Origin of the sequence: Vibrio sp. 1167 (assembly GCF_033340375.1) — a bacterium.
Lineage (GTDB): Bacteria > Pseudomonadota > Gammaproteobacteria > Enterobacterales > Vibrionaceae > Vibrio > Vibrio alginolyticus.
Genome location: NZ_JAWOWK010000001.1, coordinates 114,828 through 230,170 on the forward strand (window position 1 = coordinate 114,828; position 115,343 = coordinate 230,170).

The window sequence follows — 115,343 nt, forward strand, 5'->3', positions numbered from 1 at the left end:
ACTGGATTATGCTGATATCTTATTCGGCGCTTACGAAAGTAAAAGTCATAATGAGCGTGTACAAGCACTTGGTTACATGTACAACCAAAAGCTGGAACTTAACTCAGGTTGGCTGGAAAACGATATACGTAACCAAGCAGAACTGAATGGAATTGACTACGAAGATTTCTTTCTCCACTTTTCTGAAGACACTATCCTAGCTGAAGTCGACTCAAGCCATGGTGAGAATACTCTACTCAATCGAAAACCGATGATCGTTGGCTATACCGCCAGCGCTGACCACGCCGGTTTTTGGCTATATCAACCACCGCCATGGGATGCTGATGTATTTGGCCAGGCGAATAATGGTGGTGCCCTCTATGTTTATCACTCAGAGAAGTTCGACCGCTTAACCTTTACGTTTTCTCAGTTTGCTCAGGGTGGCAGCTTTACGATTGAATACCCTCCTGATATCGACTCGTTTGGTCAGGTAACTGAATGGAAAAGCTTCGCGATTAAAAAAGACAAAACTGAGAACATGACTAAAAACCAAACAGTAAGCTGGTCTGTTCCTTTGGATTGGGTTCGCGCTACAACGTATGATGGTAGCGGAAAAACTTATGGTGGCGGTCAGTACTTTGGCTCCACCTTTTTACGCGACGGCGGCCGCCTTTACGTTGCGAAAATTACTTGGCATGACGACAACATAGAAAACCGCCCACGTCTCGAAAACATTCAACTCAAAAATAGCTTCCCTGCCGTCAATATCTCAGGAGCACCAACGGAGACACCGGAAGGTCAAACCATTCAACGCTGGCGTAAAATTCGTGGCTTCGACAAATCTGCAGATCGAAACCAAGACAATTATCTTTCTTGGAATGAATACAAAAACCGTTCGAATAAGAATGCAACGGCCCGATTTCGTTGGGAGTCACGGGTTATTCCATTTGGTCGTATGTGGAATCAAACCTCTTCTTGGGCATTGACCAATCTCGGTAATCCCGTTTTTACCAATACAATGCGCCACTATTACCAAGCTGAATGGGCGAAACAAGGTTTAAATGGTGCGTACAACGACGATACGAATAAGTTACTCGGTGCAAATCAGTTCTACATATATTCCGGAGGCACAGTGGATGAACTTGGTTTGGTGGCGGGTAGCCAAGCTGCTGACGATGCTTACAAAGCGCAATTCTCGGCGTTCTTGAATAAACTGGCAACGCTGGATGAAGATGCGTTAATTGGCCTCAACATAGGTACGGCAAACTTATTCGGTCGTAATGGGCAAAACCACTTGGTTAACGCTGGCTCCTTGTACTTGCGCGAGCACTACCTTTTCCCTGCTACCGGCTTTAGTGGCTATGCTGGCTTGGCTAAATTTTGGGATAACTCTGCACTCGCCAAAGCTGGCCAGAAAGTGATTTATCAAGCGACCACGCGTTATGGTCGCGTTCAATACTTTGGTAACACAGAAAACAATTGGAAACAGGACCAATACTCTGCACTAGCGGTGTTCTACTTAAACTATCACCCTGAGCGCATTTACTTTAATCAGTGGAACAATGGCTACTTATATGGAAGTAATAACACAACAAGTGACAACTTCTGGAAGGCAGGCGTACCAAAGAATATTGCTTATCAACCTAGCTCCTTGCTTGCCGTTGATTTGGGAGAGCCTGCCAATCAAATACCAGAGGGATATCAGGCGACTCCGCTAATGATGTCCACCAGCACGCCCTATTCCGCCGATTACACGGTGATTGGAGATGCTTCTATGAGCAAAGTGGCTCACCCTGACTTGCCTAATGGCGCTATCGATTTGTTACCAACCCATACGTACTTTGCGTATCACTCAGACGATACGGTAGTGATGCATGGCCCTACAGAGATGGTGTTAGCCCGCGAATTCACCAAAGGCCGAGTGCTGTATCGGACTGATTTCTTTGGCAAAAATATCGATTACTTCTCCTCACCGAAGATAACTATCGCACTTCCAGAGCCTATGCGACCTGTAGATCAAGACGGTAACATCGGCGACTATGTTTCTCATATTGAGATTGGCGGCTACGAAGGAGTGTTCTTGCTGTATTAACTCCCTTTCAACACGCCTCACCAAACGCTTCATAAATCACCGTTTTTATGCTTAACGTCACTGAAAAAAACTTGTTCACTGAATCTTTATAAACCGATGTATATACTGAAGTAAATGACAACGACAAGGAAATTCAGTCACATGAAGACGACACCTTCAATGCTCTCTGTTCTGCTGCTATCAGCATTATCTACTCATGCAAATGCGGACGAATGCGGAAAAATAACCATCGCAGACATGAATTGGAATTCGGCCAGCTTAATGGCGCACATCGACCAATTTGTCTTAAATGAAGGCTACCAGTGCGATGCGGAATTGATCCCTGGTGATAGCGTTCCTACAGGCACCTCTATGATTGAAAAGGGACAGCCTGACGTTGCGCCAGAGTTATGGACAAACGGTATTAAAGAAGCACTTGATAAAGGGATTGCGGATAAACGCTTGCGCATCGCTAGTGAATCGCTTGTCAATGGTGGTGAAGAAGGGTTTTGGGTTCCCGCCTATCTGGTAAAACAGTATCCAGAACTCGCGACGATAGAAGGCGTCATCAAGCACGCCAAACTATTTGAACACCCAGAGGATGATGACAAGTTCGCGTTTTATAGCTGCCCTGCTGGTTGGACATGCCAAATCACCTCCGGTCACTTGTTTAATGCATTAGGGTTAAGTGAGCACGGCTTTGAGATGGTTGACCCAGGATCTGGCGCAGCATTAGCTGGCACCATCGCCAAAGCCTATGATCGCAAAATGCCTTGGTTTGGTTACTACTGGTCACCGACCCCCATATTGGGCAAGTATGATATGGTCAAAGTGGATTTTGGTAGCGGAACAGATTTAGAAGAGTATCGCAACTGTACCACTCAGCCTGATTGCGCTTCACCAAAAGTAACAATGTACCCACCTTCTCCAGTTCGCACAGTAACAACTGAGGCGTTTGCGAGCAAAGAACCCCAAGCATTCGCGTACTTGCAGAAACGCGGATTTACCAACGAGCAAATGAGTGAAATGCTGGCCTGGATGGAAGATAACTACGCGGACGGTGAAGAAGCGATGTTTTACTTCTTTAATACCTACCCTGACTTGTGGAAAGGCTGGGTATCTGAAGACGTCGCGGTGAGAATCGAAAAAGCGCTTTGATGATTAATACTTCGAGTGCCACAAATCATTTAACCTCCCATACCGTTTGAATAAACGGCATGGGAGACTCGTCAACGACTCGTTAATACATGGTGTGACCATTCAATGTTTCTTTAGGGATCTCTTGCAGAGCGTCCCAATGTTCAACAATCTTCCCATTATGATCAAAACGAAAGAAATCCATTGTCACGTATTCAATATCATTAGGCCATGTTTGGTGAGTGTGTAGTGCCACCAAATTCCCTTCAGCAATAGCTCGCACAAACGTAATATCTTTATCGGGATACTCGTTTTGCATCCGCTCAAAATACTCGATAAAAGCCTCGGGGCCATTTCCAACTAATGGATTGTGCTGGATGTACTCATCACCTACGTAGTCTTCAACTGCCTTTCTTGGATTACCTCTATAGGCGGTTTCGTAAAACGCAATGGCATTTCTTTTATTCTCTTGCAGAACCATTTTTCTTACCTGTGTTGATCCATCTTGCGGATAACGGTAATCATAGTCTTTGAACTTCAGAAGTGACCAAACTTCGCGCACAAAAAAGGCCGCTAAAGAGCAGCCTTCATCACTTCTACTTGGAATCATCGCCTTTCATCGCTTAAACCACACCACCAGCACCGAGCATAGAACGCTCACTGTTCTCCACCAGCAACGCGGTTGCGGTTTGTTTCAGCGTTTCCCATTCTTGGTCTTCGACAAAGATACCATTTTGCCAAGAAGCTTGTTGCGTACGGCTTAACTCATCGCCTTCAATGTGGGTGGTATATCCTTGTGCACTTTTCTCGATATCGAAATCGTTCACGGAGAGCTCGATAACCATACTATGCAAATCCGTATCATGCCCATCAAACTGATCCGAGAAAAAGACTTCTGGTGCGATTCGTCCGCGGTTTAACACATAAAGCGTTCGCTTGGGACTAGAGCCATTGACCCATTGTGCACGGCACGCAATGCCTTTCGCAGAGAGCTTCAACAACTCACTGAAACCTAGCCAACGGTTATGGCACTGCGTCAACGTGATAGTAATCGACTTACGGTTAATCATTTTCTCAAGTGCGAAATCCAACACAGCGGGTAAATGACACGCTACACTCCCGTTGTGCAGTTCTACCTCTATGTTTGACGGCGTACTGTTGGTCACCGATACGGCGCAGTCTGAATCTAACCCAAGAAACAGACTGGCGTTATTAAAATGACGAACTCCATGTAAGCCAACCATTTGCAAGTCCGCCACCATGTTCGCAATGACATCCGCCTCACCACAGTGACGGCGCATGCCAAGAAATGCCTTATTAACCGCGGCCACCAATTCGTTGTGAGAGACGATCATAATGCAAATCCTCCATTGATTTTTTGATTATCACTTTGCGCAATTTCGTCACGCGGCGGCATGCTAGGGAAAATCCATGTGTCTGCCAGTTTAGGGGCGTGAATTTCATCTAACAACGGCGCACCTTGGAAGAAAGTTACTCGAACCCAACGATCCGAGCGCGGATCAAACTTAGTCGCACCAAAGATCGCCAATTTACAGCGCAGTAAGTGCATTGGTAACGCATCTTTACGCAGCACATTCATTTGAATATCCCCCATCGCACGGTTGCCTAACGTCCATACGCGACGTGTGATCGAACGATAAGCCGGTTTTTGCAATAGAAACTCTGCTACGGACATTTCTACATCACAGTCAAGCAAGGCCTGGTACAAGCGATTCACTTGTCTGCCAATATCAAGCGGCAGTTCTTTTTCTTCTCCAGCCTCTTCCCCGCGAACACCAAGCCTTGGCTCTTCTTTATCTTGTGAGCGATACCAGAACCAGTAGTTGTTCTCGGCTAGTGAGTAATCCGCATCAATCGCCCAGCGGTACTTGCTTTGCAACACTTCCAGTAAATCTTGGATCTTTTTCCCGCCCGGAATAGATAACGTTTCATCCGTATTCATTTGGCTAGCAAATTCATCCACTAAAGATGGGTAGAGTTCGATCAAGCAAGAGGTGAGGATTTCTTGGGCTTCCACACTCATTGTTTTCTTATGCTCGACCAAACTCGCCCAGTTCGGATGTAATGCCATTAACGTTGTTAGCTCCGATAGCAGTTGTTTGATGTCTGCTATCGCTTGATGATTGAGCCTGTCTTGATGTTCATTAATGGTGATGACTTGCTCTAAATGACGCTGTGCTTTTTGCAGCAATCCTTGCAAAGGATCATGGAACGACGCTTCACACGGCATCGCAAAGACTCGCGCTACCGCACGTTCGCGAGAGGTCATCCATTGGTCAACAATACACGGGTGATTAATCAAGTATGGAGCCATGCCTAAGCCAGTAGCATTACCGACACCAAGGTAGCGCTGCAAGCCACGATGCAAAGCCACCGCGTTGTCGCCACCTTGTTGAAGTGCCAGATAGTGCACCCAATCTAGGCTGAATTCACGCAACATATATACGGCACACATTTGCGCACTAAAAGACTGGCTGAAATCTGAGTTATTCTCTAACAGTTTGAAGTCGGCGATACCAAACTTTCCGTTACCATAAACAGCTGTGGTACGCAGGATATAACCCACTTCCGCTAATTCTTTCGGCTCAGGCTGCTCGCCTTGAGAAAGCGCGCTAACAATGTGCTCAAACACGCGCACACTTTTGTTTGCGCGAGCAAGAACAAGTACGTTGTTTGGATTACGTCCCGCTTCTTGCAGCGGTACATTTTCTCGCAATCTTTCCAACAAAGTAACATCAACATAGCCTTGAACCAGTGCAAATGTGACGTCCCACTTTTCAGCAATTACGCGATCATTACGCTCGTCGTCGGCAATTTCATCACAGAATACCACCAAATGATAAACGTGCTCTGGCGTGGTCAATTTGTAAATCACATGACCATAACCACGAGGACAAAGCTGCCACTCATGCTTGGTTACTTGCCAGTTTTGGCTTGCCATATTACGAATCAGACTGCGAACAAAGCTGATTCGGTTTTGGTGCATTGCGCCAAGCCTTTCGGCTGCCATGACAATCGCTGCATCGCGCATAGTTGCTTCCGTATAAGTAGAACGATGTGCATCCATTTTGCTCACCACCTATTTGTTATTGTAAGAATACTAGGGTTTGTGCGGATGCAGGAGGAAAACACCCGCACAAGCTCCACGTTGTTTGAATTGGATAATTGTTATAGCCCTTGCTCTTTCGCCATTTTGATTGCAATTTGTGGCGCATTCCAAAGTGACGGTAACAGAATCAACGAAACCGGAACCGCGGTAATAACAATGAAAGATTGCAGAGCAGAGATGCCGCCAGAGCCAAGGGAAATTAGGATCAATGCCGTCACACCCATCATTACTCCCCAGAAGGTACGGATGATCGCATTCGGCTCCGTTTCACCACTGATCACGACACTGATTGTGTAGGTCATTGAGTCGCCCGTCGTGACGATGAAGATCGTGGTTAAAATCAGAAATAGAATTGAAGTCAGCATTGGCATTGGTAGTTGCTGAGTCACTGCAAGCAAAGCACCTGGCAAGTTAAAGCCCTCAAACGCCGCACTCACGCTACCCGGTTCAGCAATTTCAAACGCAAGGCCTGAGCCGCCCACAATCGTGAACCAAAAACAGGTGGTTAACGGAGCCACAATACTGATGGTGGAAATAACTTGGCGAATAGTTCGACCACGGGAAATACGCGCAATAAAGATTGCCATCATCGGACCATAACCCAGGAACCAGCCCCAGAAAAATACTGTCCACCAACTTAGCCAACCTTCGTCACCGCGATAAGTCGCCATTGGGATAAAGTTATCCAACATGCTTCCTACACCTTGAATGTATCCGTTAAAGATAAAATTCGTCGGACCAAAAAACAGGATGTAAACCATCAATGCCATTGCCAGAATCACGTTGTAACGACTAAGCAGTTGCATGCCTCGGCTTAATCCACTGAGTGCTGACAAGGTGTAAAGCGCAATCGCAAACAAGATGATGATAAGCTGAGTGGTAAAGCCATCAGGGATATCAAACAACGCATTTAACGCGTAGCTAACCTGCAAGCCTAGAAACCCAATTGGCCCGATGGTGCCTGCGGCTACCGCGATAATGCAGCACGCGTCAATCAATGCACCGAGTTGGCCTTTAAGTGCTCGTTCGCCCAAGACTGGGTAAAGCAAAATACGGGGTTTTAGCGGTAAACCTTTGTCGTAATGTAGGTGCATCACCACGATCGAAGTTAAGCTACCTACAATCGCCCAAGCTAGAAAGCCCCAGTGCATAAAGGATTGCGACAACGCATTCACCGCACCTTGCTGCGGGTTATCTTGCGCGCCGTACAAAGGAGGTGGGCTAACATAATGCGCGATAGGCTCAGCCGCGGCCCAGAAAACGCCACCACCAGCCAATAAGGTACAGAAAATAATCGCCATCCAGCGGAAAGAATCCATTTCTGGTTTTGCAATCCCGCCCAACATCACCTTGCCTGTTCGCCCTGCAGCCAAGCCAAGACCAATAAGAAAAGTGAGAAGCAGCAGTAACTGCCAGTATGGACCAAACACCTGAACTGCCCAGCCAAAGCCAGCGTTAACGATCGTAGATAACAGCTCGCCGTCATAAAGTGCAATAGCAACGAACAACGCGATGAAACCACCGCTATACCAAAAGGCCGGGTTATTCAGTCCTAATTTGTTCGTCGTGTTTTCTGTTGTTGATGTGTTGTGTTTTGCTTTCGACTTGCCCGATGACACGCTCATCGTGGAAGCTTTCATGCTATTGGTTAAATCAGACATACTCTGGCTCCAGAGGTTCTTTGCAGCAGCCAAAGACTGGCTACAAATGTGAGTTTTACGCCTGCCGTATTGTTATTATGTGGGCAGGCGGTTCCTACTTTGGGGAATGCTATGAAATAGGCTCTAATCCTTCTTTAAGGAAGTTGAACCAGTTTTCACCCAATATTTTTCCAGCCTCAGATTCACTGAATCCGTGACCCATTAATCCGTTGTAGATGTTCTCCATCCCTGCGCTGCCGCAGAACCATGGCAGCGCATCTGGCCATCCCGAGTTACTTGCAGAACCTTCGCCGTAATCCATCGCTTTTGACCAACGCCCGTTGCGCATCCACTCCAACACTTGTTGCGGCTGATTTAGGCACAAATCGCTACCGATACCTAAATGGTCAACGCCAAACATGTCTGCGGTTTTCGCAACCATCTGGCAGAAATCATCCAGCGTGCACTGGCTGCCATTTGGCAAATGGAATGGATATAAACTGAATCCAATCAAACCACCGCGCTCCGTCAGTGCTTTGATCACGGTGTTGGACTTGTTGCGCAGTGCGTCATGCGCAAATGTCGGGTTAGCATGGCTGATACAAATTGGACGCGAAGAGAGCTCGATAGCTTCCAACGTCGAACGCTCCGCGCTGTGGGACATATCAATGATCATCCCGACTCGGTTCATCTCTTCAATCGCTTGTTTACCAAAGCGAGTTACGCCGGAATCGTTTTGTTCGTAACAACCTGTCGCCAGTAAGCTTTGGTTGTTGTAGGTCAGTTGCATGATCAGCAGACCTTGGCGGCGCATCACTTCAATCAGGCCAATTTCATCATCGATAGGTGAGCAATTTTGCGCGCCGAAGAAGATGCCGACTTTACCTTCTGCTTTGGCTTTTTCTACATCTGCCATTGAATAAATAGGCATGATGAGGTCCGCATTTTGCTCGAAGCGCAAGTTCCATTCAGCAAAACGCGTTAAGGTTTCGCGCGCAGTTTCGTGGTAGACGATGGTGGCATGAACGGCGGTAATGCCACTCGCCTTAAGCGTTTGGAAATACTCTCGATCCCAATTGCAGTACTGCAATCCGTCAATCACAATCCGTTGTTGGTACATAACCACTCCTTAAACAATTTCTTAGCCTTTTCGTGCGGGCAACTGACACCATCAGTTACCCTGTCGATCTTAGTAAGGACGCTGATAAGCGGTTTTCACTACGGTGTAGAACTCTTTGGCGTACTGACCTTGCTCACGAGGACCAAAGCTAGATTCTTTACGGCCACCAAATGGAACGTGATAATCTGTACCCGCAGTTGGCAAGTTAACCATGACGCAGCCCGTTTGGACTTGCTGTTTGAAGATCGCGCTATTACGCAAGCTTTGCGTGATAATGCCGCCTGTCAGGCCAAAGCGCGTATCGTTCGCGACTGCAATTGCCTCATCCAGATCAGAAACGCGAATCACGCTCGCCATTGGCGCAAAGACTTCTTCTTGGTTCACTTCCCAGCCATTCTGTGTATTTAAAAACAGAGTTGGTGACATGTAGTAACCGTCATGCTCTAGGCTCAGACGCTCACCACCGAAAGCCAGCTCCGCGCCTGCTTGGCGTGCGTTTTCGATCCACTCAAAGTTCGCATTCAGCTGGTTACCATCAACCACAGGGCCCATGAACACGCCCTCTTCCAGTGCGTGACCCACTTTAAGTTCGCTCATGCGTTGGATTAGCGCTTCAACATACGCGTCGTGAATTCCGTCCATAACCACAAGACGAGAAGACGCGGTGCACTTTTGACCTGCACCCGAGAATGAGCCTGCGATTGTCGCTTCAACGGCAATTTGAATGTCTGCATCATCTGCCACTACGAGCGCATTTTTGCTACCCATCTCTAGCTGACAACGCACAAAATTTGGTGCCGTTGCCGCTGCAACTTTACGGCCTGTGTCCACAGAACCAGTGAAGCTCACGCCGTTCACATCCTTCGAATTGATAAGGGTATTACCGACTTGCGAACCGCTACCCAAAACGAGGTTAAACGTGCCGGCAGGTAAACCTTGGCGATGGATAATCTCTGTCAGCGCAACGGCACTTGCTGGGGTTAGGTTGGCAGGTTTCCAGACGACGCTGTTGCCAAACGCAAGTGCTGGCGCGATTTTCCAAGCCGCTGTTGCTGTTGGAAAGTTCCAAGGAGAGATAATGGCGATAACGCCGACGGCTTCACGAGTAACTTCAACGGAGACACCTGGACGGACGGAAGCAGCGTTATCGCCAATTTGACGCAGAACCTCAGCAGCAAAGTATTGGAAGAATTGGCCAGCACGGTATATCTCACCTCGACCTTCAGCAAATGGCTTACCTTCTTCACGCGAAAGTAAGGTGCCCAATTCGTCACATCGTGCAATGAGCTCATCACCAATCGCTTGTAGCACTGCTTGCTTGCGCTCGATTGGTGTTTTTTCCCACTCTGGCTGCGCTGATTTAGCCGCTTGAATCGCTTGCTCTACTTGCGACACACTCGCTTGTGCGAAATCGCCAATGTTTTCGCTGATATCAGAAGGGTTAATATTGGCGATGGTGTCCATGCCCGATTGCCACTCACCCGCTATATAGAGGGATTTTTCTGCTTGAACATTGTTAATAAAAGTCATGGTTCTTTCCTTGTTCTTCCGATTTGTGATGGCAAGCCACCCACTCACTGATCTCTAATTGTTCTTATTGGATTTATTCTGGTTGGCTTGCCGACGCGTAGACGACAAACTCCACCAACATCTCTTCTCGCGCTAACCCTGCAACCACCATGGCGGCGCGATTTGGGTACGGTGCTTCAAAATATTCCGCGTACACTTGGTTAACGGTCTTTAAGTATTCTCTGTCAGTCACATAAATCAGGACCTGCAACACCGAGTCCAAAGACTCCCCTGCACACTCCAGGGTGTGAATGAGATTGTTAAAGGTTTGACGTGTTTGTGCTTCGATACCGCCTTCCACAACCGCGCCTGTGTCATCAATAGGAATTTGAGCCGTATACAGGGTTCCGTTGTTGACTATCGCCCATTCAAGCGGCGCTTTAGAAGCAAATAGACTGGTTTTAACTGGGTGTTTTTTAGTAGGAGTATTCACGTGCCTTTCAACCTTTGTAACAGCTTTGTTTCAATATGGTTAAATGATGCACATTGACAGGCGATAAATCTAACGGTAAATTTTTGACATTTGATAAATTAAACTTATCACCCTGTTTAAAATAACGTAAATAAAGGGATTAGGAGGCATTAGGGATGAGTATTAAGCTTCAACAATTAATGCATTTTGTGATGGTAGTCGAGGAAGGAGGCTTTCGAGCCGCTTCACATCGTGCAAATCGTTCTCAGGCGGCACTGTCAACATCGATAAAAGAGCTTGAAAAAATTCTAGGGCAAACGCTGTTTGAACCCGGAAACAAAACCAAATTGACCCCGTTTGGTGAAATTTGTCTTCCCAAAGTGGTTCAGTTTCTCAATATCTACAGTGCACTAGACAACGATCTCAAAGCAGCCGCTGCCGGACAGCAAGGGAGAGTGCGAATTGCGAGCGTTCCTTCTGTTGCAGCGAAGCTCATTCCTAGCGTGTTGGGCGCCTTTTGCGAACAGTATCCAAATGTAGAAGTAAGCTTGATAGACGATAATGCCGCTGGCGTCGAGGCTCGCCTACTCTCCGGTGAGGTCGACTTAGCGCTCGGTAACCCCTCTCACCTCGATGAGGGCGGCATTGATTTTACGCCGCTGTTAGCCGATCCAATAGGCGTGGTGTGTTTAAAGGACAACCCTATTGCGAGTCATCAAGAAGGAATCGAGTGGCAAACTTTGTTGGAACAACCCTTTATCCGTAACGGCACTTGTACACTTCTCGATCCAACCCCAGCAAGAGCTCTGAGTCAGCAAGCGCTCTATTCGGTCGAAAACATTACTTCGCTGTTTTCTGTCTTAGAACTTGGGATTGGTGTCACGACCCTACCGAAGCTTGCTTTCCCAACCAATGAAACACGCTTGGTTTGGATTCCGCTTATCGATCCACCACTTGAAAGGCAAATTGGTATATTTACGTTAACCGATCGCACGATCTCGCCTCAAGCTAAAGCATTTCACGATCTTTGTGTGCATTATTTAAACTATCAAAAAGAAGATAAATAATGGTTCGATTAACATGCGGATAATTAAAAGCCTCCATATTCAGAGTGGAGGCTAATTTGTATTTGTGTATTCGCTTCGTTCTATTTTTTGCGACGATTTCGGTTCTTATACACCACGCAAAAGTTACCACGCTTGGTACGACACTTTGAGCAACGTTCACAATCTACTGGTGCGCGATTGCCTTCTTTCCAACGTTTGATCAACTGTGGCTCAGCCAATAAAGGGCGTGACACAGCAAAAAATTGGATACCTGTGTTTTCTGCAATTTTCTCAATCGCATCAATGTCGCTCAGCCCGCCGACAGTAATCACCGGTATGCTAACGTCCTGACTGATCACGTGACCATATTCGTGAAAGTAACCTTCTTCTTGTAGTGTGTAACCATCGAACGTTTGACCAACAAGTTCGTTTGCTTTGCCGTGAACATTGCCAGATACGATGATCGCATCAACGCCTATTTCTTCAAGTTTCTTGCAGACGACGCGAGTTTCATTGAACGTTAAACCGCCGTCAAAGAACTCTGTTGCCGTCAGTTTAACGAGGATGGGAAATTCGCTTCCAACCAGCTTTCTGGTTTCAGAATAAATTTCTAAAAGAAAGCGCATGCGATTTTCTAAGTCACCACCATATTCGTCTTCGCGACGATTATAGTACGGGCTTAAAAACTGGTTAATTAAATAAGTGTGCGCCGCATGAATCTCTACGCCGTCAAAACCAGCGTCTTGAGCACGTTTACTCGCCAATGCGAATGCCTTTACGATGTAGTCTATTTCGTCCTTTGTCATCGCTTTGCCTTGCGTATTTGTACCACGCTCAGGCACGTCACTCGGAGCGAAGATGACACGCTCACCGACGTTATGGGTGGTTTTGGTGCCACCGTAAGCAATTTGCATCACGATTTTAGAATCTTGTTGATGTACTAGCTCTGTTAGCTTTTTGTATTCTTCAATAAAAGAGTCGTTGTAGATCCCCATCATACCTGCGTTGGGTTTCTCTTCTTCAACGATATTGGCATAACCCGTGACAATAAGCCCAACTTCCCCTTTCGCAAGCGTTTCGTAAATATCGTAAAGCTTTGCCGTCATGTGACCATCTTCGGTCGCCAGGTTCTCCCACGTTGCGCTTCGCACAAAACGGTTCTTTAGGGTCATGTTGCCAATGCGGGCTTCGGAAAACAAAATGCTCAAAACCAGTCCTCTTAAAGTTGTCTTTATGTTTTATCTTTTCGCAAGTAAACAAGAACGAAAAAGGAACAGCGATACACGATGTATGGCTGTTCCTTCTCTGAATCCTTGAGACCTGCAAACTACAGGCGCACCTTAATGCCTCGGAGACGACAAAACTTTAATCTGGGTTAAGGTTTAGTGAGTTTTTAGATTATGTAAAAGGATGATTCTTAATCGTGTTCATTTCACTGGAGTTAAGATGCTTCCTCACCCACTTTCAGTCGTAAAACTTTTGTATTTCGCTAGCTGGTGATTCAACTTAAACATTCACATTGTTAGTTTGTATGCTGCTATGGGAACTAGCACTACCCCAAATGTTTACATTACAAACTATCGATATTGAATTCTCATATGGTAAGTAGAGTTATTGCGCTGTTTATACTTTTAGCTTAATCGTCGCTATCTCTTGGCATTATTACGCGTCAGCGGAAACGCGCGATCTACTATGTTTTACACACTGGTTGTTTTTGCTTTTAGATATGAATACGTGATAGTGAAGCTAGAGGAGGAACAGGGAAAATAAAGGACAATAGAAAGTTAAATGACCTTACTTCTAGGTAAGGTCATTCATGCATTCAGCAGCAAAAGATATTGGCGCGTAGCAAACGCTTAGGTCTGGTTGTTACAGAGCTAGAGGAATCAACTCGACACCAAGCACACCACTGATCCCCATCACCACTAGCAGTGAGACTTTAAACACCGACTTTGACCAAGCGATGTAGTTGTTCTCATCAATGCTGCGAAAGGTCACTTTCGTCCACATAAAGCAAACAACCGCTGCAACCGCTAAGTATTCATACCCGGCTTCACCTAGTAAAAATAACCCCAATGATGCTGCCCCAAAAGCCACGACATACGCTTTCATGTGTCGATGCGCTTTATGAATACCTTCTTTAACTGGCAATACGGGAATCCCGGCTTCTCGGTAGTCTTGCATGCGGAACATGGCAATGGCATAAGAGTGCGGCATTTGCCAGAGACAGAACATGGTAAAGAGTAAAATCGCTTCCAAGCTAATGAAGTTTGTTACCGCTAAGTAACCCACCAATGGCGGAACTGCGCCTGAGATACTTCCCACTAAGGTTCCATACACCGAGTTACGTTTGTACCACATCGTGTAAAAGAACACGTAATACACGTAGCCAAGCAACACGACGACAGCGGATAGTGGATTCACTCGGATAAATAAGAGTGCGGTTCCTACCAGCAATAAAGCAAGTGCATAAACAAACGCAATATCGATATTGATGTTGCCTTTCACTGTTTCACGATTTCGTGTACGTGCCATCTTTTGGTCGATATCACGATCGAAAATATTATTCACCACACAACCTGAAGCGATGACTAACCCAACACCAACTAACGTCGTAACGAACAACATTAGACTGGCTGGTTCTGTTTTTGCGGCGAGGAAGAACCCCGCCGCAACAGAAATCAGGTTGCCGAAAATAATGCCCGGTTTAGTGATAGACAAATAACTTTTCAGCATACCTTGGCCTACAACTTCATGTTGACGTTCATGTTGTAGATGATCCATACCGAGCCAGCGATAAGGATAAGTACAACAATGGCGGTAAACATCAGTGATACAAGGTTCCAACGTCCGTCGGATGTTTTTGTTTCCATGTGCAAGAAGTATTTAAAGTGAACAAATATCTGCACTAATGCACATCCAAATAGAATCGCATAGGTCGTTGTATCTGGTAATGATTTCGTCCAAACAAAGTAGAACGGAATTACCGTCAGAATCAGTGAGGCAATAAAACCTTTCACGTAATCTGACGAACTGGTTTCTACATGTTGATCCATTACATTACCCCCAGTAAGTAAACGATGGTAAAGACACAAATCCAAACGATATCTAGAAAGTGCCAGAATAGGCTTAAGCAGTTAAAGCGCATTGCCATATTGTCGTTCAGACCTTTCGTCGACAGTTGATGGTATGCTACCGCTAACCAAATCAGACCAAAGGTTACGTGCAGGCCGTGCGTACCAACCAACGTAAAGAATGCCGACAGGAATGCACTGGTTTGTGGGCCATAGCCTTCTTCAATCAGGTGATGGAACTCATAGACCTCCATACAGATAAAGCCAAGACCAAGCGCGAACGTGACTAACATCCAACGTTTGAGACCAGCAACGTTGTTGCGCTTCATCGCGATAATGCCAAAACCAAATGTGATACTGCTAAACAGCAGCAGCATGGTTTCGACAAAAACGAATGGGAGTTCGAAAATGTCTTTACCTGTTGGGCCCGCAATTGAATTGCTCGACAGCACAGCGTAAGTCGCGAACAAGGTCGCAAACAGTACACAGTCACTCATCAGGTAAACCCAGAAGCCAAATAGCTTGTTGCCATTCGTGTCATGGTGGTGATCATGGTCGTGATGTGCTGCGATATTAGTTTGCATACGTCACCTCCAGATCATCTTTACTTTCGCTGTCTTTCACTGAGTTTTTCTTCGCTTCTTCAAGCTGAGCTCGACGTTCAGCCTCAATTGCTTTGATCTCTTCAACTTCCACGTAGTAATCCACATCATCGTTATAGCTATGCTGAATACACGTCACGATAATACCGACCAAACTTGCCGCCGCTAGCCACCAGATGTACCAAATCATGCCGAAGCCAAATAGGAGCGACCAAGCCGACACGTAGATGCCTGTTGCCGTGTTTTTTGGCATATGAATACGTTCGTATTCCACTTCTTTAGTTGGATCGAACTCGCCACTTTGTTTCTGGTACCAGAAGGCATCCAGCACATCACCTTTTGGTAGGTGCGCAAAGTTGTAGAACGGCGGTGGAGACGATGTTGCCCACTCAAGAGTACGACCACCCCACGGGTCACCAGTTAGATCACGGTTTTGCTCGCGGTCACGGATACTCACGTAAATTTGGATGAACTGAGACAATACGCCCAGCGCAATCACAACCGTACCTGCTGCGGCAATCGACAACAGTGGGAAGTATTCTGGGTTGATGTCTTGGCTTAAACGACGAGTCATCCCCATGAAGCCCAGCGCGTAAAGCGGTAAGAACGCCATTAAGAAACCAATAATCCAAAGATAGAACGCGCGTTTGCCCCAAGTTTCATTCATGGTGAAACCGGTCGCTTTCGGGAACCAGTAAGTGATCGCAGCGAAACATCCAAACACCACACCACCGATGATAACATTGTGGAAGTGAGCGATAAGGAATACTGAGTTATGCAGAACGAAATCTGCGCCCGGAACAGCCATTAGTACGCCCGTCATACCACCAACAGTAAAGGTGATAAGGAAGCCCACCGTCCACATCATTGGCGTCGTAAAGCGGATGCGGCCTTTGTACATCGTGAATAGCCAGTTGAAGATCTTCACCCCTGTTGGGATAGAAATGATCATCGTGGCAATACCGAAGAAGGCATTTACGTTCGCGCCAGACCCCATCGTAAAGAAGTGGTGTAGCCAAACGACAAAGGCAAGAATCGTGATAACTACGGTAGCCCAAACTAGCGATGTGTAACCGAACAACTTTTTACGTGAGAAGGTTGCGGTGACTTCTGAGAACACACCAAAAATTGGCAAGATCAAGATGTACACTTCTGGGTGACCCCAAGCCCAAATCAGGTTGACGTACATCATTACGTTGCCGCCAAGATCATTGGTAAAGAAGTGCATGCCTAGGTATCTATCCAGCGTAAGCAGAGCGATAGTCACCGTTAGGATTGGGAATGAAATGATGATCAAAATGTTTGCACACAGAGACGCCCAAGTGAAAACTGGCATCTTCATCATTGGCATAGACGGTGTACGCATACGCAAAATGGTCGCGAAGAAGTTCACGCCTGTTAACGTCGTACCAACACCTGATATCTGCAGCGCCCAAATCCAATAGTCGACCCCGACTCCTGGGCTAGCCTCAATACCTGAAAGCGGCGGATACGCCAACCAGCCGGTACGACCAAATTCACCTAAGCCGAGAGACATGTTTGTTAGGATGACACCTACAACAAACAGCCAGAAGCTCAAGTTATTCAGATACGGGAAAGCTACGTCACGCGCACCAATCTGCAATGGCACGATGATGTTCATCAGACCAATGACCAATGGCATCGCTACGAAGAAGATCATGATCACGCCATGGGCAGTAAAAATTTGATCGTAGTGATGCGGTGGTAAGTAACCTGCTTCACCCGCAGAAGAAAGGAGTTGCTGACTACGCATCATGACTGCGTCAGCAAAACCACGAACAAGCATCACCATCGCTACTGCGATGTACATGAAGCCAAGTTTTTTATGGTCTACTGAAGTAAACCATTCATTCCACAAATATTGCCACTTTCCGGCTTTGGTCACCGCGTAAACTACGGCTAAACCAACCAGCGCCACAACCGCTAGGGTGATGACAATAATAGGTTCGTGGAATGGAACTGAATCAAGAGTTAATCTTCCAAACATTACGATTATCCTTGGTTTTCAGGCAAACAGTTCATTGAACCAGGATGCTGAGTCACAACGTCGGTGAACAAGAACGGAGGAACGCTAGAGAACAAAGTGACTGGCTCTGCGATACTTGGCGCTGCCAGTGAGCTGTATTGCTCCCAATCTTCAATACGATCAGGGCTCGCCTTCACTTTCTGCACCCAATTTAGGAACGCAGCACGATCAGACATTGCTGAAGCTGTGAACTTCATTTGCGAAAAGCCTTCGCCGCTGTAGTTCGATGCAAAACCCTTGTAGTCACCTTCGTGGTTCGCTATGAGGTTGAGCTTGGTTACCATGCCTGGCATCGCGTAGATCTGTGTACCTAAGCGAGGGATGAAAAACGCGTTCATGATGTTGTCCGAAGTCAGTTTGAACTGCACTGGCACGTCTTTCGGGAACGCCACATAGTTCACCGTCGCAATGTTTTCTTCTGGATAGATGAACAACCATTTCCAATCGAGTGACACCACTTCGATGGTCATTGGTTTAACATCACTTTCCAAAGGTTTGGATGGCTCTAGTTCATGAGTCGAACGCCATGTGATCGTCGCAAGAATCGCAATGATGATGATTGGAATTGTCCATACCACCACTTCGATTTTGGTCGAGTGTGACCACTCGGGTGCGTACTCTTCTTCAGTGTTAGAGGCGCGGTATCGGTAAGCGAAGTAAATCGTCATTAAAATCACAGGGATTACAACGATCAACATCAGCAAAAGAGCAGTAATAATTAACTCTTTTTCTTGCACACCAATGGCACCTTTGGGGTCAAGTAAAGCTGAATTACATCCTGAGAGCATAAGTATGACGGACGCCAAACTTCCCCTCGACAAGATGCGTTTATATCTTGAGGCTTCCATTAACTTTCTCGATGGTTGTCTGGTTTCAAAACAGATGCCAATCAAAGTAAATAAGAGCTCACAAATAGCGCAGAGGTAATGTATGAGAACAAGAAAAAACCTCGATAAGTAGTTATTCTACTTACAATTTTTCAACTTCGTCATCAAGCATTTAACCAGCTAGAATGAACCGTTATTTGCTACGATACGATTGGTATCAAGCCAAGAACCAGTTGTTATAGTCATTAGAATGTTTATGTGTTGAGCATGAGTAACGTCGGGCTCAGAGCGAAACAAAACGGAATTGAGTGGAGATCAAAACCACACTCTTAGTGTGAGTTTATTGTTACACTTTGAAACACTATGTTACATTTGGCGCATTATGAGGAGTAAAAAGTTAAAGCTCATTAGCCACAACTGGAAACTAACCTTCCATTAATGGAAGTTACACACTTTAAATAGAATATTAACCTCAACACGAATTTCTCGTGCTTCAACAATTAATTATTTAAAAACAAAAAGTTGAAACTAAAAATTGATGAGACTGACTATCAACTTCATTTACGCAGATAGCCTTAATGAGAAGCGGAAACTAAAAAACCAAAAGTGTGATCAGAATCAAATTAATGATTTCACTTAATATTTGAGTGGTATTTGCATCTCTTTATTGGATTGTGAGAAATCATTCTCAAGGTAAATCCAAACATAAGTTGTAAATACATTTGGGCTGCGCAGAATGAGCACTCCACAACATAGAAAATGTTGAAATGGAAAGAAACTTATTATTCAGGTCTATCAGAGCCTTATTTCAGTGGTCACTTACATACGAATACCGCCATCCACTTCTAAAACCCTGCCAGTAAAGTAATCACTCTCAATAATGTATTTTACTGCATGCGCGATTTCGCTTGTTTCGCCCATCCTGCCAACTGGGATCATCTTTTCTAATCGCTCTATGGCTTCGGGTTTCATTTGCTCTGCCATCGCGGTGTGTACTACACCTGGTGCAACCGCCGCCGCACGAATACCGTATCTTGCGAGCTCACGGGCCCATGTTGTCGCCATGGTCGCGACCGCCGCTTTAGATGCAGAATAATTGGTTTGTCCGATATTCCCTGCTCTCGCAACACTAGAAATATTGATGATAACGCCTTGGGAGCCACTCTCAATCATCTTGACGGCAGCTTCACGCCCACACAAAAATGTTCCTGTCACGTTAACGTTCATGACCAAGTTGAATTGATCCAAAGACATCTTACTGATCACGCCATCTTTTGCTTTTACAAGTAACCCATCTCTTAACACGCCAGCGTTATTGACTAACCCATTGAGTTGACCAAAATCTTGGATAATCGCTTCAAACGTGGTTTCAACGTCGATTTCGTTGGTGACATCCACTTGATATGTCAACGCTTTCGCACTCAGCATTCGACACTGCTCTTGTGTTTCCATTAAGCCACTGGCGTTTACATCCAACAACGCTAAATCAGCGCCAGCTTGAGCAAGGGTAATGGCCATCATTTGCCCAAGCCCCTGCCCTGCTCCTGTAATGGCAATAACACTACTTTTTATGTCCATATTGGTGCACTCCATAGCTCGTAATGTTCTCTATCTCAACCAGTCTAAGTTGGCCGAAATGATGCGCGTTTTAGGTCACCATCTCGGGTTGGTTTGTCACAAAACTCAGTCTAGCCTTTCTTACTCTTGTATAACTCAAATAAGCTTGAGAAATCGAGCTCGCCGTGGCCGCTCGCGTTGTGGAAAGAATATAAGTTGCGCGCTAACGACCCCATCGGAACCGAAGAATGTGTTTGTAACGCCGCATCTAACCCCAAGCCGAGATCTTTTAGCATGAGTTTGCTCATAAAGCCCGGTTGGTAATCGTGACTGGCTGGCGCACTGTCCATCACGCCTGGGCAAGGATTGTAAAGCTCCAATGCCCAATTTCGGCCAGAGCTTTGCAGCATGATGTTTGATAGCACTTTTGGATCGAGTCCATGATCGATACCTAGGTTTAATGCCTCGCACGTACCAGACATTAAAATGCCGAGCATAAGGTTGTTACAGATTTTCGCCATTTGACCATCGCCTGCTTTGCCAGCATGGAAAACATTTTTTCCCATATACTGCAAAATCGCATTGGCTTTAGAAAACGCTTGATCCGAACCACCAACAATAAAGGTTAATGTCGCCGCTTTAGCGCCAGCAACGCCCCCCGAAACGGGTGCGTCGACAAACAACACGCGTTTATTTGCCGCTTCATTGGCGACTAATCGCGCGGAGTCCGGATCAATGGTTGAACAATCAATTATCAAGGTACTTGGCGAGACAAGATTGAGGACACCTACGCCACCGTGTAAGTCACCAAGATACACGGAACGAACGTGAGACCCTGCTGGTAGCATCGTGATGACTGTGCTAGCACCATCTACTACCTCTTCGATAGAGCTCGCCACCACCGCACCAAAAGGTACTAGTTGCTTTGCGGCTTCGCTATCGACATCGAATACTTGCACGTTAAATCCAGACGCGAGTAAGTTTTGCGCCATAGGATGTCCCATTCTTCCTAAACCGATAAATGCGATGGTACTCATGATCATTCTCCTTATTGACCTAGTGTTTGTTCACCCAAATTAGCAAGCGGATGCTCGTTATCTGACCAAAGCGAGGTAAACAAAGTATCGATAACATCTTCATCGACTTCACTGACACTGTTAAATATCCAGCTCGGCTCGCCATCCCGGTCAATGAGCCGAGAACGGACGCCCTCTTTAAACTCACCTAATAAGGCACTGCGAACCGACAAACTCAACTCTAAACGGAAGCAATCTGCAAGCGGTAAGCTGTGGTACTCTTTCACTTGTCTAAAGCAAATATGCGCGGTGATCGGACTGCCCGATGCGAACGTTTGTTTCGCGTTTTCTATCCACTGACTGTTCCCGTCGATAGCCATGATTCGCTGTGCTATCGTATTAAGATCAAAGCCTTTGCACGCTTCCTCTATCTGATCTAAGTATGGACAAATTTGCGTGGTTGGTTTGCTATCAATAACCTGTTCTTCCATTAATTGTAGTAGCGCAGTTACCAACTCTTTCGCATCTTCTTTCCCCCACTGGAGCCGCTTTAGCTCATCCAGTAAGGTGGGATACTGCTCTTCCAACAGTAACCAATCGGCCAAACCAATAGTGACAGCGTCACTTGAGTTCACCATGGAACCTGTCAATCCGAGGAATAAACCCACTTGCGGATCTATCTGGCTTAAAAACCACGTACCTCCCACATCAGGATACAGTCCAATATTGATTTCTGGCATAGCAAGGCGTGATGTTGTTGTCACAACTTTATGGCTGGTTCCCATAAAAAGCCCCATCCCACCACCCATTACAATACCTTCTCCCCAACCGATAATAGGCTTGTTGTAAGTGTGAATGAGATAGTCACACTCATACTCCAACGAGAAATAGTCCGTACAGAACTCTACGATTTTTTCTTTACTCTCGTTATGCATGACGTGATACATAGCTCGAACATCGCCACCAGCACAGAATGCTTTTTCTCCAGCGCCAGTGAGTACCACACAAGTCACATGCGGATCGTCTTGCCACTTGATAAGCTGATCGTTAAGTTGGACTAACATGTCATACGTCAATGCATTCAATGAAGCGGTGTTGTCTAACGTTGCGATACCAATGCGGTGCACGCCATCGAAGCACTCTATTTCACTAATGGCTACCATCCCTGCCATGTGGCCTCCTATCGGTTTTTCCATTGCGGTGGGCGTTTTTCTAAAAAGGCGCGAACACCCTCAACTTGATCTTCCGTATCAAAAAGAGTCAGAAACAACTCTCGCTCTTTCATTAAGCCGTGCTTAAGTGGCGCAGAGCGCATATTTTGAATGAGCGCCTTACATGCGGCGACAGAAGATGGCGACTGGTTCGCAACAGAGTCAGCAAGCTCCAGCGCTTTACTTAAAGCTTCGCCTTTGGAGACCAACTCCTCAGCCAAGCCTAGTTCTTTTGCTTTGTCAGCGCTGACTTGCTCTCCACATAAAATGATACGCTTTGCCCAGCCTTCCCCTACTAACGCTGTGAGGTTTTGGGTACCGCCAGCGCAGGGCAAAAGTCCGACTTTGGCTTCAGGTAAAGCAAGTACCGCTTGCTCTTCAACGACTCGAATATCACAAGCTAATGCCACTTCTAAACCTCCACCCATGGCGTAACCATTAATAGCGGCAATGGAAACACCACGGAATTCCGAGAGCGTTTCAAACGCTTCACCAAAGCATCGCGCCATGTCTAACGCAACCGCTTTGTCACCGTCAGAAAACAGCTTGAGATCCGCACCAGCAGAGAAAAACTTTTCTCCACTGCCGGTTAAAACCAGTGCGTAGACCTGCTTATCATTGTTAAGTGTGAGTATCAGCGACTTCAGTACCTTGAGGCTCTCTGATGTCCACGTATTGGCTGGCGGGTTGTTCATCGTCACCACCGCAACGTGATTAGTGATCGTATGTTGAATGGCTTCTTGGGTTAATGGCATATCTGAATCCTTTCTCAATGAGCAAATCCAATACTTCGCTACAGCAAGGCCGATTCCTCAGAGAGCAAACGGCGCGCGATGATCAAGCGCATGATTTCGTTCGTTCCCTCCAGAATTTGATGCACACGCACATCTCTGAAATGACGCTCCATTGGATACTCTTTGATGTAACCATAGCCGCCATAAAGCTGCAGCGCTTGGTCGCAAACCTGAAAGCCCACATCGGTTGCGAACCGTTTTGCCATCGCGCAATAAGCCGTGGCATCCGGGTCATTTCGGTCGAGTTTACTGGCGGCATAGCGCACCAACTGCCGCGCAGCCACTAGCTCTGTCGCCATGTCTGCCAATTTGAATTGTAAGGCTTGAAACTGCGCAAGCGGCTTGCCGAACTGCTTACGTTCTTGAATGTACCGTGCCGCCTGATTAAGGGCCTGTTGAGCCGTACCGACGGAGCAGGTCGCAATATTTATACGCCCTCCATCAAGCCCTTTCATCGCAAAGACAAAACCTTGCCCTTCTTCGCCCAATAAATGGCTAGCTGGAATAACGACATTTTCAAAAGTAACCGCTCGTGTTGGTTGGCTGTTCCAACCCATTTTGGGTTCTTTGCGCCCATAGCTGATACCACCTGTTTGAGCAGGAACAACAAATGCAGACACGCCTTTGGCACCCGCTTCTCCGGTTCGCGCCATCACGACCAAAACATCTGTCTCTCCTGCGCCAGAGATAAAGGTTTTGCCACCATTCAACACGTAAGTATCACCTTTTTTGCTCGCGGTTGTGGTCAACGAAGCGGCATCCGATCCCGCATTAGGCTCGGTTAAGCAATAGGAGCCTAACCACTCCCCCGTAACTAATTTCGGACAGAACTGCGTTTTGGCTTCATCGGTAGCAAAACTGGCTATCATCCAACTGACCATGTTGTGAATCGTCATAAACGCCGTAGTGGACGTACATCCCATGGCCAGTTGTTCAAAGATAATTGAAGCATCCAAGCGACTCAGCCCTAGGCCACCTTGCGCTTCTGGAGTGTAGAGACTGAGAAACCCCAGTTCCCCCGCCTCTCTCAATACGTCTTTGGGGAAAATCTGCTTTTCATCCCACTCCGCCGCCATCGGTGCTAAACGCTCATCGGCAAATTGTTGAGCGGTATCGGCAAATGCACGTTGATCTTCATTAAGTTCAAAGTCCATAAAAGCTCCTTTTATTCACTCAGCGCAGTTGGATGGTCAGATTGGGCCCCGTTGGAATATCGTCATCAAACCAACGTGCCGTCACCGTTTTAGTCTCGGTATGAAAACGTACCGCTTGTTTACCATACGCATGTAAATCACCATAGAAACTGCCTCTCCAACCAGTAAAGGAGAAAAATGGTAAAGGGACTGGAATAGGCACATTGATCCCAACCTGACCGACTTGAATGTCATGCTGATATTTTCTCGCAGCAGCGCCATTAGCCGTAAAAATGGAAGTGCCGTTCCCGTATGGGTTGCGATTCACCAACTCAATGGCCTCTTGCAACGTTTCGACTTCCATACAAACTAAAACAGGGCCAAATATCTCTTGCGTGTAAATCGACATGTTCGCTGTTACACCGCTAAACAAGGTTGGGCCAATCCAGTTTCCATCGGGAAAGCCTTCCACTTCACACTGACTGCCATCGAGTTCACACACTGCGCCTTGTTGTTTGCCATCTTCAATTAGGTCCAATACGCGTTGTTTAGCTTGCTCACTGATCAGTGGGCCATAAGCAGCTTGCTCATCGTCCCAAGGCCCTGGGTGTACTCTCGCCATTGCCTGTTTGAGGTCTGTAATCCATTGTTTTGAATCGCCGACAAACACCGCAACAGAAATTGCCATACAACGCTGCCCCGCAGCCCCTACGGAGGCTCCGATTAGGTTATTCACCACTTGATCTTTGTTTGCATCAGGCATGATCACCATGTGATTCTTTGCACCAGCAAAAGCTTGAACCCGTTTAAAATGTTTAGTCCCTGTAGTGTAGATATAACGGGCAACGGGAACCGAGCCAACAAATGACACCGCTCGAATATCAGGATGAGCCAGAAGAAAGTCGACTTGCTCTTTGCGGCCATGAACGACCTGCAACACTCCTTTCGGCGCGCCAGCTTGCTCAAATAGTTCAGCTAAACGAATAGAGGTCAATGGCACTTGTTCGGAGGGTTTGAGCACAAACGTATTGCCCGCAGCGATAGCGATTGGGAACATCCACAACGGAATCATGGCTGGAAAGTTAAACGGCGTAATGCCGCAACACACACCTAGGGGCTGAATCATTGAGTAACTATCAATATCCGTGGCAACGTTTTCGACGGTTTCTCCCATCATATTGCTGGCAATGTTTGCAGCCTGCTCAACAACCTCTATGCCTCGCCACACATCGCCTTTAGCATCCGCTAAAATCTTACCCGTTTCATGAGAAAGCAGTGTGGCAAGCTCATCATGATGCTCTTTGAGCAAGTGCTGATAACGAAGCATGACTCTGGCACGCTCGGATACTGCCACTTCCTTCCAGGATTGGAATGTCTCTTTCGCATTATCAATGGCGGCTTCCATTTCGTGCTCTGTGGAACATGGAACGTACGCAATGACATCATTAGTGGCAGGATTGGTTACCTCAACCCAATCCGATGCTTGAGATTCACGAAACTCGCCACCAATAAACAAGGGAACCAAACGAGTCATCATTTACTCCTTTCTGATTTCAATTAAAGCGGTATTTCAATGCCTATCGCCGTGGCTTCTCCACCACCGATACAAAGTGACGCAACACCCCGCATCACTTTTTTGGCTTCGAGATCACCATTGGTGCCTAGCGCTTGTAGCTGACGCAAACTGTGAATCAATGTCACCAGAATTCGTGCGCCACTAGCCCCTATCGGATGCCCAAGTGCACAGGCTCCACCTTTAATATTTACTTTGCTCGTATCAAGCCCAAGTTCCGCCACCGCTATTTGTGTCACGACGGCAAAGGCTTCATTGATTTCCCACAGGTCCACTTCATAAATGGACCAATCTAGCTGGAACAGCAGTTGCTCAATTGCGTAGACGGGGGCCAAAGTAAATTCTGCAGGTTTTCTGGCATGTGTAGAGTGCGCCTTGATGATCGCAAGTGGTTTAAGCCCCTGATGACGCGCAGTGTCTTCATCCATAAGCACAAGAGCCGCCGCGCCATCTGAAATGGCACTCGAATTAGCAGCGGTCACCGTACCTTTTTCATCGAATGCAGGTTTGAGTTGAGGAATTTTACCAAGGTCAATCGAGCGTGGGTGCTCATCGTAGTCCAGCACCGCTTGTTCTGACTTGGTATTGAGTGAAACCGGCGAAAGTTCATCGGCAAACAAGCCTCGCTCTTGAGCTTCCAACGCACGTTTTGCCGACATCACGGCCCATTCATCCATTTGCTCTCTGATGAACTTAAGCCTGTCAGCGACTTGCTGAGCATAAACACCCATTAAGTGCCCTTCGTAAGCATCTTGTAGCCCATCGAGAAACATGTGGTCATACGCAGACTGGTGCCCCATACGCATTCCCTTTCTCGCCTCCCTCAGCAAATACGGCGCATTGGTCATACTTTCCATACCACCAGCAATGGCAGAGCGAATCGTTCCAGCTTTAATGAGATCGTGCGCTAACATGACGCTCTTCATGCCAGAGCCACACACTTTGTTAATGGTGGTGCACCCTACACCCAAAGGAAGATCTGCCCCCATAGATGCTTGCCTCGCAGGAGCTTGTCCACACCCTGCTGGAAGCACACATCCCATGAACACTTCATCCACCGAAGTCACATTCACTTCGTGCATTGCCGCCTTGATCGCCAGTGCGCCTAATTGAGGAGCAGAGTAAGTTTGCAACTTGCCTTGAAAGCGCCCAATTGGCGTTCTTTTCGCGCTGACAATCCAGATGTCTTTTCCCATGATTCGCATTCCCTTAAGGTATATGTGAACACTTGGCAGACTGATGACACCCTACATAGAATTACTCACCAAGCGCCACACCAGCCTTTATCGCCTTTTTCACTAACAAACTTTCATTCCGCGATTTCTTGACGTTTACGTAAGCATAGCACTAGCCTTTACAATGAGATGAAAAAACACACCAAGCAGACGTTTATATTTCAAAGTTGATGTTCGGCCTTCCCATTTAAGGTTCGATTTCCAGAAACTGGATTTTTATTCGAGGTAAGTATGTTATGGAAAAATACAAGATCAGTGACCTCGCCAAGGAGTTTGATATTACTACTCGCAGTATCCGGTTTTATGAAGACGTGGGTCTGATTGAACCAGAGCGAAAAGGCAATATGCGCGTTTATCAACGCAGGGATAGAATTCGCCTCAAACTGATTTTAAGAGGGAAACGACTCGGTTTTTCGTTGGCAGAAATTCGTGAACTTTTCGAGCTCTACGACATGCAACAAACCGAAGGACAGTTATTGAAAATGCTCAATATCATTGAAGAGAAACAAGCCGTCCTACAGCAACAACTCAACGACATCAGCGTCGTTATGGCAGAGTTGAATGCCGCTAAGGAGCGTTGTATTCAAACACTCAAAAGCAAGCAGACATAAACGCTATACTCAATTAGCAACACCGCTACAGGCTTTTCCACCTTACCTCTGATACCGGGAGACGTTATGAAAAGCACCTATACCCCACTCAATTTCGGACTTGGTGATACCATCGATATGCTCCGAGAGCACGTTAATGCCTTTGCTACCGAACATATTGCGCCCATCGCCGCGGAGATAGACCGCGATAACCAGTTCCCGAATCATTTATGGCCTTTGTTCGGAGAAATGGGGTTGCTTGGTGTGACCGTCGATGAAGAGCTTGGTGGTGCAGGCATGGGATACCTCGCTCACGTTGTTGCCATGGAAGAAATCAGCCGTGCCTCTGCATCTGTCGCTTTAAGCTACGGCGCTCATTCTAACCTGTGCGTCAACCAAATCTTTCGTAACGGCACGCCTTCTCAACGCGAAAAATACCTTCCAAAACTCATTGATGGTACGCACGTTGGCGCCCTAGCGATGAGTGAGCCCAATGCCGGTTCAGACGTGATAAGCATGCAACTGAAAGCGGAGAACAAGGGCGACCATTTTGTACTGAATGGCAACAAAATGTGGATAACAAATGGGCCCGATGCTGACGTAGTGGTGCTTTACGCTAAAACAGATGTCAGCGCAGGTTCACGTGGCATTACCGCATTCATTATTGAACGTAACTTCGCAGGTTTCACTCATGCTCAAAAGCTGGACAAGCTAGGCATGAGAGGCTCGAATACTTGCGAACTTGTATTTAACCATTGCGTAGTGCCAAAAGAGAATATTCTTGGCGAGTTGAATCAAGGCGTCGAGGTGTTAATGAGTGGGCTGGATTACGAGCGCGTCGTCCTCGCTGCCGGACCACTCGGGATAATGCAAGCTTGCATGGACATTGTGGTCCCGTACGTACATGAACGAGAGCAGTTTGGAAAATCCATTGGCGAGTTTCAGTTAGTTCAGGGCAAGATCGCCGATATGTACTCTCGAATGAGTGCAGCAAAAGCGTATGTATATACCGTCGCAGCGGCTTGTGATCGAGGTAACGCAACACGCAAAGACGCCGCTGGCGCGATTTTGTACAGTGCAGAACTCGCCACACAAATGGCACTCGATGCAATCCAGTTGCTCGGTGGGAATGGCTACATCAATGAATACTCTGCTGGTCGTTTGCTACGTGATGCAAAGCTTTATGAAATCGGCGCGGGTACCTCTGAGATTCGCCGCATGTTAATAGGCCGAGAGCTGTTCGAAGAATCTCGCTAACGGAACATACGACAAGGAAGTCATTATGGCCATTATCAAAAGTAAAACTAAGCCAACTGACGAGTTATTTCTTTCCAATAAAGCTGCGATGGAAACGTTGGTCACTCAACTTAATCAACACATCGAGACCATCAAACAGGGCGGCGGTGAAAAAGCCATTGAGCACCAGAGGCAAAAAGGAAAACTCCCCGCACGAGAACGCATCGCGCGCTTGCTTGATGACAACACTGACTTTCTTGAAATCAGCCAGTTTGCCGCCTGGCAAGTGTATGACGAAGCGATCCCCTGCGCTGGTGTTATCGCCGGCATTGGTATCATAGAGGGGATTCAATGCATGGTCATCGCCAACGATGCTTCGGTAAAAGGCGGAACCTACTACCCACTCACGGTAAAAAAACACCTTAGAGCACAAGAGATTGCCCAACGTTGCCAACTCCCCTGCGTGTATTTGGTGGACTCCGGTGGCGCAAATCTCCCTCATCAGTCCGACGTCTTCCCCGACAAAGAACACTTTGGTCGCATTTTCTTTAACCAAGCGAGAATGTCAGCGAAAGGCATCCCCCAAGTTGCTGTTGTGATGGGGCTTTGCACTGCTGGGGGCGCGTACGTTCCTGCCATGGCGGATGTGTCCATTATGGTTAAAGAGCAAGGCACCATTTTTTTGGCGGGGCCACCTTTGGTGAAAGCGGCCACTGGCGAAGTCGTGACGGGTGAAGAGCTCGGCGGTGCAGACGTGCATTGTCGAAAATCTGGTGTCGCAGATTATTACGCTGAAAATGATGAACATGCCCTAATGCTTGCGAGAGAAGCCATTGCCAATGCCAATAGAACAAGACCTGTTAAGCCAGAAAACACCGTGCTTCCTCCCCGCTACGACGCAGAAGAAATCTACGGAATCGTGAATGCCAACTTACGACTGTCATTCGACGTTCGAGAAATTATTGCCCGCATCGTCGATGATTCTGATTTCGACGAATTCAAAGCCTTGTACGGCAGAACGCTAGTGTGTGGTTTCGCTCGTATTCAAGGACACTTGATTGGCATTGTGGCAAACAACGGTATCTTGTTTTCTGAATCGGCACAAAAAGGCGCGCACTTTATTGAGCTGTGCGCCAAACGGAAAACACCGCTTCTTTTTCTCCAAAATATTACCGGCTTTATGGTCGGAAAAAAGGTTGAAGAAGAAGGCATCGCAAAACATGGCGCCAAGCTAGTGATGGCCGTCGCTTGTGCTGACGTGCCGAAGTTTACCGTGATCATCGGTGGATCGTACGGCGCTGGTAATTACGGCATGTGCGGCCGAGCGTATGATCCAACCATGATGTGGATGTGGCCGAACGCGCGTATTTCTGTGATGGGCGGAGAACAAGCAGCAGGCGTTTTAACACAAGTTCGAAAAGACGCGAAGGAACGTCAGGGGGAAGCGTGGTCAGAGCAAGAAGAGCACATTTTTAGAGAATCGATCATAGACTTGTATGAAACACAAGGACATCCCTATTTTGCGAGTGCTCGGCTATGGGATGACGGAATTATTGACCCTAAAAAAACGCGTCAGGTGTTGAGTCAAGCGTTAATGGCAGCATTAAACGCCCCCATTCCTGATAGCGAGTTTGGCGTCTTCAGAATGTAAACATCCAAAGATGAATTAAGGAAGTTAGTATGCAGGAAATGCAACCAAGCATTATTCCCAACGCCCAAAGGCAAGATGATGTTCTTTGGCATGTCGATGATAATGGCGTAGCGACCATTACCCTAAACAGAACAGCCAAACACAATGCTTTTGACGCTTGTACGATCGACTTGCTGATCCACCGCCTAGATTATCTCGCTTTACGAACGGATGTGCGGTGCTTGGTATTAAGAAGTAACGGTAAGCATTTTTCATCCGGGGCCGATTTGAATTGGATGCAGTCGATGGCCGACAGCACGAGGCAAGATAACTTCGTTGATGCCCAAAACTTGGCAAGACTCATGGAAACATTAGATTCGTTCCCTCAACCCACCATCGCAGTTGTTCAAGGTTCCGCTTATGGTGGTGCTTTAGGGTTGATTTGTTGTAGTGATATCGCCATCGCAAGCCAAAGTGCCAACTTTTGCTTAAGTGAAGTTAGGCTTGGTTTAGTTCCAGCAACCATTGCGCCTTACGTCATGCGCGCGATGGGGAATAGACAAGCTAGACGCTATATCTTAAGTGGTGAAGTCATTTCAGCCGAAGATGCCGAACGGTTTGGTATTGTGCACGAAGTGAAAGAAGCCAAACAGCTTGAAAGTGCGGTCGGTAGCGTAATCAAGACTTTACTACTGAATAGCCCAGATGCGATGCGTAAAGCAAAAACGCTCTGCCATCAATGTCATCAAAACCCCATTGATCAACAACTGATTCACTATACTAGCAAGCTCATTGCGGACATTAGAGTATCACCCCAAGGTCAAGATGGGCTGCAAGCGTTTCTTGAAAAACGTAGCCCAAGTTGGGTCACCAAGTCACAGGACAAGTAATGCTACCTTCCAAAGTAAAGATTGTCGAAGTAGGTCCTAGAGATGGGTTGCAAAATGAATCTCCTGTTGCGACCCAAACTAAAATCCGGCTGATCAACTTACTCTCTGATACTGGGTTAACGCATATTGAGGCGGGTTCTTTTGTTTCGCCCAAATGGGTGCCACAAATGGCGGACTCAACAGAGGTCATGAAAGCAATAACAAGGCGAAATCATGTTACTTATTCTGCCCTGACACCAAACCTAAAAGGCTTCGAACAAGCCTTGGAGGCTGGTGCCAATCAGGTCGCGATTTTCACTTCATCATCAGAAGGATTCTGCCAACACAATATCAATTGCTCGATTGCAGAAAGTTTAACTCGCTTCGAACCTGTAATGCGATTAGCCACCAAATACGGCATCCCTGTTCGTGGCTATCTATCCTGCGTTGCCGACTGCCCTTACGATGGCCCGACAGCCCCTAAACAAGTGGCGAGCGTGGTCAAATCACTCATCGATTTAGGGTGTTATGAGGTGTCTCTAGGCGACACAATCGGTACAGGCACGCCAAACCGTATCGCTGCTATGCTAGAAGCCGTCATGTTGGTTGCACCTCTTCCCCGGCTTGCTGTCCATTTCCACGACACATGGGGACAAGCTCTCACCAACATTTATCAGGCACTGAGCATTGGCATCAATACCATCGACAGTAGTGTAGCTGGGCTGGGTGGATGCCCATACGCTCATGGAGCATCAGGGAATGTCGCAACGGAGGATGTACTGTATTTATGCCAAGGGTTAGGAATAGAGACGGGGATCGACTTAGAGCTACTAGCTAAAGCTGGCTGGATGATCAGCGAAGAGCTGGGGCGGGAGCCTACATCAAAAGTGTCATTAGCATTGCGTAACCGCGTATTATCACTTTCGTAGAAGGCCATCCGGCACCTCAAATTCTCCCAACCCAAGTTAATTTGCTCTACTTTCGAGTAGGGAAGCGAAACCGCCCGCCAGTACGATAAATAATTAGAGAAAATAAGATAAGCACACAACCTACTAGTTTATTTGCCGTTAGCACTTCGCCATACCACAGCACGCTCAGAATAACCGTCCAAACTGGTTCTAATATCATAATTAGAGCAGCGTTACCTGCCTGAACAAATTTTTGCCCCATGGTTTGCATTACGTAACGCAAGCTCGTCGCTAATAAGGTACTCAACGCAAACCACCACCAAATAGAGGAGTCAACCTCTGCCGGGAAAGATTCCATAAAAATTGAAACCAACAAACCTAAGCAACCTGCTGAAAAAAGTTGCACGCAAGTAAGCAGCAGCACAGGTAGTTTTTGAGAGTATTTGCTATTCACATTAAAATGAAGCGCCAAAACCAGTGCTGCACCAAGAAACCACAATTGACTGGCCGATTGTTTCCAGCCACCAACTAAAGAAAGACAAGCGAGACCTAATACAGCGATAGGCAAAGAAAGCCAGAAAATTCGTTGTGGTCGTTGACGAAACATAACCCATGCAACAATCGGCACAAACAGCATGGAAAGGCTCATGATAAATGCGCCTTCCCCGAGAGTATCACTGATAGAAATGGCGTAAATCCATGTCATAACGGCACTGCCTAACAGGAGTCCGACACCACTAGCAGATAACACATCTTTTAAGTTTGCTTTCAGCAAAGGTCGGTAACATAGAGGCAGCAAGCAGAGCGAAGCGATTGTAAATCGCGCCCCAATAAAGCCAAAAGGTGGTAAACCCTGTATTGTTTCCTTAGAGAATATCCAGCCAAGTGCCGCGATCATCGTCGTCGCAACCAGAATAACCGTCGCTTTGCGTTCTGAGTTAAACATAAGTACCCACAAAATATGGAACACACAATAGCGCAGCAAGAGAGTTTTACTGCGCTACTGTGTAAATTTGAAAGGGGTTTGTGTCGAGCGAAAAAGTGAAAGCCCGATCCTCTCCTGTATTGTTGTCACGCAGATTGAAGTTCTGCTTCTAGATACATTAAATGCAGGCAAAGTCTTAAGGCAAGCCTTTTCGCATACTAAATTACTTTAGCATTCTATACAGCAAGCAAACTGGCTAAAACCTGTACGGGGTGTCGAACTACCCCTCCTTCAAAACGCTTAACTTGACTGCGGCAGGAGTAGTATTGCGACTTCAACGCTCCTCAATACAGGTTGAATAAGGTGAATTGCTTTTTACCCATCGCCCCTACAATGAAAACCTATTGATTAACTACAACGAGCGGTTAAATTGCTCCACGGCCTCTACAACACGGCTAGCGCCATCTTGTATTTCATTCATCACATTGCCTGCTTTTTCAGAGAGCTCTAGCGTATCTAGTGCTTCTTTTTGGCATTTAGCGATCAGCTTAACTGCGTTATCTGTTCGCTGTAGGTTTTCACTGACCATTGTGACAATTTCATCGGTGGTTGCATTGGTTCTTGTAGCAAGCTGTCTGACTTCATCAGCAACAACGGCAAAACCTCTACCATGCTCACCCGCACGAGCCGCTTCTATCGCCGCATTTAACGCCAATAAGTTAGTTTGGTCAGCGATACCACTGATGCTATTTACCAACTCGCTAATACGCGATGAGTGCGCTTTAAGCTCGTCAATCGCGGTGTTCGCTTGCTGCATTTGCTCGGAAAGTATCTGCATCTTTTCTAACGTTGAGCCTATAACCTCTTGCCCTTGCAGGGTTTGTGTACCAGTTTCTTGGGAGATTTCGTTCGCCAATTGCGCAGCCTGGGCCATTTTCTGTTCCTGCATCACCCGCTGGGTAATATCTGTCGCGAACTTAACGACCTTGTAGAGCTCTCCTCTGTCGTTATGGATAGGGTTATATGAAGCCTCTAGCCACACCTCTTCACCATAACGGTTAACTCGTTTGAATCGCTCTGATGAAAATTGCCCTTTTGCTAAACGTTGCCAAAACTCACGGTAAGCTTGAGAGCTCGACTCTTCCTGATCACAAAACATGCGATGATGCTTCCCTTGAATCTGATCAAGCGTATAACCCATTGTGTTTAGGAAATTATCGTTGGCTTTTAAAACATGGCCATCTAATGTGAACTCAATCACCGCCATAGAACGACTTAATGCATTTAGCATGTCCTCTTGCTCACGGGATGATTTGATCGTTCGCGTAAGTTCAGAAGCAAAAACAAAAAAGCTTTCTACTTCTCTGCGCTCATTTAAAACAGGCTGGATAATCGTTCTTAACCAGGCTTCCTCACCATTACCTTTCTGTACTTGCAATGCCCCATTCCAGAACACTTTATCTTGGACGGCTTTCTTCATTCGATGAAAGTGGTCTGTATTGCGCGAATTTGACGGTACCAATTCAGTAATTGATTTCGTTAAGATCTCATCATCATGTAAGAAAAGTTCTTGCTGTAGTTTGGTATTTGCAGAAGTAATGAGGCCTTTACTATCCAATGTTAAGCGGATCATCTCTTCATCTAAACTGGTTTGGATTTGCTGCAGGATTTGCAACTCCTGCTTTAATCGTTGATTTTCTTGTTGAAGCGACTTATTAAAAAACATGACTTTCTCTCATTTGACCGACCTTCGGACTAGTCAAAGGTTTATTATTTGTATACCGAATAAACTGCAAGCGGCAAAATCGTTTGGTTGCATATTCAAACGCGATTTCTATTTCTTATAAAAGGATTCTCGCTGGGAATACGGCGATTTTTTCTCCAGTGTAACCTAAGCGCAGTATACTGAAATTTCTTCAGCGCCCAAGCTGTTTATATATTTATCAATATTAAAGCTCTTTATCGCCAGCTTTAGATTTGTATTTGTGGATTTACTTATATGGAAAATTGGTGTGTTCAGATCAATAAGCCTTTTCATCAAAAAAGGGCTTTGACTTAGTTCCAATAATTTTCGCCGTTTTACCGCTTTTCCACCCGACTTTTGAGCGATTACCCACTCCTTATTCGCTTGGATTTCTATTAACAACGCACGGAGCAACAAACGCATCGATTTGCCCAGTATCAATACGTTGTGGTATTCGCTCATTCAGTTTGCCGTGAAGGTGATGAATCACCACCTCATCAGTCGATTCGTCACGATCAGAAATGAGGCAATGAGGTAATAACGCATGACACCAGAGATTACATTATGTGTCCAACATTGTGCCCACTCCTAAGTTTCATAACTTCCTTCCCTCGGACGCTTCTATCTCTCACCACAGCAACTATGCTTTAAACGACATGTATTCAATTGTCTAGCTTCAACATATGAAGGTTAAGTGAACATAAACAAGCGAAGGAAACAGGGTCATGGAAGTCGATAAAAATGATAAGTTAACAAAGAAATTACAGGTAGTGATTCATTGGTCTGTAAGAGTATTGTCGATAGTTATGTTGTTTGTAATCGTCATGGGTGTGATAGATGTTGCATGGACGATATATCAAAAACTTATCACGCCACCTAAACTCATTCTGACGATTTCAGATATGCTAGCCACTTTTGGTGCTTTTATGGCCGTTTTAATTGCTATTGAAATTTTCATCAATATAACTATTTACCTGAGAGAAAATGTTATTCATGTAAAAATCGTCATGGCCACCGCGCTGATGGCAATCTCCCGAAAGGTCATTATTATAGACTTTGAAACCTTGTCTCCAATGTACCTGATTGGAATTGCGGCTGTAGTTCTTAGTATGAGTCTTGGTTACTGGCTGATCCATAAACTGCCCAATAAGAGCCATACTGAATAAACTTCTCAGCCTCCCGACTTTTCAGATACTCTCACGGCATGAAAAAGTCTTGTCTTGGCACGTTGAAGCTAATAAATTCCTCCATGCTAGGCTCTATATACTGCGAGACTACAAGATTATAGAGTAGTGCCTAAGCGGAGAAATTATCGATATTGTTTTCTAGCAGCTAATCTTTGAGTATTGGCACAGCTCAATGGGGGCAAGTGTTGCTCCAGTTCCCCCATCTGATATATACCCTCAACATCTATGCATTTTACTTTCAACTCCTTCAGCTCAGTTTGCGAAACAGCCTTAAAGGTCAAAGTAACTTTCAATCCCATTCAGAGTGTTGGTCGTGGCCACAGCGGCTAATATCAACCCCATGATCCGACTTACAGCACTAGCTCCTGTATTCCCAATAATCCTGTGTATGCCGCTGGCCATTAATAGCAAGATATAAACAACCAATAGTACCAGCAGCATCATAGCCACGGTCTGGACTTGCTCCCAAATATTAAACCGCACGTTCTCTGTGAGTAAAACGGCGGCTAATATTGCGCCAGGGCTAGCAATTGATGGAATGGCTAGAGGAAAAACTGCTGTATCATGATGACTATTGAGCGTTCTGATTTCTTCTGCTGGTTTACTCTCACCAAATATCATAGTCAAAGCAAACAAGAACAATACGATACCGCCCGAGATTTGAAACGCAGACAAGGGAATACGCATTGCTGTAAGTATGATTTCACCAGCAACAACAAAAAACAGTAGGATAGCAGCGGAGAATAGAGTCGCAAACAGAGCGACCTTACGCTTTGCCACTTCTTCATAGCTTTTTGTGGCTGCGATAAAAACGGGCACAGTACCTATGGGATCGATGACAGCAAAGAAAAAGATAAAAGTTGCCACAAAGTCAATCATGCTACTTTCTCCAGTACTAATTTAGCTTTAAGGATAGAAGATCAGCTTGAAGTAGCAGAGAAAATGTTTGACGCTAACATAGCGAGAGCTCATTCAGAAAAACAAAAATGGTGCGTTATTTACAATACAGAACTTACTTCTATCCTATCGATAACTATTAATATCTCAAAGGTAATGACTACCATACCTAACGGTAGTCGCCATCGCTTTAGACTTCTCAGAGAACATCAAAAAAACAAGTGAACGAGAAGAATATCGACGTCATAAGATAGTGAGGCTTTAGTGTTTATACCAGTGCTCTTTTGACTCCATTTGAGCTTTTACTTCTGCACTATATTCAGCAGTAGGTCGTGCCAATAACCTTGGAATGCCGATAGGTTCTCCGGACTCTAAACAATAGCCATACTCCCCTGCGCGCAAGCGAGCCAACGATTGTTGAATCTTAGGTAACAGCTTTTGCTCTCTATCTATGATTCTTAATGCGATTGCAGATTGCTCCTCACTGGACGCCCTATCGCTTTCGTCACTGAATTCCATTGGCGCAATCATCTCTTCTTTCGCGCGTTCAATATGCGCTAACGTCAATTCATAAAGCTCAAATAATCGGTTTTCAAAAAACGCGAGCTGAGCTTCATTCATATAATCCGCCTCGGGCGCTGCAAGAATTTCTTCTTCTGTCATGACATGCTTTTTCTCTTCGTTCATAGAACCTCCACACCGAGATAAGAGTTCGATCTCTAAATTCCGGACATCTGAACCTGTGCAACTAAACGACAAATAAAGCCGCCAATAAGGTGCAGTACTCGACACAGTAACAAACTGCTTGATGCCAGAGTTAAGATCACCGACTATATTAATTGTTACATTATAACATTACACTATAAAGAGCATGAGCATGAACACCCAGAAACTCCCTGTTACGGTTTTATCCGGCTTTCTAGGCGCAGGAAAAACAACCGTTTTAAGTCATATTCTTAACAATAGACAAGGCAGAAAAGTCGCGGTCATCGTCAACGACATGAGCGAAGTCAACATCGATGCGGCAACTGTTCAGAATGAAGTTTCTCTCAACCACAGTGAAGAAAAGTTGGTTGAAATGAGTAACGGCTGCATCTGTTGTACCCTGCGTGAAGATCTGCTTGAAGAAGTCACTAAACTCGCGCAAGAAGGCAGATTCGATTACTTAGTTATCGAGTCCACTGGCATCGCCGAGCCACTCCCCGTTGCAGAGACTTTTACTTTTGCCGATGAAAACGGGCTCTCACTTTCAGACGTTGCACGTTTAGACACCATGGTTACAGTAGTTGATACGATTAACTTTCTGCGTGATTACGATGAAGCTAAGTTCTTAACAGAGACAGCCGAATCCTTAGGTGAAGACGATGAACGCAGCGTCGCCGACTTACTCGTTGATCAAGTAGAGTTCGCTGACGTTATCTTGATAAGTAAAACCGACCTCGCTAAGAAATCAGAAATCGAAAGGCTTCTTGCTATTCTTAAAACTCTCAATACATCCGCCACTATTCTTCCTATCTCGAATGGTGAAGTAGAACTTGATGCGGTACTCGACACACAAAGCTTCAGTTTTGAAAAGGCACAACAAGCCCCAGGTTGGTTGAAGGAAATGCGAGGCGAGCACATACCTGAAACCGAAGAATACGGCATTTCCAGCTTTGCTTATCATGCGAGACGCCCTTTCCATCCAGAGAAGTTTTACGACTTCCTCCACAATGCGAAAGATTACGGCAAACTGATTCGTTCCAAAGGTTACTTTTGGCTAGCAACAAGACCAGAGTTTGTCGGCCAATGGAGCCAAGCGGGAGGCATCGCACGTTATGGTGTTGCGGGTATGTTTTGGAAAGCGATTCCGAAGGAGGAATGGCCGACGGATCAAGATTACCTCGATGCTATAAACGACATTTGGCAAGAACCTTATGGCGATATGCGACAAGAATTGGTGTTTATTGGTCAGAGATTAGAGCAAGAGAAATTGATTGCTCGTCTTAACGAATGCTTGTTAACAGAAGATGAGATGGAGCAAGGACTCGACTATTGGTTATCTCTGGAAGACCCTTTCCCTGAATGGGAACAGTAAACCACTGAGAGACAAAAAAGCCTCCCACCATTCGGGAGGCTTTTTCGTTACACAGAGCCAATTTTGGTATACCGAGCCAATTCAGTAAGTCCGTTCTCGAAACAACCCAAGATTCAAACATGTAGCGAGGGAATCCTCACCAGTGCATTCAAAGCGTCTTCTTCTGGCTCAACTTAGCTATTTTCTTTGGCCAAGGATCTTCAAATGTTGCCCCTTGTTGCCATTGCTCCAGTTCCGCATCCGTTAAAAAGCAGTTTTCCAGCGCATCAATAAACACATCAACTTCGTTTTCTTGCCCAATCACCGTTAAGCGACAACGACGATCACCAAAGCGGCTTTCAACACTGTCTATCTTATCTTGCAGGATTTGACGATGTTCCTCAGTGAAGTTCTGCGATTCGTCATTGATTACCGAAGCGCGCCAAAAGCCAGTAATTTCAAGTCCCACATTGCCGTTCGCTTGGCTCCAAAGCAGTGAAACATCGTCTCGAGTTGGAAACCAAAAGAACCCCTTACTGCGGAACACACCTTTAGTTAAATACTGGTGGCAGGTATTCCACAAACGCGCAGGATGAAAAGGTCGATCATCTTTGAGCACTTTGGCGACAAGGCTTTGTTCGTCTTTATCAGAGAGATTCAACGGCTGATTCACCGTCTCACGAAGTTCTGCGATTAACTGCTCAACGAGGAAGAAATTGTAGTCTTGCTCACCTTTCAACATGCGGATATCTAAGTTTCCCCATGACGTTTTGATTATCTCGGTGTAAACATTAAGCGGATGAATCGCCTGCGCGATGTTGCGAACCGTATTGTCATCCACTTTGTCCGTCTTGGTGAGCATGACACGGTTTGAGAACATGATTTGCTCTACCAACAAGTTTTCAACGCCGCGAACACCTTGCTGCACGTTCTCCTGCCATTTCGGAATTAAGGCAGAACCTTGTCGATAGTCATCTCGCAACCAAGTTGCATCCACCAACGTAATCACGTCTTTGAGTGCGAATTGTGCACTGTTTTTGAAATACTCAACCAAAGGCAAAGGATGACTACTGCCCGACGTTTCAATCACAATCCATTCTGGCGATTTTTCTAAGCAGAGCTTTTTAAGGGCTTTATCGACCTGCCTTACACCACTCGGGCTGCTGATGCTGTCTCCACTGATCGTGACAAAGTTGCCCTGCTCTTCACTCACCGCATCGGTATTTAAGATAAGCACGCCATCAACGTCTAACTCACTCATGTCATTCACAATAACGGAAAGATCAATACCAGAAGAATCGGCTTGTTGAAGAATGTTGCGTAAAAACGTGGTTTTCCCTGACCCGAGAAACCCATGCAAAATAGTGACTGGAATTGATGGCATACCTTTGACCTACAAACTCTGAATAAACACATGTTATAACATAACAATTTGATGAGTTATAGAAGGAATCCAATTGCTGTCTTAGACCCAAAGCTTAAGAATCGGTAAAGACCACAGAGACTGATTTTTCAGAACTTACCTTCGTTTCTCATCATGTTTCACCACCAGCAAAGGTCTGACTATTGATAAAAATAATAAGTGGTTACAAAACGACCATTGCTTTGTTTATAAAATTGGAGAAAGATGACAATACAGCGATTTATAGGAGGTGGTGTTATGACTTTAGTTCTTACCGTTCTTATTTTCCTAAGTTGTATTGCGATGCTCGCGATTGGTGTGATGTTTTCACGTAGGCCGATCAAAGGCGGAGGTTGTTGCAAAGCGTCCGATGTTGCGGATGTGGACGCACGTAAAAGAAAAAATCGCAGTCATTATTCTTCTAGGAACACATATTGAGACTCACCTATTGCTCCAACCTCATAACACAAAATAGCATAACTGAGCCCTAACAAATTGTCGGGACTCAGTTTTTCGTTTCTACTAGATAATCAAACTCTGATACTCGCGCCAAAAATGAAGGTTTCTGGATGTTAGGAAGCGACTTCGCGATAGGTAAGTCGGCTTTCATTGCATCAACCGGACGATTACGAACTAAAACTTCAAAATGTAAATGTGGTCCGGTTGAACGACCAGTATTCCCAGAGAGGGCTATTTTTTGCCCACGCTTTATAACTTGACCTTTTTTAACCAAGATTTTATTCAAGTGTAGGTAACGAGTTTTGTACACACTGTTATGTTCAATCACTAAATAATTACCGGCATAAGGGTGCTTGCGGACCGCAATTACTTTTCCATCCCCAGTAGAATAAACTGGCGCACCGATTGGTGTCGCGAAATCCGTTCCGTTATGCGGGGTGACTCTTCCCGTCACTGGGTGTTTACGCTTAGGGTTAAACCCAGAGGTGATTCGGCGGTATGCCCTATCGACAGGATAACGGTTAAACGCTCGCTCCAAACTGTTACCAGCTCTATCATAGAACCGTCCATCCTCGGCTAGAAATGCAGCGACTTCGCCCTTCGCTAAGTTAAAAGAAATAGCCTTAATCTCACTATTGCCAGTTTTGTATTCACCTAAATATTGCTGTTTCACTAATATATCGAAACGGTCACCGGCTCTAAGAGATCGCGCAAAATCAATCTTATCTTTCATCACCTGCGTAATATTTGCGACGTGGCCTGATGCCAATCCTACTCGATGTGCCGAGACTGAAAAACTCCCTTTGATTTCTCCCGAAAATAAGGTTTCACGCCATTCCCCTGAAATTTCCTGAAATTCGTAAGAGAAGGAGCCATCGTTTTCTCTAGTGTAGATAGCCTTCTCTACAAGGCTCATATGATAAATTAGTCGACTCAATTGCCCCATGTCATCCATCACTAATTCAAGCTCTTCTCCGGGCTTAATCATATCTAGCTGGAGGTGATCAAGATCAACTGAGAGAATTTGCTGCAAAATACCGTAAGGGAGACCCAATTGAGCGAAGATACCACTGAGCGTATCTCCCACTTTAACTATGTAGTGTATTTGTTTAGGTTTAGGCAACGGAGTCAAACTGCTATCTGAGGGAACCACTATCTTTGATGATGGAGGTGGTGACGAATCACTGCTTTGATTCAGTTGAGTGCTGTGACTATCTTGATTTGGCTCATCCTCTGTAGGTAGAAGCAAAGCGACCGAAAAACAAAACACAGCAACGATTAAAGCAATAAATTTAAACTGACTCATGAGAAACTAAGTATCAATAACAACGATTGTTATGTTATAACATATCTAGGATTGTTTTTACTCAGTTTAGTAAACGTTTATTCAGTTCACTGGATTGGCTAAGAGAAGACCAGTCATTCAACCCATTCTCTTTGAGAAGGCTCAATAATGAACACATTCAATTCAGCACTTATCGTTGCAGGAACACACGGAAACGAACTTTCTGGTATTTATTTACATAAACTAATCAAAGAAAAACGTTACTCTGTCAATAGATCAACCTTTTCAGCCTGCTCGATCATCGCAAACTCCGAAGCAGCAAAACACAACGTCCGATACATCGATACAGACTTAAATCGCGAGTTCTCAGCAATGAATAGCAATCATTGTCCTGATTTGCATGAAAGCAAGATTGCACATCAATTTATCGAGAAATATGCAAACCAAGAAAAACTGTTGATTGTTGACCTGCACAATACAACAAGCAATATGGGAGCGACGTTGATTTTGCTTTCTAACGATGTGTTTTATCGGAAACTGGGCGCGTACGTCAAACAACGAATGCCATCAGCACATGTCCTTTTCGAAGAGCGAAAAGAATGGCAAGAGCAACCTTACCTTTGTACTGCTGGGCAATATGGAATAATGATTGAGGTCGGGGCGCAAGCACATGGTGCGCTAGAGTACAGTACGTTGGAGTTGATGAAACAGATGCTTACCGCAGTATTGGACTATGTTGAAAAGCACAACCTCAACCAAATAGGCTTACTGAGCGATTATGAGGCGTTTTTTTACACCGAAGAAATCAGGGTTCCACTTGATCAAGAGGGTATGCGGCAAGCACTAGTACACCCTACTATTTGTGGCAGAGATTTTGAGGTGGTCAAACCAGGAGCACCTTTATTAGCGACTTTCGCTGGTTATGATATCCATTGGAATGGCAAAGGGGAAATTTACCCGCACTTTATCAATGAGAGCGCCTACAGTACCGCAAATATAGCAATGGCCCTCGCTAAAAAAAGACGTGTTTCTTCCGTGTAACTTAAAGCAAGTAATTAGGCCACGTGTAACGTGGATACCTCACCCCATGAATAAAACTGTGCCTGAACCGCATAGGCAGAAAATACGGGTACTAACCCCACCCTAATACGGCAGCATAAGTGCCCTAAGCGCAGCTTTAAAAGAAACCCCACTAGAATTTTAAGGAGGTAAGACATTATGGTTAAAAGGAGAGTTTTCTCTTTTCTATCATGATGCCTTCTCCAAACATCGAAATAATCTATCTTCAAATTGGTCATCTAGACCGGAAGAGATCAGTTCTAGGCGGCTTTCTGAACACTCGTCTAGTTCAAACTCTGTGAGTCCATCTGATGTTAGATTGTAACCAAAAATACCGCTTCCCGTGATAAAAACCGCTTTCATTCGTTCGACCTTGAGGTCGAGCAGCAATAATCTCAGCTTTTGATGATCGAACACGTTTTCAGCGGATATACGCCAACCGATACTGTAGAAACCTTCCCCCTGATTGGTTGCTTTTAGAATGCCGCTCTCAGGCATAGGCAACTCAGGAACAAGTGACTTTTTCTCTCTTTCACGATAAAGAACAGAGGGCGTTTTTTGCACGTCAATACGAGTCGCTCCCTCACATTCATGAAAAGGGATAGCGCCATGTTCAGCGAAAATCACTTTTGTTTCCCGCAGACCGAGCTTTGCTATATAAGCCGTCAGCTTTTGCTCATCTTCATCTTGATAGAGATCGCGCTTATTACCTACCACTGTATCTGCGATAGTGATTTGCTGGTTAAACGTTTCATGCTCAGTGTACTTAGGATCCGATAGTTTACGTGCATCGACTAAAGTAATGTTTTTTTGCAAAGCGAGAATTTGACGATAATACTCGGTCGATAGCACTTGCAGTACTTCTTTAGGATGACCAAGGCCTGTAGGTTCAATCAACAATCGATCTGGCCTTGCTTCAGACAATAATTGATTTAAGGCGATTTGCATCGGAAGACCTGCTGCACAGCACATACATCCCCCGGGGACCTCTCGAATAAACACTTGGTCTTGTTGTTTTTTTTGGCCTTGTAACAAGCTGCCATCAATACCAACTTCGCCAAATTCATTGACCAATACAGCCCAACGTTCATGACTCGGTTTATGGGTCAATAAGTGCATTATTGCCGATGTTTTCCCCACCCCGAGAAAGCCAGTGATGATGTTAGTCGGCACTCGCGAAATCAGTGGCTTATTAAAGTTCATTGGCAATTCTCCGGTAGCCTTGGACTAGTTCATGGTTGGCAGAAACGACGGATTCGGAAAAAGCTGAATATTCTGGCGGCACTTTAGAGATACTCTCTAAATCAAAACCGACACCAATATTGGTCATCGGTGGTACATGGAAATAAGCGGGTAAATCGAGGCCATCGACGACACAGTTATGACGAATAACACACCTCTCACCGATGACGCTATTGAACACGACGGAGTTGAAGCCAATGAAAACATCATCACAAACCTGGCAAGGACCATGAATAATCGAACGATGAGCAATGGATGAGCGCTCACCAATGGTCACCGCAGCCCCTGCCTTAGAGTGAATTACGACACCATCTTGGATATTGGTGTCACGTTTGATGACGATAGCTTCCATGTCTCCATGGTTATTAACTTCGTCAGCTCGAATAACAGCATAGGGTCCAATAAAAACGTTATCCTCAATAATGACTTTGCCACAGATAATAGCGGTTGGATCGATAAAGGCTGTTGAGGACACCTGTGGCATATGGCCCGTTGGGTTTCTTCTTAACATAATGCTTCCAGTTTGTTTATGGCTCTTTTTTTACGGTCAGCGACTTAACGATTGAAGGATAAACGCATCGCTCCAGCTGGTTTATCGATGACTTTGTTATTGTCATAAACTAGCGCGCCATTGACCCAAGTCTTTTGAATTTGAGCTGAAAATTCATGTCCAGCAAAAGGCGACCAACCACAATGATATAAACTGTTTTCGTTGCTAACTCGTGTTGGGGTATGAGCATCAACCAACACCAAATCGGCGTAGTAACCTTCACGGATAAAACCTCGGCCTTGAATGCCATAGCGAATGGCCGGGTTGTGCGCAGTTTTTTCGACTACTTGAGTCAAACTCATATGACCTAAACGGACATGCTCGAAGAGAGTAAGTAACGCATGCTGAACTAACGGCAGTCCGGCTGGAGCCTGCTCGTAAGGCACTTGTTTTTCTTGCCAAGTGTGAGGAGCGTGGTCTGTTGCAATGATATCTATTTGCCCCGTATTTAACGCTTTTAACAACGCATCGCGGTCACTAGGAAACTTGATTGAAGGATTACATTTGATCAAGTTACCAAGAGCGCCATAATCTTTGTTGCTGAACCAAAGATGGTGAACACAAGCCTCCGCGGTGATTGATTTGTCTCGAATGTCTCCCTCGTCAAAAAGTGCTAGCTCCTTCGCCGTTGTGATGTGCAGCACATGCAGTTGGCTGTGATACTTTTTGGCAAGTTCTACCGCATAAGAAGATGAAGCGTAACAGGCCTCTTCGTCACGCAAAATGGGATGGTCTTCGATAGTGAAACCTGGCTTCTTAAGCCTTTGCTTTTGCTGGTTTTGTTTAATAACAGTCCCACTTTCACAATGAGTAACAATGAGTACTGGAGAGTCACGAAAAATTGACTCTAACGCTTGCGGATCTTCGACTAACAAATTTCCTGTTGATGCCCCCATAAATACTTTCACACCACAATGTTGTTTGGGGTTAAGTTGTTTAATCTGTTCAAGATTGTCTTCGGTTGCACCGAGGTAGAAAGAATAATTCGCAAACGAGCTTTCTTTAGCGAGAGCGAACTTGCGCTCTAACGAGTCAATAGTCGTTGTAGCCGGACTAACATTGGGCATTTCCATGTAGCTTGTAATACCGCCGGCTACCGCTGCCCGCGACTCGCTTGCAATTGTGCCTTTATGTGTCAACCCAGGTTCTCGGAAATGCACTTGATCGTCAATCATGCCTGGCAGTAAATAAGCCCCTTTAGCATCAATTACAATATCTCCGTGTTGTACGGATATATTAGTAGCAATCTTGTCAATTCGTTGATCAACAATACGTAAATCTGTTTCGGTAATGGCTCCTTCGTTAACCACCCGAGCGTTTTTAATCAATGTTGCTGACATAATTCATTCTTTTAGATAATTTGAAAAGGTGGCCAATACTCGGTCACCTTGTGAAGCTATAAGGGGAGATCGTGTGTCTGCCTCATAGGGGGCGGTTTGCGCATTCATCGCAAACACAGGAAATCTCAAATTGTGGGCTAAGAACGGTGAAGCCTTCTTGTATGGCTTTCGCACATACGCTAGAAATAACATTGGCTTCAACCGCTATTTCACTAACCTTTCCACACTGAGAGCAAATCAAAAACTGTGGAACGCCATGCTTCTGATCGCACGCGATTTGAGAACAAACGACGTATTTACTAGATGTATTGAGCTTATGGACAAAGTGCTCTGCTTCAAGGAAATCGAGTATTCGATAAACCGACATCGCTTGAATGTTTTGAGAAAAGTTGTGATTGCAGTAGTCAACTAGTTCGTAGGCAGAAAGCGGCTTCTCCGCATATAGCAGTGAAGTCAGTATCAATTTCCGTTTAGTAGTGAGTTGTTTACCTCGCAGCAGGCAGATTTTCTCTACCTGCTTCATGACGTCATCTACCGTTTTGAGCTTTCTCATATCTCTAGATGAAATCCAATGTGAGTAGTAAGCGACGTTCATTATCTGCAACATGTGGAGAGCGATGTATAAGTCCAGTGGCTTCATTGCCTTCCCAACCACTTCCTTTGAGCAGGGCAACATCGCCAGGCTGCATTCGTCGTATGGCACTTTCAGAGTCGTATAAGCCCGATAGGTGATCAGGTTGACCAAGACTACCGGCACCGAGTTTAGTGCGATCAATGGTATCGTTGGTTAACCATTCGGTCGCTCGGCCGGTATAAGTTATGACAAGTCTGCAAGGCACACGATCAAAGTGAAATTTCGGGCACATCGGGCTGTCTAGGCGAGTTAGTCTCAAACCTGCTTCTTTAACCTCAAACAAACAGCAGAACATATCGACGATTAAAGCAACATCTTCACTCAGCGCATCAGCACACGCATAGCCCTCTAACTTGCTTCGTACCCATTGTGCAGCATCATCTGGCGTGACACTTTGTACCAGTGCCAATCTAGGCTCCTGAGCCAGCATCAGATTAATGTCCTTCGTCAACTCTTTCGAGAGCGTTCGCTGCCATATGGCAATATTGTGCTCTGGTTTGTAGATGTCGCTAAGTATGTTCGCTGATGTCGATATCGCCAACGATGATGTTGTTTGGACACGAAGCGGGTTCTCAACTACATCAATGCTCATATATCTTCCTCCCAAGCGTTAAAAAGGTCAGGTAAAGGTTTTAATAACGTTGATTTTCTAGGGCTATGAGACCTAGTAATCGTTACGATTTCGCTCTAGTTCACGGACATATTGACACAGTCCCACCCCATGTAGAGTCAAGTCAGACAGCGCTTGTGAAGAAATCAACGTTTACTCTCTCTCAATAGGAGACTACTGGTTGTGAGATCAATTCTTTAAACAACAAATTGTAGAGCCCCAAACAAGGAAATGTTATAACATAACAATTAATCTTTTCAATATTTACCTTTTTTGATTAAAGATAATTAGGGGAACATCATGAGCATGCGAGCACGGAAATTATATTCCGCGATTAGAAAAGTAACGCGTGGGTGAATCGCCATAGACCCGACGAAACATCGCAATAAAGTTACTGGGCGTCGAATAACCTAAAGCATGTGCAATATCTCCCACCGATTCCCCTCGAGCTATCATTTCTAATGAATGTATTAGCAGTACTTGTTGCCGCCATTCACTAAAACTCATGTTTAACTCACTTCGAATCAATCGTCTTAACGTCCGAGATGAGACTGCCCCAATATTGGCCCAATGCTCCACAGAATGTTTGCTGTTTGGGTCTATTAAAATTGCTTGAGTAACTTTTTGCAGTCTCGGATCTCTGGGCAGTGGGATGTGGAGTGACTCATGAGGGCTATTGACGATTTCATCGGATATTACGGCAAGAATACGTAAAGACTGTATGGATAGATCGTCTGTTTTGCTCCATATCGATGCTCTAACCGATAGGGCTTTCAACACATCGCTCAGTTGGATCACACAAGGTCCCATTGGAAACCGCTCACAACTCTCTGGAGTAAACAGTAATGAACGACCTTTCAGAGAACCACAAAAATAAACACTGTGCATCGAACCCGGGGGGATCCAACCAGCTCGGTGAGGTGGTAGTATCCACGTTCCTTCATCGGTTTTGACCTGAATTAGCCCTTCATCTATACACAGTAACTGGCCTCGATGATGACTGTGCCAATTATGTGGCCGTTGATCCAAATGGTTGAAGTCGCTCCTTTCATGCTGCCACTCCTTAACGATCAGTGCGGCGCCATTTTTCCATTCGCTGTAATCAGAGTTTGTCACTTTATTTACTCAATTCCATTTTGGCCATTATTCATTATTTTCTGTCCTCTTAACGTTACCATAGCAAGTTAGCGTTCGAGTAACATTTTAGCAACGACCATTTTATCGAAGGCAGAACCATCATGAACGAACCTATCTTTATTATCTATTACATTACGGCAGGCTTGGGCATTGGCTTTCTCGCAGGACTCGTTGGTGTGGGTGGTGGTGGAATGGCCGTCCCTATTTTTGCGTTTCTATTTTCACTACAGGGAATAGCTGATACGGAAGTAGTGCATCTTGCGTTGGGGACATCAATGGCTTCGATGATTATTACAACATTGGGCAGCATGCGCGCTCACTACAAAAAAGAGAATGTAGACTCGACAATGGTAGTAAAAATGTTGAGCGGAGTTCTAGTCGGAACATTTTGCGCCACATTCGTAGCATCGTATCTACGAGGCGTCTATCTGGCAGGCTTTTTCAGCGTATTCATGTTGTATGTTGCTTATAAGATGTTCCTCAACACTGAAAATGAGTACAACCCTAACCCACATGGGGCTATCGGTAATATCACTGTAGGCTCGGTGATTGGCTCTGTATCAGCACTTGTCTCTATAAGCGGTGCGGGGTTGATCATCCCCTATCTTGTCCAGCAAAATTTTGAGGTAAAACGTGCTATTGGTACCTCTGCTGCGATAGGTTTCCCTATCGCGCTGTCAGGAAGCCTCGGTTACATGTTAAACGGATGGGAAAATACAGATTGGAACAACTTAGTCTTAGGATACATATACCTTCCTGCAATGATCAGCTTCTCCATTAGTAGCTACTTAACTACTAGCCTCGGCGTGCGTTGTGCAGCGTATTTCCCAAATAAAGTTCTTAAGAAAATCGTTGGTATTTTGTGTGTTCTTCTAAGCTTTAAAATGCTGGGACAAGTACTTAATTAAGGCAAATAATACGGTCACTAGTATGTCTTGCAGTATGGTGGAGGGATAAGCCTGCACAAAACTTACTCCTCGCTTTGCTGGTCCAAGCACACAATGTGTAAGAAAGCTCCTCATTGTTGCACTCTTATGACTTTGTTAACCTGGCCAGAATTACATCCAAAATGTGCTGATGATTGTCCTTTCTGGAAACCTCGTCACGCTCCTGGCAAAGTGCTTCCTCCCCTTCTGATGCGAGAATTTTAATGCCACGCTCAGTACATTCTGCGAACGCACTAAACTGACTCGCACTGGGGATCTCTTGAAATGTTACATTGGGAAGAGCAACAAGTGATTCGGCTGGTGTCAGTGCGGGATATAGCCGATCAGAGAGCGCCACCACGGTGATAGCATTGTTCATCAAGGCCAGAGTTTCAGGGACAAAAGTTTTCGTTAGCTCAGGGTTGATAACGACGACCGATTTCAGTTTGTTTTCAGACTGAAATCGGGGAAATTTTTGATCCGGGATGCTGGTAATATCAACGTTATTTTCACGTAACCAATGACAGTCTACATTGGTGGCGTTGTGACACGATGTTCGATATTTCTCCGGGCTTATTTGCGCTCCGGAGAGCATCAGCATAGATGTGCCGCCCAGAAAAAAGCCGACCCCCTGCACTGCATCAGTATCTGCGCCTCCGGACAGTATCCCGACCGAACTTAATTCGTTCAGCCCAAGCACCAAATCACTGGTTCTGAATGTGATTTCATCAACAGCCATTTCTGCATTGATTTCGTTCGGTGCAGGAGGCTTTGGTACCACAACGACATAACCTTGTTGCGCCAGGCTCGAGGCTATCCAACCACTGTGGGAAAACGCTGACCGTGTTCCGCCCTGCGACAAAAGCACAACGGGAAATTTTCCACTTGCTAAAGGGGCATCTAACTGCGTTTCGACTGATTTAAAAATGTTCCCCCTACCAAACGTGAAATTGTTTTTTTCGTTCGTTGTGGGATACCAATAATAGACTTCTACTGGCTTATCTCTGTCTTCACTGAATCCCGTTTTGATTGTTAGCGCAGAATGGTATTTCGGCTCATTCGTACTGGCGCTGGCACTGACACACAATGTAGCGAGTAGAAACGACATTATTATTTTGGTTTTCATTTTTCCCTCAGCCGGTCAACACATTATTCTGCACGGCATCTAGAAAAATAACGCGCAGGAGATTCTCCATATATTTTGCGAAACATAGCAATTAAGCTATTCATAGTCGAGGTAACCCAAAGAAAATGATAGACCGCTCCAGCTAGAGCCTTTCTTTTCAATAATTTTCTGCGGATATCCACCATGCAGACGTTTGTACTTTACTCATTGTAAACGACTAATCATGGCCTCTTAAGGCAACATTAGAAAACCAACCGTATTCACAATCCATAACTCCATAACTCATAGTTACACCGATGTATATCTAAGTGAGCTGAAGCTTCATTGCCCATCCAGTGCCCTTTGCATTTTTATAGCAAGGTAGCCAAGCACCATTTTATTACGGACCATTGCTGCCTGCGCTAATGCTTTTGTTTTGTATCGTAACTGATTTGCTTACTGACGTTCTTTAGTTGCACTCCTGCCTTATTAAATGCCTTTTGAATAGTTGTGGAAACATGCTGGCGGCCCTCTCCTTCAAAAAAGTTAACTCGATCTTGCTTCGTTTCGAAGACGCAGACTATTTCTAAGCTTTGTGGAAAAGAAGAGAATTTGACGGTATGAGTCACCCAAAGAAAGCCATCGTAGCCTTTTAGCGTATCTTCACAAACTTCGGTCAACACTTCTCTAATTAGATTCTCGACCTTCTTATCTGATTTGCGCATAAATTAAACTTCATTCCTATCTAACGCCTTTAATTAGGTTTCAGTGTACATTGTCTTAAACAGTATTTGGCAGTGGTATTTAGTCAATAGCCTGTAGATGAGGTTATTCGCACGAAGATTTACCGACCTACTCGCTTCGAACTACATCTTACGCTGTTAAAAATAAGCGCTTTGCAACTCTACAAAACGCTTCTAACTTATTAGATTATTTTAAGTGTGTTTCAAGGAATGCAGAAACCTTGTCCATTGCAATGCCGACTGCTTCTGGATGGTCATACAGTTCATAGTGAGACCAATTTTCCAAATTAACCAGCTGTCGGTCTTTTGATTGAACAGAGCGGCCATAAATTTCCTGCCCATCACGATAAGCACCAAACGCCCCGACTTTTTGCCCTACCACGGCCATAACAGGCTGAGTCAATAACGTTTCGGCAAATGCAAAGGCATCCCAGCTCAGTGTTTTCTGTGCATGTGAAAACAGCATACGAGTTGCACCACCTTCGGTTTGTCCACGTGATGTTTTGTAGTATTCAGTAGCTTCGAACACGTCTCGTTCTGTTAATCCATTTTCTTTTGCAAATTCAATATTTGGAGGAAGAAGTTCATCGATTTTCAGCTCTGAGCCGCGAGCTTCGGCTGTTCTCTGTGCAGCCATAGCTTCAAGATTGGCGATAGGGTCGTACATACTAAAGCCTTCACGGAACAAGCGGCCTAAGTTAACAGGCGTAATACCTACGACAGCTTTCAAGCGCTTTTCGGTTAGGGCTGAATTGATCATGTAACCACCACCGCCGCAGATACCGAGTCCACCAATTCTATTCTCATCGACATATGGTAAAGTTACTGCATAGTCGATAACGCGACTGATATCTTCAACACGTTGACTTGGGTCTTCTACGTAGCGAGGCAATCCTCCCGATTCTCCTTGGAAGCTCGCGTCAAATGCGATCACGACGTAACCTAACTCAGCAAGGGCTTTACCATAGACAGCGCTGGATGTTTGTTCTTTACAACTACCAAAAGGATGAACACTTATCATTGTTGGGTAGCGTTTCGATTCATTGAAGCCTTCTGGGAATAAAATTAATGCAGACATATCCCAAGACATATCAGCATTTCTAAAAGTGATTTTTTGCATATTCATAATCAATACCTTAAGAGTAAAAAGCCTTGAGAGCAGAAAGGCTCGAAGCAATTGAGCCTTTCATCGGGAATATTAAAGAGTGCGTTGGAAGAAAGATGCGAGTTGGGATACTGCGTCATCGACGTATTCGGCAACATCATAAAGCGACATATGGTTTGCACCATCAATGGCATACAAGGTTTTATCTGAACTCGCAGCACGTTCTATCAGGTCATCACTCATCCATTTGCTGCCTGCGTCACTACCAACGACAGCAAGAATTGGCTGAGTTAGGAATGCTTCCGCTTTGTGGTACGCATCGTAAGTAATGATCTGGTTTAAGTTACGAGTTAGAGCAAAACCCGGCGCATTTGGATGTTCACAACGTGGTGTGTGGTAATACTCCCAAGCTTCGCGTAGCTCTGCATTTGAGGCATCTTCTTCACGCATCGGAGCTAGAGGAATAGTCGCGAATTCTGTACCATTCGTGTCGGTTGTGCGAGCATTCGAACCAAATTCTAAGTAACCAACAGCGTCAGCATCGTTAACCGAATTATCCCAACCATTACGGAACATTTGGCCAATGTTTACGGCACTAACCATACCCAGTGCTTTGATTCGACGATCATTGATCGCTGCATTTGCACTATAGCCCGCACCAGCACAAATCCCCATTGCGCCAATTTTATCGTTATCGACGTACTCTAACGTTGTCAGATAGTCGACGACTGCGCTCACGTCTTCAGTACTCGTGTAAGGGTTTTCCATTTGGCGAGGCTCACCTGTACTTTCACCTTGATACGAACGGTCAAACGCAATGGCAATTATGCCGCTTTTTGCAAGTTTACTCGCATATAGGCCTGCGGTTTGCTCTTTTACGCCACCACCTGGGTGTGAAACAACAACCGCCGCATATTGTTTACTTGCATCAAAATCTGTAGGGAAGTTGATAACCGCTGAAATCTCAATACCTTGACCATTGAGATTTTTGAAAGTGACTTTAGACATAGCGACATTCTCCATTAGAGGTTAACTGTTCATCTCAGGCTGACCTAAGCTTCGATGTAATATTAGTCAACACACTGTTTCGGATAAATATCGTTTTATCTACATGACTGTTTAGTTATACTTAACAAATGAGAATAGAACCTTCTTTAATTTCATCACTGACGTGGTTTGCACATATTGCTCGCCATCGCAGTTTCACTAAAGCGGCCTTAGAAATGGGGGTAACCCGTGCTGCCTTATCACAACACCTGAAAGCGTTAGAGCAACAGCTACAAGTTCGGTTAATCAATAGAACCACTAGAAGTATGTCGTTGACTCAAGAAGGCCAACGTCTGCTTGATATTTTGCAACCTTCATTGGTGAACATTGAGCAGGTCGTTAACGAATTGAACGACTCTCATCTTGAGCCTTCGGGATTAATCCGTATCAGTGTATCAAGAACCGCTGCTCGGCTGCTTATTGAGCCCTATCTAGGTGAGTTCCTCTCTCGTTATCCTAAAATACGCCTAGAGCTAATCATGGATGATGGGTTTTCTAACATCGTCGCAGAAGGCGTTGACGCTGGCATTCGCTTAGGATTAAGCTTAGATGAACATATGGTTGCGGTCCCTATTACTCCGCCGTTAACAACGGCAATAGTGGGCTCTCCTGAATACTTTAGGCAAAATGGACTACCTCAAACTCCTGAGGATTTAGAAGGTCACAATTGCCTTGCTTATCGTTTTACCTCTAGCGGAACAATTGATCATTGGTCGCTAACCTCTCCAGATGTTGCAAAGCGCACCCTCGTTTTCGAGCCTAAAGGCAATGCTATTTTTAATGATGACTATAGTATGTTACAAGCTGCAATACAGGGTGTGGGTTTAGTGAAGCATATTGATTTATGGGTGGAAAAGCACATAAATGAGGGAAGATTGACCCGAGTCCTGACACCTTGGTGCAAAGAGTTTCCTGGGTTTTATTTATATATACCTTCACGAGAGCATATGCCGAAAAAAATCCGCGTCTTGATGGATTTTTTAATCGAAAAGCGCGAAGCTCTGAAACCCAAAGAGTGATTATCAAATTGCTTTAAATAAAAAAAGCGAGCACGAGGCTCGCTTTTAACTTTCTGTTTTCGTTATATATTACAATAGCTCAACCGATTGTTTAGCTATCACAAATTCCTCGTTAGTAGGAATAACAAGAGCTTTGGCACCTAACAACTCAGATGTTGCAATAACACCTGCGTTACCAAATCTTGCATCTTCATTACCTTTCTCATCTTCAACAAAACCTAACAGTTTTAGGTTTTTCAAGATTTCACGACGAATTGGTAGTGAGTTTTCACCAATACCACCAGTGAAGATGATGCCGTCTAATGAATCCAGAGCCGCGAGGTAGGAAGTAATGTATTTCGCAACGCGGTAAGTGAAGATCTCAAATGCCAACTTCGCACGTGAATTCCCCGCTTCCATTGCGTCTAGTACGCCACGAGCATCACTTGTCACACCAGATACACCTAAGAAACCTGACTTCTTGTTCATCATCTCGAACACTTCGTCTTTTTCCCAGCCTTTACGGAAAAGGAACTCGATAACACTTGGATCAAGGTCACCACAGCGAGTGCCCATCATTAGGCCAGCTAACGGCGTCAAACCCATACTTGTATCAACACATTCGCCATTTTTAACCGCACTCACTGATGCACCGTTACCTAAGTGCACAGTGATAAAGCTGCTTTCTTCAACCGGCTTATCTAGCATTTTCGCTGCTTCACGGCTTACGTAGTAGTGGCTTGTACCGTGAGCACCGTAACGACGCACTTTATGCTCTTCGTAAAGCTCGTAAGGAAGTGCGTACATAAAGGCTTTGGCTGGCATTGTTTGGTGGAAAGCAGTGTCGAATACAGCAAATTGAGGCAGTGAAGGGAACGCCGCCATTGCCGCTCTCATGCCTTCAGCGTTCGCTTTGTTATGAAGTGGTGCAAGTTCAGCAAGGCGCTCTACTTCTTGAATAACTGTTTCATCAACTTTCACAGTTCCTTTAAAGGTTTCACCGCCTGCGACAATGCGATGGCCTACAGCGACAAATTTTGAGCTCAAACCTAGAGTTTCGAGTAGTTTTACCACTCGCTCAACAGCGTACTGATGATGGTTACCGCCAGCTGGAATTGCTTCAACGGTTTTTTCTCCCTGATATTTCCAACTGATTTCAGCTTCAGGTAGGCCAAAACACTCACCAATACCTGATACCAAAGCTTCACCGGTTTCAGAATCAATAACAGCAAATTTTAATGAAGAGCTACCAGAGTTGATCACCAGTACAAACGAATTAGACATGAAATAGTTATCCTGTTGTAGAGCAGAGGTTGTAATAGCGCTTGTGCGCTGCGTACTTCTTGTTTGCCCCTCTATTATTCAATAATTTTTTAATCTTTCAACAATCTTTTAGTAAAAGCGATTTGATTGAACAAATTTTGTTGATCTGTAGCAAGTTTTGATTTTATTTGAAGACTAAAAAATATCACTTGTTAAACATAATTTATGAATAGGTCAATTTGTACAAAGTCAGATATATAAGCTACGTTGTTTATTGGGTGAACAAAAATAACAAACCAATCAATAAATCGGGGTAATAATGTGCCCACTATTGCATTTCTATTAGTGATCTTAGGTTTGATTTTGCTCTGCTGGGGATGGCAGATGACAAAAAACATCTGCTCGAAAACTGACGTAACCGGGTGGACTTTCCTATTATTGTTAATCAGCTGTTTCATTTTTGCTTATGCCGTTTTTTTGCACGCTATCATGCAAAAACCTATTACTTCTCTCTTAGAAACGGGGGTTTCTCTTATACTTTTTGGCGGCAGTATCTTTGTCGTGCTGGTGATTAAGTGGAGCAACGATTCGATATTAAAGCTTCATACTGTTGCTGAAAGAGAGAAGCGCAATGCCGTCCATGACGCTCTTACTGGGCTCCCTTATCGTAAATACTACTTTGAGTCTATCGAAGACATAACACAACCTGAAGGCCAATGACTGATTCAAATTATGAGATAACCTCAAAAACGTCGAAAGATTGATAATACGTTTCAAGGTAAGCTGGTTAATTTCTTTTCACAGCAAGCCGCACTGAAGGCTCCCGCTCTATCGTTGAGAACACGATTGCGCTAGCACATGGATTAGGGTATTCGGTCGTAGCAGAAGGCGTTCAAGACATGGACACACTGCATTTTTTGAGAAGTCGAGGCTGTGACATCATTCAGGGTTACTTGTTCTGCCCTGCCCTTAGACGAAGTAATAAGTTGGGTAAACAAACACGATGAAAAGCAAAACCGTATTAGACGCGCATAAAAAAGCCGAGCGCTTTGCTCGGCTTTCAATTCTTTTTGTAGCAACTTAAACCGTCGCTTTAATCACTCGTGATTATGCGTCTGTACGACGGCCACGACCGTGACCACGTTCACCACGATGTGCACCACGGTGATCACCACCACGGTTGCGATCGAAACGACGTTCGCCACCTTCACGATTACCATCGCGGTTGCCGTCACGGTTACCACGGAAACCACCTTCGCGACGACCGCCTTCACGACGATCACCACCACGATTGCCGCCTTCGCGGTTGCCACGGTAACCACCGCCATCACGACGACCACCTTCGCGACGACCACCGTCACGGCGACCACCACGAGACTCGCGGAAATCATCGAAATCACATACTACAGCACCAACATCTTGTTGACGGATACGTAGTTTGCTTAGCTTGTTCGCCGCGTCTGAAGTCATTGCTTTAGGTAGCTGTACGAATGTGTGGCCTTGAGCTAGCTTGATCGCACCGATAGAACCTTTACCTAGACCTAGTTCGTTTGCTAGAGCGCCAACGATGTCTTTAACTTGAACGCCTTGCTCACGACCAACTTGAAGCTGGTAAGTATCCCAGTCTTGGTTGTTGAAGTTACGACCGCCATCGCGACCACCTTCACGACGCTCTTTACGACGTTGCTTGTCACGCTCAATTGCTTCAACCATTGGGTCTTCGCCAATGTAGAACAGAGGACGTTTGCCTTGCTGACGCTTAAGAAGCATAGCAGCAAGTGTTGCTGGGTCGATGTCTAGAGAAGTTTGTAGTTTCTCTACCAACTCAGCAAATTTGTCTAGTGCTTTGTGCTCTTTCTCTGCTTCAAGCTCAGCGCCTAGCTTAGCTAGACGAGCTTCAGCAACTTGGTCACGTAGAGGAAGTTGGATTTCTTCCATAGATGACTTAGTTACACGCTCGATAGTGCGAAGCATACGAATTTGGTTAGTGCGAACTAGAAGGATCGCTTTACCCTTACGTCCAGCACGGCCAGTACGACCGATACGGTGGATGTATGACTCAACATCAAATGGGATGTCGTAGTTGAATACGTGCGTAATACGTGGAACGTCAAGACCACGAGCTACAACATCAGTTGCAACTAGGATGTCAATAACACCTTGTTTGATGTGATCAACAGTACGCTCACGTAGAGACTGAGGAATGTCACCGTGCAGTGCAGCTGCTTTGAAGCCACGTGCAGATAGCCAGTCAGCCAGACGCTCAGTATCTTGACGAGTACGTACGAATACGATTGACGCGTCAGTTTCTTCAGTTTCAAGAAGACGAGACATTGCTTCATCTTTCTCTACACCTTTCACTACCCAGAACTGTTGTTGAACTTTGTCTACAGTGTGGTTTTTACCAGCAACGTCAACCGTTACAGGGTCACGAAGGAAACGTTCAACGATCTTCTTCAGCATTGGAGGCATAGTTGCAGAAAACAGAACGCGTTGTGCTGACTCTGGAGCATGCTCCATGATCGCAGTTACGTCATCTACGAAACCCATGTTTAGCATTTCGTCTGCTTCATCAAGAACGAAAGTACTAACTTCGTCTAGGTGTAGACGTTCGCGATTGATAAGATCTTGAACACGGCCTGGAGTACCGACAACTACATGAGCGCCACTTTTAAGAGCACGCATTTGGTCGACAATAGATGCGCCACCGTAAATCTCTAGAACTTTCAAACCTTTGATGTTTTTACCAAGGTTTTTCATTTCCGCTGCAACCTGAATTGCCAGCTCACGAGTCGGAGCAAGTACAATCGCTTGCGGTTTGCGTTGGTTTAGATCGAGTTTGTTGAGAAGAGGCAGAGAGAACGCTGCTGTTTTACCTGTACCTGTTTGAGCTTTACCCAGCGCGTCAGCACCTTCCAATAGGTGTGGGATTGCCGCAGCCTGAATTGGAGTTGGTGACACGAAACCCATTCCGTCTAGAGCAGAAAGGATAGAATCATTCAGAGATAAATCACTGAATTGAATAACAGAATCTTGCATTGGGATCCTACTTAATTAAACAAAAAAACAGTCCCATATGCTCTTCCAATTCGATACTGATCCATCCAGATACTGATTCCATTCAGACGGGAACACAGCACAGTACACAACCGCGATAAGCCATTAGGGACGACTAAGGGAGGCGGATTATTCCTTAAAAGCATAAAAAAATCCAGAAAAAATTGAATTACATCACAATTTATTCTCAACAATGGTATTTTTAGCATATTTTTCCACCAACCCTACCATTCCCCGTAGATTCGCGTAACTCACAGATGAGAATTTCATCAATATTTAAGCCAATTTCTCGTGGTTAAATTGGCAAAATTCACGGCGAAATTACGCTCCACAGGTAGTAATAATAGCTCGCAATGATTATAGTGTGCCCAACTCCATAGGTAATTTAAGAAAAGATGTTTCAAGATAACCCACTACTCGCTCAGCTTAAGCAGCAAATCCAAGAAAACCTGCCTAAAAAAGAAGGCTCAATAAAAGCCACAGATAAAGGCTTTGGCTTTTTGGAAGTGGACAGTAAGACGAGCTTCTTCATCCCGCCTGCGTACATGAAAAAGTGCATGCACGGTGACAAAGTCATCGCCATTATCCGCACCGAAAATGAACGCGAAGTTGCAGAGCCACAAGAGCTGCTGGAACAAGCCGTGACTCGCTTTATTGGTCGAGTAAAAATGTTCAAAGGCAAGCTCAACGTAGCACCTGATCACCCACAGCTTAAAAAGCTATCTCTTAAAGCGAAACTAAAGAAAGGTCTAAAACCTGACGAGTTCGCCGAAGGTGATTGGGTTGTCGCACATCTTATTCGCCACCCTCTAAAAGGCGATAACTCTTTCTTCGTAGAAATTTCTGAAAAAATCACTGACGCGAATGATAAAATTGCGCCTTGGTGGGTAACGCTTGCTCAAAACGATCTACCAAACTCTGAGCCAGCAGGCATCGATAACTGGGAACTGAAAGACGACGCGGAGCTAGAACGCGTAGACATGACTCATGTTCCATTCGTCACTATCGACGGTGAATCGACTAAAGATATGGACGATGCGCTGTACGCGAAGAAAACCGTATCTGGCGATTTCGAACTCACCATCGCTATTGCGGACCCAACCGCCTACATCACACCTGAAGATGAAATGGATAAAGTAGCGCGTGAGCGTGGCTATACTATTTATCTTCCAGGCCGCAACATCCCGATGTTACCTCGTGATTTAGCGGACAACCTATGTTCTCTGATTGAAGGTGAAACCCGCCCTGCTATTTGCTGTACCGTAACGGTAAGTAAAGATGGTGTGATTGGCGACGATATTAAATTCTTCGCGGCAAACATCAAATCACATGCACGCCTAGCATACGATCACGTGTCTGATTGGTTAGAAAACGGCAGCTCTGAAGCATGGCAGCCATCTGAAGAGATCGCGACCATCGTTCGTGATCTTTATGAGTTCTCTCTTGCTCGCGCTGAATGGCGTGAGAAAAACGCAGTGGTCTTCCCTGATCGTCCTGACTACCGTTTTGAGCTCAGTGAAGATAACGATGTAATCGCTATCCACGCAGACATGCGCCGCAGTGCAAACCGTCTTGTTGAAGAATCCATGATTACCGCAAACATCTGTGCAGGTCGTACATTACGCGATAAATTTGAAACAGGTGTCTTCAATACGCATGCAGGTATCAAGAACGAGAAGATTGAAGAAGTGGTTCAACTTGTCAATCCAGAAGGCCAGTTGGAGTTCACAGCGGAGTCTATTGCTACGCTAGAAGGCTTTGCTGCGTTGCGCCGCTGGTTGGCAGCTCAAGAAACGTCTTATCTAGATAACCGCATTCGTAAGTTCCAAGCATACAGTGAGGTGGGTAATCAGCCTCTGCCTCATTACGCAATGGGTTTAGACATCTATGCAACTTGGACATCACCAATTCGTAAATACGGTGATATGGTCAACCACCGTATGTTGAAGGCCGTCATCCTTGGTAAAGAACCCGTACAAAAACCAGATGACCAAGTAGGCGAAGAGCTAGCTCTACATCGTAAACATCATAAAATCGCTGAGCGAAATGTCTCAGATTGGCTATATGCACGCACGCTTGCTGATGAGCCGAGTAAGAAAACTTGTTTCACAGGTGAGATTTTCGATATTAATCGTGCAGGCGCACGTGTCCGACTTCTCGAAAATGGCGCAGCAGCCTTTATTCCTGGTGCACTAATTCTTGATAATAAAGAAAGAATTGAGTGCAATGGCGACAACGGTACCATCTCTATCGATAAAGAGGTCGTATACAAACTTGGGGATACATTGGAAATTGTCCTTACGGACGTAAACCAAGAAAACCGCAGTTTAGTTGCAAAGCCAACCCAGGTATTCGCTGAACAACCAGCAGCACAAACAGAACAGACTGTAAGTGAGTAATACCGAATGAAGTTAAAAGGCGCTCTATTGAGCGCCTTTTTTATTTGTTATGTAAAACGATAAGAAAGAGTATGCCGAACATTGAGATCATTCGCTTTAATCACTTCACTGCGCGCAAAAGTGAGCGTTACACTGCAACACATAATGGGTTATATATTGTTGAAGAAGGTGCCCTATTAGTTCATCAACCTAATGGCGAGCAATTTGAACTTAAAGCCGGAGATTTCACACTCTATAACTCCGCAGATCTGAGCAGTGCAGAAGCCGTATCTAGTGACGGAGGCTTTAAAGCATTGGCTTTGGTCTTCAACCCAAACATATTCTGTGACTTTAAGAAAGCGCACCCGATGCTACGTTCCAAAACGGAAGAAAGGCGCTTCTATCCTTTTTCAACGCAATCCAGTAGCGAAGTAGCACAATTGAAGGACATGTTGGTTAAGTTAGCGAGTCGCAACGCTCCAGACTACACACAAAGCCATATCGCAATGGCATTGCTGTCGTTGATGGTTGAGGTAGAGCCAAACATTCTATCTATCATAGATGATGCAAGTAGCCTGAGCGACTCTCAAAAAGCCATTAAGTACATTGAGGGTAATATTGAAAAAGACATCACGCTAGAAGGCTTAGCGGCTCATATGAGCATGTCCATCGCGACCTTAAAACGTCGCCTCGCCGCAGATGATCTTTCGTTTTCTCAGATATTAAAGGTGAAACGGATAAACTTCGCAGCAACCCAACTGCGCAAGTCAGAAAAATCAATAACAGAAATAGCGTTTGAGTCTGGTTTTAAAAGTGCAGCGCATTTCAGTACAGCATTTAAATCCGTTTACAACATGACCCCCAAAGACTTTAGAAACCAAGTTGTTAGGCCTAAAGTATAAATCATGTCGGCATTCGCATCCGTTGGGCTCGCCCTATTCCCAAAAACACGCTTGAGGATCGCGCTCCAACTCGTTGAGTAAGTCCTCAAGCATTCGGCTAAATGGAAGTGGCTTATAAGGCACCCACCTTAACAGCTCGTTGTGATATGTGGGAACATAGAAATACCAAAGTTGGTTTTCCTCATCAAACATGATCTTCGCGACGGGAGAAGTATACTCGCTATGCTGGGAGTCGAGGAGAAAATGCGCCCGATGAAGCTCAACGCCATTTTCTACTAGCTCATAGAGGCACTTGCCCTGTTCGACAGGCAAGTTAGCATTACGCGCAGAGCAGAGCGATTGAACTGATTTGTATAAACGACTTGTCGCCATTTGGGACACTGACATCAACGTTCTCCCGATGGATGATAGTTAGAGCTGTCGATCCTAGTATATAACCTTTACATCATCACCGATGGTAGTTATCTACCTAACTCAAGTATAAGATAGCTATATTATCATCTCAGTCCACTTGGAAACGCTAGCTCCATCACCTCTTGACTAGAAACAATTCCCCTGTTTAGCGCTAACAGTTCACAAAAGTGTAACCTGAACGCAATATCATAAACTCTGCTTTATCCCGTATATGGAGTTTAATATGTTACGTTTTACTGTGGCGACGTTATTGGCCATAGCAGTCTCCCTCCCTACCATTGCAAAAGAAATCAACATCTCGGGTTCAACGTCGGTTGCTCGTGTGATGGATGTACTTGCTGAGGAATACAACAAAACACACCCAGACGATTACGTTGCTGTTCAGGGCATTGGTTCGAGTGCTGGTATCACCATGGTCAATAAAGGAGTAGCCGAAATAGGCATGAGCTCTCGCTATCTGACTGAAAGCGAAAAAGGTGAAGATCTCAATGTATACCCTATCGCTTATGATGGCCTCGCTGTTGTTGTAAACCGTACCAACTCTGTAGAAAACCTTTCTCAGCAACAGCTGTTTGATATTTACAAAGGTAAGATTAAGAATTGGAAAGAGGTCGGGGGCGCAGATCAGCCTATCGCGGTGGTTACTAGAGAAGCGTCTTCAGGTTCACGTTACAGCTTCGAAAGCTTGCTGGGACTGACCAAAATCGTTAATGATCGCCTTGTCTCGGATATCAGCCCAAACAACTTGGTTGTAAACAGCAACAGCATGGTAAAAACCATTGTTAACCATAACACTCGCGCCATTGGTTTTATCTCTGTAGGGTCAGTAGATCGCTCGATCAAGGCGATTCAGTTAGATGGTATTGACCCAACCTCGACAAACATTAGCAATCATAAGTACAAGTTGGCGCGACCATTCCTAGTGCTATACAAAGTAGATAAGATTAGCGATGCAGGTAAAGGTTTTATCGCTTTCCTTCGTTCAGAGCAGGGACAAAAAGCGATTGCAGATTACGGTTATACGCCAGTAAAAAACTTTAATCAGTAAAAATGAAAAAGAGAGCACCCTGATGCTCTCTTTTACTATGTCGTGTTCTATCCGGTTTCGGAATTAGAAATGCAGTTGAATTACAGAGACCACAACCGCACCAGGTCGACGAATACCTTCAATTTCCACTTTAATTTCGCGCTCAATCTCCAAACCTTTTTTGATTGGCGTTACTTTTGTTAACGTGCTGACTGCACGAACATTATTGCCTGCTTTGACAGGGTAAGGGAAACGGACTTGGTTTAAACCCAAGTTAACTACCATTTTAGCTGTTGGGAACATTGGCTTGTCTGGATCGACTGAATCCGTCAGTTTAGGCAGCAATGCTAATGTTAAAAAGCCATGAGCGATAGTTGTCTTAAATGGAGATTCAGTTGAAGCACGCTCTGGATCAGTATGAATCCATTGCATGTCTTCCGTTACCGCACCAAATTGGTTAATACGTTCTTGAGACACATGAACCCAATCACCAGTGTGAATAACTTCGCCAATTTTTTCACTTAACTCGTCATAAAGCTTTTGAGCCTCAGGTGCCATTACGATCGGTGCAGGTTGAGGTGCAACTTCTTCGTTGACGGCTGGCTGCTGGTGATCACGAACTTTTGAGAAAAGAAAGCTATTTTGAGCTTTCCCCAAAAAGTCACTCCAATAATCGCGTAACGTTGGAGACATCCAATTCATAAACTCGGATTGATGAGCAGAAATCGCATCAACTTTGTCTTTAAATAGATTTGTGACCTTCATAAACACCCTTAAGAATTCTAAGCACAACTGGCTATACCAGTTAATTTTGAATTAGTTCACAAAGTCTTGCAAATACTTTCGGGCGAACACATGTACCCTAAAAGCATGTTATGTCTTATATATCAGCAAGATAACAATAAAACACCATTTTATTGACGTGCGCCAATATAAAGTAAAAACTCTATAAATTGGTACTTTTTGTCCCTTTTTCACTCCGTTTTCAAACTGTCCAACATCACATCAGTGATCATAAAACAAGCAAACAGTACTTCTATTATAATTCAGCACTTTACAAGTCGGACTATGCTCCTTATTATACCGCCCACAACGGAGAGATGGCTGAGTGGTTGAAAGCACCGGTCTTGAAAACCGGCATACGTTAATAGCGTATCTAGGGTTCAAATCCCTATCTCTCCGCCACTTATTTAGAGAGCTCGCATTTATTGCGAGCTCTCGTCGTTTTAGCTCTTACAAAAACGAGATTTAGAAATCCTCGCTCGTAAACGAATCCGGCACTTCACTATATTCCAGTTAAAAGCCCGCTAATGTTTAGCGGGCTTTTAACTTCGATTTTCTAAAGTTTAAGCAAACTTCTTAATCATTTCAGACAGGTCATTGGTGCAATTTTGCACTTTGGTGTTCATATGATTCGTTTCAGTCATCAGTTCATACGATTCACTGTACTTTAAATTAAGCGACTGGATGTTTTCATTTATTTCATCCGTTACATAAACCTGCTCTTCTATCGCGACCGCAATTTGTTGGTTTCGTTCGACGACGTCCTGAACAAGGGACTCCAGTTGTTGAATGCTATCCAAAGCAGTACCTAACAATGTTACCGTTCCGGTCGACATTTCATTACCTTTCTCTAACGCAGAAACCGCTGATTTGCTCCCATTTTGAATCCCTTCAATGGCCGATTTAATCTCTGTTGTCGATTCCTGAGTTCTTTTAGCTAAGGTTCTCACTTCATCTGCTACAACGGCAAACCCTCTGCCTTGTTCGCCTGCCCTCGCGGCTTCAATTGCAGCGTTCAACGCTAATAAATTAGTTTGTTCGGCAATACCATTGATGACTTCAACAACGGTTCCAATTTGCTCGGTTTGTTGGTTCAAACGTATGACCACTTTAGATATTTCGCCGAGCTCACCCACCAACTCTAAAACCGATTGGTTAACATTATCGATAACGCTACGGCTGTCTATCATCGTATTTTGCGCTTCTAACGTAGCCTCGGCGGTCGCTTGAGCATTATTTGATATCTCAGATGAAGAGGCTTGCATCTCGTTGACCGCTGTTGCGACCGAGTCAATCTCCACTTTCTGTGCGCTTAAGTTCTCCGTCACTTGCTGGCTATTTGTCGCAGCACTGTTAGCACTTGCGCGCGTTTCTTCGCAAGAGTCTTTTACAGACACGCCAACGCGCCCCAATAGCGCATTTGCAAATTGCTTACGCATCTTCATACCCAGCTCAATCTCAGCCAGATCGTTGATTCTTCCGCAATAAATATATTCCATGAGTGGATTGTTGAAGTCTTGCCTAGCCTGTTTAGCGAGCTTCTCAACTGGTCTGGTTAATACATAAATAGAGAAAACGGAAAGTAACGCAACAACGCCAAACGCTATCACTGGTGATTGATTCATTTGTAGAATGAGTAAGCCAAGAAGGTTTGAAATTAAAAGGAAGAAGGCCGATCTCATCCACAAACGTGTACGAGGAAGATACATTTTCCACGGCTTACGATTATTTCGAAGCTTCGAATACGCTTTTTCCGCTCGCTGGATGTGTATACGCTCAGGTTTAAATCTCACTGATTGGTATTCCACAACTTCACCATTAGATTTTATAGGAGAAGCAAACGCGTCAACCCAATAATAGCCGCCGTTTTTACGTCGATTTTTGACCATTCCCATCCAGTGTTTGCCAGTTTTCAGGTGAGTCCATAAATCTTTAAAAGCCTGTTTTGGCATATCAGGATGACGCACAACATTGTGGGGTTTACCGATAAGCTCCCCTTCATCAAACCCCGCTACTTCATTAAAGTTTTCACTGGCATATTTGATGTAACTGGAGGTATCGGTAATGGAAACTAGGCTGTAACTCGAAGGGTAATCGTATTCCGTTTCACTCATAAACATGTGTCCTTACATTGATTAATTAATAAACGGCAAATATGAATTTATCAGCATAACATTTACATGCATAATGATAGGTTGATTCAAAAATAAAACAAAATTATTGACAAGCTTACTTGTTACTTAATGACTCTAGTCGCATTTTTATCCTCTAATACAAGGCTTCGTTAATATGCACAAGACTGAGCACTGTTCAAAATTAATACACAAAAGCGCTTCCGTACTGAGTTCGTAAATTGTTATAAGTAATCCACTAAAACGAAAACAAGGAAGACAAACACAATGACTATTCACTTTCGTCAGCTTGCAGCTAAGAGAAACACGACACACTTGTTTATTGACGATTGGAAAATTAACACTCAGCAGTCTTGGGGGATATTCAGCGCGGATGGAGATATTGGCTCTCTGCTTGGAGACCTTATTTGTGATGAAATATCACCAAATAGTGGGGAAATTGAGCTAAATGGGCTGTCCGTTGCGCAAGTGTCGTTATCAGAGCAACAGCGATTACTGGAAAGAGAATTAGAAAAAGATGATACGGATTTTCTTGATCGTATCGACCAAGGAAGCACTGTTTATTCATTAATCCTAGAACAGAGCCAAGACACTAACTTAACTGAACAGCTAGTTAATGATCTCGACCTAAGTCATCTTAGAGATAGTGGCTTCCGTGTTCTCTCTACCGGAGAAACCAGAAGAGTAATGCTCGCCCGAGCTTTAGCCACACAACCTGACTTGGTATTACTCGATAATCCATTTACTGGCTTAGATATTGCGCACCGAGCTGCTCTCGCTCGCTATTTACACTCGCTTTCTCAAAATGTGCAACTACTCATAACCTTCTCTCGCGAATCTGACATGCCTGAGTGGATCAATAGCATCGCGCTTTTCAGTGCAGGAAAGCTTGATAGTACAATGGATAAGTCCAGTTGGGATAATCATCCAATCATTGGACAAATTAAATCTCAGTCAAAGCAACAGAGTGAAGAAATGATGAGCTTGATACGTCAGCATCAGCACTCGACACCATTCAACAACCCAATATTTGAACTAAAGAATGGGACTGTTGAATACACCGATAAGAAGATTTTTACTGACTTGAACTGGCGCATAGACAAGGGCCAACATTGGCAGGTCAAAGGCCCAAATGGTTGTGGAAAGAGTACCTTACTTGGATTGATCTTTGGCGATCATCCGCAATGCTACAGCAATGACATTGATATTTTTGGTAAAAAGCGTGGTACTGGCGAGACAATCTGGGAAATTAAGCAGCATATCGGTATGGTGTCTTCAGCGCTACACCTCCAATATCGAGTCAATTGCAGCGCATTAGAAGTCATTTTGTCAGGATTTTACGATTCGATTGGGTTGTATAACCAGCCAACTCGCAAAGAAATGGATATTGCAAACGAGTGGCTCGATATCTTACATATGAGCCAGTACAAAAAAACCTCATTTAAGCAATTAGAGTACGGCCAGCAGCGACTGTTACTGATTGCAAGAGCCATCGTGAAACAACCCACATTATTGATTTTGGACGAGCCGTATCAAGGGTTAGATTTTTTGGGTAGACGGTTAGTTAAGAACACACTTGAGCTCATCGCTAGAGAGAATTTAAGCCAACTATTGTATGTGTCTCACTACCAAGAAGACCGCTTAGATAGCATCAAAAATGAGTTAGAGTTTGTGTTTGATGAAAATGCTCAGTGTTATAGAGCTAACGTCTACCAATCATAATGACTTCGCTGCGCAAGCTGCTCATAAGGTAATGGTTTGGAGTACAGGTATCCCTGATGATATCTCACTCCCATCTTCTTTAAGTGTTCAGCTTGCGCTATGGTTTCCACGCCTTCAGCGATCAATTGTACTTGTAATTCTTCCGCGAAGTGAACCATCGCTTTTAAGACAGAAGCACTAAGGCTAGGAATACCAATAGTTTCGACAAAGCACTTATCGATTTTTAAGTAATCTATGCGCATGTGCTGTAGAAATGCTAACGAGGTTTGGCCAGTTCCAAAATCATCGATCAGCACATCAATACCATGCACTCGCAGCGCTGCAATGCATTTTCTCGCCTCTGAATCAATGAGCTGACGCTCCGTTATCTCTACCCCTAATGAGACTTTGTTTCGGCTCAACTGTCTGTCGAGCAATTGAATTTTTCTGATCGCGTTTGGTCCGACTAAATAACCAGGCGGCACGTTAATACCAAGGTGGACAGGCTGATCAAAGCCTAATTTACTGAAGTCCTCTGCCGCTTTATCCAGAACGAAATCAGTAAGTAAAAAAACCAATCCACTTTGCTCTGCCGCAGGGACAAACTCATCCGGAGAAATGAACCCCTTACTTTGATGCTCCCATCGCACTAGCGCTTCAAACCCGAATAACTGGCCGGTATCAACGTTAACTTGCGGTTGGTAATACAGGGTCAACTCTCCTCTTTTTATCGCTCTTTTAAGATCCAGTATCAAATTGCGATGGGGATCAATAAACTTATTCAACGCATACAAGCAAAGGTAGATAACGAAAATAATTGGAATTGAGTACAAAATATAGGAAAGTGTTCTCTGTTTGACGAAAAGATCGCTAGCTTCGCTCAAAGCTTCATACTCAAACATTTGCGACGATTTGATACCGATAGGATTACTTCCCGCTCTTAATGCTCCTTCAGGTGAAACTTGATCATGGATAAACAGCGCAGAGCGTTTTAGGCGTAAATCGTTGTTAAACCCTATTGTCGCATTAAAGTAGTCATGATCGATAATCGTTACGGCTTGATAACCCCGCTCTCCCTCCGTTACCACAAGCAAGAACTGATCGTACAAGCTATCAACACTACCAAACGCTAGCGTTTGTCCCTTAGGAAAGGTGATGTGCTCAGCTAACGGTTTAGAGATACTTCCCAATTTCGAAGAACAAGTAATGACTCCCTCTTTCACAATGAGCATTTCTTCAATATCTCGTTCAAACATTAAGCTTTGCTGGAGCTCTTCACATCGTTCAGGGTGTAGCAACGCCGTGCGGTTTTCTGTCTCTATTTGGAATAAAATTTCATCTGCAATTTGCACATTTTTTTCTAATAAATGATTGAGATTGTTTTGCACGCTTTCACGAGCTAAATACAAAACCTCTCCAATAACCAAGGGAATAGGCAGAAGAAAAATGATGGCTTTTTTAAAAATCGCCTTATTCAGCATATAAAAGTAACCTTTTATAAAACCGATTTACTGAGATGGTACCTCGATTCCGATACCCGCTAGCAACTCACGTTTTTTAACATTATTTGTTTGGATTAACTCAGTATGCGAAACGCTGAGTAATACCGCAAACTAAACAATGTCTTATTCACTCCTGTTCCAATTTAGTATCAAGCGCCTCAAACCTGAGACTTTAATTCGACACCATGTTATGTCTATCGGTACTTGCGAAAGTCTTTACCTGTCTGTTTCTCATCATGTAAGAATTACCCATTAAAATTATTTTTCTTTTCTCAGTGATTAAGAATTATATTTGTCGTAACTCCTACAACACGTTACAACACTCTCATGACGACAAACAAAGCTAATGCTAACCAGGTAAACGAAAAATCACTGCAGTTGTTAATGCAAGTTGCAGTTAGTCCGTTCCCAGTTTCTGCGAAAACGCTAAGCGAGCAATTGAACGTTCCTTTAAGCAGCCTTTACCGACACTTAAAACTGCTTAAAGAGTGGAACTTGATCGAAGAAAGCGTTCACGACAAGACATTTGTAGTTGGTCCGGCGGCATTATTACTCATGCACAGCTATGAGACCGCGCAACATGGGCTCGACATGGTCGAAACCATACTGGCTAGGTTGGTACAACAAACCGGGGAAATGGCCGCTTATATGGTACCAGCGGGTTATCGTGCGCTTTGTGTCAGACAGAAAGAAAGTATGCAGGCGCTGCGTTGCAGCTTCGTCCAGGGTCAAAGTCAACCTCTGCTGCGCGGTGCCTCATCTAAAGTGATGCTTGCTTTTATGCCTCAAAGTCGATGCGAGAAAATCTTGAGATATTTTAATCAAGATCACCGACGTGACGAGTGGGAAAAAGAGCTCACAACCATCCGTAAACACGGATATGCCGTCAGTACTTCTGAGATTGACCCTGGTGTTTCAGGTATTAGCGCACCGGTAATGAAAGGAAGCAAACTGATTGGCGCAGTCTCGGTGATGGCTCCGGCCCACCGAGTCGAAAAGGATAAGCAGCGCATTATTTTACATGTACTGCAAGCGGCAAGGGCACTACCACCAGAAAGGTAATTCATCATGTTAAGCTTTTTCAAACGCTATAAACTCCACCACACCGTGAAACAGCCGCAGCATTACCCTTTTTCTTTTATGACAGTGTGTGAGTATTTGCCACCCATGTCTAAGGGCGCGTTTGAATTAGCTGATCAAAGTTTGGAAAATGCTAGTGATTGGCTATACCAACAGCATGATCATGAAACCGCTGAAAACTTTGGTCACTTCAACCACGACAAGCTGGAAAATGGCGAGTTTCAGGAAGCATTAAGCCTTTCGCTTTCTCGCCACTCAATTCCTGTTTTAGTAACTAACTGTACCGAGGCAATCTTGTCCATGTTACCTGTGGTCGTGTCCTATCGAGACGAAGTGGGTGTGGTAAATATTGGACATGACATGAACTTGAAACCAACACTTGAACCACGTTTAGGCTCTGCATTCCATTTTGCTTTTTCTCGCTATCAAAACGTACGATTGTTTTTTGCTGGCGTCAGTGAACAAGAGACGAAGCAGGAAACGTGGGAATACGCGGAAGATCAAGGTTGTGATTGGGTGACCGAGAAAGAGTTTTCTTTTCGTCATCGTAATAACGTTAAGCAACAGATCGGCAATTACCTAGACCACTGCGACCAAATAATCATTAGTATCGACCTTGGATCTCTAAAAACCAAAAACAGCCTTGATGGCGCGTCAGAAATTGATATCCAAATGGTTCTACGCACGATTAGGCAATGTCTGGTTGCAGGTAAAGTGAGAGCAATTCAGCTCGTTGGCGATCGAGATTGCCTGGTCTATTCGAGACAAACGAAAGCCATACTAGAAGAGTTATATCAGATGGCTCCACTCATCGTTCACGCTGCCTAGCGTTATAAACATTCAGAATCAGGATCGCGTCCTTCCTGATTCTGAACCAACATGCTTACTTATTATCCTTAACTAACAAATAGTTACACATATAAATCGACACACATCACACTTGCCTCTTGAACTAACCTGACACTTACGTTGTAATAAGGCCGCTAAACTTTGGTATGACATACGAAATAAAAAACAACCAAAGTTCAATAACTAAGCGGCTTCAAAACAAAAAGTACCGCAGCTATTCCAATTTCAGTGAGCATTTGCTCACGCTCGCTTGATGCCATCTTGTTCCACTCATTAGGACATTTGATGATGCGTCTTTGCAGTATTTTCACTGCGGTTCTTTTTTTACCGCTAACCTCACACGCCACCACTTATGACTTAGCAGATATCAAGTCAAACACTAATGTTGCCTTTTGTAAAAACGGAACCATTCATGTAACGGGTTCTACTTACGATTGCACTACAAATATTGTTCTCCCGAAAGGCGATCAAATTATAAATAGTAGTCAAAGCTCATCGTCTTTAACCGCTCATGGTTCCATAACACTCCGTGGGCAGAATGTCATAGGCTCAAAGGAAAGCCCTATAAACATCAAAGCTAAAGGAACTTGGTTAAAAATTAATGGTAATAGCTACGTACTAGGTAATGTCTCTGCTTTAGGTTCTATAAAAATAACTGATAGTGAAATCGAAGGAGATATAGAAACCAATGGTGTTGGTGGAAATGGCCGTTCTGTCGAGTTTTACGGAGAGCACAACGTCCTTAATGGCAACATCATTGCTCAAAGTGACGTGTACATCGAATCTGGTATGTTCTGCGGTGATATCAAATCAAAAGGAACAAAAGTAGAAATTAATCAACTGGAATCGTCGCTTTCTAATACACCAATAGTTGTGGGCAACATTAATGCTCTATCGGGGATAAATCTTAATAATACGACAGTTTTTGGTTCTTTGACATCTCAGGGACATACTGTAGATACAGGTTTTGGCACGACCAAAATATATGCGAATAAGCAAGCTATTTCGGCAATGCATTTTTCAATTAATAACTCCAATACTTCTATTTGTGGTAGTGTGACAGCCACCCTAGAATCAAGTTCAAATTTCAACCACTATTGTGGCATTGATGAACCCAATTGTAGTTACGCAAATCAAACACCAACAACTTGCCCTATTCCTTCTTATATCCCTGAATGTAAAATTACGCCTCCATCAGAGAACGACTTCGACCTCAGCGTCACACCATCGGACGACATGGCACTGATGTGCGGCGACGATCTTCCGCAATTTACAGCTACAACAACCAATAATGGAGAAGTTGTAAGCGCAGAAGTCAGTGCCGTCCTATCACACCCTGACTTATTCACTTTAGAGGTGGTTAAAGGTCATCAGACATTAGGAGCCAACCAATTTATATCTGACGATAATGGTGAACTTGTTGTTCGAGTGGTTCCGAATAATATTGATACGATCTCGTTAGATACCAACTACACACTAACTTTCACTATGGCGAAAGACACGAGCAAGCATCAAACTGTTAGCTTTATGTTTACGCCATTTATGTTTGAGGCCTACTCAAAGACAAAAAGCACCGCTTTAAATGAAATACGCGTTATTGCAGGTAAGCCAGAAAACGTGCATACGCGATTACTTGCTTGTGCCACCACCGGCGAACCTGTAGTAGCAAGCAACTACAATGGTACGCCTAAAGTTTTTCATCCATTGGTTCAACCATTAGGAGGAAGTGAAGGAAACTTTAGCTATTCAGCAGAATTTGAAGATGGCTTGTCTGAACATGGCCTTATCACGAACGAATCCGGCATATTTGAAGTGACATTGTCCGATCATTTTGAATGTGAGGGATTTGAAGAGTGCCCAGAAAAAGGCAAAGTGGAAGTGAGAGGAACATTTAATGTGCACTCGCGACCATGGACACTCGCAATTTGTGACAACCAACGTGCTTTGCCTTCTGGCACCTCTGAACAAGGAGAAGGGTTTCTTGCTGCCGGAGAACTTTTCTCTCTAACGGTGAAACCAATCATTTGGCAACCTGACGGCTCTGTAAGTGGTTCTGTTGAATCAGCACGTTATTGTGATGCCTCTATCACCCGTAATTTTATGCTTGATGACGCTCCAGCAGCATCCGTTGTCTTGTCGAGTGAGCAACATACGCCATCAGAGACAGCGAACCAAACCTCGAAATTGCTAAAAAGTAGTTACTCACTGGCTCAGGCGCATAATTCAGCCAAGAATGATCAATTCCTCTTTAATGGATTATATTGGGAAGAAGTCGGGAGCTTGAGAGTAAAAGCAAACCTAGAAAGTAAATATCTAGGTATGACTGTGAACGAAGGCTATCGTTACGTTGGTCGTTTTTACCCAAAATATTTTCAAGTGCAAGACCAAGAATGGCACTACCCACATGGCCAAACTTTTGCTTACATGAATCAACCTTTTGAGAAAGTCACTTACGATGTTGTCGCACTCAATGCGAATAAGGAAAACGTGAAGAACTACGTCCACTTTTCATCTAACCTTCAACAACATTTCGACTTAGGCGAGCTAAGCTCATACTCCGAACGGTTTTTGCCGCCTAAGCCTAAGAAGGCAGACTGGAAACTACTGGGTAGCGCGAGTGTTGGAACGTTTGTGATCGAGAAGCCCTCGACCAATGCGACTTGTAACAATAGCCCATGTTGGAAAAAGAACACGACAGATAAACAATACCCTGATGGCCCATTTAATAAAGGGACTAATAGTGATATCAGCCAAATAGGTTTAGTCTCAGTAAAAGCCGTTGATGAGGTAAACTTCTTCGGCGATAGCGAAGTGCTCACAAAACAACCAGACATTCGATTCGGTCGTTTGAACTTTCAAGATGTAGGTGGCAACCAAGGCATGGTGTTCAAAGTGCCACTTGCTGTAGAAACTTGGCAAAACGGTCGATTTACGACTAACTTCGATGACAGTTCAACGACGGCGAATGGTGAATATTACTTCAGCACGCCAATTTGGTCGAATGCGCCTGCAAACAACGCCATGCTTTCTGGAGTTGGGACAATGCATGTTGGCAGGATGACCGATATTGTTGCAAGCCAAATTGACTCAGCACGCGAGCAAATACAATTCCACCTGGATTTAGACGGCTCAGGCAATCGCATCCCTTGGCTGAAATACGACTGGGATAGCTCTACAAGTGAAGAGGAAAACCCACCCGTCATTGTTACGTTTGGTATTCACCGAGGAAACGATCGCATTATTTATCGTGGTGAACCCAATATGCTTGGCCTAAATTAACGCGAAACGGCAAACAAAAAGAGCCCCTCAATTGAGGGGCTCTTTTCATCACAAACTGATGTAATTTACTTTGCGCCACGACGCGCTTTCAGGCGCTTCACCATAGCAAGACGACGCTCTGCCGACCCTTGGTCTGTTGCCGACTGGTTCGGATTATTACGACGACCTTGACGATTCTTGAATGCTGGTTTTGAGTGCAGCTTTTCAATGTAAGATTCACGCTGTTTTGGTTCATAGCCTGCAAGCTCAATACGGCGAATGCGTTGCTGGATCAGATTTTCAACCTGAACAACCGTGAGCTCTTCATCTCGGTTTACAAATGAAACGGCATGACCTTGTTTACCTGCACGGCCTGTACGACCAATTCGGTGAACGTAATCTTCCGCTAAGAAAGGCATGTCATAGTTCACAACATGAGGTAAGTCTTCAATATCTAGACCTCGAGCAGCGACATCGGTAGCCACCATGACACGTGCTTTACCGGACTTGAACTCTTCTAACGCACGACGACGAGCACTTTGAGCTCTGTCACCATGACAAACCACCGCTTTGATACCATCAAGTTTCAGCTCTTTTACAACGTCGTTTGCGGTCTCTTTGTAGTTCACAAATACCAACACTTGTTTCCAGTTCTTACGACCAATCAGTTCCGAAAGCAGTTCCGTTTTTCGCTCTTGATCAACTGGATATAACACGTGAGCAACTGTCTGTGCTGTCGTATTCGCTCGCTCAACTTCAATACGCTTAGGCTTACGCAGGATATCTTTTGCTAGCAGATTTAGTTGGCTCGAAGTCGTTGCAGAAAACATCATAATTTGCGGATCAGTATCCACATCCAGCATGATCTTACGTACTGCGTGAATAAAGCCCATGTCCAAGATACGGTCTGCTTCATCAAACACTAAAAACTCTAAGTGTGCGACCGAGACATTACCTTGTTCAATGTGCTCTTCCAATCGACCAGGTGTAGCCACTAGGATATCTACACCGTTTTCTAATGCCGTTACTTGAGAAGACATTTTACGGCCACCGAAAATCGCAGCCACCGACAGGTTCGTGTACTTCGTGTAAGCTTTGATGTTGTCAGCAATTTGTTCAGCAAGCTCACGAGTTGGAGCCAAGATAAGTGCGCGAGCAGTCTTACGAGAAGCGCTACGGTTACTGTCTAGCAACTGCTGAATCATAGGCAGAGAAAACGCAGCCGTTTTACCAGTACCTGTTTGTGCTGTAGCGAAAATATCATGGCCTTTGCGAGCCATTGGAATCGCCTTCTGTTGAATTGGCGTTAACTTTTCATAACCGCATTCTGCCAGTGCTTTAACCACTTCTGGCGCAAAACCTTGAGATGAAAATGACATTGAGCGTATTCCTTAAACAAACCACTAAAAATAGCTTTAAAAATTTAGCCGTGCACTATACCCGAATTTGAGTGATTTATCTCACTTTTCTCATTGAAATCCTACAAAAGAAAAAACGGTGAGCACAGATATATTAGTGGTTCACCGTTTTCGTTTAACCTTTGCGCGATTTAATGTTTGATGCCAGATAACTGAAGGAGAATTCGCTCAAGCTCATCCCATGGCAACAGCTGAGAATCTATCACTTCTAATCGTGATTCAAAGCCTTCTAAGCTGATTTCATTCACCGACACGACTCGGTTGGCAACATTAAACGCGTAACAACCTTGATCCGTATTGACCACTGCTTTAACACGCTCTGCGGTCAAGTCCGACAGCATAGAGAAAAGCTTTTCAAAATCAAGCTTATACTCTGCCCCAAACAACCACCCACAACTAAAATAACCCTGCCCTTTGTTCTCTTTGCGCACAAAGGCTTCACCAGGCGCCAACTGGAATTGAGGCTCTTGGTGAGCGTGGTCATGATGATGTGACTCGATATGGGAAGAAGCGCTGCCGTAAACCCGCTCAATATCCAAGACTTCTATCGGCAACTCACCGTCATGAATAAGCTTACTGAATACTTTTGAAGGGGATTGGTCCGTCACCCAGTCATTAAACACATCAAGGTCGTGGCTGGAACATAGGTCAACCTTACTACCAATAACCACATCTGCACTGTTTAACTGGTCCACGAAGTTTTGGTTAGAAAGATACTTTTCATCACTTAAGTTACGCGGATCAACCAAGGCAATCGTCGCTTTAAGATCAACGTAAGGTTCATACTGCTGTGAGGTAAGCGTCGCGATAACCTGTTTTGGATGACCAAGGCCTGTCGGCTCAATCAATAAACGGTCCGGTTTTTGACGCAATAATGCGGTGATACCTACCGACATCGGCACACCCGCAGTGCAGCACATACAACCACCCGGCACTTCTTTAATCAACGCGCCTTGGTCGGTCATCAATGCACCGTCGATGCCAATCTCACCAAATTCATTGACCAAAACCGCCCAGTTTTCTTTTTCCGGTTTGTTCTTCAGTAGATTTAAAATCGTGGTCGTTTTACCGACACCCAAAAATCCGGTCAGTATGTTGGTTGGTACTCGATTTGACATGCTTATCTCCGACACGTTAGTGCATTAATGCTCCAGCAAAGTATACGGAGAATGTGACTCGCTTCAACGCTTTTTATCGCACGCATCAAGCTCATTGCGTGATGCGTTGGAACACATTTTTCGAGCTTGTTTGGGTTGACTTATCAACTCTGAACGCTTCATATCAGACAGGTATCTACTGGTATAAATAACGCAAGTAAAAAACGCGATAATAGCGACTACGATGGGAAGAACTCCGAGCGTGTTTTCGAATTTAAGCGCAGCAATAGCCAACGCGAAAACAACGACAGAGATAAGTGCGATTGACTTACTTTTGTTGCTTTTCATAATAACTCGCCTTTCGTAAAGTTAGCCCCCTAACACCTCCTGTACTAGAGGAATGTCAGTTTGAACAACATCCAACCTGACTATTCAATGCTACTCCTTTCGCTACTTGTGAAATTTGACAAAGCTAACATTTACTACAACATCAAACGACGAGCTTATTATTATCTTTCAGATACTTACTGGGTTTTAAAACACTTACTAGCAAATCGTTCCACCGCTTACCAGGATATCGCTATCATTGGCAATACAAACTTGCGCCACCAGCCTCAGCCCTTCGACTATCATGTCCAAAGACATAGAAGGCTGACTGCCATTTGCTGCTTGTTCTGGCAATAATGGAATATGAACAAACCCGTGACGAATCGGATTGTCTATCAAGTAATGTTGGATCCCATAAAAGAGATGGTTACATACAAATGTTCCAGCACTGTTGGAAATCTGGCTAGGTATACCCTGCGTTTGCAACGTTTGCACAACACGCTTTATCGGTAGTGTCGAGAAGTAAGCATCAGGACCATCGGCCACCACGGGTTCATCAATCGGCTGATGACCAGCGTTATCTGGAATACGAAAATCATCGACATTAATTGCGACACGCTCTGGGGTTATCGCGCTACGCCCGGCCGCTTGCCCTACAGTAATCACACAGTCTGGCTGGTGCGCTTCTATTGCTTCAATAACGACTTTCACCGAGTCATATCGAACTACGGGGACTGGGCAAGTAACTATCACACCGCCTTTTATGGCCGCAGCCTCTAATTGCTTGACCGCTTCTAAGGCGGGGTTAATGGCGTCACCACCAAAAGGTTCAAAACCGGTAATCAGGACTTTCTTCATAACAGCCTTTAGGAAAAGAGTTTTACAAATTATTGCACTCCCCTTCACCCCATCCAATAGCAAAAGTATTGTTGACATAAGCCAGACAACATTGTGTGACTCATGTCTAACCAGAGAGTGTTTTCTGCCTCATTGAATCTAGGCAAGTTCCGGACTATCGAGACTAACTATCGATGATTAGTGGCAGGACGAGGCTCTATCATTACATGACTCGCGCAGAAACTTGGTTTCCACGCTTAACTTAGGTAGAGTACGCGACCGCAATGCAATTCGAAGAGATTGAATACAATGAATATTGATAACCATGTAATCGAAACGATTGAAGAGTTAGAGGCATTTCTGCATTTAGTAGAGAGCGGCGCTCTCGGCCTTGAGGGTGTCACTGGCGTTGCGCTAGCCACCTCTAATACCGATGGTCGTCCATTTGTTGCCGTATTAGGAGAAAAGCACCAATTACTCCTCGGTCGCTGGGTTTCGCAGCACGTATATGACAATGGTAAAGACATCGTTCGTAACGGCCCAACCAGAAAACACTAAGCGCTCGACGCCACCTATAACATCACGCCGTCTTATACACCAAGCGTATGCTTTGAAAGCAATGCGCTTGGTGTACTCAAAAAATAAAAAAGAAAAGGCTAGCCTTTATTAATTTTGTCGGTATACTGCACATCAGCTCTTACGGAAAGAGCTATTAATGTAATTAAAGATCAAAGTTTCTCTCAGTTCCACATCGAATTCCTCGTTTACGTTCCTGCGACAAAATAGTTATCTCTAAAATCATATAGTAGCACTTGATATTAGCTAAAAATTCAATATTTAAAACAATCAAATATAGAGGTATCTATGTCTAATAAATTAACTGGTTCAGTAAAATGGTTCAACGAAACTAAAGGTTTTGGTTTTATTTCTCAAGACAATGGCGGTGATGACGTATTCGTTCACTTCCGTTCTATTGTTTCTGAAGGCTTCAAAACTCTTACTGAAGGCCAAAAAGTATCGTTCGTTGTTGAACAAGGTAACAAAGGTCTACAAGCAGCTGAAGTAACTGCACTGTAATTCTTTGTGTGGCATCAATGTTGTTGGTGCCACAATCCCCTTCCACTTATTACTGCCCTTACTATTCTCTATCTAAGTTTATATACCCAAATCACTTACCTCTCCCACACCATCATTAATCACTTTCAATAAAGTCACTTTGGTATACATCTTTAGGTAATCACACGGTCTACCTTGCAATTCCAGTTTGGAACTAAATTAATCTCATTCATATCTGAATCACTTCGCCTCATGCTTTGCTCATAAAAATAAAGTTTATAAAATAAAAGCGATTGGCGAATATAAGAGAAAAAATGAAATTAAATATATCTGCTCAATCAATAAATTCTAATAACTACGAGCACATAATCCCTAGCTGAGAGGTTGAGTCAACACTGAAATGTCATTACATGAAGCCATTTATCGGACAACACTTCATAGGGACAGCGTCTGGATTCACACACTTCGGAGCATTTGTTGAGTTAGAGGAAAACCGAATCGAAGGTCTCATTCCTTTATCAAGTTTCCAAAATGGTGAATTCGAATTTGATGCAGTCAAACAAAAAATTTCCAGCCAGAGCACCACGTTTACTCTAGGAGCTAAAGTGCACGTGTTGTTTAAATACGCCGATTCGAAACAAAGAAAGATCATGTTCAACTTAAAAGACGCGGAACACGCGGTAGGTTAGCCTGTTTTAGGTTACTTTCTAATCCATTAATCAAAAATAAAAAATAAGCTTTTAATACCGCAATTAACTTGTGACATTTCGCTGACATCGACTCATTCTAAAACCCTAATATCTGACAAAGGAAACGAATCTAATTTTTGTTTCCAGACACCATCGCAGAGTGTATTTCCAGCACTCTGTTTGCCTCGAGAGGTTCTTATGACAGCCTAGGATCTCTCGAGGCTTTTTTGCACCTATTCAAACCACCTGATTCTACATCCCAGCTATTATCCCCTACACAAGCTGTACTTTTTAACTAGTTCACTAGATCGACAATTGTTATTTAAGCAACTGATCACACAACCTCTTCCAAATTTTGGGTATAAAAGTATCAATACTTTCGTTAACTAGGATGTAAATAATGAAAAACTCGTTTGATCTCACTATGCCCAACGAAGAAGGATACTTTGGTGAATACGGTGGTAGCTTTGTTCCACCTGAGCTTGAACAAATCATGCATGACATCAACGCAGCTTATGAGGAATGCTGCAAAGATCCTGAATTTAAAGCGGAACTCGCTCGTCTGTATAAGCACTTTGTTGGACGACCTAGCCCAATCTTCCATGCGGAAAACTTGTCTAAAAAATACGGAGCAGACATCTACCTAAAGCGCGAAGACTTAAACCATACAGGCGCACATAAAATTAACCACTGCTTAGGGGAAGCCATTCTCGCTAAAAAGATGGGTAAGAAGAAACTGATTGCTGAAACTGGCGCAGGACAACACGGTGTTGCGCTTGCTACAGCCGCGGCATTGGTTGGCTTGAAATGCGATATTTACATGGGTGAAGTTGATATCGCCAAAGAGCATCCGAATGTCGTCCGCATGAGAATCCTTGGTGCTAATGTCATTCCTGCCACTCATGGGCGCAAAACCCTCAAAGAAGCGGTAGATTCTGCATTCGAAGCTTATCTGAAAGATCCTGATACACAACTTTATGCGATAGGCTCTGTCGTTGGCCCTCACCCATTCCCTAAAATGGTACGAGATTTCCAATCAATTATCGGTAACGAAGCACGAGTTCAATTCAAAGAAATGACCGGCAAGTTACCCAATAATCTCGTCGCATGCGTTGGAGGTGGTTCTAACGCGATGGGGCTATTTACTGCTTTCTTAGAGGATGAACAAGTCGCCATTCACGGCGTTGAACCTGCGGGCCGCTCTTTGCAAAAGGTTGGCGAGCATGCTGCAACACTCACACTCGGTGAGCCAGGTATCATGCACGGATTTAAGTCTTACATGCTTAAAGATGCGCAAGGCGAACCTCAGGAAGTGTACTCTGTAGCAAGTGGCTTGGATTACCCATCGGTTGGGCCTCAGCATAGTTACTTAAAAGACATTGGCCGTGTCAATTACGGCTCAATCAGTGATGACGAAGCGATTGATGCCTTCTTTGAGCTGTCTCGTGAAGAGGGAATAATCCCTGCTATTGAATCCTCACACGCTGTCGCTTACGCAATTAAACTCGCACAGCAAGGAGAAACCGGCTCGATTTTGATCAACTTATCAGGCCGTGGTGACAAAGACATTGATTTTGTCGTTGAACACTACGGCGCAAAATACGGCATTGAATCACTCATATAGCCTAACTCCGTAGCCTAACCCTACATGCAAAAAGCTACCTGGTACTAGGTAGCTTTTTGTTTTTGTCTACTATTTTAAGAAGCAAGTCCCTTTACTCACTGCTCTCACTATACCTTTAGAGCATAATTCGATTAACCGATAAGAGCTGGAATGCCTGGAAGCTGACCAACAATAGCAAGGGAGCCTGCACAAACGATAAACGCAGTGCCAGGAATCAGATATTTATCTTTGCGCGATAGTTCGTTAGCACGCTCATGGTCGCCGATAAGCCCGAGGTTATCCAACAGCATCGTGATTGCCCAACCGAAGACTGGATTAACGAATGCACAGGCAAAAATACAGATACCTGCACTGAGTGAATCTTTATGCTTATGGATCATCTGCATACCCGCTTCAAGGAGTGGTAAGAATACACCCACAATCAAAGCAACGCGCAGAACAGGTTCCCACATTGCTAGATCCATTGGGTAGCCAATTACCGCCGCCGCAATACACATGAAACCCGTCAACAGAGCGCCACCTGGAATAGGACGCTTGGCAATTGCGGCAGGAATCATGTACGTTCCCCAAGAAGAAGCTAGGTTTCCGCCCCCTAAGAGTGAACCAACCCCCTGACGAACAGATGCTCCGACCATCGTGTCGTCGACATCCATGAGTACACCTTTCGCTTCTTTTGGGTAGTTAAGTTCTTGAAACACACGATGGCCGAGATAATCAGGGGACCACATAGCGACTGCCAGTAGAGCAAATGGAGTCACGGCAATAAAGTGCTCTAGGGTTGGCCAGCCTAGCTGCCAGCCTGTATCTTCACCCCACCAGTAGAATGGACTGAAATTAGGCAGGCCCGGTTCTGTGGTAAAGGCAAACTCAGCGCCCATCAAATAAGCAACAATACCCGCGAGTGCAGAGCACAATGGGATAGCGAGCCAACGTTTATTGATCTTGGCTAAGTAAGCGTAAACCATAACGGTTAGGCCTATGACCACAAACGAAATGTAACCTTGGTCCGTACTTGCAGCCCACGCTTCCGTCTTATTAATTTGCCCGAGCAACCCAACGGCACCAAGGTAGATCAACAACCCTCCTCGAACCCCGATACCAGTCAGAGTCATGAGTTTAGAGCCACCTTTGGTTAAGGCGAGAATTAACCCAAAAACACATACCATCAAACCTAGCGCGAGAGGGTGCCCTCCTGCAGCTGCAATCATAGGAATCAGCGGTATCATTGGGCCATGGGTTCCCGCTAAGTTTGCATTCGGGTTTAGGATGGCAGAAAACAGGATGACGAACAGGGCTCCAGCGATAAGTAATTCGTAACGCACGTTTTCTGCAATGAATTCCGGAGATAAACCAAACTGAGCAGCAAAAGCGGAAACCATGGCAGTGACCATAACCACTTTACCAATGGTTGCTGCTAATGCCGGTACCCAGTCTTCGATTTCAATACTGTAATCACGTGAGGGCAAATGAATTCCCCAGCGACGGAAACTCATGACGGTTAAATCATGATTTAGAAAGTCTTCTCGGTTTTCAAATTCATGCGGTTTTTTGCGCACATCCCTGTAAAAAGTCTTACTTTTGTCAGACATTGAGTCATCCTTTTATGTTTCAACGTTGAACTACGTCAACTAGAGTTTCGCTTGGTAGACAGGCCTTCGACCAATACGAGACAACACCCACATCAAACTTCTAGGCCATACTAAGAAAGCGGCATGAACCAATTTTGATTTTGAGCTTATTAAGCATGTGTTGCTATGGGTAGGAATATTAGACATTAGTAAAAGAACAACAAAAATCTCACTTATTACACAATGATTTAACATCGAGCTAGGACGCTTGAACTTTTATGAGTCATTTTTGAGCAGAGAGCCAAGTAGAACGGCTAATTCCGATTTATACTTTCAAGGTAGAGAGCACTGTGCTCGCATCCACCGCAAAGTAACTATAGATATCTCTGCATTGTATACTTTGTTAAACTCCGCCCTTTAATGAGTAAGGCCCTTAAAAATGATGACTGACGAAGAGAGAATCGAGCTGCAACAGAACAATCCACTGCACGGGTTAAAGCTAGAGACTATGTTGCAAGAGTTAGTAGATTTTTACGGCTGGGACATTCTAGATACAGCAATGCGTTTTAATTGCTTTAACACTAAGCCTTCGATTGCAAGTAGCGTGAAGTATTTAAAGAAAACCGAATGGGCGAGAGAAAAATTAGAAAACTTTTACCTTTATCGTTTTAAGCGCATGCCACGCGCGAGCGAAGAAGAATACAACTTACCGCCAAGAGCTCGTACGTTCCCTCATGGCCTTGAACCTAAAGAACCTATGCCACTAACCGTTGACTCTATTCTTAAGTCACAAGCTAAAGCAGCGTCTGCATTTAAAAAGCGTTCACCTCGCGGACGCCCTGCTCGTCGCCAATAACACTATCTTGAAAAGCAATAGAGCCCTACTGGTAGCTCCAGCAGGGCTCTATTGTTCTTTAAAGGAATGGCTAGAAGCGAAGACTCAAGCTAGTGAGCATTCCCTTTCTCTAACAACTCCCGTAAGTAAACTCACATGTAGTTTACGTTTTCTATTGATTACGCTTTTTCTTCTTTTTACCCGTACCTGCCGGCTTCGCTCGCGGCTTCATTGGTAAAAAGTAGGCTTCACTCTGATCGTCTTCCACTTCAAAACCGACTACCTGCTCGCGTTCAAGTTGGAACTTATTTTTCTTTTCTATCACTTTGAAATGGTGGTAGTCGTCGTAATCGATAAGAGATAATCCTAAACCTACTTCACCAGCACGACCACTACGACCGATTCGATGCATATAATCAGCAGGGCTACGCGGAAGATCGAAGTTAATCACCACTGGAAGTTTTTCAATATCAAGGCCGCGTGCTGCGATATCGGTGGCAATAAGAACTTGAATCTCGCCAGACTTAAAACCGTCAAGGACACGAGTACGAGCGCCCTGCCCTTTATCACCATGGAAAACTTCAGCGGTAATACCGCGTTTTGACAACTTTTGAGCTAAATGGTTACAGGCATTCTTAGCGTTCACAAAAATCAGAGTCTGTCGCCACTGATGCTGTTTGATTAAGTGCGCGAGTACCGCCGTCTTCTCACCTTTATTTACACTAAACACGCGCTGCACCAAAGTGCTAGCTTCTGCGCTCTGCAACTGAACTTCAACAGGGTCGCGGAGCAACTGCTGAGCCAGCGTCGTGACTTTATCAGGGAAAGTTGCAGAAAATAACAGCGTCTGTTTCTTCTCTGGCAGTAACGCAAGAATCTTATTGAGTTCTTCGGTAAATCCGAGGCTCAACATTCGGTCGGCTTCGTCAAGGACGAGCGTTTCTACTTGGTTCAACTTAATCGCGTTACTGGATACCAGATCAAGTAATCGACCCGGCGTAGCTACGATAATGTCACAGCCACCGCGAAGCGCTAGCATTTGTGGGTTCACCGATACACCACCAAATACGGCAACCGTTTTGATCTTATCTCTAAGATGGTACGAGTAAGATTTGACGTTGTATGCCACCTGTGATGCCAACTCACGAGTTGGAACTAAAATCAGGTGAGAAACGAAGTTACCACGGCGATTGTTTGATCCGTCTTGCTGAACAATTTTTTGCAGGATTGGCAGCGAAAAAGCAGCGGTTTTACCAGAACCCGTATTGGCACCACCAATAATATCTTTCCCTTCAAGGATATCAGGAATAGCACGGGATTGAATGGGCGTCGGTTGGCTGTATTCTAACGCTTCTAGCCGCTCGACTAAGGTTGGAATCAGGCCAAGATCGGCAAATGTCGCTTGCTGTGTTTTATCTGTCATTACGATGAGTGGCTCAGTGCTAGTAAAGGCCGTGTATCTTATGCTATTTCGCGTCTGGATGTTAGAGATAATGGCCCAAACAGAAGATTGGTGAAAGAAGCACGATAGAGTTCAGGAATTTCCTTTCACTAACATGAGTTAATGGTTTCGATAACCAATACTCTACTACCAAGATGGTAGCGTTCGCGACAAGCAAAGGGAAAAGGAGCCAGGCACTCTGACTCCTGTAAAGCAAAATACAGCTTGAGAAAACCCTATAGCTTATAATTGGACAAAAATGCGTTACGACAAATAGAATATTAGCAACTAATGGATAACTTCAAGTATTGAGAGCTAGCGCATGACATGTACATACGCTAGCAGGGTGCTTGTGCCAAGAGCTTGAAAGATGATTTAATCGCACGAACTAGGGTCTAAAACATACGTCCGACTTGAGGATTTTAATGTAAGTTCTTGTTCAGAAGTACATTCAATATAGTCATATTGCTTTATTTTTTCTCTCGTGTTGTTATCTAACCATATGGCAGAGGCAATAGAACTTAATACTATTATCGCTATAGAATATAGCCCTGTTTTTGTCGAAAATGGTACTTTTAGTAATAGTTCTGTTGACCTGTGTAGCATAGCTATGGGAATGATCGCTATAAAACCAAATATTAGAAGGCCTACAAAAGAAGCAACATTGTTCACTAAACCTGCTAGTTTTACTTTAGGAATGATACCGATTGAGTTGTTAATGCTAATTAACTCATTAATTGAGCTGTAGCTCAACCACACCATAAAAACCATAAGAGGCCAACTAGCCATCACTTTAAGCCAACGCTTTATCTTTAGTCTTCGGTTAAATTTTTCATTAGAAATCATTAATAGTTTTCTCTACTTGATTCTTCATCGGTTCCGTGAATTTAAATTGGTCATCTAGTTTAGATATTTCCTTTCCTACAATAAACGCAGTAACAGCGAAAATACCAAGTGTTAGAGCGGTTGGCACAACAAGTACCGTACTTAATGTTGCGACTCCCAGAATAGTTATTCCTTGAGCGATAACTCCTGCGGCAATGCCCTTAGATATATCCGCTGTAAATTGGCCGACCACTTCACCTAGCGTTTTTTCATCATGTAGAATGTAGTCAACCGCATTAACCGCACCACTAAACACAAGTTCAACATAGATGTTGCCTTTCAAGAAACTGACATTGCCTTGAACAGTATTTAGAGCATGACCAATTTTAAGCATTTGTGGTGTTGCTTCTTGCCAACGGATACCTAGGTCTAAATATTTAGGCTTGTAGTTCTCAACCACAATATTCATTACACCATTGATATTGACAGCTTTAGCGACCTCATAAGCGCCTTTAAGCCCCATGCCTACGCCAGTGTAGTCCTTGCCGTTCGAAAGTTGTCCATGCGAGTCTTTGATGAGCAAGTCTAAATACTCGTTACCTTCTTCAACAGTCAGTACCGCAATACTCACGTTCTCTTGTTGAGAGGTGTCCCACTGATATTCTTTAGCTTGCTTTTGTAAATCATCGTTCCATTCTTTTTCTGTTAGGTCGTAAGCTTGTTGGACCGCTTTGCGTTCAGCAAGAACGCGCTCTCTATTTTCAGCCCATCGTTTCTCATCGCTCGCGGTAGATCTCAGCTCTTCCTGACGTTCTCAGCGTTGACGTGCTGCTCGTTCTCTAGTGGTTTCTTGTCTTTCTTCTGGGGCTACAGGAGAGGATTCATATCTCATGGGAGTCGGTTTTACTGATAAATAAAAAGGATAATAACAATATTTTCAGTGATTTATCATCCCCAACAAGATTGCATGATGATTTAACCAATTAAATAGGCAGTTTGACTAATCAAACAAGCACAATGAAGGCTCAATAGTGTTGAGTTACATTCAATCGGATAACTTTTCGTAGGGTAAAACGTACGAACCAAATTTTGTAGAGTATTTATTCCAGTTCTTTTTTGGGGCAATAAAGAGTTAGCCTAACGGTCTGGCTCTTTTGAATGAAAAAATAGTCTGGTGGGAGAACTTGTAAGGCTGTGGCAGGTTACACTCACTTACTTACTCCTTAGGCAGGTGACCAGTTTCCTTCGCAAGCTTTTGCATCGCCTCGGCAAACGTTGTTGTCCCGCCTTTAGCTTTAACCTGTATTACCTTATATCCCAACTTTTCCAACGCTTGGCGCTCTGCCAAAACAGCTTTGTCATCTTGCTGGCTACCTTGAGTTGGCTGATGAATGTAACATCCCTCTAATTTACCATCTTCGACCAATTGGTGGTGTTTCAGTGCATCGATATCAAAATTCATAATAAGTCTTTTCATTAAGAGTGGGAGTTTCTGTGGCTAGTTACATACGCTTCAAAGGCTTCACGACACTATCTAAGCCTTCAATTTTGAGCGCTAAACATAACTTGAGCAAATCCCCTAGCTCACCGCTTGGCCAGCCCTTTTTATCAAACCACAGTAAGTATTCTTCAGGCAGGTCGATTAACACTCGCCCTGCATATTTCCCAAATGGCATTTGCATTCTAGCGAGTTTAATGAGGTTTTCTTTTTCTAACATAAGTGACAGAGAGTTAAGGTAACTCGCCCAAGGGTAACACTGGTTCTCCCTCCTCACCAGCAAATCGCAGTCACGTTTATTTTTGGCGGCCTTGACTCGCTTTATGCTAGAGTACGCGGCATAAAAAATGAGAACGAGAAAGCAATGAAGTCACCTTGTCGAGCAGCATGTAAAAATAACGCCGGAATATGCTCTGGTTGTCACCGAACGATGGATGAAATCATCCAATGGAAAGACAAAACCGATCTCCAACGAGATGCGATTATCGAACAAATCGCAGGAGAAGATTCAACACACAGTTGTCCTGAATGCGGGACTCAAGCCCATTGTGATATCGCCGCAGGCAAAGAGACATGCTGGTGCTTTACTATTGAAACCCGTGATTTACCCAAGCCAAGTGCCAACCAGCTGTGTTTGTGCCGAAAATGTCTAGAAAAACAGCCAGTCGCGTAGTACGACTGGCTTACTGATCATCGTTTTCTGACTGGTGTTTATTTAACGGTTAAAGCGGACGCTTCAAACTTAATGCCTTCCCACCCTGTCACCATAAAATTACGAATATTCTGGTGATCGCTGTTCTCTGGATGCTGCAATACATCTTCACGATAAAAACGGCCAAAGCAGGCTAGCGTCGCTTCTTTGTCTAGGTTGTTTAGCAAACCGAAAGCGAAGATCTTACACGAACCGTTGTTCTCGCCTGCATTGTTTTGTGTCTCACCATTTACAAAAGCGGTTGGCTCAAACGTATAGTTATCTTCGATCACCGCCATCGTTGCTTCAAATTCGACCTGCTCTGGTGACGCTGCCAATAAATCTAAAAACGATTTTAATTCCATTATTCCTCTATCCCTACTTCATCATATTGATGACACATTAGTTTCATAAAAAGCCAATATAAGAGTCATCAATCATACATATATTCAGAGCCTTACCAAATCAAACGTCATTCAGCGCTCTATCATTCCAGTTGCGGAAATGGACAGCAGCATAAAACCCGTGCTGATTGACAACCTATCGGATTGATAAGGAGATATCATGATCACCCCTTTAAAGGCAATCGGTGTACTCGCATTGTCATCACTTGCCATCGCGTGTTCATCACAACCCGAAGATACCGTGGCTTCATTCGCTACACAATGCAAACCTACCACTGCACCCGTTACTGGGGAAACGTCAATTCAAGGTTTAACGTTTATCGGAACATCCGTTGCTGATGCTCCATTCGACACATCGGCAGCTGAAATCGTCAGTTATGACGCTTGTACGGATAAGCTCTATGTGGTTAATGCTCAAGCAAAACGTGTCGATGTACTTTCTATGGATGACAACGGCGTACCAACGCAAAGCGCATTCATTGATCTCAACAGCGCTGGCGAAGCAGCGGGCATTGAAATTGGCGCAGCAAACAGTGTCGCTGTATTCAATGGTTTGGTAGCAGTTGCGATTGAAAACAGTAATAAACAAGCGAATGGTATTGTTGGCTTGTACCGCTCCGACGATTTGTCATTAGTCATGACGTTTCCAACAGGCGCATTGCCAGACATGGTTGGCTTCTCAAAAGATGGCCGATACATCGCAACCGCTAATGAAGGAGAACCAAACAGCGATTACAGCATTGACCCTGAAGGTAGTATCACTTTGATCGATCTGAGCCTTGGTGTTACTCAAGCAGAAGTGACACAAATTGGCTTTAACGAATTTGATGGTTCACGAAAAGCAGAGCTCCCAATGAATGTGCGTATTTCGGGGCCAAACGCCACCGTCGCACAAGATCTAGAGCCTGAATACCTCACTTTTGCAGATAACGGTAAAATCTATGTCGCGCTACAAGAAAATAACGCCATGGCAATCGTCAATCCAGAGAGCAAATCGGTAGAAAAAATTGTTGGCTTAGGTGAGAAGTCTTGGTCGGGCGCTAAACTCGATGCATCCAACAAAGACAAAATCATTGGGAACTTGAAAAGCTACCCAAAACTGGTTGGCTTATTTATGCCTGACACCATCGACAGCTACTCAGTGAATGGGAGTACTTACATCGTATCTGCAAATGAAGGCGACGGGCGTGAGTACGGATTCAAAACCACTCAAGAACTGTGCGACAAAGCTGGCTTTATGTGGGATGAAGACGATTACCTTGGTACAGATGAATACACATCTGAGCAAGGGAGCTGTTTAAGCCATATTGATGAAGTGCGCGGTAAGAAGCTGAAAGTAGCAGCAGAACACCCATTGGCAGAGGCACTAAAAGACAACAAACAACTCGCGCGTTTAAAAGTGATTAAGCCGGAACAAACGCTTTCTGCACAAGAGAATGTTCAATCATTTGGCGCGCGTTCATTCTCGATTTGGGATAAAAACGGCAAATTGGTCTTCGATAGTGGTGACGATTTCGCGACTATCGCGCTGCTGAATGAAGGTAAGAACTTCAACAGCACCAACGATAACAATAATAGTGGCGATGACCGAAGTGATGATAAAGGTATTGAGCCAGAGGCGATTGAAGTAGCACAAATTAACGATCGTCATTACGCGTTTATCGGCTTGGAGCGTCAAGGCGGTATCATGATTTATGACATCACAGACCCGAAACAAGCGCAGTTTCTGCATTACATAAACCGCCGTGATTACAATCAACCAGTGTGTACAGAAGTCGAAGATGGCGAATGCATGAACGACACATACAATCCAAAAGCAGGCGATTTAGGTCCAGAATCCATTAATTACTTTACCCGTAATGGTGGTCATTTTATCGCCGTTGGCAATGAGGTATCGGGCACGACATCCGTCTTCCGAATCAATCTATAAAGTAATGTAAAAGTCATTTAGAACCAAAACGCCCGACGTAAGCCGGGCGTTTTTTTGTATGAGGTAATGTCCTACTCTGCCGATACTAGCGCGTCACACTTTGATGCGCAGATAAAATCGTTTTTATGCAGACCTTTGATAGAGTGACTCCACCACGTTACGGTAACCTTACCCCATTCCAACAAAATAGAAGGATGGTGGAACTCATCTTCTGCCAGTTCCGCGATTTTGTTACTGAAAGCCCATGCTTGTTTGAAGTTCTTAAATTTATACACCTTTTCTAGTTGAGGTATATCTTCTCTTTCAATGATCTGCCAATCAGACAATTGCAGAAGCAGAGACTGTTGTTCTTCTTTGCTTAGTGCAATGGCATCGATACTACAAGCTTCGCATTTTTGTTCATTCAACATGAGCAGGTTCCTTTGGTTCAAAAAGTGGAGGAAGCAGTCCAGCTTCAATCGCTAGATCGGCTTGTTTCAATAAATTTAACTGACTGATTTTAAAAAGTTGAGAAAAGTCGTCAATCACGTAGTACTTCGGTTGCATGATGTCGATACGATAAGGCGTTCTCAGCACAGTTTGTAATTCAAATGGGTCGCGAATTGCTGCATCACTCTCTAATGCGTAGAGGGTTTCGCCAGGAGATGAAAGAATACCACCACCGTAAATTTTGGTTTTGTCCCCTTCTTTCACCAAACCAAACTCTACGGTAAACCAGTAGAGACGAGCGAGATAGGCTCTTTGTTTTGGGGTAGCGGCTTGCCCTAGTTGACCATAATGCTCGGTAAATGCAGCAAAGTCTGGGTTGGTTAACATCGCGCAATGACCAAATATTTCGTGGAAGAAATCTGGCTCCTGTAAGTAATCGAACTCATCTCTTGTACGCAAGAATGTGGCGACTGGAAAGCGCTTATTACCGAGTAGATTAAAAAATCGGTCGAAATCAATAAGCGCGGGAACGGGCTCCACTTGCCAACCTGTTGTCTCCATCAAGACACGATTAATTTCTGGCAACTGAGGAACGCGGTCTTCAGGTAAATCAAGCAGCGTCAAACCGTGTAAATAAGCCTCACAAGCTCTGTTTTGGATCACACCCATTTGTCGTGTTACCAAATCTCGCCAAATGGCGTCTTCTTCACGGCTCCATTCAACCCTGCCTTCCTGGTTTACGGGTTTAGAACGATACTGGGTCATGGCCCATCTCCATTAACAAATCCTTTACATTAAGCCTATCTGTAGTCTTAAGAGCTTCCAATCCCTGCGCGATTTTCTCAGCATTATCCTGATGTAACATATTGTTTACAACCCATCGTAACTGCATGATTTTTATGACACGATATAATATCTGGCTTGTTTGACTTTATCGTGTATTCCTCTCAAACTAAAACCTGTTATCACTTTGTTATAGAGGGACCTATGCGCGAGAGCAGCAAAGTATGGCAACCGAGCGAAAGTCGTATCGAAGAAGCCAACATTACACAGTTTATTGAACACATTAATCGACAAGGAAATACCCTTGAAAGCTTCGCTGATCTGCATCAATGGTCACTCGATCATGTAGAGAAATTTTGGCAGGAAGTTTGGCTATTCTGCGACGTCATTGGCACTCAGGGAGAGACCATAAAAGAGCGAGCAGAAAGTCGCTGGCAGCAACCTGTTGAAAATAGGGATATAAAATGGTTCCCAAACGCGCAAATTAACTACGCCGAAAATTTGCTAACCTACGCGTGTCACCAACCCGATGATCTCGCGATTTGGTTTGAAAATGAACGTGAAGAAAAACAGACCTACACATGGAAACAATTGTGCGAAGAAGTTTCGAGTGTGCAGCAATGGTTGAAAGAATGTGGAATTAAGCAAGGTGATGTCGTCGCTGGTTATTTACCTCACCTACCTCAAACGGTGATAGCTATGCTAGCAACCACCAGTTTAGGGGCGACCTGGACTTCCACCTCACCTGATTTTGGCGTCGAAAGCGTTTTGGAGCGCTTTGGTCAAGTGAAACCCAAAATCCTGTTTACTTGTGATGGCTATACATTCAATGGCAAAACTTTCGATATGTCTGAGAAAAACCAGCATATTGCGGATCATCTTGATGGTCTTAAACAAGTTTGCCAAATTAGCTACCTTAAACCACACATTTTTGAATGCGATGTCTGCACCCAAGATTGGCAAAACGTCCTGAATCAATACACCCCCGAAGCGCTGACTTTTACTCGTGTGAATTTTAACGATCCGCTATTTGTGCTTTATTCTTCAGGCACAACAGGCAAACCGAAATGCATCGTTCATTCCGTCGGCGGAACGGTGCTTAATCACTTGAAAGAGCATCAACTGCATTGCGATATTCAACCGAACGACCGAGTGTTTTACTACACAACCTGCGGCTGGATGATGTGGAACTGGCACGTTTCTTCACTCGCGAGCGGTGCATGTTTGGTGATTTTTGATGGTAGCCCTGTTTACCCCACTCATAATGTGCTCTGGGACCTCGCAGAACAAGCCGAAGTGACGCTATTTGGAACCTCAGCAAAATACCTAGAGGCGCTGGAAAAAGCATCTTTTTCTCCGCAGAAAAGTGATGCATTTTCAAGTCTGAAAACCATTTGTTCGACTGGCTCTGTTCTGTATCCAGAACAGTTTGATTATGTCTATCAGCACATTAAAGAAGATGTACACCTCGCCTCGATTTCTGGCGGAACAGACATTTGTGGCTGCTTTGTATTAGGCAACCCTATTTCTCCCGTTTATCGGGGAGAGTGCCAATCAGCAGGGTTAGGGGTCGATGTCCGAGTCTTTAACCCACAAGGTAATAGCGTAATGGGAGAGCGCGGTGAGTTGGTTTGTGCCAATTCCTTACCCAACTTCCCTGCTGGCTTTTGGAACGACACCGGTGAGAGATATCATCGCGCTTATTGGGATAAATTCGACAATATTTGGCACCACGGCGATGATGTTGAACAGACCAGCGTTGGGGGATACGTGTTTTATGGTCGAAGTGATGCCACGTTGAATCCCGGTGGCGTAAGAATCGGCACGGCCGAAATCTATCAGCAAGTGAACTGTATAGACGGTATTCTAGATTCGATCGCAGTAGGAAAAGAAGTCGATCGCAACGAACAAATATGGCTGTTTGTCCAATTAGTCAAAGGGGTAGAGCTCAATGACGAGATGATCGCTTCCATCAAAGCACAGCTAAAGTCTGCATGTTCTCCAAGGCATGTACCTAGTGCAATTTACGCAATAAGCGATATACCTAAGACACGCTCAGGAAAGCTGGTCGAGTTAGCCGTTAAGCAAGTCGTTAACAAACGAAGCGTCGAAAATTTAGGCGCAATAGCCAACCCTGAAGTGCTGGAGGAGATACGCAGAATAATCGTCTAAAAATAACCTCCGAAGACTTAGTTGTTCGAGTATGTCCTTGCCTGCACCACGACGACTTGTTTAGAGCAAGTGAAGTTACACATACCCTCAGCAGATAAGAAAAAAGCGAGCTTGTTAGCTCGCTTTTGTCAATTTTTGTTCTTTATTCAGCGGTATTAGCGACGACCAAGCCCCATTAATACCGACATTGTTTTACCATCAGATGTAATGTCAAAAACGTGTTGCGATTCAACTTCAGTAAAACCCGCTTCTTTCAGTGCACGCTCAGACTTCGCAAGGGTAAAACCGTCTTGTTCACATTCTGCAATCCAATCAAAATGAACAAAATAGCCGCCGTGGTTAAGTAGAGAATGCGAGATCGTTAATGACGCGTCTAAGTCTTCCACGAACGCTAAAACTGATGATGCAACCACCAAGTCGAACTGTCCACGAAACGCAGGGTGCTGAGCAACCAAGCCGCGAGATAATGCATCTACCACAGGTTCTACGTTGACGAGCTCTTTTTTATCGAGTTCCTCAATCATGGCTTCCGATGCGTCTAATGCTACGATGTCTTTAACCATCGGTGACAATCGTTGACTTAACTGCCCTGTTCCGCATCCAAAATCTAGTACTTTAATGCCATCAAGCTGAGTTAGCTGTTGTAACTGCTCAAACACCGACTGCGCAAATTGCTCTGTTGCTGGATTTGATTCCCAGTTTTTTGCTAAGCCGTCCCAATCTTGTGCCATCGTGGCCTCCATGTTCACTTTTTGTAACCCACATAGATTACCGCAAAACCGTTAAAAGACCATAGACTTATCTGGCGGATTCGCGTTTTTTTCGATAATCTTTCATGGCTTTGGGAGCGCATCTGCATAATACCCAAATTATTTGAATTCATTTATTGGTTGTGTCAAATCATGAACTTAACTCAAGTAGAAGCCTTCTGCACCATCGCTGAGTGTGGTTCTGTTTCTGAAGCGGCAAGGCAACTCGACTGCAATCGCACCAAACTCAGCATGTCGATTAAGGCATTAGAGAAAGATCTCGACGTTGAATTGTTTAACCGAACTGGCAACCAGCTCACCCTCTCTGAAGCTGGGAAAGCCATTTACAAAGATTGCGAACACCTACTTATCATCGCACAACGGGTCAGAAAGACCTGCGCTCAAATCTCGGAAGGGTTTAACGCGGAAGTTTGGGTAGCACGTGACGACTCCTTACCTGATGATCTCTGGCAAGAATTATCTCATACATTGAATAACCGCTTTCCTTCAACAACCTTCAACTTAATCTTGGCATCCAGTGGCGACTTAGCCAACTTGGTCAGTACCCACCAAGTAGATTTTGCTTTCGGCGTTGATTATGAGCGAGTAGACGATCCTCGTATCGTATATAACCCTTTAGGTAAGATACGTATGATGTCAGTATGCAGTGTAGAACACCGCCTAAGTAAGATGCGCCGTGTCTCAGACGAAGATCTACGTAGTCAGATGCAAGCACTAATGGTGTACCTAAATGAGAAAGACAACCCTGAACTGCAACCTTTCTCGACTCGATATATTGGTTTTTCGAGTTTTGACTACATGCTGAACACCATCTTAGAAGAAGACGCTTGGGGCGTGCTTCCTGAACCATTAATCCGCCATTACCTTCGTCAGCAGAAGCTCGCCGTTATCAAACACACATACGGATTGACGCAAGAAGACTACTGTATGTTTTCACCTAACGGCCATACTGAGCATCCTGCAATGACGTGGTTAGCAGATAAATTGAGCGAGTATTTATTTGACTTCTAAACATTTTATCAGTGAGCGTCAATTTTACTGACACCAAAAAACCACAGTAAGCCGTTGTTTTATAAGAATATAAATAAAAGCGCAATTTTTTAGATTAGTTACTGGTCACTTTGTGGTTGCCTAAATTACCTTATGAGCGAAGAATAGTAAGGTATTAAAATTCAAAGGCATCTTTTATGTGTGACAGGACAAGCAAAAACGAAAACCGTATTCTAACCATTTCAGCCCTTTTGGCATCTGGGTTCGCTGCTGGTGGTATGGTACTTGGCTTGCTTGTAGGCTCAATTGTCATCGTGTTTGACGGTGTTTACTCTTTGGTCAGCTTACTGTTAACTTTATTGTCACTGGCCGCTTCTTACTATATTAACAAACCTTCAAAATCTGTATTCCCATTTGGAAAAGCGGTCTTAGAACCAATCGTTATTGCGATAAAAGCAGCCGTCATTTTAGTGGTTGTAAGCTTCTCTCTCTACTCTGCGATATCAGCATTGATGTCTGGAGGTCGCGAGGTCGATGCTTCTATTGCGACCTTATTCGGCATCGTGAATGTTATCGGCTGTGGTTACGCTTGGTGGTTTATGGCGAAACGCAGCCGCCGCTTCTCATCAGGCTTGATTGAAGCGGAGAAAAAACAGTGGCAAATGGATACTTTGTTGAGTGTGGCGGTGACCGTAGGATTTATCTCGGCTTGGGCTGTTTCACTAACGCCATTTTCTGAGTATGCAGTATATGCCGACCCCATGATGATGGTTTTAATGGGCTTTTACTTCCTCAAAGTACCGTTCGATATGCTAGTAGGTGCCCTACGTGAACTACTAATGATGACACCAAGCAAAGAGCTGTGTCAGAGCGTTGGCAAAGATGTTCTTGAGATTGAAAAAGTGACTGAGCATCAATTGAAACTGGCTGGCGTAACGAAGGTGGGCCAAGAGCTACGAGTAAATGTGGACGTACATATTGATGACGACACATTGGAGCTTGATACACTAGAGCACACTCGTAAGCAGCTTATCAAGCGACTGTCGAAGCACAGATTCAAGCTTCAACTACACTTGAACGTCGCTTATTAGAGCGCCACCAAAGAGCCGTTAAAACTCAATAAAAAGCTCCCAATCTCGGGAGCTTTTTTAATTTTTTCGATTTAGTTGCTTCGTATTCGAATACAGCTCGCAAGGGAGATCTGTTCGTTGCTCACTTAAATTCTCTGATCTCGTTGGTAACTTACCCAGCCGCTTCGCGCTTCTCTTTGGTGACTAACCAACACATCAGCGAGCCCACCGTTACCATCACAACGCCCTGCCAAAAACTATGGCTCAGAGTTACGCCAAGAATAATGGAAGAAAATAAAGCGGAAAAAATGGGCGTGAAGTAAGACAAGGTGGCGAGAAAAACCATATTGCCGCCAACGATCGCGATATTCCATAAACCATAACCACCAGCCATTAAAGCCGCAGAAGCCACTAAGTACCCCATCGCTTCCCAACTGAATGTCATTGGTGGCTCATCCGTAAACGCATATTTGACCCAAAGCGAAACAGCTGTTGCAATGAAAAACAGGGTAATCGCATTATGTTTAGATTGCTGCCTTTGGGTTAAGTTGCAATAAAAAGCCCATATAACCGCGCCAGCGAAAGCCATAAAATACACCAGAGGGTTACTACTAACATTGGACATGATCTGAGTTATGGATAAGCCATTCTCACCGCTCACAGTCCAAGCAACCCCAACAAACGCCAGCGTAACTGCGGGATAAAGCAACCAGTTTGTTTTTTTATTGCTGCCAAGGACCGCAAATAAAACCGTCAGTGCGGGCCAAAGGTAGTTGACAATCGACACCTCAATTGCCTGCGCGCGCGAGTTGGAATATCCCAAAGATAGAGCGAGAAATATTTCATAGCAGACGAACATCGCACCACCAAGCACAAGATACTTGGGAGAAAAGTAAGACAACTTTGGAATACCGACCACGATAAGAAGGAAAACAGAGCTAAGAGAGTACAACATGGCTGCCCCGCCTACAGGACCTAAACTCTCCGTAACCAACCTCGCGATGCCAAGCAGACAACTCCAAGAGAGAATTGCGATACAACCATAAAGTGTGAAACGAAATTGCACTGATTTCATGTGACCTACCACTCACGAATGCCAAAGGAAACGTCAGCTTAACTCAAAAATGATCAGGTTCAACGTACTGTTTTATAAAAATCAGTATAAAAATCATTCTATTAAGCCGTTGGAGTTGATATGAAACATTTTCTGCCCTCTAGTGTTATGCTTACACCCTTTGTTGTGCGCTACTATGATGAAGATGACAACGAGAGTGAAAACGTTAAAACACATTCGGAAACGCATGGTCTAGATAGCGAAGAGCAATCTAAGGAACGTTCAGAGTAAAGGAATCAAAACATGAAAAAAGTCGCAGTCATTTTAAGTGGTTCAGGCGTTTACGACGGTTCTGAGATCCACGAAGCAGTGTTGGCGCTCTACGCCATCGAGAAGGCAGGTGCAACTTGGCACTGCTTTGCACCTAACATTGACCAACTCCACGTCATCAATCACCTAACTGGTGACGAAATGGATGAAACACGTAACGTATTGATCGAATCAGCTCGTATTGCACGCGGAAATATTGACGATGTCGCCAAACTTAACGTCGATGAATACGATGCCCTACTGCTTCCAGGTGGGTTTGGTGCCGCGAAAAACTTAACCGACTTCGCTGTTTCGGGTGCGGAGTGCTCCATTAACACACACGTAGCTCAAGCTTGTCGCGCGTTTGCTAATGCGAAAAAACCAGCTGGCTATCTGTGTATTTCTCCTGTCATTATTCCGATGATTTATGAGCAAGGCGTGAAAGGAACGGTAGGCAACGATGAGGCAGTCTCAATAGCATTTAATCAAATGGGCGGTGAACACACCACGTGCCCTGTCGAAGACATCGTTTTTGATGAAAAACACCTCGTACTTTCAACCCCTGCTTACATGTTGGCAGAGAATATCTCTCAAGCGGCTTCAGGTATCGAAAAGTTAGTATCAAAACTGATTAAAATAGCTTAATTATTAGTAGTTAGCTTATAAAACACTTCCCTATCCCCATTGATAACTAAGTTATTAATGGGGATTTTTTATACTTTAGTCGAATTTAGAGATATATCCGCGTCAGAAGTCAATTTCTGCCAATCGTTTGCGTCCATAGTTTCATATTTGTTCTACTTTATATCAGTGTTGCACTTATACGCAGTGCAACAAGATCACTGTCACAGTTTTTCTCTTGCAAGTACCTCTAAGTGGGTAAACTTGCTTTAGATCAACTTCAATCTGGAAACGAATGTGCGACAGTAAATGGCAAATTAAGAAAGATTATTAAAAATAACGACGGAGCTATCCAATATGACAAGTGCATTTTTTATCCCTACGGTAAACCTAATGGGCGCTGGTTGTTTGAAAGACGCAGCAGACAGCATCCAATCTCAAGGCTTTAAAAAAGGTTTGATCGTTACGGATAAGATCCTTAACCAAATCGGTGTAGTCAAACAAGTTCAAGACCTTCTCACTGAGCGCGATGTAGCAACCGTTGTGTTTGATGGCACTCAACCAAATCCAACTATCAGCAACGTTAACGACGGCTTAGCACTTCTTACTGATAACGAATGTGACTTCGTTATCTCTCTAGGCGGCGGTTCACCACACGACTGTGCGAAAGGTATCGCGCTTGTTGCTTCTAACGGCGGCAAAATCGCAGATTACGAAGGCGTAGACCAATCTGCAAAACCAATGATGCCACTTATCGCGATCAACACGACGGCGGGTACTGCATCTGAAATGACGCGTTTCTGCATCATCACTGACGAAGAGCGTCACATTAAGATGGCTATCGTTGATAAGCACACAACACCGCTTATCTCGGTAAACGATCCAGAGCTAATGCTCGCTAAACCTGCTTCGCTAACTGCGGCAACAGGTATGGATGCCCTAACTCACGCGATTGAAGCTTACGTATCTATCGCGGCAACACCAATCACTGATGCAGTAGCAATCAAAGCGATTGAGCTTATCCAAGCTTACCTACGCACAGCAGTGAAAAACGGTGAAGATCTAGAAGCTCGTGAACAAATGGCATACGCACAGTTCATGGCGGGTATGGCGTTCAACAACGCTTCTCTAGGTTACGTACACGCAATGGCACACCAGCTAGGTGGTTTCTACGACCTTCCACACGGTGTTTGTAACGCGATTCTTCTACCTCACGTACAGCGTTACAACGCGCAAGTATGTCCTGAGCGTCTACGTGACGTAGCAAAAGCAATGGGCGTAAACGTAGAAGGCATGTCTGCTGAAGAAGGTGCAGCGGCAGCAATCGACGCTATCGTTATTCTAGCGAAAGATGTGGGTATCCCAGCAGGTATTAAAGAGCTTGGTGCGAAACTAGAAGACATCCCAACACTAGCAGACAACGCACTGAAAGACGCTTGTGGTTTCACTAACCCTAAACAAGCAACTCACGAAGAAATCTCTAAGATCTTCGAAGAAGCGATGTAATCTCGCTACATAAACAATTCTCTAGCCTTAATTCAATCCCCGATCTCGTATCGGGGATTTTTTACATTCATATACAAGTGAATCTCTGCCAAACATAGTCTTTTAGTGTTAGCTTTTAAGTATTAACACGATTCATATTGGAAGGAACCATGAGAACGATTGCTGCTACCCTACTCGCTTGTTTATCCTTTTCTGCCAACACTGCCGAATACCACGCCAACGAAGTGGCGAGTGGATTTCAGATCCCTTGGGGGATCGAGTTCTTAGATAATCAACGCGTTATCGTCAATCAAAAGAACGGTACGGTTTCGTTGCTGGATATCACCACAGGCAAACCTCAAAAGCTGTTTAACGTCCCCAATGTGAACACCAGTGGACAAGCTGGTTTATTGGATGTTGCACTCGCACCGAATGCCGATAAGCAAAACCCGCAACTCTTCTTTACCTACAGCAAGCGCACGAGTAAAGGCAATACGGTGGCGTTAGCGACGGCGCAATTGCAAAACAATCAACTTGTGGGTTGGAACGATCTCTTTGTTGCTGATGCCATCACCGACACGGGTCGCCACTACGGCAGTCGAATTTCATTTGTAGACGATAAAGTTTACTTCTCAATCGGTGACCGTGGCGAACGCGATAATGGCCAAGACACTCAAACCCATGCTGGCAGTATTGTGCGCCTTAACCTTGATGGTTCGGTTCCGCAAGACAACCCATTCAAACCTTCCCAAGCTCGTCCTGAGATATGGAGTTACGGGCACCGCAACCCACAAGGTATGTTTTACGACGAAGCAACAAAACAGCTGTGGTCGATTGAACATGGACCACGCGGTGGCGATGAAATTAATCTAATCAAGAAAGGCGCGAACTACGGCTGGGCAAAAGTCTCTCATGGTAAAGAATATTGGGGACCGTTGGACGTTGGGGAAGCTAAGTCGTTACCGGGAATGGAAGATCCCACGCTGGTATACGTCCCTTCTATCGCGCCCAGTAATATGATTTTGTACCGTGGTGATAAATACCCAGAATTGGACGGGAAAATCCTCGCAGGCGCATTGAAACTGGCGCACATCAACGTGGTTTCTATTGATAATGGCAAGCTCACCGAATCAAAAAGATTGATGGAGAGTCTTGGAGAGCGAGTAAGAGATATAACCATCAGCCCCGATGGCTATATCTACTTTTCTACCGACAGCGGCAAAATCTTTCGTCTTGAGGAAAGGTAATCAAACACTAAAATCGTTAAGACTATTTAATTTGTGACGTACTAGTGATTTATTTTCGTACAATCTAAGCAGAAGAATCTAAACTTAACAATAACCTTTTGTTTTTTAAAACGATAGTTCGGTTAAGTTGTACGAGGTCATTATGATTCCATTCCCTTTACAGCTCGATAAAATTAAAGCCGTGGTGTTTGATTTAGACAACACCTTGGTGAGTTCTGATATGAACTTCGGCGAATTGCGACAACAGCTAGGTTGTCCGCAGAGTGAAGATCTATTGGATTTTGTCGACGCACTTGAGCATCCTCACCATAGAGAGCACGCTCATAACGTGATATTTGATTACGAGATTTCTGATGCTGAGCAGTCTGCTCCAATGATTGGCTGCCATGAATTACTCGCCCACTTGCATCAAAATGAAATCAAAACCGCTATCGTGACGCGCAACTGTCAAATCGCCACGCAGCGCAAACTAGAACACAACCAAATCTCAGTGGAACGAGTCATCACTCGTGAATGCTTCCCGCCCAAGCCAGACCCTTTGTCTCTTCAGGTATTGGCGAAAGAGTGGCGTTTGATGCCTGATGAAGTGCTTTATGTCGGCGATTACCTTTACGACTTACAGGCAGCGTATAACGCACAGATGCCCTCTTGCCTTGTTCATCACGGTAATCAAGAAACTTTCAATGATTCAGCCTCGTTGGCGCTTAATGAACTCAGCGATTTATTGAGCCATTTCCAATCCTTACCACGCAAATAAAGCACACATATAAAATACGCAAACAAAAAAAGGGGCACCAACGTGCCCCTTATGACTTATTCCCGATTGTTTCATGCGTTCCCAAGGATTGCTTGGGTGATGCGCTGCTTAGCCTTGTAGGTAAGCGTTAAGCATCCACATTAATTTTTCTTGCTCACGGATGTAGTCACCCATCAATGCCGCTGTACCTTCGTCATCTGCTTCACCCGCGTTTTGTAGAATCTCACGCTGTTTTAGAAGTAGAACGCTAAAGCCTTGAACCAGACCTTGTACACACTCCTCACCAGAAGTCGCGTTTTGATGTTCTTTAATTTCACTTGCTTCCAAGTAGTTGCTGAATGAGTGCGCTGGCGTATGACCCAAAGTTAGAATACGCTCTGCAAGCTCATCGATTTTTGTTTGTAGATCAGTGTAAATCTCTTCAAATTTTACGTGCAGTTCGAAGAATTGCGCACCTTTAATGTTCCAGTGGTAACCGCGAGAGTTCATGTACAACACTTGGTAATGCGCTAGCAGTTGATTTAACTGTTGAGCTAGTTGTGCTGATTGTTCGCTGTCTAGACCAATTAGGCTTACTTGTTTGTTCATAATGTTGCTCCTAGAAGGATGATACCAATCGTAGTAACGAACTATTCTCTTACCGGGATTGGTATAAAGTTTAAAAATTCTTTTGCAGTATTTGCTGCCGATGGAGTCATATTACGACTCTGACTCGGTGAAGAAAATTTGGTTTTAGCTATGATTTAAATAGCCAAATCCAATGAGCAAGCAGACGAATATCGGCGTATCATCCAACAAAAAGCCCCAATCTTTTTTGTGTAAAAAGAATTGGGGCTTTTTTACTATTTGGTTAACGTTCAAAAGTAGATGAACAGACGTAAACCTTATCTATGCCGTTTTGAAAGTTGCCATCTGTTGATTCAGCTCAGTAACTTGCTCTTTTACTTGCAATGATGTCTCTGATGCACGTTGGCTGTTATTCGAAACCTCATCCACTGATTGAGTTATATCGGACATCAATCCAGTGATCGAGTTGGTCGCATGAGATTGCTGCTCTGCCGCTGCCGCAAGCTCTGCCATTTGTTCATTCAAAGAACCAATTTGTTCAGTAGTGACGAGCAAACGAGTTACCGCTTTTTCAATGTGCTCAGCGCCCTGCTCCGCAAGTGATTGGCTGTGTTCAATCTCCTCAACCACCGAATTGGTCGAGCGTTGAATCGCGTTGATAATGCCGTTGATTTCTGTCGTCGATTGAGTAGTGCGAGTCGCTAACATACGTACTTCATCCGCCACAACTGCAAAGCCTCGTCCTTGGTCACCCGCACGCGCTGCTTCTATCGCGGCATTCAGTGCCAGTAAGTTAGTTTGTTCTGCCAAACCTTCAATTACTTCCGTCACTCGACCAATGGCTTCGCTCTCTTTGCTTAACTGCGTCACTTGTGTACTCGCGGTTTCAATGCTGCCGTGCAAGCTTTCCATGGTGACTTTGTTTTGCTCTAAAGCATCACGACCTTGTTCAATCTCACCTTTTGAATCAGAAAGCTTCTGCACCGATTGATTGGCTTGATCTAGAGTGTTACGCGCGGCTAAAGCGATTTCATCCAGTTGGCTTCCCATTTCAACAATGCTGGTCTGTTGCTGTTCAACATTCGATGAAGTGACTTGCGCCGATTCCAATAAAGCCCCCATGCTGGTATCCACTTGGTGCGCTTTCTCACTCACCCCTGCCACGATGCTCGCTAACGATTGGTTCATGCGGTTAATCGAATTGGTAAGGTCTGCCAATTCATCTTTCCCAACAACAGTTAACGGAGGCTGAGAAACATCTCCTGAAGCGATCGTCTTGGCTCGCTCCGATAAGTTTTTCACTCGGCGACCAATGGTATTGCCCATGTATTTTGAAATCGCTACTGCGGCAATCAAAACCAATGCCGCAGCAATCAACATAGTGGTGAGTACGTTCTTGATCGACTGATTAATACCCTGTCCACTTTGATCAGCACGACTTTGCTGAGCCAATACGATCGTTTCTAAGCTTTGGTCTAGTGCATCCGCTGCTGGCAACAGTTCGTTCGCCATCAGCAAGTTTGATTCGTTCCACTCTGGCGACTGACGCAATGCAATTACCTGCTCTGCTAAAGGAAAGTACAGTTGCTGCATTTCCTTAAACAGTGACCACAATGATCGGTCGTTATCAGTAAGCCTGTCGAGTTTGCTGTCGATTTCCGCCACAGACTGATTGTGGTACTTAATCAAGTCGTGGTATTTGTCCAGATGATCTTGCTGACCGTACAACAGGAAATCTCGCAGTGCAGACAGTGCATTGGCGAGCGAGGTATAGCTGTCGGCATAAACTTTGAACAGACGTTTTCTGTCTCCACCGAATGGGTTTCCTGACTCTTCGTTGATTAAGCTTTGAAGCTGGTCAAGTGCCACTTCTGCAATGGGTGCCGCTTCGTTAATAAAGAGGTTGTGTGCGGGTAAGTTCTCATCACTGTGGCTAAGTTCAATCAGCTTGTTTAGAGAAACTTTTACCGCGTCCCACTGGCTTTGGATCGCTTGAAAATCCTGTTCAGAGATCAAAGCCTGCAAAGTCGGAAGCGACTCGTCTGTAGATGCCATGATATTGCGAACGTCCTCACTCAGACGTGCGCTCGCCTCTTCATCGCCACCTAGCAACATGTAGGCTCGAATAGAAGACAGTGACGCTTGAACGGACTGTTGTATACCGCGACTGGTGTCGACGGTCGGTAAATCGGATTTAAGTAACGAAGAGGCGTATTGCTCTACGGTGGTGACGTTGCGATACGTGAATACCGCTGATGCCATAAAAAGTACGGCTAGCAGCACAAAACTGAGCTGCAACTTCCCTGATATCGTAAGGTTCATCCATAAACTCCTGACAACGATGAGCCTTAAATATAACGATGTTTACAAAAATGTTAAATACAGGTGTCAAAAGTTACTAAGAAAACCATGTAAACCACTATTTTAAGCCTATAAATAGGGCTTATTCGAAGTATGGTATGCGCTCACTACGTAAAATCAGATAATTAACGTAAGTCGTTTCTAAGCAGTCTTGCTCCCACAATGAAAGAATCCGCTTGGTGGCAAAGTAGTAATCTTTATTACGCAATAGCACGCCCACCGTGCGGCTGAGCTGCTCAAAGCGCTGTTGCTCATTAGCAGAGATGTCATTATCCTCATTTTCAATGATGGGCGCCAATCCATCGGCAAACCAATTGTTCAGAATTTCACGCATTTCTAGTTCTGACTCCGGCACATCGATACTCGACAACTCTCGATGCTGTGGTGGTGGCACTATGTACTTCGATGCTTTTGGCGAACTGACATAACGGTACATGTCGCTCCTCCTTGTAAATGACTCTTATACCCAAGTGACTTCAAGATGCAGGATTCAGAGCGTTGCCATTGATTCGGGGTCAAGGAAAACAACGCAGCGTAATAGTCAGCTCTTTCCAAGTTGTTTGACACAGAAACCGAGTCAATGACACGCTCCCGAAGGGCGAGCTGTCTTGGTTTGTATACTTTGTTGTCGATTCTTGATTTAGACCCACTAGACCTTTAAATCGCCGCCGCGTCTACAAACCAAGCCATTCTCGCTGAACCTAACATCTCGAGGTTACTTGGGTATAAACTAGCTAAGAATACTTTTTTCAATTTCCAAGTTTTTTTCTACAGCTCATAGAAAGAAGACCAACAAAAAAGCCATGCAAAGTAGACTCTGCATGGCTTTGGTTTGGGCAGCAATGACACTGCCCTCGTCTAGGACTGGTTACATTGAGCTTTGATCGAAATCGTTGCCTTGGTCAGTACCCGTTTGAGTATCCGAGTCGAAGCTGCCAGAGTCATCCGTGAAGTCAACACCTTGATCTTGACCTCCTGCACTTGTCCAGTCGCTGCCGCCAGATTCCATACCCGCCATGTCTGGTTGCTGATCTTGAGCAGAACCTTGCATGGTGTATTGATCATCGACTTCAACTTCAACTGTGCCACTCGCACCTTCTACCGCGCTGCCCAATTCGTCGTAACCTTGGAATTGGATTTCGCTCGTACCTTCGTAACCTTCTGGTAGGTCAACCGATACTGGTTGGTTCAGGTTGCCACTTAATGTGAAGCTGCCATCGCCATTATCCAGTGCGTTGCTTACTGATGCACCATCAGGTAGACCGGACATTTCTGCATAATCCACCGATTCGTTACCACTGACCTCATCTGGAACCGAGATAGAAATGGTATCGCCTGGTGCTGCAGTCACATCAGCTGCGCTCTCCTCTTCACTGTCTGCACCGTTTGCTGCTTGCTCTTCAGGCTGTTGCGCTTCGCCAACTTGCTGCTCTGCTGATGCTTGAGCAGTTTGGATTTGTGGCTCGTCGCTTTGCGCTGAATCGTCCGCAACTTGGATGCTCAGATTCTGAGTCGATACTTCACCATTGTCGTTGACCTGAACATCCATAGCCAAATTGCCATCGAAGTCATCGTTCGGCCAGTATGTCCACTCTTCATCACCTGATTTCGCAAAGAAACCAGCATCGTTTGCATCGGCGACATCCAACACTTCTGCAGAAGGGCTAATGCCAAGCTCATCAATCAACTGCGCTTCCGTTAGTGTTAGTGAACCATCATCAGCCAGTGCGTAGCCTTCACTGGTTGTGGTTTCACCTTCACCTTGGATGTCGACATTGAAGAAGCTCTCAATGCGATTTTCACCGTCAGTTGCAATAAAGCCAACTTGAACATCTCCGGTGTAGCCTTCTGCTGGTGTGAATTGGTAGTTACCTTGGTTATCGGTCTCTATCACACCTTGACCTTCCATTAGGCTCACTGATTCAATGCTCAAGCTGTCGCCTTCTGCATCGCTCAATGTCGATAGCATGTCGTCATTGGTGAACGACAAGGTGCCATCCGCTGCCATTTCTGTGGTAGAAATGCTGTCGATTTCTGGAGAAGCATTCTCTTGTGGTGCGTCTTCTTTCACGACCACGCCTGTTTGCTCATCATGAAGCACACCGTCTTTATCAATCACATAAGCGATATCCGCTTCACCAGTAAAGCCCGGTGCTGGATTGAATGTCCATGTGCCATCACCGTTATCGACAATCTCACCTTGGCTGCGATCAGCTAGGTGAACGAATTTCACTTCATCACCCGCGTCAGCGTCTACGTTTTCTGCCAATCCGATTAGGTCATCAGCGGTTAGGATAACTGGCTCACCCGCTAGGGTTTCGAAGTCACCTGAATCGATGCCATCTTCGAACTCTTCTGGCTCGTCACCGTAATCCACCGTTGTTGCGGTCACGGTTACGAAGAACTCGCCATTAAAGTCAGCCGGAGGCGTCATTTGCAGGTCTGAAATATCCCACTCGTTCAAATCGATGTATTGACCCGGTTCCGTAATGGTAATGGTGTTCACACCATCCGTAACTTCGAAGCCAACAGGGAAACCAGTCATCACTAGGTTACTTAGCGTTTCTGAATCGTCGATTAGACCGACATTCAAGCCTAGGTGACCTGTTTCGTCCTCACCGAAGACTAACGGACCATCATGGTCGGTTGTAATGACCGCACCATCCGCAACAGGGCGAACAAACACTGGTACATCAAGTACTGTTTCAAACTCACCGTCACTTACCACAACTTGCAAGTCAGAAACCCCTGCAAAATCGCCAGTCGGTGTGAATGTCCAAGTACCGTCACCGTTGTCCGTTACCTCACCACCATCTTCACCTTCTGCGGTGATAATGCGTGATACGACTAGGTTTTCAGTGTCGATATCGCCGAACAAGTTCATCAGGTCGCCAGCGTCGAAGGTGAATGCGCCATCCTCGTCGGTTGCCATAAAGGCATTACCCACATTGAATGGAGCATCGTTGACTGGAATGACATCCACATTCAACGAGCCTTCAACCACTTCTTCACCATCCGTCGCGGTGTAGCCCAGTTCCACCAAACCATTGAAGTCTTGAGTGGTCACCAAGTGGTACATACCATCTGGTTGCTGGGTTAATGTCGCATTTGCAGGAGCACGAACCGTGATGCTTTCTACGCTGATTTCGTCACCATCAAGATCCGTAACTTGATCAGCGATGTAAGCTGGGTCAATCACCATGACCACATCTTCTTCGCCCTGCATCTGGATGGTTGGTGCTTCTGGTGCATCGTTAACCGCTTCGATGTTTAGATTGCCTTCAACTGGCGTCACTAAATCACCATCGCTGACACCGAACGACATTGGCACATCACCATTGAAGTTCTCTGCCGGAGTGAATGACCAAGTGCCATCACCGTTGTCTAGCAAGTCACCGTATTGCTCATCAATCACTAGGTCGACAGCAGACAGTTCGTCGTAGGTGTTGTCGATGTCTGTTGCGTTAGCAAGCAACATGTCCTGCGTGATTAGAATGGTGGTATCTTCGGTGCCAGCAATATTCACTGGCGTTGATTGCGGCGCATCGTTAATTGGGTTCACCGTTAGGTCGACGCCCACTTCCACGCTCGCACCATCGTTATCAATCAAGTCGAAACTTAGGTCGATATCGCCATTGAAGTTCGCGTCAGGCGTAATCGTAAAGCTACCATCTTGGTTCTCAACAACGGTTGCATTGGCTACCGCGGTTAAGTTCACCGCTTCTAGATTATCGCTGTCGACGTCACCCGCTTGAGCCAGTAACTGCTCTTGACTCAATGTGATTGAACCGTCTTCATCGACGCTGTAAGCCAAATCGCCAGATACCGGAGCATCGTTGACTGGCAATACATCAATGTTCGCGTTGGTTGTCGCAGTTGCACCGTCTTCATCAGCCACTACTACGTCAAGACTTACGCCACCGTTGAAGTTTTCATTTGGCGCGAAGCTGTAAGTGCCATCGTCATTCGCCGTTAGAATACCGTCGCTACCACTGTAAGAGACGCTTTCTAGGCTCACGTCACCTTCCACATCGCTTGATTGCGCTAGCAGTTGCTCTTTCGTGAAGATAATGACTTCGTCTTCATTAACAGAGTAACTTGTCGCACCTGCGATTGGTGGATCGTTCACCTCAAGTACTGTGATACCCGCAGTGGTTGAGTCTGTCGCACCCTCTTCATCGACAACTACAACGTCTAGGCTGACCTCGCCATTGAAGTTCTCGTTTGGAGAGAAGGTGTACGTACCATCACCATTGTCTTGGAACACGCCATCTGCGCCGCTGTAGCTGACACTATCAATCGCGACTTCGCCTTCGACGTCAGATGAGTTAGCCAATAACTGCTCGTCACTAATGGTGATCGAATTGTCTTCATGCACCGTGTAAGACGTGCTGCCTGCAACCGGTGGATCGTTCTCTGGCGTCACGCTTACGTCGATATTTGCGGTCACGGTATCCGTGCCATCAGAAACATCGAAGGTAAAGTTCACATCACCATTGAAGTTCTCGTTTGGAGCAAAGCTGTAGGTACCATCACCGTTATCGGTTAGGACACCATCGGCACCAGTGTAATTGACACCTTCTACCGATAGGTCATCACCATCGATATCCGTTGCGCCATCAAGCAGATCCTGGTCAGTGAAGGTCAACACGCCATCTTCACCAATGGTGAACGCTTGATCTTCCGGCTGCGGCAAGTCATTGACTGGGTTAACCGTTAGGTCAGCCGTTGCAACGATAGTATCGCTGCCATCATTGATATCGAACGTGATATCAATGTCGCCATTGAAGTTCGCGTCAGGCGTGATAGTAAAGCTACCATCGTCATTAGCCGTAACCGTCGCATCACCGTCAACCACTAGGTTGGAAGCGGTTAGTGCATCACCTTCTACATCCGTTGCTTGTGCCAACAATTGTTCTTGGCTTAGCGTGATTGAGTTGTCTTCGTCGACACTGTAAGCCAAGTCACCCGATACTGGAGCATCATTGATTGGCAGAACATCAATGTTTGCCGTCGTCGAAGCGGTCGCACCATCTTCGTCCACGACTACAACATCAAGATTCACTTCACCATTGAAGTTTTGGTTTGGTGCAAAGCTGAACGTACCATCACCATTGTCGGTAAAGATACCTTCGCTGCCACTGTAGCTCACGCTATCTAGTGCTACCTCACCTTCAATATCGGAAGAGTTTGCCAACAACTGTTCTGCACTGATGGTGATGACTTCATCTTCATCAATGGTGTAACTGGTTGTGCCTGCGATTGGTGGATCGTTCACCTCAAGAACGGTAATACCCGCTGTTGTTGTATCAACCGCGCCGTCCTCGTCAACCACGACAACATCAAGGCTAACATCGCCTGTAAAGTTTTCGTTTGGAGAGAAGGTGTAAGTACCATCGCCATTAATTTCTAGCACACCGTCGTTACCGCTGTAACTCACGCTGCTGATCGCAACATCACCCTCGATATCAGACGAATTAGCCAGTAGTTGCTCGTCACTGATGGTGATCGAGTTATCTTCATGCACTGTGTAAGACGTGCTGCCTGCCACCGGTGGATCGTTCTCTGGCGTCACACTCACATCGATATTCGCGGTCACGGTATCCGTGCCATCGGAAACATCGAAGGTAAAGTTTACGTCGCCATTGAAGTTTTCGTTTGGAGCGAAGCTATACGTACCATCGCCATTGTCAGTTAGGACACCGTCCGCGCCAGTGTATGTGACACCTTCTACCGATAGGTCATCGCCATCGATATCGGTTGCACCATCAAGCAGGTCTTGATCAGTGAAGGTCAACACGCCATCTTCACCAATGGTGAACGCTTGATCTTCCGGCTGCGGTAAGTCATTAACTGGGTTAACCGTTAGGTCAGCCGTTGCAACGATAGTATCGGTGCCATCGTTGATATCGAACGTGATATCAATGTCGCCATTGAAGTTCGCGTCAGGCGTAATGGTAAAGCTGCCATCGTCATTAGCCGTAACCGTTGCATCACCGTCAACCACTAGGTTAGATGCAGTTAGTGCATCACCTTCTACATCCGTTGCTTGTGCCAACAATTGTTCTTGGCTTAGCGTGATTGAGTTGTCTTCATCGACACTGTAAGCCAAGTCACCCGATACTGGAGCATCATTGATTGGCAGAACATCAATGTTTGCCGTCGTCGAAGCGGTCGCACCATCTTCGTCCACGACTACAACATCAAGATTCACTTCACCATTGAAGTTTTGGTTTGGTGCAAAGCTGAACGTACCATCACCATTGTCGGTAAAGATACCTTCGCTGCCACTGTAGCTCACGCTATCTAGTGCTACCTCACCTTCAATATCGGAAGAGTTTGCCAACAACTGTTCTGCACTGATGGTGATGACTTCATCTTCATCAATGGTGTAACTGGTTGTGCCTGCGATTGGTGGATCGTTCACCTCAAGAACGGTAATACCCGCTGTTGTTGTATCAACCGCGCCGTCCTCGTCAACCACGACAACATCAAGGCTAACATCGCCTGTAAAGTTTTCGTTTGGAGAGAAGGTGTAAGTACCATCGCCATTAATTTCTAGCACACCGTCGTTACCGCTGTAACTCACGCTGCTGATCGCAACATCACCCTCGATATCAGACGAATTAGCCAGTAGTTGCTCGTCACTGATGGTGATCGAGTTATCTTCATGTACTGTGTAAGACGTGCTGCCCGCAACCGGAGGATCGTTCTCTGGCGTCACACTCACATCAATGTTGGCAGAGGTCGTATCCGTACCGTCTGACACATCGAAAGTGAAGTTCACATCGCCATTGAAGTTCTCATTCGGTGCGAAGCTGTAAGTGCCGTCACCATTGTCAGTAAGAACACCATCGGCACCTGTGTAAGTCACGCCTTCAACAGTTAGGTTGTCACCTTCTACATCCGTCGCGCCTGTTAACAGGTCAGCATCGGTGAAGGTAAGAAGACCGTCCTCACCCACGGTGAACGCTTGATCTTGTGGCTCTGGCGCGTCATTGACTGGTGTTACTGTTAAGTCGAGACCAGCCGCAACCACTTCTTCTCCGTCAGTCACATCGTAGGTGAATTCGATATCACCGTAGAAGTTCTCGCTCGGGGTAATGGTGAAGCTGCCATCCTCGTTCATTTCAACCGTTGCATTTTCATCATTGGTGCTCAGGTTGATTGCACTTAAGTCATCGCCATCGATATCAACAGCGTGCTCCAGTAACTGCTCTTGAGTTAGCGTAATGCTATTGTCTTCGGCAGTGACTGCGCTGATATCACCCGTCACTTCTGGTGCATCATTGGTTGGCGAGATATGAATCGTCACATCTTGCGTCGCTGTCGCCGTGGTTCCGGTATCTACATCCGTAGAGGTTGCATTCACGGTTAGCGTCACATCGCCATTGAAGTCCGCAGAAGGAATAAACTCTAGTCCTTCTAGCTCGCCTGGTTGTAGTGACCAAGTGCCGTCGCCATTATCAACACCTGCTGATAGTGCGCTACCTTCTGGCACATCCTCAATCAAGATAGCGAGGTTTTCTGAACCATCGGTATCGGTCAATGCGGCATCGATATCAAGCGGCACTGGCGTATCTTCGGTACCAATGATTTGGTAATCCGCGTCCGCTACCGTGATTTCGATGTTGTCGATGCCGAATGACTCGTCAGGAATACTTTGGTTTAGCGTAGAACCAAAGCCTAACTGAAGCTGACCGTCTTCCACCGGAACGGTTAAGTTAACTTGGTGAGCTTGGTCATTCCAACCACTGAAGCCTTCACGTTGAGAGGCTCCGTGAATCACTTCACCCACTTCATTACCGTCAGAGTCGTAAAGCGTTGTCGTACCATCTTGAGTACGGAACGCGGAGTTCTCCAAGGTGGTTAGCTGTTCACCACCGACAAAGATTTGGAACGACTCGCCATCCCAAGAATCGATTTCGTAGAAGCTAAACGAGATATTCACTTCGTTGACATCGCTTGGGATCTCGTAGGTTTTGCTGACCGCTTCATCACCGCCAGTGCCACCAATACGACCCAACATGTCGCCCGTTTCGAAGCCTTGTGAACTTTCTGTGTTTGCGTTCCAACCATTCGAGCCAGACTCGAAGTTATCAGAGGCAATCACCAAGTCTGAAGCAATCGACAGCTCTGGCATATCAACCACAGATTGAACATCAATGTTCGCTTCTGCTGGTACGGTTGCGGTGCCATCGTTGACATCAAACGTCACGTTCACGTTGCCGTCGAAGTTTTCGTTTGGTGCGAAGGTGTAAGTGCCGTCACCGTTATCAACCAAGGTACCGCTGTCAGAGGCAACGTTTTCAACCGTTAAGTTATCACCATCGATATCACCTGCATTTTGCAGCAGTTGCTCTTCGGTAAAGGTGAAGCTGGTGTCTTCTTGCGTAACAAACTGTGGCTGACCAACCGTTGGTAGGTCGTTCACTGGGTTTACAGTCAGATCGGCAGTGGCTTGAATGGTTGCATCACCGTCCGTAATGTTGAAGCTCAGATCAATGTCGCCATTGAAGTCTGCATCCGGTGTGATAGTGAAGCTACCATCGTCGTTCGCAACAACAGTCGCATTGCCATCAACAGTCAAGTTTGATGCAGTTAGATCATCACCATCCACATCGCCCGCTTGTGCAAGAAGCTGCTCTTGGCTGAGGGTGATAGAACCATCTTCATCCACGCTGTAAGCCAAATCACCTGATACTGGAGCATCGTTGACTGGCAATACATCAATGTTTGCATTGGTTGTCGCAGTTGCACCATCTTCATCGGTCACGACAACATCTAGGCTGACATCACCGTTGAAGTTTTCGTTTGGTGCGAAGCTGAATGTACCGTCGCCATTGTCAGTAAAGATACCGTCGGAGCCGCTGTAGCTTACGCTATCAATCGCCACCTCACCTTCAACGTCAGAAGCATTCGCCAATAGCTGCTCAGAGCTAATGGTGATGACTTCGTCTTCATTAACGGAGTAGCTGGTCGCGCCTGCGATTGGTGGATCGTTCACCTCAAGTACCGTAATACCTGCGGTGGTTGAATCCGTCGCACCGTCTTCATCGACAACCACAACGTCAAGGCTCACTTCACCATTGAAGTTCTCGTTTGGCGAGAAGGTGTAAGTGCCGTCACCATTGTCTTGGAACACGCCATCTGCGCCGCTGTAGCCGACACGATCAATCGCGACTTCGCCTTCGACGTCAGATGAGTTAGCCAATAACTGCTCGTTACTGATGGTGATCGAATTGTCTTCATGCACCGTGTAAGACGTGCTGCCTGCTACCGGTG

The 115,343-nt window shown here is 44.9% G+C and carries 96 protein-coding genes, 1 tRNA gene and 4 pseudogenes (2 of these 101 cut by a window edge); 38 read left to right on the plus strand and 63 right to left on the minus strand.

The window, feature by feature from the left end; genetic code table 11:
* Together R7Z78_RS00535 and R7Z78_RS00540 are read left to right on the plus strand one after the other, a co-directional pair.
* Positions 1-2,071 carry the 3' portion of a hypothetical protein gene (locus R7Z78_RS00535; RefSeq protein WP_104976561.1) on the plus strand. Its footprint begins 164 nt before the window's first position, so only the last 2,071 of its 2,235 coding nucleotides appear in the window; the start codon falls outside the window, past its left edge; its stop codon occupies positions 2,069-2,071.
* A gap of 141 nt (positions 2,072-2,212) precedes the next feature.
* On the plus strand, positions 2,213-3,208 hold the full coding sequence (locus R7Z78_RS00540; protein WP_104976560.1) for an ABC transporter substrate-binding protein: 996 nt from the start codon (positions 2,213-2,215) through the stop codon (positions 3,206-3,208).
* A gap of 82 nt (positions 3,209-3,290) precedes the next feature.
* Here the strand turns inward: R7Z78_RS00540 and R7Z78_RS00545 are convergent, their stop codons facing one another.
* The 7 genes from R7Z78_RS00545 to R7Z78_RS00575 form a co-directional block, all read right to left on the minus strand.
* Positions 3,291-3,668, minus strand: a complete 378-nt coding sequence (locus R7Z78_RS00545) for a nuclear transport factor 2 family protein (RefSeq protein WP_104976614.1) — start codon at positions 3,666-3,668, stop codon at positions 3,291-3,293.
* A gap of 142 nt (positions 3,669-3,810) precedes the next feature.
* Positions 3,811-4,542 (minus strand): DUF3726 domain-containing protein, encoded by a 732-nt coding sequence (locus R7Z78_RS00550; protein WP_053307776.1) that lies wholly within the window; start codon positions 4,540-4,542, stop codon positions 3,811-3,813.
* Positions 4,539-6,275: a hypothetical protein gene (locus R7Z78_RS00555; protein ID WP_169644561.1), complete on the minus strand. Its 1,737-nt coding sequence runs from the start codon at positions 6,273-6,275 to the stop codon at positions 4,539-4,541. The genes R7Z78_RS00550 and R7Z78_RS00555 overlap by 4 nt, the downstream gene beginning before the upstream one ends.
* 101 nt (positions 6,276-6,376) lie before the next feature.
* Positions 6,377-7,978: a BCCT family transporter gene (locus R7Z78_RS00560; RefSeq protein WP_104976558.1), complete on the minus strand. Its 1,602-nt coding sequence runs from the start codon at positions 7,976-7,978 to the stop codon at positions 6,377-6,379.
* Positions 7,979-8,087: 109 nt separating this feature from the next.
* Positions 8,088-9,077: a membrane dipeptidase gene (locus R7Z78_RS00565; protein WP_053303711.1), complete on the minus strand. Its 990-nt coding sequence runs from the start codon at positions 9,075-9,077 to the stop codon at positions 8,088-8,090.
* Between the two features lie 69 nt (positions 9,078-9,146).
* Positions 9,147-10,607 carry an aldehyde dehydrogenase family protein gene (locus tag R7Z78_RS00570; RefSeq protein WP_005375790.1) on the minus strand — a complete coding sequence of 487 codons (1,461 nt, stop codon included), beginning with the start codon at positions 10,605-10,607 and terminating at the stop codon, positions 9,147-9,149.
* A 73-nt stretch (positions 10,608-10,680) separates the two neighbouring features.
* Entirely contained in the window at positions 10,681-11,079 is a 399-nt protein-coding gene (locus R7Z78_RS00575) for a RidA family protein (RefSeq protein ID WP_005375789.1), read from the minus strand.
* Between the two features lie 155 nt (positions 11,080-11,234).
* On the opposite strand from R7Z78_RS00575, the gene R7Z78_RS00580 reads away from it, so the two are divergent.
* Complete coding sequence (locus R7Z78_RS00580) at positions 11,235-12,125, plus strand: LysR family transcriptional regulator (RefSeq protein ID WP_104976557.1); 891 nt, start codon at positions 11,235-11,237, stop codon at positions 12,123-12,125.
* Positions 12,126-12,205: 80 nt separating this feature from the next.
* Here the strand turns inward: R7Z78_RS00580 and R7Z78_RS00585 are convergent, their stop codons facing one another.
* The 13 genes from R7Z78_RS00585 to R7Z78_RS00645 all read right to left on the minus strand — a co-directional run bounded on the left by R7Z78_RS00585 (position 12,206) and on the right by R7Z78_RS00645 (position 27,134).
* Positions 12,206-13,312, minus strand: coding sequence for an NADH:flavin oxidoreductase (locus R7Z78_RS00585; protein WP_104976556.1), 1,107 nt, complete (start codon positions 13,310-13,312; stop codon positions 12,206-12,208).
* A gap of 661 nt (positions 13,313-13,973) precedes the next feature.
* Positions 13,974-14,888, minus strand: a complete 915-nt coding sequence (gene cyoE / locus R7Z78_RS00590) for a heme o synthase (RefSeq protein WP_047100930.1) — start codon at positions 14,886-14,888, stop codon at positions 13,974-13,976.
* The gene (gene cyoD / locus R7Z78_RS00595) at positions 14,849-15,160 is read right to left on the minus strand and encodes a cytochrome o ubiquinol oxidase subunit IV (RefSeq protein ID WP_005375783.1); all 312 of its coding nucleotides are present in this window, start codon (positions 15,158-15,160) and stop codon (positions 14,849-14,851) included. Before cyoD ends, cyoE begins: the two co-directional genes overlap by 40 nt.
* Positions 15,160-15,762 carry a cytochrome o ubiquinol oxidase subunit III gene (gene cyoC / locus R7Z78_RS00600; protein WP_005375782.1) on the minus strand — a complete coding sequence of 201 codons (603 nt, stop codon included), beginning with the start codon at positions 15,760-15,762 and terminating at the stop codon, positions 15,160-15,162. Before cyoC ends, cyoD begins: the two co-directional genes overlap by 1 nt.
* Positions 15,752-17,788, minus strand: a complete 2,037-nt coding sequence (gene cyoB / locus R7Z78_RS00605; RefSeq protein WP_005375781.1) for a cytochrome o ubiquinol oxidase subunit I — start codon at positions 17,786-17,788, stop codon at positions 15,752-15,754. The genes cyoC and cyoB overlap by 11 nt, the downstream gene beginning before the upstream one ends.
* Before the next feature lie 5 nt (positions 17,789-17,793).
* Complete coding sequence (gene cyoA, locus R7Z78_RS00610; RefSeq protein ID WP_005388604.1) at positions 17,794-18,675, minus strand: ubiquinol oxidase subunit II; 882 nt, start codon at positions 18,673-18,675, stop codon at positions 17,794-17,796.
* 798 nt (positions 18,676-19,473) lie between these two features.
* Complete coding sequence (locus R7Z78_RS00615; RefSeq protein WP_005375778.1) at positions 19,474-20,232, minus strand: SDR family oxidoreductase; 759 nt, start codon at positions 20,230-20,232, stop codon at positions 19,474-19,476.
* Between the two features lie 110 nt (positions 20,233-20,342).
* Positions 20,343-21,248 (minus strand): 3-hydroxyisobutyrate dehydrogenase, encoded by a 906-nt coding sequence (gene mmsB / locus R7Z78_RS00620; protein ID WP_053303716.1) that lies wholly within the window; start codon positions 21,246-21,248, stop codon positions 20,343-20,345.
* Between the two features lie 11 nt (positions 21,249-21,259).
* Entirely contained in the window at positions 21,260-22,399 is a 1,140-nt protein-coding gene (locus R7Z78_RS00625; protein WP_053303717.1) for an enoyl-CoA hydratase/isomerase family protein, read from the minus strand.
* A gap of 8 nt (positions 22,400-22,407) precedes the next feature.
* Positions 22,408-23,193 (minus strand): enoyl-CoA hydratase, encoded by a 786-nt coding sequence (locus R7Z78_RS00630; protein WP_054574350.1) that lies wholly within the window; start codon positions 23,191-23,193, stop codon positions 22,408-22,410.
* Between the two features lie 38 nt (positions 23,194-23,231).
* The gene (locus R7Z78_RS00635; protein WP_104976555.1) at positions 23,232-24,386 is read right to left on the minus strand and encodes an acyl-CoA dehydrogenase family protein; all 1,155 of its coding nucleotides are present in this window, start codon (positions 24,384-24,386) and stop codon (positions 23,232-23,234) included.
* 19 nt (positions 24,387-24,405) lie between these two features.
* Positions 24,406-25,899, minus strand: a complete 1,494-nt coding sequence (locus tag R7Z78_RS00640) for a CoA-acylating methylmalonate-semialdehyde dehydrogenase (RefSeq protein ID WP_104976554.1) — start codon at positions 25,897-25,899, stop codon at positions 24,406-24,408.
* A 23-nt stretch (positions 25,900-25,922) separates the two neighbouring features.
* Positions 25,923-27,134 carry an acetyl-CoA C-acyltransferase gene (locus R7Z78_RS00645; RefSeq protein ID WP_104976553.1) on the minus strand — a complete coding sequence of 404 codons (1,212 nt, stop codon included), beginning with the start codon at positions 27,132-27,134 and terminating at the stop codon, positions 25,923-25,925.
* A 275-nt stretch (positions 27,135-27,409) separates the two neighbouring features.
* Between R7Z78_RS00645 and R7Z78_RS00650 the strand changes: the two genes are divergently transcribed.
* From R7Z78_RS00650 to R7Z78_RS00670, 5 genes are all read left to right on the plus strand, one after another.
* Positions 27,410-27,784, plus strand: coding sequence for a MerR family transcriptional regulator (locus R7Z78_RS00650; protein ID WP_017821195.1), 375 nt, complete (start codon positions 27,410-27,412; stop codon positions 27,782-27,784).
* Between the two features lie 66 nt (positions 27,785-27,850).
* Positions 27,851-29,020 (plus strand): isovaleryl-CoA dehydrogenase, encoded by a 1,170-nt coding sequence (locus R7Z78_RS00655; protein WP_104976552.1) that lies wholly within the window; start codon positions 27,851-27,853, stop codon positions 29,018-29,020.
* Between the two features lie 25 nt (positions 29,021-29,045).
* Positions 29,046-30,650: a carboxyl transferase domain-containing protein gene (locus tag R7Z78_RS00660; RefSeq protein WP_104976551.1), complete on the plus strand. Its 1,605-nt coding sequence runs from the start codon at positions 29,046-29,048 to the stop codon at positions 30,648-30,650.
* A 29-nt stretch (positions 30,651-30,679) separates the two neighbouring features.
* The gene (locus R7Z78_RS00665) at positions 30,680-31,519 is read left to right on the plus strand and encodes an enoyl-CoA hydratase-related protein (protein ID WP_053303724.1); all 840 of its coding nucleotides are present in this window, start codon (positions 30,680-30,682) and stop codon (positions 31,517-31,519) included.
* On the plus strand, positions 31,519-32,427 hold the full coding sequence (locus R7Z78_RS00670; protein WP_104976550.1) for a hydroxymethylglutaryl-CoA lyase: 909 nt from the start codon (positions 31,519-31,521) through the stop codon (positions 32,425-32,427). The genes R7Z78_RS00665 and R7Z78_RS00670 overlap by 1 nt, the downstream gene beginning before the upstream one ends.
* Positions 32,428-32,473: 46 nt before the next feature.
* Here the strand turns inward: R7Z78_RS00670 and R7Z78_RS00675 are convergent, their stop codons facing one another.
* The 4 genes and pseudogenes from R7Z78_RS00675 to R7Z78_RS00685 form a co-directional block, all read right to left on the minus strand.
* On the minus strand, positions 32,474-33,352 hold the full coding sequence (locus tag R7Z78_RS00675; protein ID WP_104976549.1) for a DMT family transporter: 879 nt from the start codon (positions 33,350-33,352) through the stop codon (positions 32,474-32,476).
* Between the two features lie 391 nt (positions 33,353-33,743).
* Positions 33,744-34,280 carry a methyl-accepting chemotaxis protein gene (locus R7Z78_RS24980; protein ID WP_372036153.1) on the minus strand — a complete coding sequence of 179 codons (537 nt, stop codon included), beginning with the start codon at positions 34,278-34,280 and terminating at the stop codon, positions 33,744-33,746.
* Positions 34,278-35,057 (minus strand): annotated as a pseudogene (locus R7Z78_RS24985) (PAS domain-containing protein); the annotation flags it as partial. The gene R7Z78_RS24980 and the pseudogene R7Z78_RS24985, both read right to left, overlap by 3 nt.
* A 165-nt stretch (positions 35,058-35,222) precedes the next feature.
* A complete protein-coding gene (locus R7Z78_RS00685) occupies positions 35,223-35,537 on the minus strand; it encodes a hypothetical protein (RefSeq protein WP_104976547.1) in 315 nt (104 codons plus the stop codon).
* A gap of 263 nt (positions 35,538-35,800) precedes the next feature.
* Here R7Z78_RS00685 and R7Z78_RS00690 point away from each other — a divergent pair, with 263 nt between their 5' ends.
* A complete protein-coding gene (locus R7Z78_RS00690; protein ID WP_104976546.1) occupies positions 35,801-36,241 on the plus strand; it encodes a phosphate-starvation-inducible PsiE family protein in 441 nt (146 codons plus the stop codon).
* A gap of 291 nt (positions 36,242-36,532) precedes the next feature.
* On the opposite strand, the gene R7Z78_RS00695 is transcribed toward R7Z78_RS00690, so the two are convergent.
* Both R7Z78_RS00695 and R7Z78_RS00700 read right to left on the minus strand, forming a co-directional pair.
* Positions 36,533-37,141, minus strand: coding sequence for a MarC family protein (locus R7Z78_RS00695; protein WP_017635732.1), 609 nt, complete (start codon positions 37,139-37,141; stop codon positions 36,533-36,535).
* A 279-nt stretch (positions 37,142-37,420) separates the two neighbouring features.
* On the minus strand, positions 37,421-37,846 hold the full coding sequence (locus R7Z78_RS00700) for a TraR/DksA C4-type zinc finger protein (RefSeq protein ID WP_104976545.1): 426 nt from the start codon (positions 37,844-37,846) through the stop codon (positions 37,421-37,423).
* A 190-nt stretch (positions 37,847-38,036) separates the two neighbouring features.
* On the opposite strand from R7Z78_RS00700, the gene zigA reads away from it, so the two are divergent.
* The gene (gene zigA, locus R7Z78_RS00705) at positions 38,037-39,236 is read left to right on the plus strand and encodes a zinc metallochaperone GTPase ZigA (RefSeq protein WP_104976544.1); all 1,200 of its coding nucleotides are present in this window, start codon (positions 38,037-38,039) and stop codon (positions 39,234-39,236) included.
* A gap of 148 nt (positions 39,237-39,384) precedes the next feature.
* Here zigA and R7Z78_RS00710 read toward each other — a convergent pair whose 3' ends face one another.
* Both R7Z78_RS00710 and R7Z78_RS00720 read right to left on the minus strand, forming a co-directional pair.
* Entirely contained in the window at positions 39,385-40,599 is a 1,215-nt protein-coding gene (locus R7Z78_RS00710; RefSeq protein WP_104976543.1) for a CobW family GTP-binding protein, read from the minus strand.
* Positions 40,600-41,122: 523 nt separating this feature from the next.
* Positions 41,123-42,382 (minus strand): peptidoglycan DD-metalloendopeptidase family protein, encoded by a 1,260-nt coding sequence (locus R7Z78_RS00720; RefSeq protein ID WP_005375721.1) that lies wholly within the window; start codon positions 42,380-42,382, stop codon positions 41,123-41,125.
* A 147-nt stretch (positions 42,383-42,529) separates the two neighbouring features.
* On the opposite strand from R7Z78_RS00720, the gene R7Z78_RS00725 reads away from it, so the two are divergent.
* Positions 42,530-43,402, plus strand: a complete 873-nt coding sequence (locus tag R7Z78_RS00725) for an aspartoacylase (protein ID WP_104976542.1) — start codon at positions 42,530-42,532, stop codon at positions 43,400-43,402.
* A 207-nt stretch (positions 43,403-43,609) separates the two neighbouring features.
* On the opposite strand, the gene R7Z78_RS00730 is transcribed toward R7Z78_RS00725, so the two are convergent.
* The 6 genes from R7Z78_RS00730 to R7Z78_RS00755 all read right to left on the minus strand — a co-directional run bounded on the left by R7Z78_RS00730 (position 43,610) and on the right by R7Z78_RS00755 (position 48,912).
* On the minus strand, positions 43,610-44,623 hold the full coding sequence (locus tag R7Z78_RS00730; protein WP_021707804.1) for a CobW family GTP-binding protein: 1,014 nt from the start codon (positions 44,621-44,623) through the stop codon (positions 43,610-43,612).
* Positions 44,613-45,173 (minus strand): carbonate dehydratase, encoded by a 561-nt coding sequence (locus tag R7Z78_RS00735; protein WP_017821071.1) that lies wholly within the window; start codon positions 45,171-45,173, stop codon positions 44,613-44,615. The genes R7Z78_RS00730 and R7Z78_RS00735 overlap by 11 nt, the downstream gene beginning before the upstream one ends.
* Before the next feature lie 44 nt (positions 45,174-45,217).
* Positions 45,218-46,552: a dihydroorotase gene (locus tag R7Z78_RS00740; protein WP_054576793.1), complete on the minus strand. Its 1,335-nt coding sequence runs from the start codon at positions 46,550-46,552 to the stop codon at positions 45,218-45,220.
* Positions 46,553-46,634: 82 nt separating this feature from the next.
* The gene (locus tag R7Z78_RS00745; RefSeq protein WP_017635740.1) at positions 46,635-47,105 is read right to left on the minus strand and encodes a Fur family transcriptional regulator; all 471 of its coding nucleotides are present in this window, start codon (positions 47,103-47,105) and stop codon (positions 46,635-46,637) included.
* Between the two features lie 4 nt (positions 47,106-47,109).
* Entirely contained in the window at positions 47,110-47,778 is a 669-nt protein-coding gene (locus tag R7Z78_RS00750) for a DUF1826 domain-containing protein (protein ID WP_025767648.1), read from the minus strand.
* A 339-nt stretch (positions 47,779-48,117) separates the two neighbouring features.
* Positions 48,118-48,912, minus strand: coding sequence for an AraC family transcriptional regulator (locus R7Z78_RS00755; RefSeq protein ID WP_104976541.1), 795 nt, complete (start codon positions 48,910-48,912; stop codon positions 48,118-48,120).
* A gap of 122 nt (positions 48,913-49,034) precedes the next feature.
* Between R7Z78_RS00755 and R7Z78_RS00760 the strand changes: the two genes are divergently transcribed.
* Positions 49,035-49,841, plus strand: a complete 807-nt coding sequence (locus R7Z78_RS00760) for a sulfite exporter TauE/SafE family protein (protein ID WP_053307804.1) — start codon at positions 49,035-49,037, stop codon at positions 49,839-49,841.
* Positions 49,842-49,965: 124 nt separating this feature from the next.
* Here R7Z78_RS00760 and R7Z78_RS00765 read toward each other — a convergent pair whose 3' ends face one another.
* From R7Z78_RS00765 to R7Z78_RS00780, 4 genes are all read right to left on the minus strand, one after another.
* Complete coding sequence (locus R7Z78_RS00765; RefSeq protein WP_104976540.1) at positions 49,966-50,985, minus strand: alpha/beta hydrolase family protein; 1,020 nt, start codon at positions 50,983-50,985, stop codon at positions 49,966-49,968.
* A gap of 401 nt (positions 50,986-51,386) precedes the next feature.
* Positions 51,387-51,689 carry a Fis family transcriptional regulator gene (locus R7Z78_RS00770; protein WP_104976539.1) on the minus strand — a complete coding sequence of 101 codons (303 nt, stop codon included), beginning with the start codon at positions 51,687-51,689 and terminating at the stop codon, positions 51,387-51,389.
* A gap of 205 nt (positions 51,690-51,894) precedes the next feature.
* Entirely contained in the window at positions 51,895-52,833 is a 939-nt protein-coding gene (locus tag R7Z78_RS00775) for an alpha/beta hydrolase (protein ID WP_017635745.1), read from the minus strand.
* A 72-nt stretch (positions 52,834-52,905) separates the two neighbouring features.
* Positions 52,906-53,820: an alpha/beta hydrolase gene (locus R7Z78_RS00780; protein WP_017821078.1), complete on the minus strand. Its 915-nt coding sequence runs from the start codon at positions 53,818-53,820 to the stop codon at positions 52,906-52,908.
* A 128-nt stretch (positions 53,821-53,948) separates the two neighbouring features.
* Here R7Z78_RS00780 and R7Z78_RS00785 point away from each other — a divergent pair, with 128 nt between their 5' ends.
* A complete protein-coding gene (locus R7Z78_RS00785; RefSeq protein ID WP_104976538.1) occupies positions 53,949-54,878 on the plus strand; it encodes a LysR family transcriptional regulator in 930 nt (309 codons plus the stop codon).
* A 69-nt stretch (positions 54,879-54,947) separates the two neighbouring features.
* On the opposite strand, the gene R7Z78_RS00790 is transcribed toward R7Z78_RS00785, so the two are convergent.
* On the minus strand, positions 54,948-56,141 hold the full coding sequence (locus R7Z78_RS00790) for an acetate/propionate family kinase (RefSeq protein ID WP_053307807.1): 1,194 nt from the start codon (positions 56,139-56,141) through the stop codon (positions 54,948-54,950).
* A 363-nt stretch (positions 56,142-56,504) separates the two neighbouring features.
* On the opposite strand from R7Z78_RS00790, the gene R7Z78_RS24990 reads away from it, so the two are divergent.
* Both R7Z78_RS24990 and R7Z78_RS24995 read left to right on the plus strand, forming a co-directional pair.
* Positions 56,505-56,840: a GGDEF domain-containing protein gene (locus R7Z78_RS24990; RefSeq protein ID WP_225452550.1), complete on the plus strand. Its 336-nt coding sequence runs from the start codon at positions 56,505-56,507 to the stop codon at positions 56,838-56,840.
* Between the two features lie 71 nt (positions 56,841-56,911).
* Positions 56,912-57,155, plus strand: a pseudogene (locus R7Z78_RS24995) (EAL domain-containing protein); the annotation flags it as partial.
* Between the two features lie 72 nt (positions 57,156-57,227).
* Here R7Z78_RS24995 and R7Z78_RS00800 read toward each other — a convergent pair.
* Positions 57,228-59,159, minus strand: a complete 1,932-nt coding sequence (locus tag R7Z78_RS00800) for a DEAD/DEAH box helicase (RefSeq protein WP_104976537.1) — start codon at positions 59,157-59,159, stop codon at positions 57,228-57,230.
* Between the two features lie 413 nt (positions 59,160-59,572).
* On the opposite strand from R7Z78_RS00800, the gene rnb reads away from it, so the two are divergent.
* Together rnb and R7Z78_RS00810 are read left to right on the plus strand one after the other, a co-directional pair.
* On the plus strand, positions 59,573-61,576 hold the full coding sequence (rnb, locus tag R7Z78_RS00805; RefSeq protein WP_104976536.1) for an exoribonuclease II: 2,004 nt from the start codon (positions 59,573-59,575) through the stop codon (positions 61,574-61,576).
* Positions 61,577-61,647: 71 nt separating this feature from the next.
* Positions 61,648-62,457 carry a helix-turn-helix transcriptional regulator gene (locus R7Z78_RS00810; protein ID WP_017635750.1) on the plus strand — a complete coding sequence of 270 codons (810 nt, stop codon included), beginning with the start codon at positions 61,648-61,650 and terminating at the stop codon, positions 62,455-62,457.
* A gap of 33 nt (positions 62,458-62,490) precedes the next feature.
* On the opposite strand, the gene R7Z78_RS00815 is transcribed toward R7Z78_RS00810, so the two are convergent.
* Positions 62,491-62,844 carry a DUF3024 domain-containing protein gene (locus R7Z78_RS00815; RefSeq protein ID WP_017821084.1) on the minus strand — a complete coding sequence of 118 codons (354 nt, stop codon included), beginning with the start codon at positions 62,842-62,844 and terminating at the stop codon, positions 62,491-62,493.
* 250 nt (positions 62,845-63,094) lie between these two features.
* Here R7Z78_RS00815 and R7Z78_RS00820 point away from each other — a divergent pair, with 250 nt between their 5' ends.
* Complete coding sequence (locus tag R7Z78_RS00820; RefSeq protein WP_017635752.1) at positions 63,095-63,919, plus strand: phosphate ABC transporter substrate-binding protein; 825 nt, start codon at positions 63,095-63,097, stop codon at positions 63,917-63,919.
* 63 nt (positions 63,920-63,982) lie between these two features.
* Here R7Z78_RS00820 and R7Z78_RS00825 read toward each other — a convergent pair whose 3' ends face one another.
* Entirely contained in the window at positions 63,983-64,663 is a 681-nt protein-coding gene (locus R7Z78_RS00825) for a MaoC family dehydratase (RefSeq protein WP_005375670.1), read from the minus strand.
* 329 nt (positions 64,664-64,992) lie between these two features.
* Here R7Z78_RS00825 and R7Z78_RS00830 point away from each other — a divergent pair.
* Positions 64,993-65,083 (plus strand) — tRNA-Ser (locus R7Z78_RS00830).
* A 161-nt stretch (positions 65,084-65,244) separates the two neighbouring features.
* Here the strand turns inward: R7Z78_RS00830 and R7Z78_RS00835 are convergent.
* Entirely contained in the window at positions 65,245-66,795 is a 1,551-nt protein-coding gene (locus tag R7Z78_RS00835; RefSeq protein ID WP_033907145.1) for a PAS domain-containing methyl-accepting chemotaxis protein, read from the minus strand.
* 285 nt (positions 66,796-67,080) lie between these two features.
* Between R7Z78_RS00835 and modF the strand changes: the two genes are divergently transcribed.
* Entirely contained in the window at positions 67,081-68,535 is a 1,455-nt protein-coding gene (gene modF / locus R7Z78_RS00840) for a molybdate ABC transporter ATP-binding protein ModF (protein WP_104976535.1), read from the plus strand.
* On the opposite strand, the gene R7Z78_RS00845 is transcribed toward modF, so the two are convergent.
* Positions 68,523-69,995, minus strand: coding sequence for an EAL domain-containing protein (locus R7Z78_RS00845; protein WP_104976534.1), 1,473 nt, complete (start codon positions 69,993-69,995; stop codon positions 68,523-68,525). The two genes, modF and R7Z78_RS00845, sit on opposite strands and share 13 nt — an antisense overlap.
* 348 nt (positions 69,996-70,343) lie before the next feature.
* On the opposite strand from R7Z78_RS00845, the gene R7Z78_RS00850 reads away from it, so the two are divergent.
* The 3 genes from R7Z78_RS00850 to R7Z78_RS00860 all read left to right on the plus strand — a co-directional run bounded on the left by R7Z78_RS00850 (position 70,344) and on the right by R7Z78_RS00860 (position 75,224).
* Positions 70,344-71,078, plus strand: a complete 735-nt coding sequence (locus R7Z78_RS00850; protein ID WP_005386192.1) for an IclR family transcriptional regulator — start codon at positions 70,344-70,346, stop codon at positions 71,076-71,078.
* A 6-nt stretch (positions 71,079-71,084) separates the two neighbouring features.
* Positions 71,085-71,924 carry an arginase gene (locus R7Z78_RS00855; protein ID WP_104976533.1) on the plus strand — a complete coding sequence of 280 codons (840 nt, stop codon included), beginning with the start codon at positions 71,085-71,087 and terminating at the stop codon, positions 71,922-71,924.
* A gap of 309 nt (positions 71,925-72,233) precedes the next feature.
* Positions 72,234-75,224: a DUF6701 domain-containing protein gene (locus tag R7Z78_RS00860; RefSeq protein WP_404974931.1), complete on the plus strand. Its 2,991-nt coding sequence runs from the start codon at positions 72,234-72,236 to the stop codon at positions 75,222-75,224.
* Positions 75,225-75,289: 65 nt separating this feature from the next.
* On the opposite strand, the gene R7Z78_RS00865 is transcribed toward R7Z78_RS00860, so the two are convergent.
* From R7Z78_RS00865 to pcp, 4 genes are all read right to left on the minus strand, one after another.
* Positions 75,290-76,582 (minus strand): DEAD/DEAH box helicase, encoded by a 1,293-nt coding sequence (locus R7Z78_RS00865; RefSeq protein ID WP_025768979.1) that lies wholly within the window; start codon positions 76,580-76,582, stop codon positions 75,290-75,292.
* A gap of 170 nt (positions 76,583-76,752) precedes the next feature.
* Complete coding sequence (locus R7Z78_RS00870; RefSeq protein ID WP_104976531.1) at positions 76,753-77,739, minus strand: CobW family GTP-binding protein; 987 nt, start codon at positions 77,737-77,739, stop codon at positions 76,753-76,755.
* Positions 77,740-77,802: 63 nt separating this feature from the next.
* The gene (locus tag R7Z78_RS00875; protein ID WP_005375648.1) at positions 77,803-78,066 is read right to left on the minus strand and encodes a hypothetical protein; all 264 of its coding nucleotides are present in this window, start codon (positions 78,064-78,066) and stop codon (positions 77,803-77,805) included.
* A 198-nt stretch (positions 78,067-78,264) separates the two neighbouring features.
* A complete protein-coding gene (pcp, locus tag R7Z78_RS00880; RefSeq protein ID WP_053350641.1) occupies positions 78,265-78,903 on the minus strand; it encodes a pyroglutamyl-peptidase I in 639 nt (212 codons plus the stop codon).
* Between the two features lie 288 nt (positions 78,904-79,191).
* Here pcp and R7Z78_RS00885 point away from each other — a divergent pair, with 288 nt between their 5' ends.
* The 4 genes and pseudogenes from R7Z78_RS00885 to trpB all read left to right on the plus strand — a co-directional run bounded on the left by R7Z78_RS00885 (position 79,192) and on the right by trpB (position 82,251).
* The gene (locus R7Z78_RS00885; protein WP_005375646.1) at positions 79,192-79,440 is read left to right on the plus strand and encodes a hypothetical protein; all 249 of its coding nucleotides are present in this window, start codon (positions 79,192-79,194) and stop codon (positions 79,438-79,440) included.
* Between the two features lie 306 nt (positions 79,441-79,746).
* Positions 79,747-79,959 carry a cold-shock protein gene (locus R7Z78_RS00890; protein WP_005375644.1) on the plus strand — a complete coding sequence of 71 codons (213 nt, stop codon included), beginning with the start codon at positions 79,747-79,749 and terminating at the stop codon, positions 79,957-79,959.
* Positions 79,960-80,318: 359 nt separating this feature from the next.
* Positions 80,319-80,627 (plus strand): annotated as a pseudogene (locus R7Z78_RS00895) (S1 RNA-binding domain-containing protein); the annotation flags it as partial.
* A gap of 400 nt (positions 80,628-81,027) precedes the next feature.
* Positions 81,028-82,251, plus strand: coding sequence for a tryptophan synthase subunit beta (trpB, locus tag R7Z78_RS00900; RefSeq protein WP_104976530.1), 1,224 nt, complete (start codon positions 81,028-81,030; stop codon positions 82,249-82,251).
* Positions 82,252-82,382: 131 nt separating this feature from the next.
* On the opposite strand, the gene R7Z78_RS00905 is transcribed toward trpB, so the two are convergent.
* Positions 82,383-83,840, minus strand: coding sequence for a DUF3360 domain-containing protein (locus R7Z78_RS00905; RefSeq protein WP_005375642.1), 1,458 nt, complete (start codon positions 83,838-83,840; stop codon positions 82,383-82,385).
* A gap of 418 nt (positions 83,841-84,258) precedes the next feature.
* On the opposite strand from R7Z78_RS00905, the gene R7Z78_RS00910 reads away from it, so the two are divergent.
* Positions 84,259-84,675 carry a VF530 family DNA-binding protein gene (locus R7Z78_RS00910; protein ID WP_005375544.1) on the plus strand — a complete coding sequence of 139 codons (417 nt, stop codon included), beginning with the start codon at positions 84,259-84,261 and terminating at the stop codon, positions 84,673-84,675.
* Positions 84,676-84,826: 151 nt separating this feature from the next.
* Here R7Z78_RS00910 and R7Z78_RS00915 read toward each other — a convergent pair whose 3' ends face one another.
* From R7Z78_RS00915 to R7Z78_RS00935, 5 genes and pseudogenes are all read right to left on the minus strand, one after another.
* Positions 84,827-86,077, minus strand: a complete 1,251-nt coding sequence (locus R7Z78_RS00915) for a DEAD/DEAH box helicase (protein ID WP_053350636.1) — start codon at positions 86,075-86,077, stop codon at positions 84,827-84,829.
* A 393-nt stretch (positions 86,078-86,470) separates the two neighbouring features.
* The gene (locus R7Z78_RS00920) at positions 86,471-86,941 is read right to left on the minus strand and encodes a hypothetical protein (RefSeq protein ID WP_017821094.1); all 471 of its coding nucleotides are present in this window, start codon (positions 86,939-86,941) and stop codon (positions 86,471-86,473) included.
* A pseudogene (locus R7Z78_RS00925) lies at positions 86,931-87,812 on the minus strand (hypothetical protein). The gene R7Z78_RS00920 and the pseudogene R7Z78_RS00925 overlap by 11 nt, the downstream one beginning before the upstream one ends.
* Before the next feature lie 324 nt (positions 87,813-88,136).
* Positions 88,137-88,382: a hypothetical protein gene (locus R7Z78_RS00930; protein ID WP_104976529.1), complete on the minus strand. Its 246-nt coding sequence runs from the start codon at positions 88,380-88,382 to the stop codon at positions 88,137-88,139.
* 40 nt (positions 88,383-88,422) lie between these two features.
* On the minus strand, positions 88,423-88,638 hold the full coding sequence (locus R7Z78_RS00935; RefSeq protein WP_005375557.1) for a DUF3820 family protein: 216 nt from the start codon (positions 88,636-88,638) through the stop codon (positions 88,423-88,425).
* A gap of 144 nt (positions 88,639-88,782) precedes the next feature.
* On the opposite strand from R7Z78_RS00935, the gene R7Z78_RS00940 reads away from it, so the two are divergent.
* Positions 88,783-89,091, plus strand: coding sequence for a cysteine-rich CWC family protein (locus R7Z78_RS00940; RefSeq protein WP_104976515.1), 309 nt, complete (start codon positions 88,783-88,785; stop codon positions 89,089-89,091).
* A 38-nt stretch (positions 89,092-89,129) separates the two neighbouring features.
* Here R7Z78_RS00940 and R7Z78_RS00945 read toward each other — a convergent pair whose 3' ends face one another.
* On the minus strand, positions 89,130-89,474 hold the full coding sequence (locus R7Z78_RS00945) for a HopJ type III effector protein (RefSeq protein WP_104976514.1): 345 nt from the start codon (positions 89,472-89,474) through the stop codon (positions 89,130-89,132).
* Positions 89,475-89,673: 199 nt separating this feature from the next.
* Between R7Z78_RS00945 and R7Z78_RS00950 the strand changes: the two genes are divergently transcribed.
* Complete coding sequence (locus R7Z78_RS00950) at positions 89,674-91,443, plus strand: choice-of-anchor I family protein (protein ID WP_104976513.1); 1,770 nt, start codon at positions 89,674-89,676, stop codon at positions 91,441-91,443.
* 71 nt (positions 91,444-91,514) lie between these two features.
* Here R7Z78_RS00950 and R7Z78_RS00955 read toward each other — a convergent pair whose 3' ends face one another.
* Both R7Z78_RS00955 and phhA read right to left on the minus strand, forming a co-directional pair.
* Entirely contained in the window at positions 91,515-91,853 is a 339-nt protein-coding gene (locus tag R7Z78_RS00955; protein WP_104976512.1) for a 4a-hydroxytetrahydrobiopterin dehydratase, read from the minus strand.
* Positions 91,843-92,637: a phenylalanine 4-monooxygenase gene (phhA, locus tag R7Z78_RS00960; RefSeq protein ID WP_104976511.1), complete on the minus strand. Its 795-nt coding sequence runs from the start codon at positions 92,635-92,637 to the stop codon at positions 91,843-91,845. Before phhA ends, R7Z78_RS00955 begins: the two co-directional genes overlap by 11 nt.
* A 222-nt stretch (positions 92,638-92,859) precedes the next feature.
* Between phhA and R7Z78_RS00965 the strand changes: the two genes are divergently transcribed.
* Positions 92,860-94,827: an acetoacetate--CoA ligase gene (locus R7Z78_RS00965; RefSeq protein ID WP_104976510.1), complete on the plus strand. Its 1,968-nt coding sequence runs from the start codon at positions 92,860-92,862 to the stop codon at positions 94,825-94,827.
* A 155-nt stretch (positions 94,828-94,982) separates the two neighbouring features.
* Here the strand turns inward: R7Z78_RS00965 and R7Z78_RS00970 are convergent, their stop codons facing one another.
* Positions 94,983-95,558, minus strand: coding sequence for a class I SAM-dependent DNA methyltransferase (locus R7Z78_RS00970; protein WP_017821100.1), 576 nt, complete (start codon positions 95,556-95,558; stop codon positions 94,983-94,985).
* A gap of 171 nt (positions 95,559-95,729) precedes the next feature.
* Here R7Z78_RS00970 and R7Z78_RS00975 point away from each other — a divergent pair, with 171 nt between their 5' ends.
* Both R7Z78_RS00975 and R7Z78_RS00980 read left to right on the plus strand, forming a co-directional pair.
* On the plus strand, positions 95,730-96,608 hold the full coding sequence (locus R7Z78_RS00975) for a LysR family transcriptional regulator (RefSeq protein ID WP_005375568.1): 879 nt from the start codon (positions 95,730-95,732) through the stop codon (positions 96,606-96,608).
* Positions 96,609-96,784: 176 nt separating this feature from the next.
* Positions 96,785-97,678, plus strand: coding sequence for a cation diffusion facilitator family transporter (locus R7Z78_RS00980; protein ID WP_005389400.1), 894 nt, complete (start codon positions 96,785-96,787; stop codon positions 97,676-97,678).
* Between the two features lie 151 nt (positions 97,679-97,829).
* Here R7Z78_RS00980 and yddG read toward each other — a convergent pair whose 3' ends face one another.
* Positions 97,830-98,732, minus strand: a complete 903-nt coding sequence (gene yddG, locus R7Z78_RS00985; protein WP_042521459.1) for an aromatic amino acid DMT transporter YddG — start codon at positions 98,730-98,732, stop codon at positions 97,830-97,832.
* 120 nt (positions 98,733-98,852) lie between these two features.
* Here yddG and R7Z78_RS00990 point away from each other — a divergent pair, with 120 nt between their 5' ends.
* From R7Z78_RS00990 to R7Z78_RS01010, 5 genes are all read left to right on the plus strand, one after another.
* On the plus strand, positions 98,853-99,002 hold the full coding sequence (locus tag R7Z78_RS00990) for a hypothetical protein (protein WP_017634379.1): 150 nt from the start codon (positions 98,853-98,855) through the stop codon (positions 99,000-99,002).
* Positions 99,003-99,014: 12 nt separating this feature from the next.
* Positions 99,015-99,665: an isoprenoid biosynthesis glyoxalase ElbB gene (gene elbB / locus R7Z78_RS00995; RefSeq protein ID WP_017634378.1), complete on the plus strand. Its 651-nt coding sequence runs from the start codon at positions 99,015-99,017 to the stop codon at positions 99,663-99,665.
* Between the two features lie 333 nt (positions 99,666-99,998).
* Positions 99,999-101,147, plus strand: coding sequence for an L-threonine dehydrogenase (yiaY, locus tag R7Z78_RS01000; protein ID WP_104976509.1), 1,149 nt, complete (start codon positions 99,999-100,001; stop codon positions 101,145-101,147).
* 149 nt (positions 101,148-101,296) lie between these two features.
* Positions 101,297-102,373 (plus strand): PQQ-dependent sugar dehydrogenase, encoded by a 1,077-nt coding sequence (locus tag R7Z78_RS01005; RefSeq protein WP_104976508.1) that lies wholly within the window; start codon positions 101,297-101,299, stop codon positions 102,371-102,373.
* 142 nt (positions 102,374-102,515) lie between these two features.
* On the plus strand, positions 102,516-103,130 hold the full coding sequence (locus tag R7Z78_RS01010) for an HAD family hydrolase (RefSeq protein ID WP_005375585.1): 615 nt from the start codon (positions 102,516-102,518) through the stop codon (positions 103,128-103,130).
* Between the two features lie 108 nt (positions 103,131-103,238).
* Here R7Z78_RS01010 and R7Z78_RS01015 read toward each other — a convergent pair whose 3' ends face one another.
* The 4 genes from R7Z78_RS01015 to R7Z78_RS01030 all read right to left on the minus strand — a co-directional run.
* Positions 103,239-103,718 (minus strand): Dps family protein, encoded by a 480-nt coding sequence (locus R7Z78_RS01015; RefSeq protein WP_033906834.1) that lies wholly within the window; start codon positions 103,716-103,718, stop codon positions 103,239-103,241.
* Between the two features lie 300 nt (positions 103,719-104,018).
* Complete coding sequence (locus R7Z78_RS01020) at positions 104,019-106,019, minus strand: methyl-accepting chemotaxis protein (RefSeq protein ID WP_104976507.1); 2,001 nt, start codon at positions 106,017-106,019, stop codon at positions 104,019-104,021.
* Between the two features lie 121 nt (positions 106,020-106,140).
* Positions 106,141-106,494, minus strand: a complete 354-nt coding sequence (locus R7Z78_RS01025) for a hypothetical protein (RefSeq protein ID WP_033906832.1) — start codon at positions 106,492-106,494, stop codon at positions 106,141-106,143.
* Positions 106,495-106,926: 432 nt separating this feature from the next.
* Positions 106,927-115,343: the final stretch of a tandem-95 repeat protein gene (locus tag R7Z78_RS01030; protein ID WP_169644565.1), read on the minus strand. It continues 11,983 nt past the right edge of the window; the window shows 8,417 of its 20,400 coding nt (coding positions 11,984-20,400); its start codon lies beyond the right edge, outside the window — the gene reads right to left on this strand; its stop codon occupies positions 106,927-106,929.

Excerpts from the sequence above, each read along its gene's own strand:
- R7Z78_RS00540 (WP_104976560.1), top strand. The coding sequence starts at position 2,213 with ATGAAGACGACACCTTCAATGCTCTCTGTTCTGCTGCTATCAGCATTA.
- R7Z78_RS00545 (WP_104976614.1), bottom strand. The coding sequence starts at position 3,668 with ATGGTTCTGCAAGAGAATAAAAGAAATGCCATTGCGTTTTACGAAACC.
- R7Z78_RS00550 (WP_053307776.1), bottom strand. The coding sequence starts at position 4,542 with ATGATCGTCTCTCACAACGAATTGGTGGCCGCGGTTAATAAGGCATTT.
- R7Z78_RS00555 (WP_169644561.1), bottom strand. The coding sequence starts at position 6,275 with ATGGATGCACATCGTTCTACTTATACGGAAGCAACTATGCGCGATGCA.
- R7Z78_RS00560 (WP_104976558.1), bottom strand. The coding sequence starts at position 7,978 with ATGTCTGATTTAACCAATAGCATGAAAGCTTCCACGATGAGCGTGTCA.
- R7Z78_RS00565 (WP_053303711.1), bottom strand. The coding sequence starts at position 9,077 with ATGTACCAACAACGGATTGTGATTGACGGATTGCAGTACTGCAATTGG.
- R7Z78_RS00570 (WP_005375790.1), bottom strand. The coding sequence starts at position 10,607 with ATGACTTTTATTAACAATGTTCAAGCAGAAAAATCCCTCTATATAGCG.
- R7Z78_RS00580 (WP_104976557.1), top strand. The coding sequence starts at position 11,235 with ATGAGTATTAAGCTTCAACAATTAATGCATTTTGTGATGGTAGTCGAG.
- cyoE (WP_047100930.1), bottom strand. The coding sequence starts at position 14,888 with ATGGATCATCTACAACATGAACGTCAACATGAAGTTGTAGGCCAAGGT.
- cyoD (WP_005375783.1), bottom strand. The coding sequence starts at position 15,160 with ATGGATCAACATGTAGAAACCAGTTCGTCAGATTACGTGAAAGGTTTT.
- cyoC (WP_005375782.1), bottom strand. The coding sequence starts at position 15,762 with ATGCAAACTAATATCGCAGCACATCACGACCATGATCACCACCATGAC.
- cyoB (WP_005375781.1), bottom strand. The coding sequence starts at position 17,788 with ATGTTTGGAAGATTAACTCTTGATTCAGTTCCATTCCACGAACCTATT.
- cyoA (WP_005388604.1), bottom strand. The coding sequence starts at position 18,675 with ATGGAAGCCTCAAGATATAAACGCATCTTGTCGAGGGGAAGTTTGGCG.
- R7Z78_RS00615 (WP_005375778.1), bottom strand. The coding sequence starts at position 20,232 with ATGGACATAAAAAGTAGTGTTATTGCCATTACAGGAGCAGGGCAGGGG.
- mmsB (WP_053303716.1), bottom strand. The coding sequence starts at position 21,248 with ATGAGTACCATCGCATTTATCGGTTTAGGAAGAATGGGACATCCTATG.
- R7Z78_RS00625 (WP_053303717.1), bottom strand. The coding sequence starts at position 22,399 with ATGGCAGGGATGGTAGCCATTAGTGAAATAGAGTGCTTCGATGGCGTG.
- R7Z78_RS00630 (WP_054574350.1), bottom strand. The coding sequence starts at position 23,193 with ATGCCATTAACCCAAGAAGCCATTCAACATACGATCACTAATCACGTT.
- R7Z78_RS00635 (WP_104976555.1), bottom strand. The coding sequence starts at position 24,386 with ATGGACTTTGAACTTAATGAAGATCAACGTGCATTTGCCGATACCGCT.
- R7Z78_RS00640 (WP_104976554.1), bottom strand. The coding sequence starts at position 25,899 with ATGACTCGTTTGGTTCCCTTGTTTATTGGTGGCGAGTTTCGTGAATCT.
- R7Z78_RS00645 (WP_104976553.1), bottom strand. The coding sequence starts at position 27,134 with ATGGGAAAAGACATCTGGATTGTCAGCGCGAAAAGAACGCCAATTGGG.
- R7Z78_RS00650 (WP_017821195.1), top strand. The coding sequence starts at position 27,410 with ATGGAAAAATACAAGATCAGTGACCTCGCCAAGGAGTTTGATATTACT.
- R7Z78_RS00655 (WP_104976552.1), top strand. The coding sequence starts at position 27,851 with ATGAAAAGCACCTATACCCCACTCAATTTCGGACTTGGTGATACCATC.
- R7Z78_RS00660 (WP_104976551.1), top strand. The coding sequence starts at position 29,046 with ATGGCCATTATCAAAAGTAAAACTAAGCCAACTGACGAGTTATTTCTT.
- R7Z78_RS00665 (WP_053303724.1), top strand. The coding sequence starts at position 30,680 with ATGCAGGAAATGCAACCAAGCATTATTCCCAACGCCCAAAGGCAAGAT.
- R7Z78_RS00670 (WP_104976550.1), top strand. The coding sequence starts at position 31,519 with ATGCTACCTTCCAAAGTAAAGATTGTCGAAGTAGGTCCTAGAGATGGG.
- R7Z78_RS00675 (WP_104976549.1), bottom strand. The coding sequence starts at position 33,352 with ATGTTTAACTCAGAACGCAAAGCGACGGTTATTCTGGTTGCGACGACG.
- R7Z78_RS24980 (WP_372036153.1), bottom strand. The coding sequence starts at position 34,280 with ATGCAGGAACAGAAAATGGCCCAGGCTGCGCAATTGGCGAACGAAATC.
- R7Z78_RS00685 (WP_104976547.1), bottom strand. The coding sequence starts at position 35,537 with ATGAGCGAATACCACAACGTATTGATACTGGGCAAATCGATGCGTTTG.
- R7Z78_RS00690 (WP_104976546.1), top strand. The coding sequence starts at position 35,801 with ATGGAAGTCGATAAAAATGATAAGTTAACAAAGAAATTACAGGTAGTG.
- R7Z78_RS00695 (WP_017635732.1), bottom strand. The coding sequence starts at position 37,141 with ATGATTGACTTTGTGGCAACTTTTATCTTTTTCTTTGCTGTCATCGAT.
- R7Z78_RS00700 (WP_104976545.1), bottom strand. The coding sequence starts at position 37,846 with ATGAACGAAGAGAAAAAGCATGTCATGACAGAAGAAGAAATTCTTGCA.
- zigA (WP_104976544.1), top strand. The coding sequence starts at position 38,037 with ATGAACACCCAGAAACTCCCTGTTACGGTTTTATCCGGCTTTCTAGGC.
- R7Z78_RS00710 (WP_104976543.1), bottom strand. The coding sequence starts at position 40,599 with ATGCCATCAATTCCAGTCACTATTTTGCATGGGTTTCTCGGGTCAGGG.
- R7Z78_RS00720 (WP_005375721.1), bottom strand. The coding sequence starts at position 42,382 with ATGAGTCAGTTTAAATTTATTGCTTTAATCGTTGCTGTGTTTTGTTTT.
- R7Z78_RS00725 (WP_104976542.1), top strand. The coding sequence starts at position 42,530 with ATGAACACATTCAATTCAGCACTTATCGTTGCAGGAACACACGGAAAC.
- R7Z78_RS00730 (WP_021707804.1), bottom strand. The coding sequence starts at position 44,623 with ATGAACTTTAATAAGCCACTGATTTCGCGAGTGCCGACTAACATCATC.
- R7Z78_RS00735 (WP_017821071.1), bottom strand. The coding sequence starts at position 45,173 with ATGTTAAGAAGAAACCCAACGGGCCATATGCCACAGGTGTCCTCAACA.
- R7Z78_RS00740 (WP_054576793.1), bottom strand. The coding sequence starts at position 46,552 with ATGTCAGCAACATTGATTAAAAACGCTCGGGTGGTTAACGAAGGAGCC.
- R7Z78_RS00745 (WP_017635740.1), bottom strand. The coding sequence starts at position 47,105 with ATGAGAAAGCTCAAAACGGTAGATGACGTCATGAAGCAGGTAGAGAAA.
- R7Z78_RS00750 (WP_025767648.1), bottom strand. The coding sequence starts at position 47,778 with ATGAGCATTGATGTAGTTGAGAACCCGCTTCGTGTCCAAACAACATCA.
- R7Z78_RS00760 (WP_053307804.1), top strand. The coding sequence starts at position 49,035 with ATGAACGAACCTATCTTTATTATCTATTACATTACGGCAGGCTTGGGC.
- R7Z78_RS00765 (WP_104976540.1), bottom strand. The coding sequence starts at position 50,985 with ATGAAAACCAAAATAATAATGTCGTTTCTACTCGCTACATTGTGTGTC.
- R7Z78_RS00770 (WP_104976539.1), bottom strand. The coding sequence starts at position 51,689 with ATGCGCAAATCAGATAAGAAGGTCGAGAATCTAATTAGAGAAGTGTTG.
- R7Z78_RS00775 (WP_017635745.1), bottom strand. The coding sequence starts at position 52,833 with ATGAATATGCAAAAAATCACTTTTAGAAATGCTGATATGTCTTGGGAT.
- R7Z78_RS00780 (WP_017821078.1), bottom strand. The coding sequence starts at position 53,820 with ATGTCTAAAGTCACTTTCAAAAATCTCAATGGTCAAGGTATTGAGATT.
- R7Z78_RS00785 (WP_104976538.1), top strand. The coding sequence starts at position 53,949 with ATGAGAATAGAACCTTCTTTAATTTCATCACTGACGTGGTTTGCACAT.
- R7Z78_RS00790 (WP_053307807.1), bottom strand. The coding sequence starts at position 56,141 with ATGTCTAATTCGTTTGTACTGGTGATCAACTCTGGTAGCTCTTCATTA.
- R7Z78_RS24990 (WP_225452550.1), top strand. The coding sequence starts at position 56,505 with ATGACAAAAAACATCTGCTCGAAAACTGACGTAACCGGGTGGACTTTC.
- R7Z78_RS00800 (WP_104976537.1), bottom strand. The coding sequence starts at position 59,159 with ATGCAAGATTCTGTTATTCAATTCAGTGATTTATCTCTGAATGATTCT.
- rnb (WP_104976536.1), top strand. The coding sequence starts at position 59,573 with ATGTTTCAAGATAACCCACTACTCGCTCAGCTTAAGCAGCAAATCCAA.
- R7Z78_RS00810 (WP_017635750.1), top strand. The coding sequence starts at position 61,648 with ATGCCGAACATTGAGATCATTCGCTTTAATCACTTCACTGCGCGCAAA.
- R7Z78_RS00815 (WP_017821084.1), bottom strand. The coding sequence starts at position 62,844 with ATGTCAGTGTCCCAAATGGCGACAAGTCGTTTATACAAATCAGTTCAA.
- R7Z78_RS00820 (WP_017635752.1), top strand. The coding sequence starts at position 63,095 with ATGTTACGTTTTACTGTGGCGACGTTATTGGCCATAGCAGTCTCCCTC.
- R7Z78_RS00825 (WP_005375670.1), bottom strand. The coding sequence starts at position 64,663 with ATGAAGGTCACAAATCTATTTAAAGACAAAGTTGATGCGATTTCTGCT.
- R7Z78_RS00835 (WP_033907145.1), bottom strand. The coding sequence starts at position 66,795 with ATGAGTGAAACGGAATACGATTACCCTTCGAGTTACAGCCTAGTTTCC.
- modF (WP_104976535.1), top strand. The coding sequence starts at position 67,081 with ATGACTATTCACTTTCGTCAGCTTGCAGCTAAGAGAAACACGACACAC.
- R7Z78_RS00845 (WP_104976534.1), bottom strand. The coding sequence starts at position 69,995 with ATGCTGAATAAGGCGATTTTTAAAAAAGCCATCATTTTTCTTCTGCCT.
- R7Z78_RS00850 (WP_005386192.1), top strand. The coding sequence starts at position 70,344 with ATGACGACAAACAAAGCTAATGCTAACCAGGTAAACGAAAAATCACTG.
- R7Z78_RS00855 (WP_104976533.1), top strand. The coding sequence starts at position 71,085 with ATGTTAAGCTTTTTCAAACGCTATAAACTCCACCACACCGTGAAACAG.
- R7Z78_RS00860 (WP_404974931.1), top strand. The coding sequence starts at position 72,234 with ATGCGTCTTTGCAGTATTTTCACTGCGGTTCTTTTTTTACCGCTAACC.
- R7Z78_RS00865 (WP_025768979.1), bottom strand. The coding sequence starts at position 76,582 with ATGTCATTTTCATCTCAAGGTTTTGCGCCAGAAGTGGTTAAAGCACTG.
- R7Z78_RS00870 (WP_104976531.1), bottom strand. The coding sequence starts at position 77,739 with ATGTCAAATCGAGTACCAACCAACATACTGACCGGATTTTTGGGTGTC.
- R7Z78_RS00875 (WP_005375648.1), bottom strand. The coding sequence starts at position 78,066 with ATGAAAAGCAACAAAAGTAAGTCAATCGCACTTATCTCTGTCGTTGTT.
- pcp (WP_053350641.1), bottom strand. The coding sequence starts at position 78,903 with ATGAAGAAAGTCCTGATTACCGGTTTTGAACCTTTTGGTGGTGACGCC.
- R7Z78_RS00885 (WP_005375646.1), top strand. The coding sequence starts at position 79,192 with ATGAATATTGATAACCATGTAATCGAAACGATTGAAGAGTTAGAGGCA.
- R7Z78_RS00890 (WP_005375644.1), top strand. The coding sequence starts at position 79,747 with ATGTCTAATAAATTAACTGGTTCAGTAAAATGGTTCAACGAAACTAAA.
- trpB (WP_104976530.1), top strand. The coding sequence starts at position 81,028 with ATGAAAAACTCGTTTGATCTCACTATGCCCAACGAAGAAGGATACTTT.
- R7Z78_RS00905 (WP_005375642.1), bottom strand. The coding sequence starts at position 83,840 with ATGTCTGACAAAAGTAAGACTTTTTACAGGGATGTGCGCAAAAAACCG.
- R7Z78_RS00910 (WP_005375544.1), top strand. The coding sequence starts at position 84,259 with ATGATGACTGACGAAGAGAGAATCGAGCTGCAACAGAACAATCCACTG.
- R7Z78_RS00915 (WP_053350636.1), bottom strand. The coding sequence starts at position 86,077 with ATGACAGATAAAACACAGCAAGCGACATTTGCCGATCTTGGCCTGATT.
- R7Z78_RS00920 (WP_017821094.1), bottom strand. The coding sequence starts at position 86,941 with ATGATTTCTAATGAAAAATTTAACCGAAGACTAAAGATAAAGCGTTGG.
- R7Z78_RS00930 (WP_104976529.1), bottom strand. The coding sequence starts at position 88,382 with ATGAATTTTGATATCGATGCACTGAAACACCACCAATTGGTCGAAGAT.
- R7Z78_RS00935 (WP_005375557.1), bottom strand. The coding sequence starts at position 88,638 with ATGTTAGAAAAAGAAAACCTCATTAAACTCGCTAGAATGCAAATGCCA.
- R7Z78_RS00940 (WP_104976515.1), top strand. The coding sequence starts at position 88,783 with ATGAAGTCACCTTGTCGAGCAGCATGTAAAAATAACGCCGGAATATGC.
- R7Z78_RS00945 (WP_104976514.1), bottom strand. The coding sequence starts at position 89,474 with ATGGAATTAAAATCGTTTTTAGATTTATTGGCAGCGTCACCAGAGCAG.
- R7Z78_RS00950 (WP_104976513.1), top strand. The coding sequence starts at position 89,674 with ATGATCACCCCTTTAAAGGCAATCGGTGTACTCGCATTGTCATCACTT.
- R7Z78_RS00955 (WP_104976512.1), bottom strand. The coding sequence starts at position 91,853 with ATGTTGAATGAACAAAAATGCGAAGCTTGTAGTATCGATGCCATTGCA.
- phhA (WP_104976511.1), bottom strand. The coding sequence starts at position 92,637 with ATGACCCAGTATCGTTCTAAACCCGTAAACCAGGAAGGCAGGGTTGAA.
- R7Z78_RS00965 (WP_104976510.1), top strand. The coding sequence starts at position 92,860 with ATGCGCGAGAGCAGCAAAGTATGGCAACCGAGCGAAAGTCGTATCGAA.
- R7Z78_RS00970 (WP_017821100.1), bottom strand. The coding sequence starts at position 95,558 with ATGGCACAAGATTGGGACGGCTTAGCAAAAAACTGGGAATCAAATCCA.
- R7Z78_RS00975 (WP_005375568.1), top strand. The coding sequence starts at position 95,730 with ATGAACTTAACTCAAGTAGAAGCCTTCTGCACCATCGCTGAGTGTGGT.
- R7Z78_RS00980 (WP_005389400.1), top strand. The coding sequence starts at position 96,785 with ATGTGTGACAGGACAAGCAAAAACGAAAACCGTATTCTAACCATTTCA.
- yddG (WP_042521459.1), bottom strand. The coding sequence starts at position 98,732 with ATGAAATCAGTGCAATTTCGTTTCACACTTTATGGTTGTATCGCAATT.
- R7Z78_RS00990 (WP_017634379.1), top strand. The coding sequence starts at position 98,853 with ATGAAACATTTTCTGCCCTCTAGTGTTATGCTTACACCCTTTGTTGTG.
- elbB (WP_017634378.1), top strand. The coding sequence starts at position 99,015 with ATGAAAAAAGTCGCAGTCATTTTAAGTGGTTCAGGCGTTTACGACGGT.
- yiaY (WP_104976509.1), top strand. The coding sequence starts at position 99,999 with ATGACAAGTGCATTTTTTATCCCTACGGTAAACCTAATGGGCGCTGGT.
- R7Z78_RS01005 (WP_104976508.1), top strand. The coding sequence starts at position 101,297 with ATGAGAACGATTGCTGCTACCCTACTCGCTTGTTTATCCTTTTCTGCC.
- R7Z78_RS01010 (WP_005375585.1), top strand. The coding sequence starts at position 102,516 with ATGATTCCATTCCCTTTACAGCTCGATAAAATTAAAGCCGTGGTGTTT.
- R7Z78_RS01015 (WP_033906834.1), bottom strand. The coding sequence starts at position 103,718 with ATGAACAAACAAGTAAGCCTAATTGGTCTAGACAGCGAACAATCAGCA.
- R7Z78_RS01020 (WP_104976507.1), bottom strand. The coding sequence starts at position 106,019 with ATGAACCTTACGATATCAGGGAAGTTGCAGCTCAGTTTTGTGCTGCTA.
- R7Z78_RS01025 (WP_033906832.1), bottom strand. The coding sequence starts at position 106,494 with ATGTACCGTTATGTCAGTTCGCCAAAAGCATCGAAGTACATAGTGCCA.